The sequence below is a fragment of the Agrobacterium salinitolerans genome, from assembly GCF_002008225.1.
Classification (GTDB): Bacteria; Pseudomonadota; Alphaproteobacteria; order Rhizobiales; family Rhizobiaceae; genus Agrobacterium; species Agrobacterium salinitolerans.
The window spans coordinates 1-115,343 of record NZ_MRDH01000039.1; the positions used below are offsets into that span (position 1 = coordinate 1).

104 protein-coding genes and 2 riboswitches (1 of these 106 running past the window's edge) are annotated in these 115,343 nt (G+C 59.2%); of the genes, 66 read left to right on the forward strand and 38 right to left on the reverse strand.

Annotation, left to right across the window (positions count from 1 at the left end; all coding sequences use genetic code 11):
- Positions 1-178 precede the first annotated feature (178 nt).
- Positions 179-1,153, forward strand: coding sequence for a threonine ammonia-lyase (locus tag BS627_RS22790; RefSeq protein WP_077985434.1), 975 nt, complete (start codon positions 179-181; stop codon positions 1,151-1,153).
- Between the two features lie 8 nt (positions 1,154-1,161).
- Here BS627_RS22790 and BS627_RS22795 read toward each other — a convergent pair whose 3' ends face one another.
- Positions 1,162-2,265 carry an NAD(P)/FAD-dependent oxidoreductase gene (locus BS627_RS22795; RefSeq protein WP_077985577.1) on the reverse strand — a complete coding sequence of 368 codons (1,104 nt, stop codon included), beginning with the start codon at positions 2,263-2,265 and terminating at the stop codon, positions 1,162-1,164.
- 229 nt (positions 2,266-2,494) lie between these two features.
- On the opposite strand from BS627_RS22795, the gene BS627_RS22800 reads away from it, so the two are divergent.
- Positions 2,495-2,638 (forward strand): hypothetical protein, encoded by a 144-nt coding sequence (locus BS627_RS22800; protein ID WP_077985435.1) that lies wholly within the window; start codon positions 2,495-2,497, stop codon positions 2,636-2,638.
- 76 nt (positions 2,639-2,714) lie between these two features.
- Here BS627_RS22800 and BS627_RS22805 read toward each other — a convergent pair whose 3' ends face one another.
- Positions 2,715-3,893: a M20 aminoacylase family protein gene (locus BS627_RS22805; protein WP_165691367.1), complete on the reverse strand. Its 1,179-nt coding sequence runs from the start codon at positions 3,891-3,893 to the stop codon at positions 2,715-2,717.
- A 576-nt stretch (positions 3,894-4,469) separates the two neighbouring features.
- On the opposite strand from BS627_RS22805, the gene BS627_RS22815 reads away from it, so the two are divergent.
- Together BS627_RS22815 and BS627_RS24980 are read left to right on the forward strand one after the other, a co-directional pair.
- Positions 4,470-12,965 (forward strand): glycoside hydrolase family 94 protein, encoded by an 8,496-nt coding sequence (locus tag BS627_RS22815; protein WP_077985437.1) that lies wholly within the window; start codon positions 4,470-4,472, stop codon positions 12,963-12,965.
- Between the two features lie 397 nt (positions 12,966-13,362).
- A complete protein-coding gene (locus BS627_RS24980) occupies positions 13,363-13,491 on the forward strand; it encodes a hypothetical protein (protein WP_269824805.1) in 129 nt (42 codons plus the stop codon).
- Positions 13,492-13,589: 98 nt separating this feature from the next.
- Here BS627_RS24980 and BS627_RS22825 read toward each other — a convergent pair whose 3' ends face one another.
- Entirely contained in the window at positions 13,590-15,356 is a 1,767-nt protein-coding gene (locus BS627_RS22825) for a glucan ABC transporter ATP-binding protein/ permease (RefSeq protein WP_077985439.1), read from the reverse strand.
- 339 nt (positions 15,357-15,695) lie between these two features.
- On the opposite strand from BS627_RS22825, the gene BS627_RS22830 reads away from it, so the two are divergent.
- From BS627_RS22830 to BS627_RS22855, 6 genes are all read left to right on the forward strand, one after another.
- Positions 15,696-16,433, forward strand: a complete 738-nt coding sequence (locus tag BS627_RS22830; protein WP_077985440.1) for a helix-turn-helix transcriptional regulator — start codon at positions 15,696-15,698, stop codon at positions 16,431-16,433.
- Positions 16,434-16,539: 106 nt separating this feature from the next.
- Complete coding sequence (gene pyc / locus BS627_RS22835) at positions 16,540-20,001, forward strand: pyruvate carboxylase (protein WP_077985441.1); 3,462 nt, start codon at positions 16,540-16,542, stop codon at positions 19,999-20,001.
- Between the two features lie 126 nt (positions 20,002-20,127).
- Complete coding sequence (locus BS627_RS22840; protein WP_077985442.1) at positions 20,128-20,928, forward strand: DeoR/GlpR family DNA-binding transcription regulator; 801 nt, start codon at positions 20,128-20,130, stop codon at positions 20,926-20,928.
- Positions 20,929-20,940: 12 nt separating this feature from the next.
- Positions 20,941-22,131: an MFS transporter gene (locus BS627_RS22845; RefSeq protein ID WP_077985443.1), complete on the forward strand. Its 1,191-nt coding sequence runs from the start codon at positions 20,941-20,943 to the stop codon at positions 22,129-22,131.
- Between the two features lie 120 nt (positions 22,132-22,251).
- Positions 22,252-23,502 carry a flavodoxin-dependent (E)-4-hydroxy-3-methylbut-2-enyl-diphosphate synthase gene (gene ispG / locus BS627_RS22850; RefSeq protein WP_077985444.1) on the forward strand — a complete coding sequence of 417 codons (1,251 nt, stop codon included), beginning with the start codon at positions 22,252-22,254 and terminating at the stop codon, positions 23,500-23,502.
- 66 nt (positions 23,503-23,568) lie between these two features.
- The gene (locus tag BS627_RS22855; protein WP_077985445.1) at positions 23,569-24,231 is read left to right on the forward strand and encodes a YiaD family glycine zipper/OmpA-like lipoprotein; all 663 of its coding nucleotides are present in this window, start codon (positions 23,569-23,571) and stop codon (positions 24,229-24,231) included.
- A gap of 30 nt (positions 24,232-24,261) precedes the next feature.
- On the opposite strand, the gene BS627_RS22860 is transcribed toward BS627_RS22855, so the two are convergent.
- Positions 24,262-25,176 (reverse strand): polyprenyl synthetase family protein, encoded by a 915-nt coding sequence (locus tag BS627_RS22860; protein ID WP_077985446.1) that lies wholly within the window; start codon positions 25,174-25,176, stop codon positions 24,262-24,264.
- Between the two features lie 237 nt (positions 25,177-25,413).
- Here BS627_RS22860 and mtgA point away from each other — a divergent pair, with 237 nt between their 5' ends.
- Complete coding sequence (gene mtgA, locus BS627_RS22865; protein ID WP_245307259.1) at positions 25,414-26,061, forward strand: monofunctional biosynthetic peptidoglycan transglycosylase; 648 nt, start codon at positions 25,414-25,416, stop codon at positions 26,059-26,061.
- Between the two features lie 15 nt (positions 26,062-26,076).
- Here the strand turns inward: mtgA and BS627_RS22870 are convergent, their stop codons facing one another.
- Both BS627_RS22870 and metA read right to left on the reverse strand, forming a co-directional pair.
- Complete coding sequence (locus BS627_RS22870) at positions 26,077-27,096, reverse strand: aldose epimerase family protein (protein ID WP_077985579.1); 1,020 nt, start codon at positions 27,094-27,096, stop codon at positions 26,077-26,079.
- A gap of 73 nt (positions 27,097-27,169) precedes the next feature.
- Entirely contained in the window at positions 27,170-28,096 is a 927-nt protein-coding gene (gene metA / locus BS627_RS22875; RefSeq protein WP_077985448.1) for a homoserine O-acetyltransferase MetA, read from the reverse strand.
- An 83-nt stretch (positions 28,097-28,179) separates the two neighbouring features.
- Positions 28,180-28,256, reverse strand: a riboswitch (SAM riboswitch).
- An 89-nt stretch (positions 28,257-28,345) separates the two neighbouring features.
- Between metA and BS627_RS22880 the strand changes: the two genes are divergently transcribed.
- The 7 genes from BS627_RS22880 to BS627_RS22915 all read left to right on the forward strand — a co-directional run bounded on the left by BS627_RS22880 (position 28,346) and on the right by BS627_RS22915 (position 36,652).
- Positions 28,346-28,999 (forward strand): thiamine diphosphokinase, encoded by a 654-nt coding sequence (locus BS627_RS22880; protein WP_077985449.1) that lies wholly within the window; start codon positions 28,346-28,348, stop codon positions 28,997-28,999.
- A 4-nt stretch (positions 29,000-29,003) separates the two neighbouring features.
- Complete coding sequence (locus BS627_RS22885) at positions 29,004-30,830, forward strand: ABC-F family ATP-binding cassette domain-containing protein (protein ID WP_077985450.1); 1,827 nt, start codon at positions 29,004-29,006, stop codon at positions 30,828-30,830.
- Between the two features lie 95 nt (positions 30,831-30,925).
- Positions 30,926-31,318, forward strand: a complete 393-nt coding sequence (locus tag BS627_RS22890; protein WP_077985451.1) for a VOC family protein — start codon at positions 30,926-30,928, stop codon at positions 31,316-31,318.
- A 45-nt stretch (positions 31,319-31,363) separates the two neighbouring features.
- Positions 31,364-31,474, forward strand: a riboswitch (TPP riboswitch).
- A 38-nt stretch (positions 31,475-31,512) separates the two neighbouring features.
- Positions 31,513-32,526 (forward strand): thiamine ABC transporter substrate binding subunit, encoded by a 1,014-nt coding sequence (gene thiB / locus BS627_RS22895; RefSeq protein WP_077985452.1) that lies wholly within the window; start codon positions 31,513-31,515, stop codon positions 32,524-32,526.
- Positions 32,527-32,545: 19 nt separating this feature from the next.
- Positions 32,546-34,171 carry a thiamine/thiamine pyrophosphate ABC transporter permease ThiP gene (thiP, locus tag BS627_RS22900; protein WP_077985453.1) on the forward strand — a complete coding sequence of 542 codons (1,626 nt, stop codon included), beginning with the start codon at positions 32,546-32,548 and terminating at the stop codon, positions 34,169-34,171.
- Positions 34,168-34,884: a thiamine ABC transporter ATP-binding protein gene (locus BS627_RS22905; RefSeq protein WP_077985454.1), complete on the forward strand. Its 717-nt coding sequence runs from the start codon at positions 34,168-34,170 to the stop codon at positions 34,882-34,884. Before thiP ends, BS627_RS22905 begins: the two co-directional genes overlap by 4 nt.
- 253 nt (positions 34,885-35,137) lie before the next feature.
- Positions 35,138-36,652: a M48 family metalloprotease gene (locus BS627_RS22915; protein WP_193559318.1), complete on the forward strand. Its 1,515-nt coding sequence runs from the start codon at positions 35,138-35,140 to the stop codon at positions 36,650-36,652.
- Positions 36,653-36,704: 52 nt separating this feature from the next.
- Here the strand turns inward: BS627_RS22915 and leuC are convergent, their stop codons facing one another.
- Positions 36,705-38,114: a 3-isopropylmalate dehydratase large subunit gene (leuC, locus tag BS627_RS22920; protein WP_077985457.1), complete on the reverse strand. Its 1,410-nt coding sequence runs from the start codon at positions 38,112-38,114 to the stop codon at positions 36,705-36,707.
- Positions 38,115-38,298: 184 nt separating this feature from the next.
- Here leuC and BS627_RS24675 point away from each other — a divergent pair, with 184 nt between their 5' ends.
- Both BS627_RS24675 and BS627_RS22930 read left to right on the forward strand, forming a co-directional pair.
- The gene (locus tag BS627_RS24675) at positions 38,299-38,484 is read left to right on the forward strand and encodes a hypothetical protein (protein WP_165691368.1); all 186 of its coding nucleotides are present in this window, start codon (positions 38,299-38,301) and stop codon (positions 38,482-38,484) included.
- A 54-nt stretch (positions 38,485-38,538) separates the two neighbouring features.
- The gene (locus BS627_RS22930) at positions 38,539-39,816 is read left to right on the forward strand and encodes an MFS transporter (RefSeq protein ID WP_077985458.1); all 1,278 of its coding nucleotides are present in this window, start codon (positions 38,539-38,541) and stop codon (positions 39,814-39,816) included.
- A 121-nt stretch (positions 39,817-39,937) separates the two neighbouring features.
- Here BS627_RS22930 and BS627_RS22935 read toward each other — a convergent pair whose 3' ends face one another.
- The 4 genes from BS627_RS22935 to rplS form a co-directional block, all read right to left on the reverse strand.
- The gene (locus tag BS627_RS22935; RefSeq protein ID WP_077985459.1) at positions 39,938-40,879 is read right to left on the reverse strand and encodes a calcium-binding protein; all 942 of its coding nucleotides are present in this window, start codon (positions 40,877-40,879) and stop codon (positions 39,938-39,940) included.
- A gap of 181 nt (positions 40,880-41,060) precedes the next feature.
- Complete coding sequence (locus tag BS627_RS22940) at positions 41,061-42,374, reverse strand: HlyD family type I secretion periplasmic adaptor subunit (RefSeq protein ID WP_077985460.1); 1,314 nt, start codon at positions 42,372-42,374, stop codon at positions 41,061-41,063.
- Positions 42,367-44,100, reverse strand: coding sequence for a type I secretion system permease/ATPase (locus BS627_RS22945; RefSeq protein WP_077985461.1), 1,734 nt, complete (start codon positions 44,098-44,100; stop codon positions 42,367-42,369). Before BS627_RS22945 ends, BS627_RS22940 begins: the two co-directional genes overlap by 8 nt.
- Before the next feature lie 299 nt (positions 44,101-44,399).
- The gene (gene rplS, locus BS627_RS22950) at positions 44,400-44,939 is read right to left on the reverse strand and encodes a 50S ribosomal protein L19 (protein WP_003520506.1); all 540 of its coding nucleotides are present in this window, start codon (positions 44,937-44,939) and stop codon (positions 44,400-44,402) included.
- A 265-nt stretch (positions 44,940-45,204) separates the two neighbouring features.
- On the opposite strand from rplS, the gene BS627_RS22955 reads away from it, so the two are divergent.
- Positions 45,205-45,951, forward strand: a complete 747-nt coding sequence (locus BS627_RS22955) for a sulfite exporter TauE/SafE family protein (protein WP_077985462.1) — start codon at positions 45,205-45,207, stop codon at positions 45,949-45,951.
- Here BS627_RS22955 and trmD read toward each other — a convergent pair.
- From trmD to ffh, 5 genes are all read right to left on the reverse strand, one after another.
- The gene (gene trmD / locus BS627_RS22960; RefSeq protein ID WP_077985463.1) at positions 45,933-46,631 is read right to left on the reverse strand and encodes a tRNA (guanosine(37)-N1)-methyltransferase TrmD; all 699 of its coding nucleotides are present in this window, start codon (positions 46,629-46,631) and stop codon (positions 45,933-45,935) included. The two genes, BS627_RS22955 and trmD, sit on opposite strands and share 19 nt — an antisense overlap.
- 3 nt (positions 46,632-46,634) lie before the next feature.
- Positions 46,635-47,201 carry a ribosome maturation factor RimM gene (rimM, locus tag BS627_RS22965; protein ID WP_077985464.1) on the reverse strand — a complete coding sequence of 189 codons (567 nt, stop codon included), beginning with the start codon at positions 47,199-47,201 and terminating at the stop codon, positions 46,635-46,637.
- 120 nt (positions 47,202-47,321) lie between these two features.
- Positions 47,322-47,699 carry a 30S ribosomal protein S16 gene (gene rpsP / locus BS627_RS22970; protein ID WP_003520510.1) on the reverse strand — a complete coding sequence of 126 codons (378 nt, stop codon included), beginning with the start codon at positions 47,697-47,699 and terminating at the stop codon, positions 47,322-47,324.
- A 33-nt stretch (positions 47,700-47,732) separates the two neighbouring features.
- Positions 47,733-48,050, reverse strand: coding sequence for a chorismate mutase (locus BS627_RS22975; protein WP_077985465.1), 318 nt, complete (start codon positions 48,048-48,050; stop codon positions 47,733-47,735).
- Positions 48,051-48,059: 9 nt separating this feature from the next.
- Positions 48,060-49,631 carry a signal recognition particle protein gene (gene ffh, locus BS627_RS22980; protein ID WP_077985466.1) on the reverse strand — a complete coding sequence of 524 codons (1,572 nt, stop codon included), beginning with the start codon at positions 49,629-49,631 and terminating at the stop codon, positions 48,060-48,062.
- Positions 49,632-49,957: 326 nt separating this feature from the next.
- Here ffh and BS627_RS22990 point away from each other — a divergent pair, with 326 nt between their 5' ends.
- The 7 genes from BS627_RS22990 (at position 49,958) to BS627_RS23020 (ending at position 57,337) form a co-directional block, all read left to right on the forward strand.
- Entirely contained in the window at positions 49,958-51,028 is a 1,071-nt protein-coding gene (locus tag BS627_RS22990) for an MBL fold metallo-hydrolase (protein ID WP_077985467.1), read from the forward strand.
- A 122-nt stretch (positions 51,029-51,150) separates the two neighbouring features.
- Positions 51,151-52,050: a diaminopimelate epimerase gene (dapF, locus tag BS627_RS22995; protein ID WP_077985468.1), complete on the forward strand. Its 900-nt coding sequence runs from the start codon at positions 51,151-51,153 to the stop codon at positions 52,048-52,050.
- On the forward strand, positions 52,047-53,321 hold the full coding sequence (gene mtaB / locus BS627_RS23000) for a tRNA (N(6)-L-threonylcarbamoyladenosine(37)-C(2))-methylthiotransferase MtaB (protein WP_077985469.1): 1,275 nt from the start codon (positions 52,047-52,049) through the stop codon (positions 53,319-53,321). The genes dapF and mtaB overlap by 4 nt, the downstream gene beginning before the upstream one ends.
- 32 nt (positions 53,322-53,353) lie before the next feature.
- Positions 53,354-54,790 (forward strand): signal recognition particle-docking protein FtsY, encoded by a 1,437-nt coding sequence (gene ftsY / locus BS627_RS23005; protein ID WP_077985470.1) that lies wholly within the window; start codon positions 53,354-53,356, stop codon positions 54,788-54,790.
- A 2-nt stretch (positions 54,791-54,792) separates the two neighbouring features.
- Positions 54,793-55,443, forward strand: a complete 651-nt coding sequence (locus tag BS627_RS23010; protein ID WP_063951440.1) for a septation protein A — start codon at positions 54,793-54,795, stop codon at positions 55,441-55,443.
- Entirely contained in the window at positions 55,440-56,036 is a 597-nt protein-coding gene (locus BS627_RS23015; RefSeq protein ID WP_077985471.1) for a DUF2585 domain-containing protein, read from the forward strand. Before BS627_RS23010 ends, BS627_RS23015 begins: the two co-directional genes overlap by 4 nt.
- A gap of 119 nt (positions 56,037-56,155) precedes the next feature.
- Positions 56,156-57,337, forward strand: a complete 1,182-nt coding sequence (locus tag BS627_RS23020; RefSeq protein WP_165691369.1) for a GGDEF domain-containing protein — start codon at positions 56,156-56,158, stop codon at positions 57,335-57,337.
- A gap of 19 nt (positions 57,338-57,356) precedes the next feature.
- Here the strand turns inward: BS627_RS23020 and BS627_RS23025 are convergent, their stop codons facing one another.
- The 5 genes from BS627_RS23025 to ccmA all read right to left on the reverse strand — a co-directional run bounded on the left by BS627_RS23025 (position 57,357) and on the right by ccmA (position 60,293).
- Positions 57,357-57,956, reverse strand: coding sequence for a DsbE family thiol:disulfide interchange protein (locus tag BS627_RS23025; protein WP_089153283.1), 600 nt, complete (start codon positions 57,954-57,956; stop codon positions 57,357-57,359).
- The gene (ccmD, locus tag BS627_RS23030; protein WP_077985472.1) at positions 57,953-58,126 is read right to left on the reverse strand and encodes a heme exporter protein CcmD; all 174 of its coding nucleotides are present in this window, start codon (positions 58,124-58,126) and stop codon (positions 57,953-57,955) included. Before ccmD ends, BS627_RS23025 begins: the two co-directional genes overlap by 4 nt.
- Before the next feature lie 4 nt (positions 58,127-58,130).
- Positions 58,131-58,892: a heme ABC transporter permease gene (locus BS627_RS23035; RefSeq protein ID WP_077985473.1), complete on the reverse strand. Its 762-nt coding sequence runs from the start codon at positions 58,890-58,892 to the stop codon at positions 58,131-58,133.
- A 74-nt stretch (positions 58,893-58,966) separates the two neighbouring features.
- Entirely contained in the window at positions 58,967-59,626 is a 660-nt protein-coding gene (gene ccmB, locus BS627_RS23040; protein WP_077985474.1) for a heme exporter protein CcmB, read from the reverse strand.
- A gap of 25 nt (positions 59,627-59,651) precedes the next feature.
- Positions 59,652-60,293 (reverse strand): heme ABC exporter ATP-binding protein CcmA, encoded by a 642-nt coding sequence (gene ccmA, locus BS627_RS23045; RefSeq protein ID WP_077985475.1) that lies wholly within the window; start codon positions 60,291-60,293, stop codon positions 59,652-59,654.
- 269 nt (positions 60,294-60,562) lie between these two features.
- Between ccmA and acnA the strand changes: the two genes are divergently transcribed.
- The 3 genes from acnA (at position 60,563) to BS627_RS23060 (ending at position 64,979) form a co-directional block, all read left to right on the forward strand.
- The gene (acnA, locus tag BS627_RS23050) at positions 60,563-63,256 is read left to right on the forward strand and encodes an aconitate hydratase AcnA (protein ID WP_077985476.1); all 2,694 of its coding nucleotides are present in this window, start codon (positions 60,563-60,565) and stop codon (positions 63,254-63,256) included.
- 188 nt (positions 63,257-63,444) lie between these two features.
- The gene (locus BS627_RS23055; protein WP_089153284.1) at positions 63,445-64,185 is read left to right on the forward strand and encodes a DUF1223 domain-containing protein; all 741 of its coding nucleotides are present in this window, start codon (positions 63,445-63,447) and stop codon (positions 64,183-64,185) included.
- A gap of 401 nt (positions 64,186-64,586) precedes the next feature.
- Complete coding sequence (locus tag BS627_RS23060; protein ID WP_077985477.1) at positions 64,587-64,979, forward strand: DUF2794 domain-containing protein; 393 nt, start codon at positions 64,587-64,589, stop codon at positions 64,977-64,979.
- Between the two features lie 124 nt (positions 64,980-65,103).
- Here BS627_RS23060 and BS627_RS23065 read toward each other — a convergent pair whose 3' ends face one another.
- The 3 genes from BS627_RS23065 to BS627_RS23075 form a co-directional block, all read right to left on the reverse strand.
- Complete coding sequence (locus BS627_RS23065; protein ID WP_077985478.1) at positions 65,104-65,841, reverse strand: Bax inhibitor-1/YccA family protein; 738 nt, start codon at positions 65,839-65,841, stop codon at positions 65,104-65,106.
- A 218-nt stretch (positions 65,842-66,059) separates the two neighbouring features.
- Positions 66,060-68,621 carry an ABC transporter permease gene (locus BS627_RS23070; protein WP_077985479.1) on the reverse strand — a complete coding sequence of 854 codons (2,562 nt, stop codon included), beginning with the start codon at positions 68,619-68,621 and terminating at the stop codon, positions 66,060-66,062.
- Positions 68,618-69,328: an ABC transporter ATP-binding protein gene (locus BS627_RS23075; protein ID WP_077985480.1), complete on the reverse strand. Its 711-nt coding sequence runs from the start codon at positions 69,326-69,328 to the stop codon at positions 68,618-68,620. The genes BS627_RS23070 and BS627_RS23075 overlap by 4 nt, the downstream gene beginning before the upstream one ends.
- A gap of 91 nt (positions 69,329-69,419) precedes the next feature.
- On the opposite strand from BS627_RS23075, the gene BS627_RS23080 reads away from it, so the two are divergent.
- A complete protein-coding gene (locus BS627_RS23080; RefSeq protein ID WP_077985481.1) occupies positions 69,420-70,070 on the forward strand; it encodes an arylesterase in 651 nt (216 codons plus the stop codon).
- Between the two features lie 68 nt (positions 70,071-70,138).
- On the forward strand, positions 70,139-70,732 hold the full coding sequence (thpR, locus tag BS627_RS23085) for an RNA 2',3'-cyclic phosphodiesterase (protein WP_077985482.1): 594 nt from the start codon (positions 70,139-70,141) through the stop codon (positions 70,730-70,732).
- On the opposite strand, the gene BS627_RS23090 is transcribed toward thpR, so the two are convergent.
- Positions 70,666-71,145 carry a low molecular weight protein-tyrosine-phosphatase gene (locus tag BS627_RS23090; RefSeq protein ID WP_077985483.1) on the reverse strand — a complete coding sequence of 160 codons (480 nt, stop codon included), beginning with the start codon at positions 71,143-71,145 and terminating at the stop codon, positions 70,666-70,668. The genes thpR and BS627_RS23090 overlap by 67 nt on opposite strands.
- Positions 71,146-71,203: 58 nt before the next feature.
- Here BS627_RS23090 and BS627_RS23095 point away from each other — a divergent pair, with 58 nt between their 5' ends.
- The 7 genes from BS627_RS23095 to BS627_RS23125 all read left to right on the forward strand — a co-directional run bounded on the left by BS627_RS23095 (position 71,204) and on the right by BS627_RS23125 (position 77,023).
- On the forward strand, positions 71,204-71,509 hold the full coding sequence (locus BS627_RS23095; RefSeq protein WP_077985484.1) for a 4a-hydroxytetrahydrobiopterin dehydratase: 306 nt from the start codon (positions 71,204-71,206) through the stop codon (positions 71,507-71,509).
- Positions 71,510-71,560: 51 nt separating this feature from the next.
- Complete coding sequence (locus tag BS627_RS23100) at positions 71,561-71,941, forward strand: YkvA family protein (RefSeq protein WP_077985485.1); 381 nt, start codon at positions 71,561-71,563, stop codon at positions 71,939-71,941.
- Between the two features lie 296 nt (positions 71,942-72,237).
- Positions 72,238-72,741 (forward strand): invasion associated locus B family protein, encoded by a 504-nt coding sequence (locus tag BS627_RS23105; RefSeq protein ID WP_077985486.1) that lies wholly within the window; start codon positions 72,238-72,240, stop codon positions 72,739-72,741.
- Between the two features lie 266 nt (positions 72,742-73,007).
- On the forward strand, positions 73,008-74,180 hold the full coding sequence (gene rlmN, locus BS627_RS23110; RefSeq protein WP_077985583.1) for a dual-specificity RNA methyltransferase RlmN: 1,173 nt from the start codon (positions 73,008-73,010) through the stop codon (positions 74,178-74,180).
- A 109-nt stretch (positions 74,181-74,289) separates the two neighbouring features.
- Positions 74,290-75,243 carry an ABC transporter substrate-binding protein gene (locus BS627_RS23115; protein ID WP_077985487.1) on the forward strand — a complete coding sequence of 318 codons (954 nt, stop codon included), beginning with the start codon at positions 74,290-74,292 and terminating at the stop codon, positions 75,241-75,243.
- Between the two features lie 107 nt (positions 75,244-75,350).
- Entirely contained in the window at positions 75,351-76,232 is an 882-nt protein-coding gene (locus BS627_RS23120; RefSeq protein ID WP_077985488.1) for an ABC transporter permease, read from the forward strand.
- Positions 76,229-77,023 (forward strand): ABC transporter ATP-binding protein, encoded by a 795-nt coding sequence (locus tag BS627_RS23125; RefSeq protein ID WP_077985489.1) that lies wholly within the window; start codon positions 76,229-76,231, stop codon positions 77,021-77,023. Before BS627_RS23120 ends, BS627_RS23125 begins: the two co-directional genes overlap by 4 nt.
- A 38-nt stretch (positions 77,024-77,061) precedes the next feature.
- Here BS627_RS23125 and BS627_RS23130 read toward each other — a convergent pair whose 3' ends face one another.
- Both BS627_RS23130 and BS627_RS23135 read right to left on the reverse strand, forming a co-directional pair.
- A complete protein-coding gene (locus tag BS627_RS23130; protein WP_077985490.1) occupies positions 77,062-77,709 on the reverse strand; it encodes a LysE family translocator in 648 nt (215 codons plus the stop codon).
- Positions 77,710-77,880: 171 nt separating this feature from the next.
- The gene (locus BS627_RS23135) at positions 77,881-78,684 is read right to left on the reverse strand and encodes an SDR family NAD(P)-dependent oxidoreductase (protein WP_077985584.1); all 804 of its coding nucleotides are present in this window, start codon (positions 78,682-78,684) and stop codon (positions 77,881-77,883) included.
- Positions 78,685-78,999: 315 nt separating this feature from the next.
- Between BS627_RS23135 and BS627_RS23140 the strand changes: the two genes are divergently transcribed.
- Positions 79,000-80,223 (forward strand): argininosuccinate synthase, encoded by a 1,224-nt coding sequence (locus tag BS627_RS23140; RefSeq protein ID WP_077985585.1) that lies wholly within the window; start codon positions 79,000-79,002, stop codon positions 80,221-80,223.
- 54 nt (positions 80,224-80,277) lie between these two features.
- Here the strand turns inward: BS627_RS23140 and BS627_RS23145 are convergent, their stop codons facing one another.
- On the reverse strand, positions 80,278-81,474 hold the full coding sequence (locus tag BS627_RS23145; RefSeq protein WP_173990264.1) for a multidrug effflux MFS transporter: 1,197 nt from the start codon (positions 81,472-81,474) through the stop codon (positions 80,278-80,280).
- 5 nt (positions 81,475-81,479) lie between these two features.
- Positions 81,480-81,938: a MarR family winged helix-turn-helix transcriptional regulator gene (locus BS627_RS23150; protein WP_077985491.1), complete on the reverse strand. Its 459-nt coding sequence runs from the start codon at positions 81,936-81,938 to the stop codon at positions 81,480-81,482.
- 263 nt (positions 81,939-82,201) lie between these two features.
- Here BS627_RS23150 and BS627_RS23155 point away from each other — a divergent pair, with 263 nt between their 5' ends.
- From BS627_RS23155 to ppa, 4 genes are all read left to right on the forward strand, one after another.
- Positions 82,202-84,262 carry a M3 family metallopeptidase gene (locus BS627_RS23155; protein WP_077985587.1) on the forward strand — a complete coding sequence of 687 codons (2,061 nt, stop codon included), beginning with the start codon at positions 82,202-82,204 and terminating at the stop codon, positions 84,260-84,262.
- A gap of 149 nt (positions 84,263-84,411) precedes the next feature.
- Complete coding sequence (gene typA / locus BS627_RS23160; protein WP_077985492.1) at positions 84,412-86,235, forward strand: translational GTPase TypA; 1,824 nt, start codon at positions 84,412-84,414, stop codon at positions 86,233-86,235.
- A 210-nt stretch (positions 86,236-86,445) separates the two neighbouring features.
- Complete coding sequence (locus BS627_RS23165; protein WP_077985493.1) at positions 86,446-86,952, forward strand: GNAT family N-acetyltransferase; 507 nt, start codon at positions 86,446-86,448, stop codon at positions 86,950-86,952.
- A 169-nt stretch (positions 86,953-87,121) separates the two neighbouring features.
- Entirely contained in the window at positions 87,122-87,655 is a 534-nt protein-coding gene (gene ppa / locus BS627_RS23170) for an inorganic diphosphatase (protein WP_003523485.1), read from the forward strand.
- A gap of 6 nt (positions 87,656-87,661) precedes the next feature.
- Here the strand turns inward: ppa and BS627_RS24680 are convergent, their stop codons facing one another.
- Positions 87,662-87,967 carry a DUF167 domain-containing protein gene (locus BS627_RS24680; protein WP_165691370.1) on the reverse strand — a complete coding sequence of 102 codons (306 nt, stop codon included), beginning with the start codon at positions 87,965-87,967 and terminating at the stop codon, positions 87,662-87,664.
- Positions 87,964-88,254 (reverse strand): YggT family protein, encoded by a 291-nt coding sequence (locus BS627_RS24685; RefSeq protein WP_003523487.1) that lies wholly within the window; start codon positions 88,252-88,254, stop codon positions 87,964-87,966. The genes BS627_RS24680 and BS627_RS24685 overlap by 4 nt, the downstream gene beginning before the upstream one ends.
- 244 nt (positions 88,255-88,498) lie before the next feature.
- Between BS627_RS24685 and BS627_RS23180 the strand changes: the two genes are divergently transcribed.
- Entirely contained in the window at positions 88,499-89,731 is a 1,233-nt protein-coding gene (locus tag BS627_RS23180; protein WP_077985588.1) for an MFS transporter, read from the forward strand.
- Between the two features lie 78 nt (positions 89,732-89,809).
- Here BS627_RS23180 and BS627_RS23185 read toward each other — a convergent pair whose 3' ends face one another.
- The 6 genes from BS627_RS23185 to hemC form a co-directional block, all read right to left on the reverse strand.
- The gene (locus tag BS627_RS23185; RefSeq protein WP_077985495.1) at positions 89,810-90,541 is read right to left on the reverse strand and encodes a glutamine amidotransferase; all 732 of its coding nucleotides are present in this window, start codon (positions 90,539-90,541) and stop codon (positions 89,810-89,812) included.
- Positions 90,531-91,019, reverse strand: a complete 489-nt coding sequence (locus tag BS627_RS23190; protein WP_077985496.1) for a tellurite resistance TerB family protein — start codon at positions 91,017-91,019, stop codon at positions 90,531-90,533. Before BS627_RS23190 ends, BS627_RS23185 begins: the two co-directional genes overlap by 11 nt.
- Before the next feature lie 14 nt (positions 91,020-91,033).
- Positions 91,034-92,650, reverse strand: coding sequence for a heme biosynthesis protein HemY (locus tag BS627_RS23195; RefSeq protein WP_077985497.1), 1,617 nt, complete (start codon positions 92,648-92,650; stop codon positions 91,034-91,036).
- A 4-nt stretch (positions 92,651-92,654) separates the two neighbouring features.
- On the reverse strand, positions 92,655-94,100 hold the full coding sequence (locus BS627_RS23200; RefSeq protein WP_077985498.1) for a COG4223 family protein: 1,446 nt from the start codon (positions 94,098-94,100) through the stop codon (positions 92,655-92,657).
- A gap of 73 nt (positions 94,101-94,173) precedes the next feature.
- Complete coding sequence (locus BS627_RS23205) at positions 94,174-94,914, reverse strand: uroporphyrinogen-III synthase (protein ID WP_077985499.1); 741 nt, start codon at positions 94,912-94,914, stop codon at positions 94,174-94,176.
- Between the two features lie 4 nt (positions 94,915-94,918).
- Complete coding sequence (gene hemC, locus BS627_RS23210) at positions 94,919-95,848, reverse strand: hydroxymethylbilane synthase (RefSeq protein ID WP_077985500.1); 930 nt, start codon at positions 95,846-95,848, stop codon at positions 94,919-94,921.
- A gap of 73 nt (positions 95,849-95,921) precedes the next feature.
- Between hemC and tsaD the strand changes: the two genes are divergently transcribed.
- The 5 genes from tsaD (at position 95,922) to BS627_RS23235 (ending at position 99,484) form a co-directional block, all read left to right on the forward strand.
- Entirely contained in the window at positions 95,922-97,019 is a 1,098-nt protein-coding gene (gene tsaD, locus BS627_RS23215; protein WP_077985501.1) for a tRNA (adenosine(37)-N6)-threonylcarbamoyltransferase complex transferase subunit TsaD, read from the forward strand.
- Positions 97,019-98,002, forward strand: a complete 984-nt coding sequence (locus tag BS627_RS23220; protein WP_077985502.1) for an NAD(P)H-dependent glycerol-3-phosphate dehydrogenase — start codon at positions 97,019-97,021, stop codon at positions 98,000-98,002. The genes tsaD and BS627_RS23220 overlap by 1 nt, the downstream gene beginning before the upstream one ends.
- A gap of 86 nt (positions 98,003-98,088) precedes the next feature.
- Positions 98,089-98,382 carry a YciI-like protein gene (locus tag BS627_RS23225; protein ID WP_052818748.1) on the forward strand — a complete coding sequence of 98 codons (294 nt, stop codon included), beginning with the start codon at positions 98,089-98,091 and terminating at the stop codon, positions 98,380-98,382.
- A 6-nt stretch (positions 98,383-98,388) separates the two neighbouring features.
- Positions 98,389-98,832 (forward strand): EVE domain-containing protein, encoded by a 444-nt coding sequence (locus BS627_RS23230; protein ID WP_003492407.1) that lies wholly within the window; start codon positions 98,389-98,391, stop codon positions 98,830-98,832.
- A gap of 7 nt (positions 98,833-98,839) precedes the next feature.
- Entirely contained in the window at positions 98,840-99,484 is a 645-nt protein-coding gene (locus BS627_RS23235; RefSeq protein WP_077985503.1) for a class I SAM-dependent methyltransferase, read from the forward strand.
- On the opposite strand, the gene BS627_RS23240 is transcribed toward BS627_RS23235, so the two are convergent.
- A complete protein-coding gene (locus BS627_RS23240; RefSeq protein WP_165691381.1) occupies positions 99,485-99,853 on the reverse strand; it encodes a hypothetical protein in 369 nt (122 codons plus the stop codon).
- A gap of 306 nt (positions 99,854-100,159) precedes the next feature.
- Between BS627_RS23240 and sdhC the strand changes: the two genes are divergently transcribed.
- The 15 genes from sdhC to lpdA form a co-directional block, all read left to right on the forward strand.
- On the forward strand, positions 100,160-100,552 hold the full coding sequence (sdhC, locus tag BS627_RS23245) for a succinate dehydrogenase, cytochrome b556 subunit (RefSeq protein WP_077985505.1): 393 nt from the start codon (positions 100,160-100,162) through the stop codon (positions 100,550-100,552).
- Between the two features lie 11 nt (positions 100,553-100,563).
- A complete protein-coding gene (gene sdhD / locus BS627_RS23250) occupies positions 100,564-100,944 on the forward strand; it encodes a succinate dehydrogenase, hydrophobic membrane anchor protein (protein WP_077985506.1) in 381 nt (126 codons plus the stop codon).
- Positions 100,945-100,951: 7 nt separating this feature from the next.
- Positions 100,952-102,793, forward strand: coding sequence for a succinate dehydrogenase flavoprotein subunit (sdhA, locus tag BS627_RS23255; RefSeq protein WP_077985507.1), 1,842 nt, complete (start codon positions 100,952-100,954; stop codon positions 102,791-102,793).
- 2 nt (positions 102,794-102,795) lie between these two features.
- Positions 102,796-103,131, forward strand: a complete 336-nt coding sequence (locus BS627_RS23260) for a succinate dehydrogenase (protein ID WP_077985508.1) — start codon at positions 102,796-102,798, stop codon at positions 103,129-103,131.
- 9 nt (positions 103,132-103,140) lie between these two features.
- Positions 103,141-103,920 carry a succinate dehydrogenase iron-sulfur subunit gene (locus BS627_RS23265; protein WP_004443810.1) on the forward strand — a complete coding sequence of 260 codons (780 nt, stop codon included), beginning with the start codon at positions 103,141-103,143 and terminating at the stop codon, positions 103,918-103,920.
- A 205-nt stretch (positions 103,921-104,125) separates the two neighbouring features.
- Positions 104,126-104,668, forward strand: coding sequence for a protease inhibitor Inh/omp19 family protein (locus BS627_RS23270; RefSeq protein WP_077985509.1), 543 nt, complete (start codon positions 104,126-104,128; stop codon positions 104,666-104,668).
- 92 nt (positions 104,669-104,760) lie between these two features.
- Complete coding sequence (zapE, locus tag BS627_RS23275; RefSeq protein ID WP_077985510.1) at positions 104,761-105,924, forward strand: cell division protein ZapE; 1,164 nt, start codon at positions 104,761-104,763, stop codon at positions 105,922-105,924.
- 178 nt (positions 105,925-106,102) lie between these two features.
- The gene (mdh, locus tag BS627_RS23280; RefSeq protein ID WP_003523512.1) at positions 106,103-107,065 is read left to right on the forward strand and encodes a malate dehydrogenase; all 963 of its coding nucleotides are present in this window, start codon (positions 106,103-106,105) and stop codon (positions 107,063-107,065) included.
- Positions 107,066-107,098: 33 nt separating this feature from the next.
- The gene (gene sucC / locus BS627_RS23285) at positions 107,099-108,292 is read left to right on the forward strand and encodes an ADP-forming succinate--CoA ligase subunit beta (RefSeq protein WP_004443803.1); all 1,194 of its coding nucleotides are present in this window, start codon (positions 107,099-107,101) and stop codon (positions 108,290-108,292) included.
- Between the two features lie 17 nt (positions 108,293-108,309).
- On the forward strand, positions 108,310-109,212 hold the full coding sequence (sucD, locus tag BS627_RS23290; protein ID WP_003492390.1) for a succinate--CoA ligase subunit alpha: 903 nt from the start codon (positions 108,310-108,312) through the stop codon (positions 109,210-109,212).
- Between the two features lie 176 nt (positions 109,213-109,388).
- On the forward strand, positions 109,389-112,385 hold the full coding sequence (locus BS627_RS23295; RefSeq protein WP_077985511.1) for a 2-oxoglutarate dehydrogenase E1 component: 2,997 nt from the start codon (positions 109,389-109,391) through the stop codon (positions 112,383-112,385).
- Between the two features lie 53 nt (positions 112,386-112,438).
- Positions 112,439-113,665, forward strand: a complete 1,227-nt coding sequence (odhB, locus tag BS627_RS23300) for a 2-oxoglutarate dehydrogenase complex dihydrolipoyllysine-residue succinyltransferase (protein ID WP_077985512.1) — start codon at positions 112,439-112,441, stop codon at positions 113,663-113,665.
- 70 nt (positions 113,666-113,735) lie between these two features.
- Complete coding sequence (locus BS627_RS23305) at positions 113,736-114,149, forward strand: MAPEG family protein (protein WP_077985513.1); 414 nt, start codon at positions 113,736-113,738, stop codon at positions 114,147-114,149.
- A gap of 12 nt (positions 114,150-114,161) precedes the next feature.
- A complete protein-coding gene (locus BS627_RS23310; RefSeq protein WP_089153285.1) occupies positions 114,162-114,806 on the forward strand; it encodes a LysE family translocator in 645 nt (214 codons plus the stop codon).
- Positions 114,807-114,872: 66 nt separating this feature from the next.
- A protein-coding gene (gene lpdA, locus BS627_RS23315) for a dihydrolipoyl dehydrogenase (protein WP_077985514.1) crosses the window boundary here: on the forward strand, positions 114,873-115,343 show its start. It continues 936 nt past the right edge of the window; only the first 471 of its 1,407 coding nucleotides appear in the window; the start codon lies at positions 114,873-114,875; the stop codon falls past the right edge of the window.

Consider the following 115,343-nt stretch of genomic DNA (forward strand, 5'->3'; position numbering starts at 1 on the left):
CTGTTCAGGAGCAGGTTTCTTCAACATGTCCCAATGAATCATAAACCCCCAGCTCACGCCAGGGGTTTGTCAGCAGTCTGATCCCCGGCCATGCCCGGGGATTTTTCTTTTCCAGGCGGTTTCGCAATTGAGTGCGACCTCTTAATGTACCCGCAAATCCGCATCACAGGGGCATGACATGACAGATATTTCGATGATAGAAGCCGCGCGTGGGCGCATCGGCAACCATGCGGTTCGCACACCGCTTCTTTCATCCTCTTTTCTGGACGAAATTGCCGGGCGAAAGCTGTTCGTGAAGGCTGAATGCCTGCAACGAACCGGTTCTTTCAAGTTTCGCGGCGGCTGGTCGGCCGTCTCCGGCCTTCCGGCGGAGGTGCGCGCCAAGGGCGTGATCGCCTTTTCCTCCGGCAACCATGCGCAGGGTGTGGCGCTTGCCGCGAAGCTGCACAATGTTCCTGCCGTTATCATCATGCCGTCGGATGCGCCGAAGATCAAAATCGAAAATACCCGCGCTTATGGCGCAGAGGTCGTGCTTTATGACCGGGCGAACGAAGATCGCGATGTCATTGGAGATCGCCTTTCGAACGAGCGTGGGCTGACGCTTATAAGGCCCTATGACGAACCGCTGGTCATTGCCGGGCAGGGAACAGTGGGACTGGAGATTGCTGAACAGGGCGCGGAACTGGGCATCGATGCGGCGGAGGTTCTGGTGCCTTGCGGTGGCGGTGGCCTCACATCCGGCGTCTCCATTGCGCTTTCGGCGAAAGCGCCGAACTACAAGGTCAGAACTTCAGAACCGGAACGGTTCGACGATGTGGCCCGCTCCCTTGCCTCGGGCAGGATCGAGCGTAACGCCACGACCTCGGGTTCGATCTGCGACGCGATTGTCACGCCGCAGCCCGGCAATATCACCTTCCCGATCATGGCGGGGCTTTGCGGAAAAGGCGTCGTCGTGACCGAAGATGAGGCGCTGCGTGCGACGGTTCTCGCTTTCAACCGGCTGAAGATTGTTGTTGAACCCGGCGGCGCGGTGGCCCTGGCGGCGGCGCTATTTCATGGCGATGAACTGGAAAGCGAAACGGTGATCGCAGTTGCTTCCGGCGGCAATATCGATCCGCAGATCATGGCCGGCGCGCTGTCCCGTTTCGGGTGAGGTTGAGATCAGGCCTCGAAGCGTGCTGCGACCTCCCCGGCAATTGCCAGCGAGGCGGTAAGTCCGGGGCTTTCTATGCCGAAAAGATTGACGAGGCCGGCAAGACCGTGTGTTTCCGCCCCATCGATGCGGAAGTCCATGGCCGGTTCGTCCGGACCGGAAATCTTTGGCCGGATACCGGAATAGGCCGGGATCAGCGCGTGATCGGGAAGACCTGGCCAATAGCGCCTTATAGCGTCTCCAAAACCCTCCATGCGGCGGGGATCGACGGCATAGTCGACTGTGTCCACCCACTCCACATCCGGCCCGAAACGGGTCTGGCCAGCGAGATCGAGCGTGAGATGCACGCCGAGACCATGGGTGTGCGGCGCGGGGTAGATCAGCCGTGAAAAGGGCGACTTGCCAGCCAGCGAAAAATAGCTGCCCTTGGCGAAACGCGCCTGCGGGATCACTTCGTCCGGCACTCCTTCGATCTTCCTCGCCACCATCGGTGCGACAAGGCCGGCAGAATTGACGAGCAGCCGGCATGTCAGGCTGGTGGGCTCTGCGCCTCCGACGTGAATCCGGAAACCATCGCGGATCACTTCTGCCTTTTCGAAGGGTGCGTTCAGGGCAAGGGCAGCGCCGTGATCCTGCGCGTCTCCAAGGAGCGCCAGCATATAACCATGGCTGTCGATGATACCGGTCGAGGGCGATATCAGGGCTGCGACGCAGGCGAGTGCGGGTTCGAGCAGGAGCGCCTGTCGCGCATCGACTAGCTCAAGGTCGTCGCAGCCGTTAGCTATGCCTTTTTCGCGCAGGGCGGCGAGCATGGCCACCTCTTCATCGCGCGTGGCGACGATGAGCTTGCCACAGCGGCGATGTGAAACGCCGTGGCTTTGGCAGAAGGCGTAAAGCCGCTCCTTGCCCTCCACGCAAAGTCGGGCCTTGAGGCTTCCGGTTGGATAATAGAGCCCGGCGTGAATGACTTCGCTGTTGCGGGAGGAGGTGGCCGAGCCGAATTCCTTCCCGCTTTCGAGGATAATGGCGGAAAGGCCACGTATCGCCAGTTCGCGCGCTGTCGCCAGCCCTATCACCCCGGCTCCGATGATGATGGCGTCGATATCCGTCATGGTGTTTTCCGTGCCCGCCAGTGGTTTTGAGAGGAGATGCCCTCCGCCGCGCTGATCTTGCGCCATGGGTAGATTGATGCTTGCCGGTGGGCAAGTCGCAATCGGTATTTTTCCCGATGCGCCAATCTTATGGAATTTTATCTCTACGGAAACAGTGGGGAATAAAGCTATTTTACAAGCGAGATAAGCAATGCCCGCTTTGAAGGGCCGAGCAGGCAAGGAGTATACAATGTCTTATTCCAAGGCAGGAAAAGTAAATGACTTTGTCTCGCCGCCCCAATCGCCGCGCAACTGGAAAGATTCGGTACATGCGGCTCTTGTCGGCGTCTGTGTGGCTTTTGTCGCCGCCGTCATCTTCGGTCTCGTTCCCTGATCCTCCCGATTTTCTCATCAGGTAATTTGAGAATAAAAGGCCGGTAGCTCCTCCGACCGGCCTTTTTCATGCCCATTCACGCCTTCAGGTAATCTTCCGCCAGATCGACCCAGAATGCGGTTCCGATCGGCAGGATATCGTCGTTGAAATCGAATTTCGGATGATGCAGCGGCGGGTCGTTATCGGTGCGGGCGGTGCCGAGGAAGAAATAACAGCCGGGCCGTTTCTCCAGCATATAGGCGAAGTCTTCCGCACCCATCGACGGCCGCTGCATCTGCGCCACCTTGTCAGCCCCGGCAAAACGCCGGGCGAGATCGGCGACATAGTCCGTTTCCGTCTTGTGGTTGATCGTTGCGTTATATCCGCGCTCATAGTCGATGGTGACGCTCATGCCGTAGCTGGCGGCCTGGCCTTCGGCTATCGCCCGGATGCGTTTTTCCAGCTCGTCGCGCACGCCCGGATCGAAGGAGCGGATGGTCAGCAGCATTTCCGCCGTTTCGGGAATGACATTGCTGGCAGCACCGGCATGGAATGCGCCAACCGTGACGACCGCCGATAATTGTGGATGGATGTTGCGTGACACCACGGTTTGCAGCGCCATGATGATGCTTGCGCCGGCAACGATGGGGTCGGCTGCATCCTGGGGTTCGGCGCCGTGGCCGCCGTAGCCGTTGACGGTAATCTTGCACTCGTCGACGGCGGCAAGGATCGGCCCGTCACGCAGCACGAATTGCCCGAAGGGCACACCGGGATCGTTATGCAGGGCAAAAACCGCATCGCAGGGAAAACGTTCGAACAGCCCGTCCTCGATCATGATGCGGGCGCCGCCGAAATTCTCTTCCGCGGGCTGGAAAATCAGATGCAGGGTTCCGTTGAAATTTTTACGCTCCGCGATGATCTTCGCCGCGCCGAGCAGCATGGCGGTGTGGCCGTCATGGCCGCAGGCGTGCATTACGCCCTGATTGGCGCTCGCATAATCCACCCCGGTTTCCTCGTGGATCGGCAGGGCGTCGATATCGGCGCGGATGCCGAGCGTGCGGGTGCTGTCGCCATTGCGCAGGGTAGCAACGACACCCGTTCCGGCCAGCCCCCGCGTAACCTCATAGCCCAGCGCGGCCAACTGTTCGGCAATAAAATCCGACGTCTTGAACTCCGAAAGGCCGATTTCGGGATTGCGGTGCAGGTGGCGGCGAATGGCCACCACATCCGCCATATGGTTGGCAAAGGATGCGAGATTTGCGGTCTGTCTGGTCATTTTTTAAAGTCCCGGGTTCGGCCGTTTTTCCGGCGCCTTTTGCAAATGACATAGCAGCATATGCAGCCATGCGTAAGGGGCGTGGCCTGCCCTGAAACGCGCTGAAATTCAGCGCTTGCATCGTGCCGCGACAGGTGGCATGGAACTATTGACGTCCTGGGGCATTAGCTTCTTTCGGATGTGGCGCGGACCTTCTCGGTTCGTGTTGCCTTTCAGGTTGTCAACGGGGGATTATCGGACGTTGCGCGAACAATTTTCGCCATCGGGGAGGGTGCGAAATCCGGTCGGAACGGCAATGCCGGGCCGAACGACGCCGCTTTCTTCTCTTCATCGAAAGCGCCCCTTCCGCGTCGATCTCCAGCTTCGCACACATCCCGGAATAATGACGCTGCAGCATGATGTGCCTGCGGATGTTATGCGCTTGACGATCCGTTCCGCACAGCGTCTGGTCCGGTTCACCGAAGGTTCAGGATAAGTCATAAATATAGCGTGGCCCGATTTTCGTTTGTGTTCCCGCCACGGACGAATTGCAGGTCAAGTTGAACCAGTTTCCATAAAGTTCAGAATACGAGCCCGATGTCATTTCATATTACCCCGACCGCCGCCGCCCGTGATTCAGAGACGAAGCAGATCGATCACAACGATTCGATCCGCGCGTCCTATATGACGGTCGAGGAACTGCATGATGCGGGCGCCGCGCTTTCGCGCGATGGCGCCGACAGCCTTCCCGGCTTCATGGAGTTCGATTTCTTCGAGCGTCACCGCGAGAACGAGAAGGAAATCCTCAGGGTCTATCGTACGACTGCCGTCGATGCGGAAAATGGCGCGACGATAACGCCGGCGGCGGAATGGCTGCTCGACAACCATTACGTCATCGAAGAGGCGATCCAGGAAGTCCGTCGCGATTTTCCGCGCAAGTTCTATCGCCAGCTGCCGACGATGACGGTTGGCGGGGTGACTGTCCCGCGGGTTGTGGCGCTCGGCTGGCTTTATGTCGCCCATACCCACAGCACGGTTTCGCGCGAGAACATGACGGCGCTGGTGGATGGCTACCAGACGTCAAAGACGCTGCAGATCGGCGAATTGTGGGCTCTGCCGTCGATCATCCGTTTTGTGCTCATCGAAAATCTTCGCCGCATCTCCATCCGCGTGGAACGTTCGCGTCGCATGCGCCAGAAGGCGAATGAAGTCGTCGATGAAATCATTCGCCTCAACGATGCGGAAGCCTCGGCAGCGCTTCTCAAGCAGGTCGATTCGCTGGTCGACGACCCGACTTTCGCGACGCAGTTCCTTTATCGTCTGAGGAACGGCTCGCAAACCTCAGGTTTTGCCGTTGCCTGGCTTGAAGAGCGTCTTCATGCTGCCGGTACCGACGCCGAAAACATCATGATGTCGGAACATAATCGCTTAGCATCCGGCAATGTGACGATGGGCAACATCGTTAAGAGCCTGCGTGAAATCGACGACACCGAATGGTCGGTGTGGTTCGAGGAAGTCAGCCACATCGACAAGGTCCTGCGCGAAGAGACCGACTACGAGGTTCTGGATTTCGGTTCACGCAACACCTACCGCAATACAATCGAGCTTTTGGCGCGCCGCTCACCCAAGACCGAAGTCGAGGTTGCGCGCGCCGCTGTCGAAATGGCGCGTTCGGAGACGCCGGCCGGTGCGGATGAAACCCATCGCGTCAATGTCGGTTCCGTGCTTGTGGGCCAGCGCCGCTTCGAACTCGAAAAGGCTTTGGGGTACCGGCCCCTGGTGTCGCAGCATATTGTCCGGGCCATGCGCAAGTTCAACTGGCTCGCGATTGCGGCGCCGGTGCTGCTGATCACCGCGCTCGCCATGCTCGCCGTCGGCTGGTTCCTGGCGCAAGCCGGTATGCCCTGGTATGTTGTGACCGCCTTCCTGCTGATGTTCGCATTGCCGGCATCCGAAGGCGCAACCGGCCTCTTCAACACGCTCGTCACCTTCTTCGTGAAACCGTTCCGGCTTGTCGGATACGAGTTCAAGAATGGCATCCCGCAGGATGCCCGCACATTGGTTGCCGTGCCCTGCATGCTGACCAGCCGTGATAGCGTCGACGAGATGATGCGCAATATCGAGGTGCATTATCTCGCCAATCCGCATGGCGAGATCTACTTCTCGCTGGTGGGCGACTGGCGTGATGCGCAATATGAACAGTCCGACGACGATCTCGAAATTCTCGATTATGCCAAGCGCGAGCTTGCGGCGCTGAACAGCCGTTATGCCTTTGACGGCAAGACGCGCTTCTACCTGCTGCACCGCCGCCGCCTCTACAATCCGGCCGAAGGCTGCTGGATGGGCTGGGAGCGAAAGCGCGGCAAGCTGCATGAGCTGAACATGCTGCTGCGCGGCGACAAGGATACGACTTTCCTTGGCGGTGCGAACATCGTGCCGACCGATGTCAAATATGTCATGACGCTGGATGCCGACACGCGCCTGATGCGCGATGCGGTGACCAAGCTCGTCGGCAAGATGCACCATCCGATCAACCGCCCGAGGATCGATCCGGAATCCGGACGAGTTGTCGAAGGCTACGGTCTGCTGCAGCCGCGTGTGACGCCCTCGCTGACGACGGGCAAGGACGCCTCCGTCTTCCAGCGCGTCTTCTCGATCAATCGCGGTATCGACCCTTATGTCTTCACCGTTTCCGACGTCTATCAAGACCTGACTTCCGAAGGCACTTTCACCGGCAAGGGTCTTTACGATGTGGATGCCTTCGAGGCGGCGCTGAAGGGCCGTATCGAGGAAAACTCCATCCTCAGCCACGACCTACTCGAAGGCTCGTTTGCGCGCTGCGCGCTCGTCACCGATGTGGAGCTGGTGGAAGACTTCCCGACCCGATATGAGGTGGAAGTGTCGCGCCAGCATCGCTGGGCGCGCGGCGACTGGCAGCTTCTGCCCTTTATCCTCGATCGTGCCCGCGGCGTTACCGCCATCGGCCGCTGGAAGATGGTCGACAATCTGCGTCGCTCGCTGACGCCGATCGCCTGGTTCTTCGCCTCGATCCTCGGCTGGTATTTCATGGATCCGCTCGGTGCGCTGATCTGGCAGATTTTGCTGATCTTCTCGCTGTTCGTCGCGCCCACGCTTTCCTTGCTGTCCGGACTCGTGCCGCGCTCCACCGATATCGTGCCACAGGCGCATTTCCACACCATCTGGTCCGAAATCCGCGCCACCAACGCACAGGTTGCGCTGCGCATCGTCTTCATCGCCGATGCCGCCTGCATGATGACGGATGCGATTGCACGTTCGCTGTACCGCCTGCTCGTCAGCCACAAGCTGATGCTGGAATGGCGCACCGCCGCCAGCATGCAGTCGAGCGCACAGGGCGGCATCGTCGATTATTACCGCCAGATGTGGCATGCGCCTGTCGTGGCCATGCTGGGGCTGTTGTTTGCGTCGCTGCCGGGCGACAACGCCTTCCTGATCGGTATCCCTTTTACGCTTCTTTGGGTTCTGTCCCCGGCCGTCGCCTGGTATGTCAGCCAGTCTGCTGAAACCGAAGACCGATTGTTCGTTTCGGAGCATGTCTCCTTCGAACTTCGCAAGATCGCGCGTCGCACCTGGCGTTATTACGAGACCTTCGTGACAGCGCAGGAAAATCACCTACCGCCGGACAACTTCCAGGAAACGCCGGAGCCGATTGTCGCTTCGCGTACCTCTCCCACCAATATCGGCGTCTATCTGCTTTCCATCATTTCGGCGCGCCAGTTCGGCTGGATCAGCTTTGCCGATACGCTGGAGCGGATCGAGAACACGATCCAGACCGTCGAGAAGATGGAGAAGTATCGCGGTCATCTCTACAACTGGTATCATACCGACACCTTGCAGACGCTTGGGCCGCGTTATGTTTCGGCAGTGGATAGCGGCAACCTCGCCGGCCATCTGATTGCGGTTTCGTCCGCCTGCCGCGATTGGGCGGAGGCGCCGTCCGCGCATCTTCAGGGTAATCTGGACGGTATTGGTGATCTTGCCGGCATTCTGCGCGAAACGCTGAAGGCATTGCCGGACGATCGCAAGAACCTGCGACCGCTGCATCGCCGGCTTGAAGAGCGCATCATCGGCTTCTCGAACGCCCTTGCGTCCGTCAAGCGCGAGCATGAATTCGCCTCGATCCGTGTCATCAATCTCGCGGTTCTTGCGCGCGATATCCAGAAACTCGCCACCAACGTCGATCACGAGGTGAAATCCGCGCAGAGCGCGGAAGTGACGCGCTGGGCGCAATTGCTCGTCGATTGCTGCGAGGCGCATATTTCAGACAGCGCCATCGACCTCACCAACATGGAGCCGCTGCGACAACGTCTCGCATCGCTGCGCGACCGCAGCCGCAACCTCGCCTTCTCGATGGATTTCACGTTCCTTTACCGCAAGGATCGCCGTCTTCTGTCGATCGGTTACCGCGTCGAAAGCAAGGAGCTCGACGAGGCCTGCTACGACCTCCTGGCTTCCGAATGCCGCCTGACCAGCCTGTTTGCCATCGCCAAGGGCGATCTGCCGACCGAACACTGGTATCGTCTTGGCCGTCAGGTCGTGCCAATCGGTGCGCAGGGGGCGTTGGTGTCGTGGTCGGGTTCGATGTTCGAATATCTGATGCCGCCGCTCGTCATGCAGGAGCGTCAGGGCGGCATCCTCAACCAGACCAATAATCTGATCGTCAAGGAACAGATGAACCACGGCCGCCGTCTCGGCACGCCATGGGGCATTTCCGAAGCGGCGTTCAACGCCCGCGATCACAACATGAACTATCAGTACACCAACTTCGGTGTACCGACCCTTGGCCTCAAGCGTGGTCTCGGCCAGAATGCGGTGATCGCGCCTTATGCGTCGATCCTCGCCAGCCAGTACGATCCCGACGGTGCACTCGAAAACCTCGACAAGCTGCGCAAGCTGGGCGCGCTTGGACAATATGGTTTCCATGATGCGGTGGATTTCACGCCGACGCGCGTACCGGACGGCAAGGTCTGTGCGGTGGTCTATAACTATTATGCTCACCACCACGGCATGTCGATTGCGGCCGTCGCCAACGTCGCTTTCGACGGCGTGCTGCGCGAACTCTTCCATTCCGATCCGGTGATCGAGGCGGCCGAACTGCTGTTGCAGGAAAAGGCGCCACGCGAAGTGCCCGTCATGAGCGCCAAATACGAGCCGGAAACCCCCGGCAAGGAACAGGCCGACCTGTTGCGTGCGGAAGTGCGCTCCATTGCCGATCCTGCGGTGCGCGACCGCGAAGTGGTGTTCCTCTCGAACGGCCATTATTCGACCATGCTCACCTCGACGGGTGCGGGTTATTCGAAGTGGAACGGACAGGCGATTTCCCGCTGGAAAGCCGATCCGACAGACGATCGATGGGGCACCTTCATCTTCCTGCGCGATACCACCAATGGACAATGGTGGAGTGCGACGGCGGAGCCGCGTGTCATCGAGGGTGAAAAGACCAAGACGATCTTTACCGATGACAAGGCCGAGTTCCACAAGACAACAGGCGATCTGCAGAGTGTTGTCGAATGCATCGTCGCCACTGAGCATGATGCCGAAGGCCGCCGTATCACCCTGCTGAACGTCGGTTCCGAGGATCGCTACATCGAAGTGACCTCCTATATGGAGCCGGTCATCGCGTCTGAGGATGATGACAACGCCCATCCGCTCTTCTCGCGCATGTTTGTGCAGACGGAAATCGGCCGCCGCGGCGACGTCATCCGCGCTTGGCGCAACCGTCGCAGTCCGAACGAGCCTGGCACCGTCATCGCGCATCTGGCCGCCGACAATGCCGGCCCGTCGCGCCCGACGGAATTTGAAACGGATCGCGCCAAGTTCATCGGTCGCGGACGGTCGCTGCGCGAAGCTGCGGCTTTTGATGCCGGTGCAACGCTCTCCAGCACCGACGGTTTCACGCTCGATCCGATCCTCTCCCTTCGGCGCACCGTGCGCGTGCCGGCCGGCAAGAAGGTAAGCGTGATCTTCTGGACGATTGCCGCGCCAAGCCGCGAGGAAGTCGACAAGGCGATCGATCGCTATCGTCATCCGGACGCTTTCGCCCATGAACTCGTGCATGCCTGGACACGCACGCAGGTGCAGATGCGCCATGTGGGTGTCACCTCGCAGCAGGCGGCCGCCTTCCAACATCTCGGCCGTTATCTGACCTATCCCGACATGCATCTGCGTGCGGATTCGGAAACGCTGAAAACAGGCCTCGCCTCGCAGCGCTCTCTGTGGCCGCTTGCCATTTCGGGCGATTTCCCGATCTTCAGCCTGCGCATCAATGACGACATGGACATGGATATCGCCCGTGAGGCGCTGAGCGCCCACGAATATCTGCGTTCACGCGGCGTGATCTTCGATCTCGTCATCGTCAACGAACGCGCTGCGTCCTATGCCCAGGACATGCAGCATGCGCTCGATCATATCTCCGAGGCGCAGCGTCGTATCAATCCTGCCGATGGCGGACGCCCACATGTCTTCTCGGTACGCCGCGACCTGATGGACGAGGAAACATGGAATGCGCTTCTCGCCGCGTCGCGTGTCGTGCTGCATGTTCGCAACGGCAAGATCGTTGACCAGATCAACCGCGCGGTCTCGCTGTTTGCGGCCCATCGCGGCCCGGATGGCACGAGTGACGCGGCACAGGCCCGTCTGCCGGTACCGGCCTTCCCTGTTGCGGAACCGGTCGAGGACGCCGGCGATCTCGATTTCTGGAATGGTTTCGGCGGCTTTGCCAAAACCGGCCAGGAATATGTGGTGCGTCTGAATGGCGGGCAGTCCACGCCGCATCCATGGATCAACGTTATCTCGAACGAGAATTTCGGCTTCCATATTTCGGCCGAAGGCGCCGGTTTCAGCTGGAGCCGCAATTCGCGTGACTACCAGTTGACGCCCTGGACCAATGACCCTGTTATCAACCGGCCGGGCGAGGCCTTCTATGTCGCCGATGTGGAAACAGGAAAGCTCTATACGCCCTGTGCCGCCTTGTCGCGCGATCCTGAAGCCATGTTCGAAACTCGCCATGGTCTCGGTTATTCGATCCTGACCGGCGTGGCGGATACGCTCGAAGTCGAGCTGACGCAGACCGTCGACCGCGAAAAGCCGGTCAAGTTCTCGCAGGTCATTGTGCGCAACAAGGGTTCGAAAAGCCGCCGTCTCAAGGTCTATGCCTATGTAGAGTGGGTGCTCGGCAATAACGGCCAGAAATCCGCGCCGTTCATCCTGAGCAGGCATGATGCGGGCAGCAACGCGATCTTCGCGTCGAATCCCTACAGCATCGACTATAGCGCCCGCACTTCGTTCCTGACACTCGATAGCGAGGCAAGCGGCTTTACCACCAGCCGCCGGGAATTCATCGGTCGTTTCGGTTCGGCACAGGCGCCGCAGGGCATCGTGTCCGGTGCGGCGCTGAGTGGCACCACCGAGGTAGATGGCGATCCCTGCGCGGCACTGATGCAGGAAATCCACCTGAAGCCCGGCGAAGAAAGGCACATGACCTTCATTCTCGGCGATGCCGACAATGCGGAAGAGGCCGAAGCACTGGTGAAGGATGCCCGCCAGGCGGACTTCCAGACGGTATTGGATGAGAGCAAGGCATTCTGGACGGGCTTTACCGGCCAGTTGCAGGTCTCTACGCCCGATGCCGGCTTCAACCACATGGTCAATAACTGGCTGCCTTATCAGGCGCTCGCCTGCCGCATTCTGGCGCGCACCGCCTTTTACCAGTCGAGCGGCGCCTTCGGCTTCCGTGACCAGTTGCAGGATACGCTGGCCTTCCTGCTCTACCAGCCGGATCTCGCCCGCAAGCAAATCCTGCGCGCGGCAGGCCGCCAGTTCCCGGAAGGCGATGTACAGCACTGGTGGCTGCCGCTGACTGGTGCCGGTGTCCGCACGACCATCTCCGATGACGTGGTCTGGCTCGCTTATGCCATCAACCAGTATGTCTCAGCCACGGGCGATGTCGCCATCCTCGATGAGAGCATTCCCTTCCTTAAGGGCCCGGCATTGATGCCCGGCCAGCACGATGCTTTCTTCCAGCCGGAGACGAGCGACAGGTCCGTCACGCTTTACGAACATGCGGCGCTAGCGCTTGATCTCGCCATTCACCGTACCGGGGAGAACGGCCTGCCGCTGATCCTCGGCGGAGACTGGAACGACGGCATGAACCGTGTCGGCGTTGGCGGCAAGGGCACGAGCGTCTGGCTCGGCTGGTTCCTATCAGGCGCATTGCGAGACTTCGTCGAGATCGCCGAGAAGCGCGGCGATACTGACCGCGTCGCCAAATGGTCGTCGCATCGGGAAAGGCTGCGCAATGCGCTGGAAACAGCGGGTTGGGATGGCAGCTATTACCGGCGCGGCTATTTCGATGACGGCACACCGCTAGGCTCGTCCGAAAGCGAGGAATGCCGGATCGATTCGCTCGGCCAGAGCTGGAGCGTTCTCTCCGGCGAAGGCGAAGAGGCTCGGTCGCAGCAGGCGATGGATGCGGTCATGTCGCATCTGGTCGATGAAAAGACCGGCATCATCCGGCTGTTCACGCCGCCCTTCTCGCGTGCGCCGCATGATCCGGGCTACATCAAGGGATATCCGCCGGGTGTGCGCGAAAACGGCGGACAATATACCCATGCGGCGACTTGGGTGGTTCTTGCGCTTGCCAAGCAAGGTCGTGCGCAGGAGGCATGGAACTGCTTCCAGCTGCTCAACCCCGTCAATCATGCGCTCGATGCGGCGGCGTCGGAAACCTATCGGGTCGAACCCTATGTGGTGACTGCGGATGTCTACGGTGAAGGCGCCTACGCCGGCCGTGGCGGGTGGAGCTGGTACACGGGTTCTGCCGGCTGGCTCTATCGTGCGGCCGTCGAGGGTATTCTCGGCATCACCCGCACCAACGGAAAGCTGCATATTTCGCCGTCGCTGCCAGAGGACTGGAGCGGTTTCTCGGTGAAGATCACGCTCGACGGGAAGGCAAAGGACATCGTCGTCAGCCGCAAGGCAGATACGGCGGCAGTTTCCGTTTCCGTCGATGGCAAGGTCCTGTCGGCAGATGATCGGATGATTCCCTTCGACTAAGACGATCAGGTCTCCGTTCGCCTATAAACTCAGGCTCCCGTGGTAACGCGGGGGCCTGAATCTTTATGGGGCTACCCTGACCTCCGACTCAGCTTATGGGTCGGATCATGGCATGGCACCGGGCTTCCTTCGCAGCACTGGCTGGAAGGTGCTGCAGCGCCGAGACAGGCTCATATTGGCGAAGGCTTCGATGGCGCGGTGCCGGATCGTCCGGTACGGACTGTCTCGTCAATCCTTTCGAGAAAGCAGCAGTCACAAATAGTCGGTCGATCGGAGGGGAATTATCCAGGAATTCAGTGCATCTTTCACAGAACTTGCGCTGTTGGCGTTGCTCACCATTCTTTCGTTAACGTTGTCGTGTTGGCTGGCGCGCTGCCCACGGAAGACGAGCGTCGGAATGACGCTTGGCGTGGTGCTTGGAGTTTTCCTGATCAAACTCGCAGCTATCGTTGCCTTTCTGGGAACTGTCCTCCCATGCGCGCAGATTGATTTCTGGCTGGCAAGTTCCTTGACCGGAATTCTTTGATAGGCGACCTGTGATCTGGCGGGGTCGCCGGGAAGCGCACAAAGAAAAAGGGCGGACAACATGCTGTCCGCCCTGTCTTCATTCCGTCAGCCAGACCCTTAGGAAGCAATAGCCTTTGGCCGGGGTTGCTGGTTTTCGTCTTCCGTTAGCAGGCCGCTGGTGCGCAGTAGCGAGGTGAAGCGACCGCCGCGCTGGGTCAGTTCATCGAAGGTGCCCTTCTCGATGATCCGGCCCTGATCGAGGAAAAGAACGAGATCGGCATCGCGGACCGTGGAAAGGCGGTGCGCGATGATGAAGGTCGTGCGATTCTTTCGCAGCGCATCCACGGCGGCCTTCACACGGGCCTCGGTTTCCACGTCCAGCGCACTGGTTGCCTCGTCGAGAACCAGAATGGGGGCGTTTTTCAGGATGGCGCGTGCAATGGCGATGCGCTGGCGCTCGCCGCCGGACAGGCGGTTGCCGCGTTCACCCACCTGGGTCAGATAGCCGTTGATGCGGCTGTCGATGAAATCCGTCGCCGCTGCTGCCGCCGCTGCTTCCACCACTTCCGCATCGGTGGCCGATTCACGGCCGAGGCGGATGTTTTCGCGAATGGAGCGGTTCAGCAGGCCCGCATCCTGAAACACCGTGGCGATGGAGTTGCGGAGCGAATTTTTCGTCACCGTCGAAATATCGGTTCCATCGATGAGTATCTGGCCGGAATCGGGGTCGTAGACCCGCTGCAGGAGATTGATGAGCGTGGTCTTGCCGGCGCCCGTCGGCCCGACGATCGCGACTGTCTCGCCGGCCTTGGCCGTGAACGAAACGTCGTGAACGCCCTGCTTGGTGTTGGCGAAACCGAAATTGATGTTGCGGAACTCCACGGTGCCGGAGACATTCGACAATTCGCGCGCATCGCCCGGTTCTTCCCGTTCCTTGACGGAATCTTCCAGCACGAAGAAATCCACGAGCTTGGCGCGGGCTTCGAAAATCTGCGTCACGAATTGGCGCATCTGGTCCAGACGGCCGATCAGGAGATTCGCGAAACCGATGAAGGCAATGACATCGCCAACGCGCAACTCACCGTTCTTCACCAGCATGGTACCGATGACGAGGATGATCATCATCGAAACGGTGGAGGCCGTGCGGTTAAGTGCACTGGCGAAGGCCCACCAGTCCAGCACAGGATATTGCGCGCTCAGCAGCTTTTCGGTGAAAGATTTCAGCGCTTTCGTTTCGGCCTCGATGCGGTTGTAGCTGTGCAGCACCGACACGTTGCTGATGGAGTCGCTGACATGGGCAAAAACGCTGTGATAATGCTCTTCGACCGAAGCCTGACCGTCTTTGGTGCGGCTCATCACCCACTTGCCGATGTACCAATAAACGATACCGAGGCCGATCAGCACGAAGCTGAGGCGCAGGTCCATGGACATGGCTGTCGGCACAAGCAGCACCAGTGCGACGAAGGTGGCCAGATGCGTGCGCATGAATTCGAGCCACAGGCCAAACAGCGTTTCGCTGGCGCGCAAAAGCGTGTGCAGGGCGTTGGAGGTGCCGCGCTGATGGTGCCAGGAGAGCGGCATTGAGATGATGCGCCCGAAGGCTTCCGTCAGAAGCGACGCGCGCCGGCCATGGGCCAGCCTGTCGGCCTCGCGGGCAACAGCCACATAAGCGACAGTGTTGAAGACACCGAAACCCGCCCACAAAATGAGGATGGGCGCGACATTTGTGCCGGAAGAGATGGCGTCGATGATCCGGCCGAACAGCACCGGTTCGGCGATGGTGATCGCTGCAAGAATGACGTTGGCGATGACGACCACCGTCACCCGCCATTTATGAACGGTCAGATAGCGCAGCGCGCGTGTGTAAACCTGAAACAAGGTCAAATTTTCAATCCAGTCCGAGCGTCTTTTTCGAGCGGTTGTTTGTTCGGCCTCAAGGCAAGTTATTTTAGCAAGGTTGCATGAGACGGCGAAATTTGTGTAATTATCGCTCTTTCTGTCTGAATGGCGGCTTAACAGATCGACCGCGCGTGCGAACCGAAAAAAACCGAACCTGATGTTTCCGGAGGCCTGCCGTCACAAGATTTCGCATCTTCGTTTCAGGGATTGCTAACGACGATATGTTCAATCTCAACCGACCGGCGCCCGAGTAACATGACGTCATCGCGGGACCATGTCCTTCGTGTCATTCCCTTCAAGCCAAGCTCCGGACCCCGTGTCTTTATGCATGATATTCTTCACTTCATCTCTGCGTGTTACCAAGCGGGAAGCGCCGACCGCGTTCGTTCTGAATTTGTAACGCTCATTCGCGAATACGGTTTCGAATATTTTCTCGTCAGCAGGCGGATGACCGGTGAGCTCGCCTCCACCGGACACATCCTCGCGCAACACCTGCCCGAAGGCTGGCTGGAGGTCTACAGGGCAAAAAAATACAATCTTGTCGATCCCGTCCGCAAGGTGATCGGCATGGTGCACAAGCCATTTCAGTGGAAGGAAGCGCTGGAGGGGCTGCCGCGTGCGATGCATCGCAAAAGGGCGAGCGTGTTTTTCCACGATGCCGGCCGGTACGGTCTGCAGGGTGGTTACGCCTTTCCCGTGCACGGCCGTGCGGGCTTCATCGGTGCGGTGTTCATTGGCGGCCAGGATCGGCAATTGCCCTCTTTGCAGGTGGAGTTACTGGATGCGGCCACGCGTGCCGTGTTCTGGCGCCTTCTCGATCTTTCCGGGCAGGCCCATGGTTTCAGCAATGCCCCTGACGTTTCCGCTCTCGAGCTTACGAGGCGCGAAATGGAGGTGTTGACGCTGATGGCGGACGGCATGACTTCCACCGAAATTGGACGCCAACTATCGATCTCCAACCACACGGTCGACTGGTACATCAACGGGATCCAGCGCCGTTTCAGCGCCAAGAACCGACAGCACACCGTAGCGCTTGCTTTTCGCCATGGTTTGCTGAGCTAGCGCAAACAGGACAGTTCTCGCCGGAATTGCTCTTTCCAAGACAGGGTTTTGCTGCTTAATTCCGCAGTGCAGCAGAAATTTTGTTTTGGCGTGTGGGGAGACCGTCTTGAAAATATCGAAAATACTTGTTGCCAACCGATCCGAAATTGCGATCCGCGTTTTCCGGGCAGCGAACGAGCTTGGGATTAAAACCGTTGCGATTTGGGCGGAAGAGGACAAGCTGTCTTTGCACCGCTTCAAGGCGGACGAATCCTATCAGGTCGGCAGGGGGCCGCATCTCGCCAAGGATATGGGGCCGATCGAGAGCTATCTTTCGATCGAGGAGGTTATTCGCGTTGCCAAGCTTTCCGGAGCGGACGCGATCCATCCCGGTTACGGTCTTCTGTCTGAAAGCCCCGAATTCGTGGAGGCCTGCAACAAGGCCGGCATCACCTTCATCGGGCCGACGGCGGATACGATGCGCCAGCTCGGCAACAAGGTGGCTGCCCGTAATCTGGCGATCTCGGTCAACGTCCCCGTTGTTCCCGCTACCGATCCACTGCCCGACGATATGGCGGAAGTGGAGCGCATGGCTGCGGAAATCGGCTATCCGGTCATGCTGAAAGCCTCCTGGGGCGGCGGCGGACGCGGCATGCGCGCCATCCGCAGACGAGAGGATCTTGCCCGAGAGGTGACGGAAGCCAAGCGCGAGGCGAAGGCCGCCTTCGGCAAGGACGAAGTCTATCTCGAAAAGCTGGTCGAGCGTGCGCGTCACGTCGAAAGCCAGATTCTCGGCGATACGCATGGCAATGTCGTGCATCTGTTCGAGCGCGATTGTTCGATCCAGCGCCGCAATCAAAAGGTGGTCGAGCGTGCGCCCGCGCCCTATCTCACCGAAGCGCAGCGTCAGGAACTTGCTGCCTACTCCCTGAAGATCGCCGCCGCGACCAGCTATATCGGCGCCGGCACGGTCGAATATCTGATGGATGCCGATACCGGCAAATTCTACTTCATTGAGGTCAATCCACGCATCCAGGTGGAGCATACCGTCACTGAAGTCGTGACCGGTATCGATATCGTCAAGGCGCAGATCCATATTCTCGAAGGCGCTGCCATCGGCACGGCGGAATCCGGCGTGCCGCGCCAGGAGGATATCCGTCTCAACGGCCATGCGCTGCAGTGCCGTATCACCACTGAAGACCCGGAACATAACTTCATTCCGGATTACGGCCGTATCACCGCCTACCGTTCCGCCTCTGGCTTCGGCATCCGTCTGGATGGCGGCACTTCCTATACCGGCGCTGTCATCACCCGCTATTACGATCCGCTGCTCGTCAAGGTAACGGCCTGGGCGCCGCAACCGGATGAAGCGATCAACCGCATGGACCGCGCGCTGCGCGAATTCCGTATTCGCGGCGTGGCAACGAACCTCACCTTCCTCGAAGCCATCATCGGTCACGATAGTTTCCGCAACAATACCTATACGACCCGCTTCATCGATTCGACGCCGGAACTGTTTGCGCAGGTCAAGCGTCAGGACCGCGCCACCAAGCTCCTGACCTATCTTGCCGACGTGACCGTCAACGGCCACCCGGAAACCAAGGGTCGCGCCAGGCCGTCCGAAAAGGCGGCAAAGCCCGTCGTGCCTTATATCGATGCGCCGACGCCCGATGGCACCAAGCAGTTGCTGGACAAGCTTGGCCCGAAGGGCTTTTCGGACTGGATGCGCAATGAAAAACGCGTTCTGGTTACCGATACGACCATGCGTGACGGGCACCAGTCGCTTTTGGCCACCCGCGTTCGTACCCATGATATCGCCCGTGTCGCCAGCGTTTATGCCAAGGCACTGCCGCAGCTTCTCTCGCTGGAATGCTGGGGTGGTGCGACGTTCGACGTTTCCATGCGCTTCCTGACGGAAGACCCATGGGAGCGTCTTGCGCTGATCCGCGAAGGCGCGCCAAACCTGCTGCTGCAGATGCTTCTGCGCGGCGCGAACGGCGTTGGATACAAGAACTATCCCGACAACGTCGTGAAATACTTCGTCCGTCAGGCCGCAAAGGGTGGGGTCGATCTCTTCCGCGTCTTCGACTGCCTGAACTGGGTGGAGAATATGCGCGTCTCGATGGATGCAATTGCCGAGGAGAACAAGCTCTGCGAGGCGACCATCTGCTACACCGGCGACCTGTTGAATTCGGCGCGTCCGAAATATGATCTCAAATATTATACCAACCTCGCCGTTGAGCTGGAAAAGGCCGGCGCCCATATCATCGCCGTCAAGGATATGGCGGGCCTGCTGAAACCGGCTGCCGCCAAGGTTCTGTTCAAGGCGCTGCGCGAAGCGACCGGTCTGCCGATCCACTTCCACACCCACGATACGTCGGGCATTTCCGCCGCGACCGTTCTTGCGGCCGTGGATGCCGGCGTCGATGCCGTCGATGCCGCGATGGATGCCTTCTCCGGCAATACATCGCAGCCATGCCTTGGCTCGATCGTGGAAGCGCTCTCGGGATCGGAACGCGACACGGGTCTCGATACCGAATGGATCCGCCGCATTTCCTTCTATTGGGAGGCGGTGCGCAATCAATATGCGGCGTTCGAAAGCGACCTCAAAGGGCCTGCCTCGGAAGTCTATCTGCATGAAATGCCGGGTGGACAGTTCACCAACCTCAAGGAACAGGCCCGTTCGCTGGGTCTTGAGAGCCGCTGGCACGAGGTGGCGCAGGCCTATGCCGACGCCAACCGGATGTTCGGCGATATCGTCAAGGTGACGCCGTCTTCCAAGGTCGTCGGTGATATGGCGTTGATGATGGTCAGTCAGGATCTGACGGTGGCCGATGTTGAAAACCCTGATCGTGAAGTGTCTTTCCCGGAATCGGTGGTGTCGATGCTGAAGGGCGATCTTGGGCAGTCGCCGGGCGGCTGGCCGGCAGCCCTGCAGAAAAAGGCGCTGAAGGGCGAAGCGCCCTATACCGTCCGTCCGGGTTCGCTGCTGGAAGATGCCGATCTCGATGCCGAACGGAAGGTGATCGAGACCAAGCTGGAGCGCAAGGTCGATGACTTCGAGTTCGCATCCTATTTGATGTATCCGAAGGTATTCACCGATTTCGCGCTGACTGCTGAGACATATGGTCCGGTCTCCGTGCTGCCGACCCATGCCTATTTCTACGGCATGGAAGATGGCGAAGAGCTGTTTGCCGATCTCGAGCGCGGCAAGACGCTTGTCGTCGTCAATCAGGCTTCGTCCGGCGTTGATGACAAGGGCATGGTGACGGTGTTCTTCGAGATCAATGGTCAGCCGCGCCGCATCAAGGTGCCGGATCGCGCCCATGGCGCTTCCGGCTCTGCGGTGCGCCGCAAGGCGGAACCCGGCAATGCGTCCCATATCGGCGCGCCGATGCCTGGTGTCATCAGCCGCGTCTTCATTAACCAGGGTCAGGAGGTCAAGGCTGGCGACGTGCTGCTCTCCATCGAGGCCATGAAGATGGAAACGGCGCTGCATGCCGAACGCGACGGCAAGATCACTGAAGTTCTGGTAAAGCCCGGTGACCAGATCGATGCCAAGGACTTGTTGATCTCCTACGCCGAATAAGGCGTAGCTCATCGGCAATAGAGTTACGGACGCCCGCCTTCCCGGCGGGCGTTTTTTATTGCGCTTCGGCAGAAACTTGTTTATGCATGTTCGTGCACGTTTATTCTTGTTTATGCATGAGTCCTAATGAGTGATCATTTCGTCAGTGAGCGGCAGGCGCTCATCCTAGCGCAGCTACGGCAAAGCGGCCGCGTGCTCGCGCAGGATCTGGCCCAGAATTTCGGCGTTTCCGAAGACACGGTGCGCCGCGACCTGCGCGAGATGGCGGCGCGGGGGGAATGCCTGCGCGTTTATGGCGGGGCCCTGCTTTCCGACAGCACGACTGTGCCGCTCAAAACGCGGATTACCGAGGATGCTGACCGCAAGGCCATGCTGGCGCGCGCCGTCGTTCCGCTCATTGAACCGGGCATGGTGGTTTTCATCGATGCCGGGTCGACCAATCTTGCCATTGCACGAGCGATACCGGCCGGGCTCAATCTGACCGTAGTGACGAATACGCCCGCCATAGCCGCCGAGCTGACGGGGCGGGCCGATATCGATCTGGTGCTGATTGGCGGCAAGGTCGATCCTGCCGTTGGTGCGGCGATCGATGCCATGGCGCTTCGGCAGCTTGAACTGATGCGGCCAGATCTATGTGTCCTCGGTGTTTGCGGCGTTGCGGCCGAGACGGGCCTTTCGGCGGATGTTTTCGAGGATGCGGTGTTCAAGCGGCTTGCCTGTAGTGCCAGCCAGCGGGTGATCGCCGCCATCACCACGGAAAAGCTCGGCCATAAGGCTGCTTTCCACGTTCATGATTTTTCCCCACCGCTTTGCCTCGTGCTGGAACGGGATGCCGACCGTGCATTGGTCGAGTCGCTTTCGGCACAAGGCGTAGACGTTTATTGCGGCGAAGATGACGCTGCCCCGTTTTCTCATGGTCAAGTCTGAAGGATATTGCCGATGAATGGCCCCACGACGTTTTCGCCGACAGGCACACGCTCATCCTATCTGACGCGGCACAGGCTTGGCGTTTCGCTGCTGTTTTTGATGAACGGCTTCATGATGGGCTCATGGGCGCCGAAGATTCCGGAATTTGCCGCACGTCTGTCCCTCAGCGAAAGTGCGCTCGGCCTGATCATTCTGGTTTTCGGTATCGGTTCGCTGGTTTTCATGCCGATTGCAGGATCGCAGATCGCCCGTTTCGGCTCGCGTACGGTCAGCCTTGTCACCGCCGCCATCTTTCTGCCGACGCTGCTTTTCATCTCCTGGGCCGGCACCGTCTGGGCGGGGGTGATCGCGGTTTTCCTGTTCGGCGGGCTGACGGGGGCGATGGATGTCGCCATGAACGCCAATGCGGTAGCGGTGGAGCGCGATATGCGCCGCGCCATCATGTCGTCGTGCCACGCTTTCTGGAGCCTCGGCGGCCTGATCGGCGCCGGTCTTGGCGGGTATCTCATCACGGCCATCGGTGTGCAGGGACACGCCATTGCGCTAACCGTCATCGCGCTCGTGCTGCTGGTCATTGCGTGGCCGCGCGTCCTTGCGGATCGTCCGCATCCGGAGGAGGAGCGCCCGAAAGGTGGCCTGCCGCTCACGCCGCTGCCGTGGATCATCGGCCTGATGGCTCTGTTCTCGATGATTCCTGAAGGCGCTATCCTCGACTGGGGCGCGCTTTATCTGCGCAATGAACTCGGTGCTTCCGTATCGCAGTCCGGTTTTGCCTTTGCGGCCTTTTCCATGACCATGGCGGCGATGCGTTTTGCCGGCGATCTGGTGCGTGACCGCTTCGGCGCCGTGACGACCCTGCGCTTCTGTTCGGCCATGTCGATTATCGGTCTTATGATTGCCGGTCTTGCGGGAAATTCCACTATTGCGATCATCGGCTTCGCGATTGCCGGCATCGGCATTTCCAACATGGTGCCCATTGCCTTTTCCGCCGCCGGCAACATGCCGGGACTGGCGCCTGGCATTGGTCTCTCGGTGGTCACCACCATGGGCTATTCCGGCATTCTGGTGGCGCCATCGGCCATCGGCTTCATTGCCGAACATACCGGCCTTGCCAGCGTTTTCATCGCCTTGCCGCTCTTGCATGTGGTGGTTCTGCTGCTTTCGCGGCTCGCGCGCCATGCGGATGGCGCGGGCAAGGAATAGGCGTCTCGAATTTTGCCATGATTGCGGTAAAGTAGAAGCTCTCATGCGTTGGGTGTTGACAAGCCGGCCCCCTTGTTTCACCTCAATTGCCAGACCTTGCCGCAAGCTCCAGAGACCGCCATGACGTCACATGCCGATTACGATCCCAAGCCCCGCCGCGCATCCGTCGCCGTAGACGTGGGCGGTGTCATCGTCGGTGGCGGCGCGCCCGTCGTCGTGCAGTCGATGACCAATACCGATACGGCGGATATCGACGCCACGGTCAGCCAAGTGGCGGCGTTGTTCCGCGCCGGTTCGGAAATCGTGCGCATCACCGTCGACCGCGACGAGAGTGCGGCCGCGGTGCCGAAAATCCGCGAGCGGTTGCTGCGTCTTGGGCTTGATGTGCCGCTTGTTGGCGATTTCCATTATATCGGCCACAAGCTTCTCGCCGATCACCCTGCCTGTGCCGAGGCGCTGGCCAAATACCGCATCAATCCGGGCAATGTCGGCTTCAAGGACAAGAAGGACAAGCAGTTCGGCGAGATCGTGGAAATGGCGATCCGTTACGACAAGCCGGTGCGAATCGGCGTCAACTGGGGCTCGCTCGATCAGGAATTGCTGACGACCCTGATGGACAGGAACAAGGAGCAAGGCTTCCCTCTCTCCGCCCGTCAGGTAACGCGAGAAGCGATCGTTCAGTCGGCGCTGATTTCCGCCGAGCTTGCCGAAGAAATCGGCCTGCCGCGCAACCGCATCATCCTGTCGGCCAAGGTCAGCCAGGTGCAGGACCTGATCGCCGTTTATTCCATGCTGTCGGAACGCTCCGACCACGCCCTGCATCTCGGCCTGACCGAAGCGGGCATGGGTTCGAAAGGCATCGTCGCCTCGTCCGCCGCCATGGGTTACGTGCTTCAGCATGGCATCGGCGATACGATCCGCGTTTCGCTGACGCCGGAGCCGAATGGCGACCGCACCCGCGAGGTCCAGGTGGCGCAGGAACTGCTGCAGGTCATGGGCTTTCGTCAGTTCATTCCGGTCGTTGCGGCATGTCCTGGCTGCGGGCGCACCACGTCTACCGTGTTTCAGGAACTGGCCCAGAACATCCAGAACGACATTCGCAAAAACATGCCGATATGGCGGGAAAAATATCCCGGGGTCGAGGCGCTCAACGTTGCCGTCATGGGCTGCATCGTCAATGGGCCCGGCGAAAGCAAACATGCCGATATTGGCATTTCGCTGCCCGGAACCGGCGAAAGCCCGGCAGCGCCCGTCTTTATTGATGGCGAAAAGGCGCTGACCCTGCGTGGTCCCAACATCGCCGCCGATTTTGAAGCGCTTGTGATCGATTACATCGAAAAGCGTTTTGGCCGGAAAGATGCGGCGGAGTAAAGAGTAGCGTGAAAAGGCCGGAATTCCATTGTCATACCTCCTGAACCTCTCGGAGCATCAAAACACATGATCAAAAAAATCGCGATCGTCGCCCTTTGCGGGACCTATCTTTCCGCCTGCACCACCACCGATCCCTATACGGGTGAGCAGAAGATTTCGAACACGGCGGGCGGCGCCGGCATCGGCGCCGTGGTCGGTGCTCTGGGTGGTCTGGCTGTCGGCGGTTCGCCGACCGGTCGCCGCAATGCAGCGCTCATCGGTGCGGGCATCGGCGCGCTCGCCGGCGGCGCCATCGGCAATTACATGGATGGCCAGGAAGCAGAGCTTCGCGCCCAGCTTCAGGGAACCGGCGTTTCGGTTACCCGCCGTGGCGACAGCATCGTTCTCAACATGCCGTCGAACATCACCTTCGCGACGGACCAGGATCAGGTCATCCCGCCATTCTATCAGACGCTCGATTCTGTCGCCATCGTGCTGAACAAGTTCAACCGCACGCTCATCGACATCAACGGCCATACCGATTCTACCGGCAGCGCCGGTTACAATCAGGGCCTTTCGGAGCGTCGTGCCGCGTCGGTCGCCAATTATCTCGGCGCGCGCGGCGTCGACCAGCGCCGTATTTCGACGCTCGGCTTCGGCCCGTCGCAGCCGATCGCCTCGAACGCAACGCCGGATGGCCGCGCCCAGAACCGTCGCGTCGAAGTGCTGATTTCGCCGCTCAAGGGCTGATTGGGTGATGAAAAGCTGGGCGGAAGCCGCTCAGCTTTTTCGTTCAGCGATGAATCTGGCGGCCGCGATGAGAATTGCGGCCTTTTCGCCATAAGGGGCCAAGAGTTCGCTGGCTTCCGCCACCTGCTCCTGCAGTTTGCGACGTGCCCAGTCTTCGCCGCGCAACGCCACAAGCGTTCCCTTGCCGCGAGCGGCATCCTTTCCGGTGGCCTTGCCCATGGTGGCGGCGTCGGCCGTCAAATCCAGAAGGTCGTCGGCAAGCTGGAAGGCGAGGCCGATCTTTTCGCCGAAGAGACGCAGCCTTTGCCTTTCGGAAATGTCGCTGCCAGCAACAATTGCGCCCGCTTCACAGGCAAAACGTAACAGTGCGCCGGTTTTCATAGCCTGCAATGTAATGACGCCGGCTTCATCGGGTGCCTTCTTTTCCGCAGCGAGATCGAGCGCCTGGCCGCCAGCCATACCGCCTATGCCCGCTGCGCGGGCAAGCGAAAGCACGAGTGCGGTCTTGCGTTCCGCGGCTAGCGGATTTTCGTCCGAGGCGATGATATCGAAGGCAAGCGTCAGCAGGCTGTCACCCGCGAGAATAGCGGTTGCCTCATCGAATTTGCGATGCACCGTCGGCTGGCCGCGGCGCAGGTCGTCATCGTCCATGGCCGGCAGATCGTCATGAACCAACGAATAACAATGGAGGCATTCCAGTGCCGCGCCGACATAAAGGGCGGCTTCGGCATTCCCGCCCGCAAGGGCAGCACTTTCGATGACGAGGAAGGGCCGCAGGCGTTTGCCGCCGTTCAGCACGCCATGGCGCATGGCGTCGAGCAGGTTTTGCGGGCGCGTGATCTCATCCGCGCGGGCTTCGCCGGAAAGCAGGCGGCCAAGCAGGGCTTCGGTTTTTGCCGCGTTTTCGCGCAGTCTCGTTTCGAAATTCGTCATCTGAGCGTCCATGCGCGCTCTTTGGCATGCCGGACGAATGCAGGCAAACCTTTTCGTGATTCCGGGGTCGCAACGGTGTCACCGGACTCGCCTTCAAGGCGGCAATGGACTATGAAAGGCTTCAATTGGCGTGGGGCGCGGGGACGGATATTGAGCAGTACGCCTGAAAGCGACGCAGAATATGCCGTGCTGGCGGAAGACCGAAGCAGGCAGAAGGTGGATTTTCGCACGTTGGCAAAGCGTATCGTCATGACCATGCTGGTTTTGCTGATTCTGCCCTATCTGTTGATTCCGGTTTATGCGTTGCCATTCATCCGGCCTGTTTCGACGCTGATGCTGACCGATATGGTCACTCTGCAGGGTTATGATAGACGCTGGGTGCCGCTTGAGGATATTTCGCCGCGCCTCGTGCAATCCGTGATGATGTCCGAGGACGGGCAATTCTGTTTCCATGGCGGCGTGGACTGGAACCAGATGCAATCCGTGGTCAGCGATGCGCTTGAGGGGGCTTCCACCCGCGGCGCCAGCACTATTCCGATGCAGACGGCGAAGAATCTGTTCTTATGGAACGGCCGCTCGTTTTTGCGCAAGGGGCTGGAATTGCCGCTGGCAATTGCCGCCGATTTCGTGTGGTCGAAAAAGCGGATGATGGAGATTTATCTCAACGTTGCGGAATGGGGACCGGGAATTTACGGTATCGAGGCTGCCGCCCAGCACCATTTCAAGGTGCCGGCCGCAAAACTCAGCTCCCGTCAGGCGGCGCTGCTGGCTGTGTCACTACCCAATCCAATCGACCGCGTCGCCAGCAAGCCGGGACGCGGGCTGCAACGGCTTGCTAGCCTCATCGAACGGCGCGCCCGCGCCTCCGGCGGCTATGTCGGCTGCGTGCTGGATTGATCCCGGCGTGCCGCTTCAGCCTTTCTTGAAAATATAATCGGTTTCCTGTCGCAGGGTTTCGCCTGGCCGCAGGATGGCGTGCGGGAAATCCGCGTGGTTGACGGCGTCCGGCCATATCTGCGTTTCCAGGCAGAAACCGGCAAAGGGGCCATAGCGACGGCCATCGAGGCCGGGAACCGGAACATCCAGTTTAAAGGCCGAATAAAACTGCACACCGGGTTCGGTGGTGTGAACTTCAAGGGCGATATCGGAGGCCGACGAATAGGCGCGGGCGACCTTGCGCTTGGCGCGGCGCTCTGGCGAGAGGCAGAAATTATGGTCGTAGAGAACCTGCTCTCCATTCTCCTTGCGCCGCATCGGTGTCGGGTGGCGCAGGTCGAAGACGGTGCCTTCGACGGAGCGGATTTCGCCCGTCGGTATCTGCTTGTCGTTGGTGGGCAGGTAAAAATCAGCCGCGATGCTGATCTCATGCCCAAGTGCGGTGTCTGCGCCATCGAGATTGAAGTAGGAATGCTGGCAGACATTGGCGATGGTCGGCTGGTCGGTCACCGTTTCATAGACAACCGAAAGCACGCCGCCGTCGAGGATCGTATAGGTGGCCGTGACCGTGCAATTACCGGGATAACCGGCGCGGCCATCGGGATCGATGATCTGCAGAACCACATGGCTTTCGCCATGTTCCATCAACATCCAGTTGCGTTTGCCCATGCCGTCGCTACCGCCATGCAGGTGGCTTACGCCCTTTTCATTGAGCTCCAGCTGGTATTCGTGTCCGTCGATCGAGAACCGGCCGTCGCCAATACGGTTGGCGTTGCGGCCGGGGGTGGCGCCGAAATAGGAGGAATATTTATAGTCCTCGAACTTGTCGAAGCCGAGCACGAGGGGCGGCTGGTGGCCTTCAAGACGCAGATCCTGAATAACGGCGCCCCAGGTGATGATCTTGGCCGTCAGCCCGCCTTTCGAGATGGTGACGCGTTCGACTTTTTCGCCGGTCGCCGTGAAACCGAAATTCTCCCGCACCGCCGCGTCGCTCATAACGTCATTCTCCCGATTGCCATGAATTGCCGGCGGACGTTGCGTCATTTTCCGGCAATTCGCAATCCGCAATTTACGCAGCGAGTTTGCCGATGGATTCGAGATCGTAGGGCGTCGTCTGGTATATTTCGTTGATCCAGTTGCCGAAAAACAGATGGGCATGGCTGCGCCAACGGTTGAGCGGGGCTAGTTCCGGATCATTGTGCGGAAAATAATCATGCGGCAGCTTGATGGGAACGCCGGAATTCACGTCACGGAAATATTCGTCGGACAATGAGGTCGAATCATATTCGACATGATTGAACATATAGAGACGGTTGCCTTCCTTTTCATGCACCAGACACACGCCCATTTCCTCAGATTCCATCAGGATTTCGAGGTCGGGGTGTTTTTCGATATCGGCGCGCCTAACTTCCGTCCAGCGTGATACCGGAACCTGAAAATCGTCCGAAAAGCCGTTGAGGTAGATCGAGGAGGGGCAAAGGTTGCGGTGGCGATAGACCCCGAAAGCTTTTTCCTTCAGCTCGTATTTCGGCACCCCATGGAAATGATAGATGGCGGCCATCGCGCCCCAGCAGACGTTGAGGGTCGAATGAACATTGGTGCGGGTCCATTCAAATATCTTCTGCATTTCATTCCAATAGGTGACGTCCTCATATTCCAGCAGCTCAATCGGCGCGCCGGTGATGATGAAACCGTCGAACTTGCGGTGACGCACTTCTTCCCACGTCTCGTAGAAGGAGAGGAGATGTTCTTCCGGCGTGTTCTTGGCGCGATGGCCGCCGATGCGGATGAGCGACAATTCCACCTGCAGCGGCGAGGCGCCGACGAGGCGCGCCATCTGGATTTCGGTCTTGATCTTGTTCGGCATGAGGTTGAGAAGCCCGATCTGGAGCGGGCGGATATCCTGCCGGATGGCCGCCGTTTCGGTCATGACCCGCACGCCCTCATGAACGAGGGTCTCAAAGGCGGGAAGCGTATCGGGAATCTTGATCGGCATGTCGAACTCTCTTTTCCGGGTCGCGTAAAGAACGTTGCGAAAACAAAAAAACCGGCAGCGAAATCGCGACCGGTCCCAGGAAATTGCCCTTTTCCTCGACCCTTTAGCGACTTCTTTAAAGTGGCTGCAAGCCGGTCGGCAAATCACCACTGAGGGGTTTCATAATCCCGAAGCCGGCGAAAATCAATATAGGCTGATTTCATCGGGTTTCTGCTTTCCATTTTCGGCCGAGGTGCGGTAAGGCAGGGCATGGATAAAGAGCGCTTCACCATTCTGCTTGGCGGCGATGTCACGGTGACCGGTCGTCTGAAAGAGGCGGTCGCGGACAGCCGTGTGATTGCGGCCGATGGCGGCATGCGCCATGCCGGGCCGCTTGGCCTTGTGCCCGAGCTGTGGGTTGGGGATTTCGATTCCGCCAATGAAGAGCTGCTCAACGCCTGGCCCGATGTGACGCGGCAACCCTATCCGGCGGCAAAGGCAGTGACAGATGGTGAGATCGCGGTCTCCGAGGCACTGTCGCGCGGCGCGCATTCGCTGCTGCTGGTGGGCGCGCTTGGCGGCGCACGAAGCGACCATGCGCTTCAGCACCTTCTTTATGCCGTAGCGCTTGCTGAGCGCGGTTTCGAGGTGACGCTGACCTCCGGTGAAGAAGAGGCGAGGCCGCTGCTTGCCGGTTCGCTCGCCATTGATTTGCCGGCCGGATCGCTGTTTTCGGTTGCCGGATTTACCGCCCTTGAGGGGCTCGATATCGGCAATGTGCGTTATCCGTTGAAGGATTTCGCGCTTGCTTTCGGTTCGTCCCGCACTATTTCCAATGTCGCGAATGGCGGCCCCGTGCATTTCTCGCTGAAAAGCGGAAAAGCCATCGTGCTCGCCCGCCCTTATGACCTGACCGGAGCCTGACGCCTTGGCACCCCCAATTTTGAAACTCGATGACATCAAGCTGACCTTCGGCGTGACCCCGCTGCTCGACGGCGCCAATCTCCAGGTGGAACCGGGCGATCGCATCTGCCTTGTCGGGCGCAACGGTTCCGGTAAGTCCACCCTGATGAAGATCGCCGCGGGTCTCGTCGAGGCGCAGTCGGGCGAGGTCTTCCGGCATCCGGCGGCCACCATCCGTTATCTGGAGCAGGCCCCGGATTTTGCCGGTTACGACACGGTTCAGGCCTATGCCGAAGCGGGGCTCGGCCCCGGTGACGATCACTATCGCGTCACCTATCTTCTCGAACATCTGGGCCTTACCGGACAGGAAAATCCGGAGAGCCTCTCAGGCGGCGAGGCGCGCCGCGCGGCACTTGCCCGCGTCATGGCGCCTGAGCCGGATATTTTGATGCTGGACGAGCCGACCAACCATCTCGATCTTCCCACCATCGAATGGCTTGAAAGCGAGCTGCAGCAGACGCGCAGTGCGCTGGTGCTGATCTCGCACGACCGGCGCTTTCTGGAGAAGGTCTCGACCTCGACCGTGTGGCTCGATCGTGGCCAGTCCCGCCGTCTCAATCGTGGCTTTGCCCATTTCGAGGAATGGCGCGACAAGGTTCTGGAAGAGGAAGAGCTGGAGCAGCACAAGCTCGGCAAGGCCATCGAGCGCGAAGAACACTGGATGCGTTATGGCGTGACCGCAAGGCGCAAGCGCAACATGCGCCGCGTCGGCGAGCTTCAGGCGATGCGTGCGGAATATCGCGGCCACAAGGGGCCGCAGGGCACGGTGCAGGCGACCGTTACCGAAGGGCGTGAATCCGGCAAACTGGTCATCGAGGCCGAGGCCATCACCAAGGCTTACGGCGAGCGCGTGATCGTCGCGCCCTTTTCGCTGCGCGTCCATCGCGGCGATTGCATCGGCTTCGTCGGCCCGAACGGCGCCGGTAAAACCACGCTTCTGAAGATGCTCACCGGCCAGCTGGAGCCCGATAGCGGCACGGTGAAGCTTGGCACCAATCTGGAGATTGCGACGCTCGACCAGAAGCGCGAGGATCTCAATCCCAACGATACGCTCGCGCATTATCTGACCGATGGCCGCGGCGAAAATCTGCTGGTTAACGGCGAATTGAAGCATGTGACGGGCTATATGAAGGACTTTCTGTTCCAGCCGGAACAGGCCCGCACGCCGATCCGCAACCTGTCCGGTGGCGAGCGCGCGCGCCTTATTCTGGCGCGCATTCTGGCACGGCCGACCAATCTTCTGATCCTCGACGAGCCGACCAACGATCTCGATATCGAAACGCTCGATCTGCTGCAGGAAATCGTCGCCGGCTTCTCCGGCACGGTCATTCTCGTCAGCCACGACCGCGATTTTCTTGACCGTACCGTTACCTCCACCATCGCCCCTGTTAATCCCGACCAGCCTGACGGGCGCTGGATCGAATATGCCGGTGGCTATTCGGACATGATGGCGCAGCGCAAGGGGGCGTCGGACGAGAAGCGCAAGGCTGAGAAGCAGGAAAAGGCGAAAGCGGCATCTTCTGCCTCGGCTTCACAGGAGCCTGTAAAGGCGAAGGGCAAGCTTTCCTTCAAGCAGAAATTCGCGCTCGAAAATCTGCCTAAGGAGATGGAGAAGGCGCAAAGCGAAATCGCAAAACGCGAGCAGCGCATGGCCGATCCGGAACTTTTCACAAAAGATCCGGAGGCTTTCAACACGCTGGCGCAGGAAATGTCGAAGCTGCGCGACAAGCTGGAAGACATGGAAGAAGAATGGCTGGAACTGGAGATGCTTCGCGAGGAACTGGAGGGCTGAAGGCATCAGTCCTTCCTTTGCCGGTCCTCCTTCGGCCTTTGACAGAAAAGCAGAATTGCCGTTCTATGCCGGCGTTCGCTTGGAGGAGTTGAAAAATGCGCATGATTTTTGTCAATCTGCCGGTCAAGAACATCGAGACGTCAAGAAACTTCTTTACTGCTCTCGGTTTCAGCTTCAACCCGGAATATTCAGATGACCACACACTCTGCATGATCGTGGAAGAGAATATCTTCGTGATGCTTCTGCAGGAGGGACGTTTCCGCGATTTCATCAACGGCGACATTGCCGATGCGACGCGAACCACCGAGGTTCTGACCTGTCTTTCCGCCGGAAGCAGGGAGGAAATCGACCGGATGATCGCCACGGCGCTCGCCTCCGGCGGTGGCAGCTGGAAGCCCGTGCAGGATCATGGCTTCATGTATGCCGGCAGCTTTCAGGACCCCGACGGACATGTCTGGGAACTGGTGCATATGACGGAACAGGGCTGACCTCGGCCATCTTGCCAATCAGGGACGGCGGGATTACACCATCATCTTGATCTAACGGGGTGTCTTTTGCGCTTGGGTGTAAAAGGCTGAGAGGCTTGCCAACCCGAAGAACCTGATCCGGTTCATACCGGCGGAGGGATTAGACGGCTTTAACGCAGACGGCTATTTCCCTATCGTTTTTTGAGGAGATACCCGTGCGCCGTCGTCTTTTCCTGAATTCCCTCGTTGCCGCCTCGCTGTTTCTGCCCGGTCTTGCCATTGCACAGGATAGACAGGAACTGACCGTCTACACCTATGAGAGTTTCGTTTCCGAATGGGGTCCCGGCCCCAAGGTGAAGGAGGCCTTCGAGAAGGTTTGTAATTGCACGGTCAATTTCGTCGGCGTGGCCGATGGCGTGGCGCTGCTCAATCGTCTGAAGCTTGAAGGGGCGGGGTCCAAGGCGGATGTCGTCGTCGGTCTCGACACCAATCTTGTCGCGGAAGCAAAACAGACCGGTCTGTTCGATGTCAGCGGCATCGATGCATCGGCGGCCAAAGTGCCGGGCGGTTATACGGACGATGTTTTCATTCCCTATGATTACGGTCATTTCGCTGTCATCTATGATACGCAGACGGTGAAAAGCCCGCCGACGAGCCTGAAAGACCTCGTGGAAGGCGACCCCTCGCAGAAAATCGTCATTCAGGATCCGCGCACCTCCACGCCGGGGCTCGGCCTGCTGCTATGGGTGAAATCGGTTTACGGCGACAAGGCCCCGGAGGCTTGGGAAAAGTTCAGGAAGCGCATTCTCACCGTCACGCCGGGCTGGTCGGAATCCTATGGCCTCTTCACCAAGGGTGAGGTGCCGATGGTGCTCTCCTACACCACCTCGCCCGCCTATCACATGGTCGCTGAAAAAACGGATCGTTATCAGGCCGCCGCCTTTTCCGAAGGACATTACATCCAGATTGAGGTTTCCGGTCTCCTCAAAAACGCGCCGCACAAGGAACTGGCAAAGCAGTTCCTCGCTTTCACGCTAACATCCGGTTTTCAGGATGCCATTCCGGAAAACAACTGGATGATGCCGGTCGCGGCGACCTCTAAGCCTTTGCAGGAGGCGTTTTCCAAACTCGTGGTGCCGCAGAAGACTTTCCTGATGGATCCGGAAGAGGTAGCGAGGAACCGCAAGGCATGGATCGATGAATGGCTTGCCGCCATGAGCATGAATTGAGGAAGGGGCACATCCGCGCATGATGCCGCGTCGCGATTACCGACGGTCGATCATTTTCGGAACGGCGGCTTTTGCTGCCGTTTTCCTGTTCATGGCGCTCGCGGTTGCGGCTCTCCTGTCTTTTGATGCCGGCGCGCCCGCTGCCGGCATCATGGATGCCTATACGCTGCGCATCCTGCGTTTCACGCTTTATCAGGCAACGCTCTCCACCCTTCTTTCCCTTTTTCTCGGCCTGCCGGTGGCACTGGCGCTTTGCCGTCGGCGCGAGTTTCCGGGAAGAATCTGGATCGTCAGACTGATGGCGGTGCCGATGGGTCTGCCTGTGATCGTCGGCGCTTTCGGTATCATCACCATCTGGGGCAGGCAGGGCGTTTTGAATTCGGCCCTTGTTTTTGCCGGGGCGGATGAGCCGTTCAGCATCTACGGTCTTTCCGGCATTCTTATTGCCCATGTGTTTTTCAATCTGCCGCTTTCGGTGCGGCTGATGCTGGCCGGGCTGGAGCGTATTCCGGGCGAATATTGGCGCATGGCGGCGAGCCTCGGTATGGGTCCGGTTTCGATTTTCCGTTTTATCGAATGGCCGGCGGTCGCGCGTCTCGTCCCCGGTATTGCCGGGCTTGTCTTCATGCTGTGCGCCACCAGCTTCACGCTCGTTCTTCTTTTGGGCGGCGGGCCGGCGGCAACGACGCTGGAGGTGGCGATCTATCAGGCGCTGCGGTTCGATTTCGATCCGCAGCGGGCGATTGCGCTTTCGGTTTTGCAGATTGCCCTCACCGCAATTCTGCTCGGCCTTCTTGCCTTTTTGCCGTCGCCCGAAGCGGAGATTCCCTCGCTTGGCCGTTCCCTTCGCCGTTTCGATGGAAAAGGCGTCGGCGCTCGCCTTTGGGATGGCGTGGCAATCGTGTTCGCTGTTCTGCTGATCGGCCTGCCGCTTGCCGCCATCGCTGTTTCGGGTTTGAGGGCCGATCTGCCGCGCCTTTTGTCCGCGCCGATTTTCCTGCGCGCGGCGGTGGCCAGTCTTGCAATTGCCGCACTGTCTGCAGCCCTTGTTGTGCTCTGCTGCATGGCGATCATCGGCGCGCGACAGGCGATAGGCTCCAGACGGCAGGCGGGGCAACCCCTGCGCTTCCTCTCCGCCATGCTGGGGGCGGGGTCTTCGCTGGTGCTTTTGGTGCCGCCTGTCGTATTGGGAAGCGGGTGGTTCCTGTTATTGCGGGTTTTCGGCGATGTCAGCTTCTATGCGCCGGTCCTCGTGGCGCTCATCAATATGCTGATGGCTTTGCCGCTTGCCATGCGGGTGCTGGAACCGGCTTTCACCAGTCATTTTTTGCGCACCGGCCGGCTTTCCGCCAGTCTCGGGCTTCAGGGCTTGACGCGGCTGCGGTTCGCCGATCTTCCGGTTCTGTGGCGGCCGCTGGCCATGGCGTTTTCCTTCGCCATGGCCCTGTCTCTCGGCGATTTAGGTGCGGTTGCCCTGTTCGGGTCGGAAAGTTTCGTCACCCTGCCATGGCTGGTTTACAGCAGCATGGGCAGCTATCGTACCAATGACGCCGCCGGTTATGCCTTCCTTCTCGGTATCGTCTGCCTGCTGCTTGCCGCAGGCGGTGTTGCGCGGCAATCCCCATCAGCAAGGGCGAGCATATGACCGGCGAAGATTTTGCCGTTGAACTCAACAAGGTCAGGCTGCGGCTTGGAACGCAGGATTTCGACCTCGATTGCACATTCCCGCAGAGCCGGATAACCGCTGTCGTCGGCGCGTCCGGTTCGGGCAAGTCGACGCTTCTCAACCTCGTCGCAGGCTTCGAGGTGCCGGATTCCGGCCGCGTGATGATCGGCGGGCAGGACATGGCGGCGCTCGATCCTTCGGAGAGACCGGTCTCATCGATCTTCCAGGATAATAATCTTTTCGCCCATCTCGATATCTTCACCAATGTCGCTCTCGGTGTCAGCCCCGGGCTGAAATTACGTGTGGAAGACCGGGAACGGATTGAGATGGCCCTCGTCCGCGTCGGTCTTGCGGGTTTCGACAAACGTTTGCCGGGCACGCTTTCCGGCGGAGAAAGGCAGAGGGCGGCGCTGGCGCGCGCGCTGGTCAGAGAAAAACCGGTTATGCTGCTCGACGAGCCCTTTGCCGCACTCGATCCGGGACTGCGGGCAGGTATGGCCTCCCTGCTTCTCGACTTGCATGGAGAAACAAAAAACACGGTGATTATTGTCACCCACCATCCTGACGACATAAAGAAGCTGGCGCAGCAGGTGGTTTTTCTTGATCGCGGCCGGGTTGTCTATGTCGGCTCTACCGCAGATTTCTTCGCCACACGAAATGTGAAGGCGGTGGACAGTTTTCTGAACGGGTGATCGCCTTATTTTCGACGTGTGCCGCTGGCAATCGATTTAGATGACTTCAATGGCGCTAATTTGCACTTGCCAGTTTCAAGTTGTTGCCCGAGAAAAGATGGGAATTATTGCGTTCTTCAGGAATAATCCGGACTTGATGGATCGTTTTTACCGTTTCGGCATTCATCGCCCGTTGGGGCGAATCTGTTATTCTGGTCTGCAATTAACGGATGATCAGGAACGTTAGGGGCAGGCATAGAGAATGAGAAATAGCATGACCGCAGAGGGGAGGCTCTTCTCCCGTTCAGGCCTTCGCCGTTCGGGCAGGATGGTTGTCGCCTGTTCCGTGCTGACGGCGTCTGCCGTGTTCCTGTCGTCGTGTCAGTCTCTCTTCAGCCCGGCATACCAGTCCACCTTGCGGCCGTCGGATAATCCGCAAACGGTCGAACAAGTGCAGAAGAATGATCCGCGCGCCCAGATGGGTGCACGCGAACATCCGCGCATCGTGGCAAGTTATGGCGGCGAATATCGTGACGCCAAGACGGAGCGGCTTGTCGCCCGCATCGCCGGTGCTCTGACGGCTGTTTCGGAAAACCCGCAACAGTCCTACCGCATCACTATCCTTAACTCGCCGGCCATCAACGCCTTTGCGCTGCCGGGCGGATATCTTTACGTGACGCGCGGACTGCTAGCGCTTGCCAACGATGCTTCGGAAGTGGCCGCCGTGCTTTCGCATGAAATGGGCCATGTCACCGCCAATCACGGCATCGAACGCCAGCGCCGCGAAGAGGCGGAGGTGATTGCCAGCCGCGTGGTTGCCGAAGTGCTGTCGAGCGATCTTGCTGGCAAGCAGGCGCTTGCGCGCGGCAAGCTGCGGCTCGCGGCCTTTTCGCGCCAGCAGGAATTGCAGGCGGATGTGATCGGCGTGCGCATGCTGGGCGAGGCCGGTTACGACCCCTTTGCCTCGCCGCGTTTTCTGGATTCCATGGCGGCCTATGCGCGCTTCTCCTCGGCCGACCCTGAAAACGACCAGAGCCTCGACTTTCTTTCCAGCCACCCCAACACGCCGCAGCGCATCGAGCTTGCGCGGCGTCATGCACGCGCCTTCGGCCAGGACGGCCAGGTCGGGGATCGTGGTCGCGACTGGTTTCTGGATGGCATAGACGGCCTGCTTTATGGCGACAGCCCGCAGGAGGGTTATGTCCGCGGCCAGACATTCCTGCACGGAACGCTTGGCATTCGTTTCGATGTGCCGGAAGGTTTCGTCATCGACAACAAGGTCGAGGCCGTTCTGGCGACGGGACCGGGCGATATGGCGATCCGTTTCGACGGCGTCGCCGATCCGAAACAGACGAGCCTTGCCAATTATCTGACCAGCGGCTGGGTTGCCGGCCTGTTGCCGGAAACCGTCAAGGAAACGAAGATCAACGGTCTGGAGGCTGCGACAGCCCGGGCAAGTGCGGATAAATGGGACTTTGACGTGACCGTCATTCGTGTCGGCCAGCAGATATTCCGTTTCCTGACGGCCGTGCCGAAGGGCAATACCCAGCTCGATTCTATCGCCAACATATTGCGCACCAGCTTCCGCAAGATGACGCCGCAGGAAATTGCCTCGCTGAAGCCGCTGAGGGTGCGGGTGGTGACTGTGAAGCCCGGTGAAACCGTGGCGACGATGGCGGCGCGGATGATGGGAACCGACCGGAAGCTCGACATGTTCCGCATGATCAATGCCATGAGCGCCACGGCGACGCTGCAGCCCGGCCAGCGTGTGAAGATTATTTCCGAATAAACAAAAACCCCGGATCGCTCCGGGGTTTGCTGTTCAAGCAATCATGCGGCAATCATTGCCACTCACGCACGTCGACGAAATGACCGGCGATTGCGGCCGCTGCCGCCATAGCTGGCGAGACGAGGTGAGTGCGGCTCTTATAGCCCTGACGGCCCTCGAAATTGCGGTTCGAGGTGGAGGCGCAGCGTTCGCCGGGTTTCAGGCGGTCATCATTCATTGCAAGGCACATGGAGCAGCCCGGTTCGCGCCATTCGAAACCGGCTTCGAGGAAAATCTTGTCCAGACCTTCCTGTTCCGCCTGTTCCTTCACGAGACCGGAGCCCGGCACGATCATGGCCGAAACGGTGGGAGCGACTTTACGGCCGTCAACGATCTTCGCCGCCGCGCGCAAATCCTCGATGCGGCCATTGGTGCAGGAGCCGATGAAGACGCGGTCGATGGCGATATCGGTGATGCGCGTGCCGGGCTTCAGGCCCATATACTCAAGCGCACGCCACTTGGAGGCGCGCTTGTTTTCTTCCTCGATGTCATCGGGATTGGGAACAATGCCTTCAACGGAGGTCACATCTTCCGGAGACGAACCCCAGGAGACGATGGGCGGCAGGTTGGCCGCATCCAGCACCACGACCTTGTCGTAATGGGCGCCTTCGTCGGATTTCAGCGTTTTCCAATAGGCGATGGCCTGTTCCAGCGTTTCACCCTTCGGCGAGCGCGGCTTGTCCTTGATGTAATCGAAGGTGGTTTCATCCGGTGCGATAAGACCCGCACGCGCGCCGCCCTCAATGGTCATGTTACAGACCGTCATGCGGCCTTCCATGGAGAGCGAGCGGATCGCCTCGCCGGCAAATTCGATCACGTGGCCGGTGCCACCCGCCGTGCCGATCTCCCCGATAATGGCGAGGATGATGTCCTTGGCGGTAACGCCATCAGGAACTTTACCGTCGACACGCACCAGCATGTTCTTGGCTTTCTTCTGGATCAGCGTCTGCGTCGCCAGAACATGCTCCACTTCCGAGGTGCCGATGCCATGCGCCAGTGCGCCAAAGGCGCCGTGGGTCGAGGTGTGGCTGTCGCCGCAGACGATCGTCATGCCGGGCAGGGTGAAACCTTGTTCGGGGCCGACGATATGGACAATGCCCTGGCGCTTGTCGCGCTCGGAATAATATTCGACGCCGAAATCCTTGGCGTTCTGCGCAAGCGCTTCCACCTGAATGCGGCTTTCCTCGTTCTTGATGCCTTCCAGCCTGTCGGCCGTGGTCGGAACGTTGTGATCCACAACGGCCAGCGTGCGGGCAGGCGAATGCACGGGGCGACCGGCCATGCGCAGGCCTTCGAAGGCCTGCGGGCTCGTCACCTCATGGACGAGGTGACGGTCGATGTAGAGAAGACAGGTTCCGTCTGGGTCGCGATTGACGACGTGGTCGTCCCAGATCTTGTCATATAAGGTGCGGGGTGCGCTCATGGCTCTATGCCTTGTCATGGAAAAGTGTAACCAGGGTTCAGAATGGCGTGGACAGCGGTGCTGTCAGGCGAGCCTAAGTCGGCTGGTGAGCGCCCCGGAAACACGCGCAAAGAACCGTGCCGGCAGACGCTTGTGGTCCTGCAGCACATAAACATTCTGCGCGAGACATCCGAATTTAGATCCCATGGCAGCCTTCATAGCAGATCGCCGGTTTAACGGCAACATGAATGCGCAGAGCACGGAACGCCACGGCTTGGCATTTTCCATGTGCGCTGCATCATTGCTGAATGGCCTCAACAGTCTTTTCTTGCAACGGATCTTCAATGGTTATGATGCAATGCAACTTGCCTATTTTGCGGCGCACATATAGATGGGTTCCCTTATCATTTGCGTTTCGACGAGAAATCGAAGGGAGGGAAAGCATATGGTATCCGAAAAAGCCCTTATCTCGAAGATCACCTGGCGGCTGATGCCGTTTCTTGGCCTTCTCTATCTCATTGCCTATATCGACCGCCAGAATGTCAGCTTCGCAAAGCTGCAGATGGTCGATGCGCTGAGCCTTAGCGAATATGCTTACGGCCTTGGCGCTTCGCTGTTCTTCATCGGTTACTTCATCTTCGAAGTGCCGAGCAACCTGTTCCTCAACCGTTTCGGCGCCAGCAAATGGTTTGCCCGCATTCTGGTTTCCTGGGGCGCCGTCACCATCGCGCTTGCCTACACGCAGAACGCCACGATGTTCTACATCCTGCGCTTCCTGCTCGGACTCTGCGAGGCGGGCTTCTTCCCGGGTGTATTGTTCCTGATGACGCTCTGGTTCCCGCGCGATTATCGCGGCCGTATGATCGGCCTGTTCATGATTTTCAGCGCGCTTGCCAATGCCATCGGCGCGCCGCTCGGCGGCATGCTGCTCGATCTGGATGGTTTCCTCGGCTATGCCGGATGGGAATGGGTGTTTCTCGCGACCGGTATTCCGGCGGTGATCGCGGGTATCGTCACCTTCTTTTATCTGGACGATACACCCGAAAAGGCGAAGTTCCTGAGCCGGGATGAGAAGGACTGGTTGAAGAACCGGCTGGCCCAAGAGAACAAGGGCATGGAGGAGCATGCAGAGGATGGCTTCAAGGCGCTGGTCAATCCGCGCGTTCTGTTCATGGCGCTCTGCTATGTCGGATTCCCGCTGGCCGCTTATGGTCTCAGCTACTGGCTTCCAACCATCGTGAAGAGCTTCGGCGTTTCCAACACCGCCAATGGCTTCATCAACATCATCCCTTGGGTGATCGTTGCCGTTGCCCTGTTCGTCGTGCCTTTGGCAGCCGACAAGGCAAAGAACAAGACGCCCTATATCGTCGCCCCCGCCTTCATTGGCGCCTTTTGCCTGTTGATGTCGGCCTTGCTCAGTGACCCGGTGCTGCAGTTCGCCTTCCTCTGCATCGCCGCTGCCGGCATCTTTGCCGGCCAGCCGGTGTTCTGGAGCCTGCCCGGCCGCTTCCTCAAGGGAGCAGGTGCGGCCGCCGGCATCGCCGCGATCAATTCCGTCGGCAATCTGGGTGGCTTCGTGGCGCAGAACGTGGTGCCCTGGATCAAGGATGAGACCGGCAGCACCATTGCGCCGATGTTCTTCCTTGCCTTTTGCCTGGCGCTAGCAGGCGTGCTGGTCATCATCGCAACGCGCAGAATGGGCAATCAGGTCAAAGCGGCCTGATTTTGGAATATTGCGACATCTGAAGCGGTTGCCGATCGCCGCATATGCAAAAAATCGTGGCCCGGATGTCTCCGGGCCACGATCATTTTAAGCGGCAAATAATGAATTCTCTTCGAGAGAATTACGCGGTGAACCAGTCGCTACCGGTCAGGTGGACACCGGCGACAACGATCTTTTCGCCCTTGTGCTCGCCAGTGACGTTGTAGGTGAGGATGGTGTCATTATCGATCGTCGACACCGCCCAGTTGTCGAGTACCGTACCGACCAGCTTGAGCTTGTCCATGGCCGTGTTGAAGCCTTCGATAGTGTCGGTCGCAAAGCTCTTGGCCATGTCGCCGAGATTGAAGACGAAGGTATCGGCGCCACCGCTTGCCTTTATGTGGTCGATGCCCTTACCGCCGGTTACCAGCGAGGAGGCGAGGTTTACGCCACTCAGGTCGATAGAGTCGTTGCCTGCGCCGGCGTCGATCTTGACGGAGGTGAAGCTGCCGTCGGTGACGCCAGCGCCACCGTTCACGACATTGGTACCGGCAGCAACGCCGCCATCGAATGCCGTGCCCGCCTTGACCACGATGGTGTCGTTGCCCGCGCCCGTGTCGATGTTGAAGGCGTTTACCCAAGCCTTGTCGTTCGAAATGACAGAGACGGTGACAGTGTCATTGCCTTCGCCGGTCGAGATGTTGCCACGCTTGGCATTGAGAACTTCAACGTTGGACGAACCGGTGCCGCCGAGATGAACATCGACCTGAACGAAATCCTTGAAGATAAGGTTTTCAGAAGTGTCGGACTGGGCGAGAGCGTTTTTTACCGAATTCCATGCCGAAGACACGTCAAATTTGAAGCTGTTAGAGCTGGGATCATAGCCGACATCGACCGTGCCGCCCGCGCCGGTGCCGGGAACGGATACCGCGCCGACATTGACCACGCCGGAGTCGAGCGAAGAACCGTTTTTGACCTGTGCTGTGGATTCGGTTAGGAGCTTATAAGCTTCCTGATCGACCAGATTGGTGAGCGAAGAGACCGAAGCAGCGCCACCATTACCAAAAGTTACTTTTAACGCCATTTTACACTCCCATAAATTTTTGAGAAATCGATGAATTGAAATTAAATTTGTAATAAATATTGCGGGTAATATTTAATACGTAAAAAATGATAATACAATATAAGAAATTGTTTTTTTGAATAAAGTGCGTCTTTAGCGTGTTGCGAAAATTCCTTTCGAAAAATTATGCAATGGAAACTGTTTATTCCTGTACGAAGGTCTTTTTGAGCCTGTCCTGGAACGGTTTTACAAAATAAGAAAGAACACTCCTTTCGCTGGTTTGTATGAATACTTCGGCCGGCATGCCGGGATATAGTTTCCCGCCGGGCAGATGACTCATTCCGGCCTTGTCGGGTTTGATACGCAGCGCGTAATAAGATGTGCCGGTCCGGGAATCCATCTGCAGGTCGGGGGCGACGACAGCAACTTGCGCGCTGAAATCCGGCGTCGTGCTTTGATTGAACGCCGTGAAACGAATGGTAACCGGCTGTCCGACGTAAATCTGATCGATGTCCCGTGGGGTTATATTGGCCTCGATGGCAAGCTCATCCTGCTCAGGCACCACCAGCATCAGCACTTCGCCCGGTTGAATGACACCGTTTATATTATGCACTGAAAGCTGGTAGACGCGGCCGGCAATCGGTGAGCGGATGTCAAGGCGATCCAGCTGATCGCGCGTTGCCGCCAGCCTCTCTTCATATTCCGCGACGGTCGCTTCGATCGATGTCAGATCTTTCGTGACTTCCGATTTCCGGTCTTCATCGAGCTGAAGCAATTGCAGGTCCAATTCGCTCAGCTTGCCCACCGTCTGTGCCCGGGCGGCGATGTATTGGCCCTGCTGGCCTTCGAGATTGGAAAGCTGGCGCTTGAGGAGATTGAGGCGCTGAAGCGTGACAAGCCCTTTTTTGAAGAGCTCGTCCGTCTTGGAAACATCTTCTTTGACGATGGTAAGCTCATTGTCCGTTGCCTGCACCTGCACCTCGAGGCCGCGAGCCTCGTCGGCGAGCTGATCCTTGCGAGTTGCCAGCTGCTTCTTCATGCCGATCAAGGCGTTGCGACGGCTGTTGAAGAGGTTCTGTTCGCTGTCGATAAAGGTTTTGGCCGCCTTGGAACTCGTCAGGGCCGCCAGATCTTCCTGCACGGTGAAAGACGTCGCCTCGGCAATTTCCGCACGCAGACGAGCCCGTCGCGCGTAGAGTTGCGCAAGCGTATTTTCAACGATCGAGAGGTTCGCCTGCACGACGGTCGCGCTCAGCCGCAACAGGATCTGACCGGCTTCAACCCTGTCACCTTCGGCGACATTTATCTCGCTGACGATGCCACCGGAAAGATGCTGGATCTTTTTGGAATTGCCTTCAACGACGACCCGGCCAGTGGCGACCACCGCACCGGCAAGCTTTGCAAAAGCAGCCCACCCGCCCAATCCGACCAACAGGCCGAGCGCCAGAACGACCACCGCGGTCGAGTGTTTGAGAATGGAGGCATTTGTCCTGCCGGTTTTTTCCGTCTCAACCATTTTCGCTCACCCGGTTTTCAATCTTGCGCGTCTCTTCCTCCTCAGGCACCTGGCGGATATTCTGCCGCAGTATTTGCGCGAGCACCTCCTCCTTCGTGCCAAAACGCAGCATCCGACCGTTGCTCATCACCATCACCAGATTGACGCTTTCAATGGCGCTGGGGCGATGGGCAATCACGACGACGATGCCGCCGCGCGCCCTGATGTCGCCAATGGCGTTGCGCAGGGCCGCTTCGCCTTCGCTGTCCAGATTGGAGTTCGGCTCATCGAGAAGAACGAAAAAAGGCTCGCCAAACAGGGCGCGGGCAAGGCCGATGCGCTGTTTTTGTCCGCCCGATAAAGCCTCGCCACGGTCGCCAATATAGGTATCGTAACCGTTGGGCAGGTTCAGGATCAGCTCATGCACCTGTGCGGCCTTGGCCGCGGCGACAACTGCTTCCGCTGTCGCATCGCGGTCGAAGCGCGCAATATTCTGCGCCACAGTCCCGGGCATCAGCTCCACCTGCTGGGGCATGTAGCCGACGGATTTGCCGAGAAACTCGAAATCCCACTGGTTGAGCGCGGCCCCATCGAAGCGGACGGAACCGCGTTCATAGGGCCAGATGCCGGTCATCAAGCGTGCCAACGTGGATTTGCCGGAGGCGCTTGGGCCGATGATGCCGAGACCATCGCCCGCGTTCAGCGTGAAGGAAATATCGGCAACCGTATCGCGCGCGCCGTTTGGCGGTCCACCGGTTACACGGTCAACCGCTACGGTATATTGCGGGCGGGGCAGGGAGAGCGGCGGCGAGGGTTCGGGCACCAGTTCCAGGAACTCGTTGACGCGTTTCCAGCCCTGTCTTGCGGTCATGAAGCTGCGCCAGTTCGCAATCGCATGTTCGACAGGGCCGAGCGCCTTTGCGGAGAGGATCGACCCTGCGATGATACTGCCCGCCGATGCATTGCCGTCGATGACAAGAACGGCGCCGATCGCCATGACGCCGGATTGCAGCAGCAGCCGGAATGTTCGCGACATGGCGCCGAGCATGCCGGCCGTATCGGATGTCGACAGGGTGACGGCGCGATATCTGGAATGTAGCTCGTCCCACATGGATGTCACCGCCCCCATCATGCCCATGGTCTTGATGGATTCAATGTTGCGCTGGCTGCTGCCGACGAGGACGTTTCTTTGGCCTCGTGCAGTATAAGCCTGTTTTGTCGCCCTTTCGGTCAACCAATTAGTCAGAAGCGTCAGTACGATAAGAACCAAGGCGCCGCCGAGCACAGCAAACCCGATCCATGGATGCAGGGCGAAACAGATCAGCAGATAGATGGGCAGCCAGGGAATATCGAAAAAAGCCGCCGGACCTGGCCCGGAGAGAAACTGGCGGATCTGATCGAGATCGCCGACGATCTGCAGCCCATCAATCTTCCCCGAGGCAAGGAGCGGGGCAGTGATTGACGCCCTGAAAAGCTTCTGATTGAGCGCGTCGTCCATATTGTCCGAGATGCGCGCCAATATGCGTCCTCGCAGCGCGTCGAACCCCATCAGAAACGCGTAGAGAACGATCAGGAGAACGACCAGCGCCACAAGGGATGGAATGCTCTTGCTTGGCAAAATGCGGTCGTAAACTTCCAGCATGAAAAGCGAGCCGGAAAGATTAAGAACATTCATCAACGCGCTGGCGAGACCAACGGCGAAAAAAGCGGACTTATTTTTTGTTAAAAAAGAATTAAATAAAAACATAATAACACCTGAAACGGCTAGAAAATTGCACAATAAATGCAATTAGGCAATGCTGTTCGAAGATTGGCTAAAACAGTTTTGCGGGAAATCAGGTCAGCATTTGTTGCCGGTCGAAATCTGCCGGATCTTTCGGCGAAGCAAATGACTGAAAGAACGTCGGTATTCTCTCTGGCCAGCCAATGCTTGCCAAACGCGGCTTTCAAGCGGCATTTTCCTCGCATGGCTTGTTGCGCTACATCAGCGCAACAAAAAAGGCGGCCCGAAGGCCGCCTTTTGATCAATCCATCGAAATGGAAATCTTATTCCGCTGCGGTTTCAGCAGCCTTTGCTGCTTCTTCCGCTGCCTTGGCTTCTGCGGCTTCGGCTGCTGCCTTTTCTGCGGCGAGAGCCTGAGCTGCTGCTACCTTTTCGGCTTCCAGACGCGCCTTCTCGTCGGCAAGCGCCTGACGCTCGGACTCGTTCAGCTTGCGGGCGCGCGTACCGGTGTTTTCAACGATACGGGCAGCTTTACCGCGACGGTCGCGCAGGTAGTAGAGCTTCGCGCGGCGAACCTTACCGCGGCGAACGACTTCAACGCCTTCGACCAGCGGGGAGTAGATCGGGAATACGCGCTCGACGCCTTCGCCGTAGGAAATCTTGCGAACGGTGAAGCTTTCGGAAAGACCGCCGCCGGAACGGGCGATGCAAACGCCTTCGTAAGCCTGTACGCGGGTACGGTTACCTTCGGTAACGCGCACGTTGACGCGCAGGGTGTCGCCCGGAGAAAACTCGGGCAGGGTGCGCTTTGCTTCGATCTTGGCGGCCTGTTCGGCTTCCAGCTGCTGAATAATATTGGTCATGTTAACCTCTGATTTCTTCTGAAACAGCCAGAGCGCTCAACGGTTCGTCTGTCGGTCAATGCCTTCAGACCATGCCTTGCGGCAGGAGCGGGTTCGCCATTCTTTGCTTTCGGTTGGGATATTTCCCATTTCCACGCGGGCACATACACGAGGCAGCGCCGTTTGTCATCCCTTTCATGACAATATTTTATCAATTACGCGCCGCGTTCCGGCAGTTGCGAAGCAGCGCGCTGGCGGATATGGCATGGGAACCTTGGGAGGGGCTATGTCCGTATTCGTTATTCTCATGCTGTTCGCCACCGGCTTTCTGTCGGGTGTCGTTAATGCCATTGCCGGTGGCGGCACTTTTTTGACCTTCGGCGCGATGACGCTGGCCGGCCTGCCGCCGATCGTCGCCAACGCCACGTCAGCCATCGTGCAGTTTCCGGGCTACGTCACCTCTGTCATCGCCTATGGGCCTGAAATTCGCGCCCATTGGCGCGAGGCAATCCTTCTGTCTGCCGTTTCAGTCGTTGGCGGGCTGGCCGGATCGCTTCTGCTTTTGTCGCTCGACAATCCTTCCTTCCGCCAGCTTGTGCCATGGCTACTTCTCGCTGCAACCGCCGTTTTCGCTGCCGGCCCGTGGCTGAGGCCAAAAGCGAGCGTCGAACGTTCGCCCGGCAATCTGCCGAGCCTCATTTTCCAGGGACTCGCTTCCGTCTATGGCGGTTTTTTTGGCGCTGGCATGGGCATCATGATGCTGGCCATTCTCGGAATAACCTCGGGAGGCAGCTATCATCATCTGAATGCGCTGAAAAACCTCTTGTCAGTCGTGATCGCCGTTATCGCAATCGCGATCTTCGTCAGCGGCGGCGTCGTTTCCTGGTGGGCGGCGCTCATCATGTTCCCCGCGGCCGCACTTGGCGGCTATGCGGGCGTGCATACGGCACGGCGGGTGCCGCAATGGATCATCCGCTGGCTGGTGATCGCCGTCGGGCTGGTGCTGACGGCCTATTATTTCGTTTCGGCCTGAGCCTTTACCAGAAGGTCCGGACGTCTTTCCTGCGTCAGCTTCAGCGCCTGTTCATGACGCCACCTGTCGATGACGGCGTGGTTGCCGGAAGTGAGAATGGCGGGGATGTCACGGCCTTCCCAGACCTGCGGGCGGGTATAATGCGGATGTTCCAGCAGTCCGCCCTCGAAGCTCTCATGAACACCGGAAAGATCGTTGCCCATAACGCCGGGCAGGATACGGACGACGGCGTCAAGAAGCGTCAACGCCGCCGGCTCACCGCCGGAGAGGATGTAATCGCCGATCGACACTTCCTCCAGCCCGCGCGCCTCTATCACCCGCTGGTCGACACCCTCGAAACGACCGCAGACGATAATCGCGCCCTCTCCGGCCGCCAGTTCACGCACACGGTTTTGCGACAGAGGCTTGCCGCGCGGGCTCATCAGTAGCCGCGGGCGTGTATCGCCATTGGAAACATGGTCGATGGCCGCCGCCAGAACGTCGGGTTTCAGCACCATGCCGGCGCCGCCGCCTGCCGGCGTGTCATCAACGCTTCTGTGTTTGTCGGTGGCAAATTCGCGGATCTGCACGGCGTCCAGTGACCATTGCCCCCGCTCCAGCGCCTTGCCGGCCAGCGAATATTGGAGATGCCCCGGAAACATTTCCGGGTAAAGCGTCAGAACGGTCGCCTTGAAGGTCATGGTTTATTTCTTGCCGAAAGGCGATACGCCGGTTTCGTCCTTGTCATCGGTATTGTCGATCAGTCCGGCGGCCATCGGATCGATGAGAATGCGACCGGCTTCGAGGTCGATTTCCAGCACGGCTGCTTCCGAAAAGGGAATGAGGGCAGGGCGTCGGCCTGCACCTTTCAGCTCCAGCAGGTCACCTGCGCCGAAATCATAGACGGCGCTGACGGCGCCATAACTTCTGCCCTCCGCATCGACGGCTTCCAGCCCTTCGAGATCGGCATAATAAAACTCGTCATCGTCAAGCTCGTCGTCAGGCAGATTGTCGCGGTCGATGAAGAGTTCCAGACCGTTCAAGCTCTCCGCCGCATTGCGGTCGTTGATGCCTCTGAAGCGGACGACGACGACATTCTTGCCCTCGCGCAATTCCAGAATCTCGAAGACGCGACCATCGGCGGTAACCAGATTGCCATAATCGCCCAGCGCCATGGGGTCGTCCGTATAGGTACTGACACGGACTTCGCCGCGCAGGCCCTGTGCGCCGCCGATTTTTGCCATGAGTATCGGGTTTTCCAGCTTTGCCATCGGGCCGTCCGTCTTCTGGTGTTGGTTGCGTCAGCTTTAAGGTTTGTTGACGCCAAAATAAACAAAAAACGGGCGGCATGGAAAACCACACCACCCGTTCTTCAAAAGTTTCCGTGCAGATTATTCTGCAGCAGAGGCTTCCGCAGCAGCAGCGGCTGCATCTTCAGCCTTCTGCTTCTTTTCAGCGATACGCTCGAGAGCGCGCTTGCCCGGCTTTGCCTTTTCCGGGTTGCTGCGAGCGGCGCGCTCGGCAAGGCCGGCTTCAGCGAGGAAGCGCAGAACGCGGTCGGTCGGTTGTGCGCCCTTGGCGATCCATTCCTTGATGAGGTCAGCCTTCAGCTCAACGCGCTGCGGGTTGTCCTTGCCGAGCATCGGGTTCCAGGAACCGACCTTCTCGAGGAAACGGCCGTCGCGGGGCGAACGGGCGTCAGCAACGACGATCTGGTAGTACGGGCGCTTCTTGGAGCCACCGCGTGCGAGACGAATTTTAAGTGCCATGTTATATACTCCTTAGGATGGCTTGTCCGCCGTTCAGGCGGTCTTGTCGAGGCCGCCATGTTCGGCGGCGATTGCTTCATGATGCCGGATGACTTCCTTGATGATGAAGTTCAGGAACTTCTCGGCGAAATCCGGATCCAGATTGGCGTCCTTCGCAAGACGGCGAAGGCGTTCGATCTGGTATTCCTCGCGCGCCGGATCAGCCGGCGGCAAACTGTATTTTGCCTTCAATACGCCCACCGCCTTGGTGCAGCGAAACCGTTCGGCAAGAATGTGAACCAGCGCGGCATCGATATTGTCGATCGACTGGCGGTATTCGGAAAGCTGGGCTTTCACCTCTACATCGTTCACCGGTGTGCCTCACTTCTTCTTCGGAAAACCGGGAAGCCCCGGCATGCCGCCGAGACCTGGAAGCTTTGCGCCGCCAAGACCTGGCAATCCCCCAGGTAGCCCGCCAAGACCGGGCATCGCGCCCGGCTTGCCGAGACCGGCGGCTTCCGCCTGCTTCTGGAGTGCTTCAAGCTGCTTCGGATCGATGTTGGACAAATCAGGCATGCCGCCGCCCATCATGCCACCGAGGCCCATCTTGCCGGCAAGGCCGCCCATCATCTGCTTCATGATGCCGCCTTTGCCCTTGCCGCCCATGGCCTTCATCATGTCGGCCATGCCGCGATGCATTTTCAGGAGCTTGTTGATTTCGGCGGCATCGGTGCCGGAACCGGCGGCGATGCGCTTCTTGCGGCTGTGTTTCAGAATATCCGGATTGGCGCGCTCGGCCTTGGTCATGGACGAGATGATGGCGATCTGGCGGTCGAACATCTTGTCGTTCATGCCGGCCGAAGCCATCTTGTCCTTCATGCCGGCCATGCCGGGCATAAGACCCATGATGCCGCCCATGCCGCCCATCTTCTTCATCTGGGCAAGCTGGTCGGCGAGATCGTTGAGGTCGAATTTGCCCTTGGCCATCTTCTCGGCCATGGCGCGGGCTTTTTCCGCATCGATGTTTTCGGCGGCCTTCTCAACCAGCGAGACGATGTCGCCCATGCCGAGAATACGGTCGGCGATACGGCGCGGATGGAACTCATCGAGTTCGTTCATGCGCTCGCCGATACCGATGAGCTTGATCGGCTTGCCGGTGACGGCGCGCATGGAGAGGGCCGCACCACCGCGTCCGTCACCATCCATACGGGTAAGAACGAGGCCGGTTATGCCGACGCGCTCATCGAAGTTGCGCGCCAGATTGACGGCGTCCTGACCGGTCAGCGAATCCGCCACCAGCAGGATTTCATGCGGGTTGGACTTCTTCTTGATGTCGGCCATTTCCAGCATCAAGGGTTCGTCGATATGGGTGCGGCCGGCGGTGTCGAGAATGACAACGTCGTGGCCGCCAAGCTTTGCGGCCTGCACGGCGCGCGCGGCAATATCCGTCGGCGACTGGCCGGCGATGATAGGTAGCGTGTCGACACCGGTCTGGACGCCGAGCTGGCGCAGCTGTTCCTGTGCGGCCGGACGACGCGTGTCGAGAGATGCCATCAGCACCTTCTTCTTGTCGCGGTCGGTCAGGCGCTTGGCGATCTTGCCGGTGGTCGTGGTTTTACCCGAACCCTGCAGACCCACCATCATGATGACAACGGGGGCGGGGGCGTGAAGGTCGATGGAAACGCCTTCGGTGCCCAGCATCTCGACCAGCTCGTCATGCACGATCTTGACGACCATCTGGCCGGGCTTGATGGATTTCAGGACGGCTGCGCCGACAGCCTTTTCACGCACCCTGTCGGTGAAGGAACGCACGACTTCCAGCGCCACGTCCGCTTCCAGAAGCGCACGGCGAACCTCGCGCAGGGCGGCGGCAACATCGGCTTCCGTCAGCGCGCCACGGCCGGTCAGTCCATTCAGAATGGAACCAAGGCGGTCCTGGAGGTCTTCAAACATCGTTTCTTCCTTCTTCGTTCCGGGGTCTCCGAAACGTCGGTGCTTTCGCTGGCAAAAACAAGACGCAAAGCCAAAAAGCACCCGAGGGCGCATCGCGCTGTCGGGTGTTGACCTCCGGGATCTCTTTATACCTTTTCGGGTCCCGGTCGGCGGCTTGGAGTCGTGAAACTGCCAGCTGATGGGCGGGATAAACAGGAAAGTGCGGGAAAAGTCAAGGCGGCGGCGGGATTCAGCCGCGAAAGCGCTGATTTCATCTTTTCGTGATCTTCAGCAGGCCATGATGGGTCCTCCTTGAAGGCTGCTTCTTCGCCACCTATACATTTCTCATGAACCGTCGAAAATTTTTCCGTTTTTCCGCTGTTGGTCTGCTCGCTCTGGCAGGCGGCGGCCTTTATGCCCGCCGTTCGAGCGCCAGCGCCTATTACAGCGGCCCTATCTCCGATCATTTCGACGGGATACGCTTTTTCAATCCTGGCGGCACGCCGCCCGGCAACTTCATGGGCCTTTTGAAGTGGCGCTTCAATGGCGAGCGCTCCACATGGCCGGAAAGCTACCCCAGCCCCTTTCCCTTCGCGAAGCCGGAAGCGCGGATCGAAGGCAAAGACATGCGCGTCACTTTTGTCGGCCATGCCTCGTTTCTCATCCAGACGGCGGGTTTGAATATTCTCATCGATCCGGTGTGGTCGCAGCGCACGAGCCCATTCAGCTTTGCCGGTCCCAAGCGGGTCAACCCGCCCGGCATCCGTTTCGAGGATCTGCCGCCCATCGATCTGGTGCTGGTGACGCATAATCACTACGACCATCTGGATATGGAAACGCTGAAGCGCCTGCATGTGGCGCACAAGCCGCTTTTCATCACGCCGCTTGGCAATGACGCCATCATCCGCACCGGTGTCGAGGCGGCCCGTATAGAGGTGGGGGACTGGGGCGATGTGATCGATGCCAGTGCGGTGAAAATTCACTTTGAGCCCTGCCACCACTGGTCGGCGCGCGGCCTGAATGACCGGCGGATGGCGCTCTGGGCGGCTTTCGTCATCGAAACGCCTGGCGGCAAGATTTACCATATCGGCGATACCGGCTTCCATGAGGGACTCAACTATCACGCCGCGCGAAAGAAGCATGGCGAGTTCCGCCTCGCCAACCTGCCCTTCGGCGCTTACGAGCCGCGCTGGTTCATGAAGGGCCAGCACCAGAACCCGGCGGAAGCTGTGGAAGGCATGAAGCTTTGCGGTGCGGCGCATGTCTGCGGCCACCATTGGGGTACGGTACAACTCACCGATGAGGCGGTGGATGCGCCGCTTGTGGCCCTCAAGGCAGCGCTGACGGAGCAGGGAGTGGAGGAAAGCCGTTTCCGGCCGATGCGCCCGGGTGAGGTTTTCGACGTGCCTTCCGACTGACGGGCGCCCCGTTTGCGCCGCAACAGTCTGGTAATTTCCCGTCCTTTCCGCCATATAGGGCGAAAGCGCGGGGAAATCCCGCATGCAACCCGGTTTTCAGGCAGTTTTCAGGTTTTAAGGCGATGGCGGACACGGTCGAATTTGCGAAGATGAACGGGCTTGGCAACAAGATCCTCGTTGTCGACATGCGCGGCCGCAAAGATATGGTGATGCCTGATGCGGCAATCGCCCTCAATTCCGATCCCGCCACGCAGTTCGACCAGATCATGGCGATCCATGATCCGCGTGTCGGCGGCACGGATGCTTACATCGATATCCTCAATTGCGATGGCACCAAGGCGCAGGCTTGCGGCAACGGCACGCGCTGCGTGGTGCAGGCGCTGTCTTCCGAAACCGGCAAGACCAGCTTCACCTTCCAGACGGTCGCCGGCATTCTGAATGCCGTCGAGCATGAAGACGGCATGATTTCGGTCGATATGGGTCAGCCCAGATTCCGCTGGAGCGACATTCCGCTGTCTGAGGAATTCCACGATACGAGCCGCATCGAATTGCAGATCGGGCCGATCGACGCGCCTATTCTGCATTCGCCGGCCGTCATGTCCATGGGCAATCCGCATGCGATTTTTTGGGTGGATCGCGATCCCATGACGTTTGATCTCGAACGTTTCGGACCGCTTCTCGAAAATCACCCGATGTTTCCGGAAAAGGCCAATATCACGCTGGCGCAGGTGATTTCCGACAGCGCGCTTCGCACCCGCACCTGGGAGCGTGGCGCCGGGCTGACGCTTGCCTGCGGTTCCGCTGCCTGTGCGTCGGCCGTTTCCGCTGCCCGTACCGGCCGCACCGGCCGAAAGGTCACCATCGATGTCGCCTCCAGCCCCATCCGTGTGCCGCTGACCATCGACTGGCGCGAGGATAACCACGTCATCATGACCGGCCCTGCCGAATGGGAATGGTCCGGTTCCGTCGATCCCGTCACGGGCGTCTGGGCGCGGGATGCGGTCGAGCGGGGGGCTGTATGAGCGGCGTCGAGGTCATAACCTTCGGCTGTCGTCTCAACACCTATGAATCGGAAGTGATGCGGGCGGAGGCCGAAAAGGCCGGGCTTAACAATGCCGTGCTGGTCAATACCTGCGCCGTGACGGGCGAGGCGGTGCGCCAGGCGCGCCAGGCCATCCGGCGTGCACGGCGCGACAATCCGCACGCGCGCATCATCGTTACCGGCTGCGCTGCCCAGACTGAAAAACAGACCTTTGCCGACATGCCCGAGGTGGATGCGGTGCTGGGCAATGAGGAAAAGCTGAAAAGCGCCTCCTATCGTGCGCTGCCCGATTTTGGCGTCTCAGCGGAAGAAAAGCTGCGCGTCAACGATATCATGAGCATCAAGGCGACCGCGCCGCAGATGGTGAAGCACATAGACGGGCACGTGCGCGCCTTCATTCAGGTGCAGAATGGCTGCGACCATCGCTGTACTTTTTGCATCATCCCCTATGGGCGCGGCAATTCGCGCTCCGTGCCGATGGGTGCGGTGGTGGATCAGGCCCGTCGGCTGACGGAGAGCGGTTATCGCGAAATCGTGCTGACCGGGGTGGATGCCACGAGCTATGGCGCGGACCTGCCGGGCGAGCCTTCCCTCGGTTATCTCGCCAAGACATTGCTGAAGCAGGTTCCGGACATCCTGCGGCTGCGGCTTTCCTCCATCGACAGTATCGAGGCCGACGGCCATCTGATGGATCTGATTGCCGACGAGCCGCGTTTCATGCCGCATCTGCACCTGTCACTCCAGCATGGCGACGACATGATCCTGAAACGCATGAAACGCCGCCATTTGCGGGCAGACGCCATTCGTTTCTGTCACGAGGTGCGGTCGCTTCGGCCGGATATCGCTTTCGGTGCGGATATGATCGCCGGTTTTCCGACAGAGACGGAAGACATGTTCGAAAACGCCGCGACGCTTGCGGAAGAATGCGGCATTTCCAGCCTGCATGTGTTTCCCTACAGCCCGCGAGCGGGTACGCCGGCGGCACGCATGCCGCAGCTTGACCGGGCTTTGGTGAAGGAGCGGGCGGCAAGGCTTCGGGAGCGCGGCGAGGCGCTGCGGTTTACGCATCTGCAAGGTATGGTCGGTTCGGCGCAGACGATCCTCGTTGAAAACAACGGTTTTGCCCATACCGACAATTTCACGCTGGTGGAGGCACCGCATCTTGCCCCGCGCACTCTTGCGCAGGTTTCGATTACCGGCCACAACGGCAAACATCTGAAGATGAAGCTTCTGGCGGCGGATGCGGCCTGAGGCGACACAAGAGAAAAGACACGGGAACGACCATGGCCCTCGGCTTCATCAAAAAAGTCTTTTCGTTCGGCAAGGACAAGGCCGAAACGGAAGAGCGGCCGCAAGAGGACGCCGCGCCTAAGCGCGACAATGAAAACGCTTCTTTCGAAGCGGCGCTAAGCGACGCCGAAGCGCATGGCCCTGTTGACAAGGACCCGGTTTCCGAACTGGAGATGGAGACGGCCGGCGGACCTGCCCCGGACGAGGCGACGGACGTGGTCCTTTCCGACGATGATGAGGAAGAGGACGCACCGCTTCTGCCCGGTGCCGAGCTTTCCGGCGATATGGGTGTAGTGCCGCTGTCGTTGCTACAGGCGGAAGCCGCCGCCGAAGAGCAGGTCGAATCTGCCCCGGAAGTAGCGGATGTCGTGTTGGATGCGGATGCGATGGATGCGCTGCTTGACGAGGCCGAAGCTGCGACCACCGCCCAGCCCGCCGCTATACCGCCAGCTCTACCGAAGGGTTTTTCGTCCGCCAGTGAGCGGGAGGAGCCTGCCCCTGCGGCACCGCAGGTAAAACTGACATGGTTTCAGCGCCTGCGGGCAGGGCTTGCCCGCACGTCGTCGCAGCTGACCACACAGATTTCGGCACTCTTCACCAAACGCAAGCTGGATGAGGATACGCTCGACGAGCTGGAAGATCTTCTCATCCAGTCCGATCTCGGGGTCGAGACCGCCATGCGCATCACCGGCGCCCTGTCTTCGGAACGCTACGGCAAGGATGTCAGCGGCGAGGATGTGGCGCGCATCATGGCGGGCGAGATCACCAAGGTCCTTAAGCCTGTCGCCAAGCCGCTGGAGCTCGATCTTTCACACAAGCCGCATGTCATCCTCGTCGTCGGTGTGAACGGTACGGGCAAGACGACGACCATCGGCAAGCTTGCCGCCAAGCTTTCCGGCTCGGGCCTCAAGGTGATGCTGGCGGCCGGCGATACGTTCCGCGCGGCGGCGATCGAGCAGCTCAAGATTTGGGCGGACCGCACCGGCTCTGAATTCATCGGCACCAAGCTCGGTGCGGATGCGGCCGGTCTTGCCTACGACGCTTATGAGCAGGCGCGGGCGCAGAAAAGCGATGTGCTCATCATCGATACGGCCGGCCGCCTGCAGAACAAGACGGAACTCATGGCGGAGCTGGAAAAGATCGTGCGCGTGCTCGGCAAGCTCGATCCGGATGCGCCGCATACCGTGTTGCAGACGCTGGATGCGACGACGGGCCAGAACGCCATGAACCAGGTGGAAATATTCCGTAATGTCGCGGGCGTTTCGGGCCTGATTATGACAAAATTGGATGGCACGGCGCGGGGCGGTATCCTCGTCGCCATCGCCGCCAAACACAAGCTGCCGGTCTATTTCATCGGTGTGGGTGAAGGTGTTGATGATCTGGAGCCCTTCGAGGCGGAAGATTTCGCCAAGGCCATTGCGGGAGTTTGAGTATGGATATTGAAAGCAATTCCAAGGAAAGCGAAAAGATGGTGGCGGAAATCAGTCCGCTCCTGAAATTCGTGCTCGAGCTTGGCCCGCTTGTCGTTTTCTTTTTCGCCAATTCGCGTGGCGAATGGCTTGCAACCACTTTTCCGGTCCTGACAGAGTTCGGTGGCCCGATTTTCATTGCCACCGGCCTGTTTATGATCGCGACGGCGATTGCGCTTTCCGTTTCCTGGGTCCTGACGCGCAAACTGCCGATTATGCCGCTGATATCAGGCATCGTGGTGTTCGTTTTCGGTGCGCTGACATTGTGGTTGCAGAACGATACTTTCATCAAGATGAAGCCGACCATCGTCAACACGCTGTTTGGTGTCATTCTGCTGGGTGGCCTGTTCTTCGGGCAGTCTTTGCTGGGTTACGTCTTCAATTCCGCCTTCAAGCTGACGGATGAGGGTTGGCGCAAGCTGACGCTGCGCTGGGGCATCTTTTTCCTTTTTCTGGCGGTGCTGAACGAAGTTGTATGGCGAATGTTCTCTACAGACACCTGGGTGGCCTTTAAGGTCTGGGGCACCATGCCAATCACCATCATCTTCACCATGGCGCAGATGCCGCTCGTCATGCGCCATTCGGTCGAGCCGCTGAACAAGGACGAAAAATGACAGTTGCGGAGATGCCGGCTTCCCGTTCGCGTTCGCTCAAATGGTTCGGCGTGGCCGCCGGCCTGCTTCTCCTGCAAATCGTCATTCTCTACGCCATGGGCCGCATTCCGATCTGCGAATGCGGTTATGTGAAGCTGTTCGAGCCGGGCGTGAACACACCGGGCAATTCCCAGCATCTGGCCGACTGGTATACGCCCTCGCATATCATTCACGGGTTCCTGTTTTACTGGTTCGCGTGGCTGTTGTTCCGCAACAAACCGTTTTCCATGCGGCTTTCTTTTGCGGTTCTGGTGGAGGCGGCGTGGGAAATTCTCGAAAATTCGCCTATTATCATTGATCGCTACCGCACGGCGACCATGGCGCTGGGTTATACCGGCGACAGCATCCTGAATTCGGCGATGGATACGGTTTTCATGGCGCTGGGTTTCCTCTTTGCCGCCCGCGTACCGGTATGGCTGACGGTCGTGATCGCCATCTTCTTCGAAATCTTCACCGGCTGGCTGATCCGCGATAATCTCACGCTGAACGTGGTGATGCTGGTCTGGCCCGTCGAAGCGATCAAGGAATGGCAGAACGCGCTCCCGCAAATGTGAAGCGGCCCATTGGAATTCCAGCCGGAAAGCCGCAAAAGCATCTCTTTATTGGGAGGTTTTCTTAATGGCGTTCCGCTAACCTTCGCGTACAAAGCTCGTCCCTTTCCCGGCAGACCCCGTTGCAAGATAATTTCGCCTATCTTCTTCCCTTCATCATGCTGACATTCGGCGTGGTGTTCCTGTTCCTGCAAAGGATCGGCCACGCTTCGGCTCGCTATTGGGGTATCGGATATCTTGCGGCGGCTTTTGGTTTCGCCACACCTCTGGTGCTTGGCGGCCTGCCTTTCGAAGTCCAGGCGATCCTCTCCAATCTGCTGTTCTTCTCCGCCTTCTTCTTTTATGGCCACGCTCTGCTCACCCATTTCGAACGGCCGCTTTATACCAAGGCGCGGCTGTCGATCGTGGCGGTGGCGGTATTGCTGGTCTCGTTCCATGTTTTCGTCACGCCGGATCTGAAACGCGAACTCGTCATAGGCGATCTCGTCTGCGCCCTGCTGCTCGCCTTTCCGGTCTGGCTCGTGCGCAAGCGGCCGGCTGCGCTTGCCGATAGGCTGATGGTGACCATCGCCTCGCTCGTGGTGCTGGAAACGCTGGTGCGTATCGGCATGCTGCTGGTGATGACGCCGGGTGGCTCTATGGTCGAGCTCAGCGAATTCTTCGAGTCGGACTATGCTTTTTACATGCAGCTTGCCGCCAGCATCTTCGGCTTTCTGCTGGCGTTGTCGGTGCTTGCGAGCCAGATTTCCGTCACCGTCGACCGTCACCAGCATGCGGCGGAACATGATCCGCTGACGGACGTGTTAAATCGCCGCGGTTTCGACCGGCGCGTTCCCGATTTTCGCAACGATACGCCAGAAGGCGTGATCATCGCCTGTGACATAGACCACTTCAAGCGCATCAACGATGTCTACGGTCATGCGGCTGGCGATATCGTGCTCATCGGCCTTGCCGATCTCCTCAGGCGAAACGCGCCCGAGGATGCGCTGGTGGCGCGTTTCGGTGGTGAAGAATTCGTGGTCTTCCTGCCCGGACAAACTGCTGCTGCGGCCGGCCAGCTTGCCAATGGCATGCGTACGGGTCTTTCGTCTCTCGACTGGCGCAACCGCGGCGTCGCCAGCCAGATCACCGCAAGCTTCGGCGTCTCGGCTGTTGCGAGGGGAGACCATTCCATTCACGATGCCATCAAGCGGGCCGACGACAGTCTTTATGCCGCAAAGCGCGGCGGTCGCGATCAGGTCGTGCTGGAAGGCATACGTTTGCCTGCGGAAGGGCCTGCGCTCCGGGTCATTGCCAAGGCGTAACATCCTTCTGGCGCGGCGGCTATTTTCCTGTCGCCGCTGCGATGGCCGGCAGCAGGTCTCGCTCTATGCTACGGGCGTCGAAGGGACCGACCTTTTTATAAAGGATCGTGCCATCGGCGCCGACCAGGTAACTTTCGGGAATGCCATAAACACCCCAGTCAATTGCCGCCTTGCCGTTCGGATCGACGCCTATTGCGGCAAATGGATTACCGAGTTCGCCGAGGAAGCGCAGCGCATTGTCCGATTTGTCCTTGTAGTTGATGCCGACGACGGTGATGCGGTTATCCTTTGACAATTCCTGAAGCAGCGGGTGCTCCTGCCGGCAGGGAATGCACCAGGAAGCGAAGACATTGACCAGTGTCAGCTTGCCCTTGATAGCGGCATCGGTCAGCGCCGGAAGGTTCGAGCCCTCCAGTGGCGGCAGCGACAGGGCGGGGGCCTTGGTGCCGATGAGTGCGGAAGGAATGGCGCTGATATCCAGGCCATTCACGTCCTGATCGTAGAGCATCTTGCCGGCGACAAGGGCAAAACCACCAAACAGCAGAAGCGGCAGCAGCGCCAGCGCATAACGGCTGCGGCCTGTTGTTTTGGCCTTGGTGTCGTGGTCGGCCTGCGTCATTGCGCATCACCTGCGGAAGCGCTTCTCGCCCTGCGGCGCACGCCGGATGCTTCGAGTTGCTTCAGTTCCCGTTTGCGTGCCTGGCCGTCCATAACGACCCAGGCGATGAGACAGAGAACGACAAGGCCGGTCGCTGCATAGGACATGCCGATATAAAAGGCGTGTGTCATCACCTCAGCCCTCCCGGTTGACCATGCGCGCGGCAAGCCGCCGCTGCGCGGCCACGCGCCTGCGCCAGATTTCATTGCGCATTGCGGCAATGTGCAAGGTGAAGAACAGTAGCGTGAAACCGATCGCCATGGTCAGAAGAGGCCACAGAAACTCCGCATCGATGGCGGAACCGCCCATGCGGATGACGCTTGCCGGCTGGTGCAGCGTATTCCACCACTCGACCGAAAACTTGATGATCGGAATATTCACGAAACCGACGAGGATCAGCACGGCGCTGACGCGGGCGGCTCTCGACGGGTCATCCATGGCGCGGTTGAGCGCTATCAGTCCGAGATACATCAGGAAAAGCACAAAAACGGAGGTGAGCCGCGCATCCCAAACCCACCAGGTTCCCCACATGGGCTTGCCCCAGAGCGAGCCGGTGATGAGCGCAATCAGCGTGAATGCAGCACCGATGGGGGCGGCGGCCTTGTGGCTGACATCCGCCAGCGGGTGACGCCAGACGAGGGTGCCGATTGCGGAGACCGCCATGACCGAATAACACATCATTGCGAGCCAGGCGGACGGCACGTGCACATACATGATGCGCACGGTGTAACCCTGCTGATAGTCACCTTCTGACGTGAAGGAGAGATAGAGGCCGGCGGCCAGCACCAGCGCCGTGAGCACAGCGAGCCAGGGCAGAATGCGCGCCGCCAGCGCCAGAAACCGGGTAGGGTTGGCGAGATCGCTGAATTTGGTGATGGTGAAGGTCTGCTCGTTCATGCCGTTTGTGTAACCCGAGAATGGCCGCCCCGCAATTGATCCCTGTCAACAGGGGATCGTGCATTGCAGTTTCGTCAATCCATACCATTGCGCAGTGCCAAAGCGGCGAAGAAAGGGCCGGTCACGGCTGAAAATAACGTGATCGCACACAGAATGAGGAATGGCGGCATGAAGGGCGCCGGATCCTGCACTGCCGCATAGGAGGCGCTGACGCCGAAGATCAGCACGGGAATGGCGAGCGGCAGCACGAGGATGGAAACCAGAAGCCCACCGCGCGGCAATGCGACCGCGACCGCCGCGCCCACCGCGCCGATGAACGTGATGGCGGGCGAGCCGACAAAAAGTGTGAGCATCACGGCACCGATCGCCACCTCGTCCATGTTCATGAACAGGCCGAGCAATGGCGACGCCAGCACCAGCGGCAGGCCGGTCGTGACCCAATGCGCCAAGCATTTGACGAAAACCGTCAGCACAAGCGGGGTTTCCTGCATCAGGATCAAATCGAGGGAGCCGTCATCCCGCTCGGCCTGGAACAGCCGGTCGAGGCCGAGAAGGGCGGACAGAAGCGCGCCGATCCAGACGATGGCCGGGCCGATGCGCGCGAGCAGGTTGAGATCAGGACCGACGCCGAAGGGGATGACGGCAACCACTGTCATGAAGAATAGCACGCCGATCATCGCGCCGCCGCCGGCGCGGATGGAGAGTTTGATATCGCGGAGGAAGAGGGCGGTCATTGGGTATGCCCCGCGCGCAAACCGTTCATGGCCAAGCCTCCACACCCGCAAAACCCGTCATCTGCAATTCACGCGCTTTCTCTAGCCCCAAAGACTGATGGGTCGCAGCCAGGACAATCCCGCCTTTCCCCAAATGGCTTTTGACGAGATCGGTAAACATCCCGTCCGCAGCTTTGTCGAGCGCCGCCGTCGGCTCATCGAGTATCCACACCGGTCGCCATGCAATCAAAAGCTTTGCCATGGCAAAACGGCGCTGCTGGCCGGCGGAGAGATAACCGAAGGGCAGGTGGGTAATGCCGGCAAGGCCAACGATCTCCGCTGCCTCATCAATCATCATGCCCGTGCCGCCGGCAAAGTCGCCGAGGAATTCCTTCCAGAAGCGCAGGTTTTCCGAAACGGTCAGTTCGGTTTTCATGGCATTGCGATGGCCGAGATAATGGCAAGCCTCTGACGGCCGCATCTCCTCATCAACCCCTTCGCCGGCTATCTTTACGCTGCCTTGTTCGGGGCGCAGTAGGCCGGCGACTGTCCGCAGGAGAGTGGATTTTCCCGAGCCGTTGCGGCCGGTCAGCACCAGAGCCTCTCCATCGCTTAACTTGAAGGAAATGTTCATGAATATGAAATCTTCGCCGCGTCGCACGCCAAGATTTTCCGCCGTCAAATCCATGCTGCGATTCCGTTTCAGATTTCGTCGTCTCGATAAAAAAATCGATTAGCTTCGTGGAATGGTCTGGCACGTTTCTCCGAAATTATCTATATGGGTGTCAACCACGCCAGCGGCCGGCGTGAACATCATCTTGCGCCGGACTTGACGATTGCGAGGAGCAATTTTCACGTGCGGACAGCGGAAATGGTCGTACCCGCATCCTGATGTGCATGAGTGCATAGGTGTCCGCACGAACGTGTTGGCTATCAGTGTAAGCGGGGTTTTAATCCATGCCCAAGTCACTCGACAGTTTTCAATGTCGTTCCGTCCTTACCGTTGATGGTAAGGACTATGTCTATTTCAGCCTTCCCAAGGCTGAAGCCAATGGCCTGAAGGGCGTTTCCAAGCTGCCCTATTCCATGAAGGTTCTGTTGGAAAATCTGCTGCGTTTCGAGGACGGCCAGTCCGTCACCAAGGAGCATATCCTTGCGGTTTCCGAATGGCTTGGTAACAAGGGCCTGACCGAAACCGAAATTGCCTACCGCCCCGCCCGCGTTCTCATGCAGGACTTCACCGGTGTTCCCGCCGTGGTTGACCTCGCCGCCATGCGCGACGGTATCAAGGCTCTCGGTGGCGATCCGGAAAAGATCAATCCGCTGGTGCCCGTCGATCTCGTCATCGACCACTCTGTTATCGTTGATGAATTCGGCACGCCGAATGCTTTTGCCCGCAACGTCGAACTCGAATATGAGCGCAACGGCGAGCGTTACCGCTTCCTCAAGTGGGGCCAGCAGGCGTTCAAGAACTTCCGCGTTGTCCCGCCCGGCACCGGCATCTGTCACCAGGTCAACCTCGAATATCTCGGCCAGACCGTCTGGACGAAGGAAGAGGATGGCGAGACGATCGCTTATCCGGATACCTGCGTCGGTACGGATTCGCATACCACGATGATCAATGGTCTCGGTGTTCTCGGCTGGGGCGTCGGTGGTATCGAGGCTGAAGCTGCCATGCTCGGCCAGCCGGTTTCCATGCTTCTGCCTGAGGTCATCGGCTTCAAGCTGACCGGCAAGGTGAAGGAAGGCGTCACCGCGACCGACCTCGTTCTGACCGTTGTGCAGATGCTGCGCAAGAAGGGCGTGGTTTCGAAGTTCGTCGAATTCTTCGGCCCCGGCCTCGATTCGATGTCTTTGGCCGACCGTGCAACCATCGGCAATATGGGCCCGGAATATGGCGCGACCTGCGGCTTCTTCCCGGTTGATGGTGAAACCATCAATTACCTGACCATGTCCGGCCGCGCAAAGGACCGTATCGCGCTCGTCGAAGCCTATTCCAAGGCGCAGGACATGTGGCGCACCGGCGATGGTTCCGACCTCGTGTTCACCGACACGCTGGAACTCGATCTTGGCGATGTCGTGCCCTCCATGGCCGGACCGAAGCGTCCGGAAGGCCGCCTGCCGCTCGAAACCATCGCGCCGAATTTCGCGACGGCTCTCGAGAACGACTACAAGAAGCCCGGCCAGCTCCACAGCCGCTATGCGGTTGAGGGCGAGGAGTTCGATCTCGGTCACGGCGATGTGGCTATTGCCGCCATCACGTCGTGCACGAACACGTCCAACCCCTCCGTTCTTATTGCCGCCGGCCTTCTCGCCCGTAATGCGGTCGCCAAAGGGCTGAAGTCCAAGCCATGGGTGAAGACCTCGCTGGCACCGGGAAGCCAGGTCGTTGCCGAATATCTCGACAAATCAGGTCTGCAGAAGGATCTCGATGCGATCGGTTTCAACCTCGTCGGTTTCGGCTGCACCACCTGCATCGGCAATTCCGGTCCGCTGCCGCCTGCGATCTCCAAGACGATCAACGACAAGGGCCTGATCACCGCCGGTGTTCTCTCGGGCAATCGCAACTTCGAAGGTCGTATTTCGCCTGACGTTCAGGCGAACTATCTGGCCTCGCCGCCGCTCGTCGTCGCCTATGCCCTTGCCGGCTCGGTCCAGAAGGATCTGACCAAGGAGCCGATCGGCGACGATCAGAACGGCAATCCGGTCTACCTCAAGGATATCTGGCCGACCTCCAAGGAAATCCAGGAATTCATCCTGAAATACGTCACCCGTGAGCTTTACGAAACGAAGTATGCCGACGTGTTCAAGGGCGATGCGAACTGGCAGGCCGTTCAGGTTCCGCCGGGCCAGACCTATGCCTGGGACGACCAGTCCACCTATGTTCAGAACCCGCCCTATTTTGTTGGCATGGGTAAAAAGGGCTCGGGCCTCAAGAACATCAAGGGCGCGCGCGTCCTCGGTCTCTTCGGCGACAAGATCACCACCGACCATATTTCTCCGGCCGGTTCGATCAAGGCCGCTTCGCCTGCCGGTGCCTATCTGACGGAGCATGGCGTCGCTGTTGCGGACTTCAACCAATATGGTACGCGTCGTGGCAACCACGAAGTGATGATGCGTGGCACCTTTGCCAATATCCGCATCCGCAACCACATGCTCGGCCCGAACGGCAAGGAAGGTGGCTACACCATCCACTATCCGTCCAAGGAAGAGATGTCGATCTATGACGCGGCCATGAAGTACAAGGCCGAGGGTGTTCCGCTCGTCATCTTCGCCGGTGTCGAATATGGTAACGGCTCGTCCCGCGACTGGGCGGCCAAGGGCACCAACCTGCTTGGCGTCAAGGCCGTCATTGCGCAGTCCTTCGAACGTATTCACCGTTCGAACCTGGTCGGCATGGGCGTCGTTCCCTTCGTCTTCGAGGAAGGCACGACTTGGGCGAGCCTGGACCTCAAGGGCGATGAAATCGTCGAGATCGATGGTCTCGAAGGTGAAATCAAGCCGCGTGAAAAGAAGATCGCCAAGATCACCTATAGCGATGGGTCGGTGAAGGAAGTTCCGCTTCTTTGCCGCATCGATACGCTTGATGAGGTGATCTACATGAACAATGGCGGCATTCTGCAGACCGTTCTGCGCGATCTGGCCGCTTAATACTTTGACGATCGAAGGCGTCGGGAGAAATCCCGGCGCCTTTCATTTTGCGGTCTCTTTTTTTGTGATTGTCGCTCACCCCTTCGTGACTTTCTATTGAAGGGCGTTAGACGTTATTTTCCGGTTTGCATCCGGCAGGATTGATCGCATCAATTCGTCTGGATCTCTTCCGGACAAAGGTTTTTGTAATGCCGCTGAAATTCCCTCTGTCGATATGCCTTCTCGGCACGTTTCTCGTCACCTCCGCGCAGGCGCAGGAGGCCGTGAAGGGCGTCGTCGAATTGTTCACCTCGCAGGGATGCTCATCCTGCCCGCCGGCGGATGAAGCCCTGCGCAAGATGATCCAGAAGGGCGATGTCGTCGGTCTTTCTTACCATGTCGATTATTGGAACTATCTCGGCTGGACCGATTCGCTGGCATCCAAGGAAAATACCGAACGGCAATATGGTTACATGCGCGCACTTGGCCGCAACGGGGTCTATACGCCGCAGGCCATTTTGAACGGCCGCGACCACGTCAAGGGTGCGGATGTGCGGGGCATCTATGACAGGCTGGATGCATTCAAGCGCGAAGGCCAGGGACTAAACGTGCCGGTCTCGTCGAAATTTGCCGGTGACGAGGTGGAGATCGATATTGGCGCTGGCAGCGGCAAGGCCGATGTCGTCGTTGCGTATTTCACGCGCGAGCAGACCGTGGATGTGCAGAAGGGCGAAAACCAGGGGAAAAAAATGTCCTACTGGCACAGCGTCTATGATGTGCAGACAGTCGGCATGTGGGATGGTTCGCCAATGACGGTGAAGCTTCCGGCGAGCGTGGTGGCCAAGGTGAAAAAGGGCGGCTGCGCCGTGCTTTTGCAGACAGCCAACGCCGGTGGCGATCCCGCGGCAATCGTCGGCGCCAGTATCCTGCTTGGAAATGAAAACCCTTGATCGCCGGTAAGGCGATGGAAGATCCGGTCCGGGCATTGGGGGCTGGGGGTAAAGGGTCAATGCACCGGACCGGGTCATCTTGGTGCCTAGGCATCAATTGACAATAGGACTATTCCACCCAATTCAGGCCATGGTTTGACCGAAATACGGCAGCCTACGCGAAAATGGCTGCCTAAATGGTTACCATTTTTAACCCCTGCTTTTGCAGTTGGCAGCGCTTGTCCGAGAAACGGCGGGCGCAGTTCTGCGCTGCCGTCTTCCGGTTCCGCTGCGCATCGAAGGCTTGTCAAACCCTGCCCGGAATTCCCCTGTCCTGTACGCCATGCCGGTGCAAAGACTTGCAATTTCGCCCTCTCAGGCTCACACTGCACGGATGATTTGGGTGGAATCGGAGGTATTGGATGACCGATCAACCGGATGTGCGGCAGGTGCAGACCGCTTCACGTGACAATTCCACCGTCATCGATCTCCGCGAATATAAAAAGAACAAGGACCCTTTGCCGGTCACCTTTCACCGCCGCGAGCTGGATGCGATTCTGCGCATCTATGGCCGCATGGTGGGAGAGGGCGAATGGCGTGACTACGCCATCGATCACCTGAAGGAAAAAGCAGTGTTTTCCGTCTTCAAGCGCTCAGGTGAAATGCCGCTTTTCAGGATCGAGAAAAACCCCAAGCTGGCGGCGAAACAGGGTGCTTATTGCGTGGTGAATACGGATGGCCGCATTTTAAAACGTGGGCATGAGTTGCCGCAAGTTCTGAAGGTCTTCGACAAGGTTTTGAAGCTCATCGAATGAGCTTTCGCAAAAGCGATCGCCCGCAGGGACGGGACGCTCTGGCGGATAAGGGTGAGGAATCTTCCCAAATAAAAAGGCGGCCGACGGGCCGCCTTTCGTGTGTCTGGCAATCGAACCCTTAACCTTAGTCGTCGCGGTTTCCGAGGAACTGCAGGAGGAAGGTGAAGAGGTTGATGAAGTCGAGATAGAGCGTCAGTGCGCCCATGATCGCCTTGCGGCCGGCGACGGCAACATCGTCAGCATCGAAATACATTTCCTTGATCTTCTGGGTATCGTAGGCGGTGAGGCCTGCAAATATCAGCACCCCGATCGCGGAAATTGCGAACTGCAGAGCGGACGACGCAAGGAAGATGTTGACGATCGACGCGATGATCAAGCCGAACAGGCCCATGATCAGGAACGAACCGAGGCCCGACAGATCTTTCTTCGTGGTGTAGCCGTAGAGCGAAAGCGCACCGAACGATGCAGCCGTTACGAAGAACGTCTGCACGATGCTCTGGCCGGTGTAGACCAAGAAGATCGAGGAGAGCGAAACGCCCATCAGCGCAGCGTAGACCCAGAAGGTGGTCTGGGCGGCGGACACGCTCATGTTCTGGATACGGAAGCTAAGGAAGAAGACCAGCGCCAGCGGTGCGAGCATCACAACCCAACGCAGCGGCGACGCGAAAAGCAGCTGGGCAAAAGCCGGGTTCGAAGCAGCAAGCGTATAGGTGCCAAATGCCGCGACGCCGGTGATGACCAGAGCCAGCGCCATCAGGTTATAAACCTTCAGCATATAGGCGCGAAGACCTTCATCGATCATCGCACCAGACTGTGCACGCGTCTGCGCCATGCGGTTCTGGTAGTTATTGAAGTCAGCCATTGTTTCCTCTTTTGAGCTCCGTGATTGCTACGGTGTCGGGATACCTCCCGGGCGCCGCTGCGGAGCTTCAGCAAGCCTACTCACGAATATGATGGCAGATCGTGTCCGATACAAGGCCCTTTCCCGTCGAAAAGACACCATATGCGCGAAAAGCGCTCACGTTTTGGCGATCATTACAAAGAATTAATCGTTAAAGTTAAGCGGCGTACAACCGACGATCATTCGCCTGCCTGCCGGAGAACCGGGGCTGCCTTCTGCCCGAGAATCCGCCATGTGCCGATGAGACCGATGCCCACCGTCATGACGAGGGCGACGACGAGGGTTCCGATCGCCACATCCGGCAGGAAGCTGGAGGGCAGCTTCATGATACGGGCAATCACGAACCATGCGGAGACGCCGCCGGCGAAAAGCGCGAAGACAGCGGTGGCGAGGCCGAGCATCATATATTCATAGGAGAAAGCGCGGATGAGCAGGTTTCGTGTGCCGCCCAGCGTTTTCAGGATGACCGCGTCATGAGTACGGGCGCGGTTTCCGGCGGCAAGAGCGCCGGCAAGGACCAGGACGGAGGCGATGAGCGCAACGGCCGCAGCGGCGCGAATGGCGGTGGCGAGTTGGCCGACAAGCCGGTTGACGACATCGAGCGCGTCCTTCACGCGCACGCTGGTGATCGTTGGATAAGTGTTGGTGACGGCTCGCAATATGCGGCCCTCGTCGCTGGCGGTTGCGGAAGGATCGGCAAGGGTCGCAAGCCAGGCATGCGGTGCGCCGCGGAAGGTATTGGGCGAAAACACCATGACGAAATTGATTGAGAGGGATTCCCATTCGACATTACGCAGATTGGCGATCTTGGCCGTGATGCTGCGGCCGAGCACGTTGACGGTAACCGTGTCGCCAATCTTGAGACCCAGTTCTCCAGCTTCCTCGGATGCGAAGGAAACCAGCGGCTCGCCGCTATAGTCCGGCCCCCACCAGCTTCCTTCTGTCAGAGTCGCATTTTCGGGAATATCCTGCGAATAGGTAATGCCCCGGTCGCCGCGCAGCACCCAGCGCCCGGCCGGAGGCACCTCCATCTTCGTGACGTCCTCGCCGTTGAGCGCCAGGATGCGGCCGCGCAGCATCGGCACTTCTGTCAGCGCGCCTTCCGGCGCTTCCTGTTTCAGAAGATCGCGGAAGCCCTGAAGTTCGCTGCCCTGAATATCCACGAAGAAGAAATTCGGTGCGCGGTCCGGCAGGCTGTCCGTCAATTCGCGACGCAGATTGCCGTCGATCAGCGTCAGCGTCACGAGCAGGGTCAGGCCGAGGCCGAGCGAAAGAACGACGGAGGGGGTGAGCGCGCCTGGCCGGTGGATATTGCCGATCGCCAGCCTGAGCGCAGCCGAATGAACGCGCGGGCTGCGCTTGGCGATGGCCTTGACGCCGGAGGCAACGAACCTCAGCACCATGAACGCAAAAGCGATGGCCGCCAGGAAGACCGAGGCGATGAAGCGGTCTTCCGCAGAAAAGATGGCAAGGGCGGCGAGCGCCGCCAGCAGCAGGCCGGTTGCTACCAGATAGGGCCAGGATGGCCAGCTTCCCTCCTCGAAACCCTGTTCGCGGAAAAGCGCCGTTGCCGGCACCTCGCGCGCTTGGCCAAGGGGTACGATGGCGAAAGCGAGCGTCGTCAGGAGACCGAACAGGGCGGCAAGGCCGAGAGCGCCGGGATAAAAGGCAAGCTCCTTCGGCACGGGCAATACGCCCTCCAGAAACCGCATGGCGATAAGCGGCGCGACGGCGCCGACGACAAGGCCGATGACGATGCCGACGGCGGCGATGAAGGCGATCTGGAAGAGATAGGTCATGGTGACCACCGAGGCCGGCGCACCCAGGCATTTCAGCGAGGCGATGGTGGTACGTTTAGAATCCAGAAAGGCGCGAACGGCATTGGCGACGCCGACCCCGCCAACGATGAGCGCGGTGAGGCCCACCAGCGTCAGGAATTGCGAGAAGCGATTGACGTTTTCGGTGAGCGATGGGGCCGCCCGGTCACTGGTGCGGATGGACCAGCCGGCATCGGGAAAGGCCTTGTTGGCCGCATCGGTCATCGTCGACCGTGCCGAAGGATCGTTCAGCCTGATCTTGTAGGCATGTTCGACAAGACTCCCGTTCTGAACGAGACCCGAGGCGAAAAGGGCGTCGCGACTGACCATCAGTCGTGGAGCAAAACCGAAACCGTCGGACAGAGCATCCGGCTCGTCGACCACGGTGCCGGTCAGTTTCAGCTTCACATTACCGAGCAGGATTTCATCGCCGACCTTGATGCCGAGCCGTTCCAGCAGAAGCGGCGCGGCGATGGCGCCATAGGTGTCGCCGTTCCCGGCCAGAAGTTCGCTCAGCGGTCGGTTCGGCTCGGCCACGAAAGTTCCATAGAGCGGGTAGGCGCCGTCAATGGCCTTCACTTCCGTCAGGGTCTGTTCAGACCCATCGGCAAGGCGCGCCATGGAACGCAGCCCGGTGGAAACCGCGACGGTACCAAGGCGGTCGAGATAGGCCCGTTCCTCCTGCGTCGCCTCCCTGTTGCGCAGCTCGAAACGGACGTCTCCGGCGAGGATCGACTGGCCTTCGGTGGCTATGGCGCTAGTGACTGCGCGTGACACGGAATTGACGGCGGCTATGGCACCGGTTCCGAGCGCAATGCAGGCAAGGAAAATGTAAAAGCCGCGCAGGCCGCCACGAATTTCGCGGCGCGCAAGCCTCATGGCGTTTCTTATATTGGCGAAAGAGGGGAAAATGGAGCCGATCATGCCGATACCGCCCGCGCCATCTGGGGACGGGCGCTGTCGCCCTCAATCTCGCCGGATCGCACCTTGATCTGCCGTGAGCACCGGGCGGCAAGCGACGGATCATGGGTGACGAGGATCATCGTCATGCCCCGTTCGGCCTGCTTGGCAAAGAGAAGATCGGCGATTTGCCTGCCGGTATCGGTATCGAGGTTGCCGGTCGGTTCGTCGGCGATCAGTACGGCCGGCGAAGGGGCAAGCGCGCGGGCGATGGCGACACGCTGCTGTTCGCCGCCGGAGAGCTGGCCGGGATAATGGCTCAGGCGCTCGCTGAGACCGACAGCGACGAGCTCGCGTCTGGCGATCTCGAACGGGTTTGGAACATTGGCCAGTTCCAGCGGAACGGCGACATTTTCGAGCGCCGTCATATTGGCGATGAGATGGAAGGACTGGAAGACAATGCCGATATTCCGGCCGCGGAAATCCGCCAGCGCATCTTCGCCGAGCTTGTGCAGTTCGGTGTCGGCAATGATGATTTCGCCGCTATCGAGCCTCTCGAGACCGGCAAGCACCATCAGAAGCGTCGACTTTCCCGATCCGGAGGGGCCGACGATACCAACCGCCTCGCTCTCTCCGATTGAAAGATCGATGTTCTTGAGAACGTGAACGGAGGCGGCGGCATTGCCGAGCGTGAGGTCGGCTTTCTTCAGCTCTATGATGCTTTTCGTCACAATTCTCGTTCCTATATAGGGTGATGAAAACGGTCTGGCGCTCGATGCGGTCGGTATTTCAGACAATGGGAACCAAGTTAGGAAAGCCGTGATGAGATTTAAAGCTGCCCTGTTTCACTTCATCGTCATTTTTGCCGCCGCCTTTTCGGGCTCTGTTGCGATGGCTCAGGAACGGACATTGCAACTGGTCGGCCTCGGCGACAGCTTGATGGCTGGTTATCAGCTGCCGCCAACCGACAGCTACACCGCACAGCTTGAAGCTGCATTAAAGGGCAAGGGCGTCAATGTCGCCATCGCCAATGCCGGTGTGTCCGGCGATACCTCCTCAGGTGGTCTGGCGCGAGCGGAATGGTCGGTTCCCGATGGTACGGACGGGGTCATTCTGGAACTCGGCGCCAATGACGCTCTGCGCGGAATTCCCCCCGAACAGACCGAAAAGAACCTCGACACCATCATTTCCGGTTTTCAGAAGCGCAACATAGCCGTGTTGCTGGTCGGCATTATGGCGCCGCCGAATATGGGCGATGATTATGCCAGCCGCTTCAATCCGATCTTTCCGAAGCTCGCCGAAAAATACAACCTGCCGCTTTATCCGTTCTTTCTTGATGGCGTGGTGACGGATGATGCGCTGAAGCTGGACGACAAGATGCACCCCAATACGAAGGGTGTGGCGACGATGGTTGAAAAATCTTTGCCGGCTGTTGAAAGCTTCATCACGACAATCGGTGCGCAAAAAAAATAAGCACTTGCGCCCGCCTGCATTGCGTGATTCGCTATGCTTGTTCTGCCAAGAGATTCGGGGAGCTCGCCATGCCGAGACTGTTTACCGCCCTCGAAATTCCGCGCAATGCGGCTATGAGCCTCTCATTGTTGCGCGGTGGTCTGCCGGGAGCCCGGTGGATCGATGTGGAGAATTATCACATAACCCTGCGTTTTATCGGTGACATCGACGGTCGTACCGCAGATGAGGTCGTGGACAGGCTGGACCGGATCGACAGGCCGGAATTCCAGCTGAACCTCACCGGTATGGGGTCCTTCGGTTCCAAGAAACCGCATTCCATCTGGGCCGGGGTTTCTCCCTCGCCGGAAATGCATGCGCTTCAGGCGGAAATCGAGCGGATTTGCCAGAGGATCGGTCTCCCGCCCGATCCGCGCAAGTTCATGCCGCATGTCACGCTGGCGCGGTTGCGCTCCTCCCGCGTGGACGATGTGGTGCAGTATCTTTCCGGACGCGGCAACTTCCGCACCTCGCCCTTCACGGTCGGCCGTTTCGTGCTGATGTCGTCGAAGGAATCGGTGGGCGGTGGACCCTATATCGTTGAAGAGGCGTTTCCGCTTCATGAGGCGCGGTCCAGCTCCATCTTTTCGAGCAACGATCTGCATCCTGCCAAGAGCATGTTGTAGACCTTGAGGAACCCGTCCTCGGCCCCGTAATAGGGGTCGGGGACGTTCTCGCGGCAGCCAGTGGCATAGTCCATGAAGAGATGGATCTTGTGTCGCTGCCTTTCCGGGCTCGATTGCAGCAGGTTCGCCAGATTGTTTTCGTCCATGGCGAGTATCAGGTCGAAGGTCTCGAAATCCGCGGGGGTGACCTGTCTCGCCCGCTGCCGGGAAATATGGACGCCATGCCGTCGCGCCATGGCGATGGACCGTGGATCGGGCGCGTCACCCGCGTGCCAGCCGCCGGTGCCGGCGGAATCGATGGTGAGCTGATCAGACATGGCCGCGCTGTCGGCAAGGCGTCTCAAAACCCCTTCGGCCAGCGGTGAACGGCAGATATTGCCCATGCAGACAAAAAGAATAGCTGTATGTTTCATGGATTGTGCGTCGATCCCGTCGTTGAAGCGTTAATGGGTCTCAAGCGGAGGTAAGTTCATGAAATATCCCAGACTAGAGCCGGACGCCATCCGGCAGGCCCTGTCGAAACTAGAGGGCTGGTCCCTGCGCGAGGACGGAGCGGCTATCGTCCGTTCCTTCAAGTTTGCAAGCTTTGCGGAAGCCTTCGGTTTCATGGCCGAATCCGCACTTGTGGCGGAAAGGCTCAATCATCATCCCGAATGGTCCAATGTCTATTCGCGGGTGAAGGTCTGCCTCACCACCCATGATTCGCAGGGTGTGACGGAGCGCGATTTTCTTCTGGCCGAGGCCATGCAGAAGGCGGCTGCGGCTCGAAGCAATTGAACGGCGGAGCTTAAATCCCATATAATAGCCGTGACCGGAGGACCGTCGATCATGGATGATGTGAAAATCGGTGAAATTCTTCTGCCTGGTGAAGCCGACAGGCGGGAGGAGCGCGAGAACGTCGTGCGTGCGAAATTCTGGCCCAAGCTGAAGCGCGTGATGTCGAAGGTACCTTTCGCACGCGATGCGGCGGCGGCCTATTATTGCGCGATCGACCGCGATACGCCGCTGCGCGCCAAGGGTATCATCCTGGCGGCGCTCGCCTATTTCATCATGCCGATGGATGCCGTGCCGGATGTGCTGGCCGTTATCGGATTCACTGACGACATCGCCGTCATCACGGCAGCGCTCGCTATGATCCGCGCCCATATCAAGATGGAGCACTACGAGGCGGCTGACGCCATGCTGAAACGGCAGCAGGAAGCCGGGTAACGCCTCTGTGATCTGCCTGTTCGGGCGAGCCTGACGGGCGACAAATTCTTGCCTGAATTTATGTGTCATACACACGAAAGAAGGGTGTTTCGCACCTTTCTCCTCAGGGCGTCGGGAGTCGCCAATCTGTAACACCGCAAGACGTTTCCGGCATTTTATGCGTGTTGTTGACGGTTTGGTAACCGCTTCCCGACCACAATGAGAAAAGACGATCCGCACCTGAACGTGGCCGATCCAGAAACTGGGCTCGCCGATGCTTCGGGCCAATGGAAGACAATAACCCGGCAGGAAATTCAATGTTTGTAAGAAGTGTAGCAACCGCAGCGGCCATTTTGCTGACCAGCGTCGGCGTAGCATCTGCACAGTCGCCCACGCGCATCCAGCAGTTCAATGCATGGGGTGCCTATTCGTACAAATCGGGCAACAGCACCGTCTGCTACGTTCTTTCCATTCCGACCGCCAAGGAGCCGGCAAATGTCGACCACGGCGATATTTTTTTCATCGTCTCGCAACGTCCGGGTCAGAACATTTCCTATGAGCCGCAGGCCATGGTGGGTTATCCGCTCAAGCAGGGTTCCAAGGTTAATGTGACGATCGACAACAAGAACTTCGTCATGTTCACCAAGGACAAGGCCGCCTGGGTTGAAAACGCCGCCGAAGAACCGGCGCTTGTGGCGGCCATGAAGGGCGGCAGGTCCATGACCGTCAAGGCCACCTCCGGCCGTGGCACCGCGACATCCTATTCCTATTCGCTGTCGGGTATTTCGGCGGCTCTCAAGCAGATCGAGAGCTGCAAATAATCCTGACACCGTATTGTGTCTGACAATGGCCGGTCCTTGACCGGCCATTTGCGTTTTTACTTGTTTGATGCTAAAGGCGCGGCAACATTGACAGGCGGATGCGCGAAAACTGCTCCGCCTTTGATTTTCTCGACATGCAGACGATTTTCCGCCTATCCGAAAGGCCGGTCGTGCGATGCATGGAATGATGGGATAGCGTAATGTCTGTAATGCAAGCCCCTGCCGGCCTGGCAGTCAAAACGCCGTTGATCGCCAATAGCGATCTGATGTCCGGTAAGCCGTCGCTGATCGGCATGACCCGTGAGGAAATGGGTGAGGCGCTTTCGGAAATCGGCGTGCCGCAGAAGCAGGTGAAGATGCGCGTCAGCCAGTTGTGGAACTGGCTTTATGTGCGCGGCGTCTCCGATTTCGACAATATGACCAATGTCGCCAAGGAGCTTCGCGAGAAGCTGAAGGCGGCCTTTACCATCGCCCGTCCGGAAATTGTCGAGGAACAGATTTCCAATGACGGCACCCGCAAATGGCTGATGCGGTTCCCACCGCGCGGTGCGGGACGTCCGGTCGAAATCGAGACGGTCTATATTCCCGAAGAGGGTCGCGGTACGCTGTGCATTTCAAGCCAGGTGGGCTGTTCGCTGACCTGTTCCTTCTGTCACACCGGCACCCAGCGCCTCGTGCGCAACCTGACGGCTGAGGAGATCCTTTCCCAGCTTCTGCTGGCACGCGATCGGCTCGGTGATTTTCCCGACGGTTCGACGCCGGTCGGCGCTTATGTGCCGAGCGAAGGCCGCAAGGTTTCCAACATCGTGATGATGGGCATGGGCGAGCCGCTCTATAATTTCGAGCATGTGAAGACCGCGCTTTTGATCGCCACCGATGGCGATGGCCTTTCGCTCTCCAAGCGTCGCGTCACGCTCTCCACATCGGGCGTTGTGCCGGAAATCTTCCGCACCGGCGATGAGATCGGCGTCATGCTGGCGATTTCGCTGCATGCGGTGCGCGACGAGCTGCGCGACCTGCTGGTGCCGATCAACAAGAAATATCCGCTGAAGGAACTGATCGAGGCCTGCCGCAAATATCCGGGCCTCTCCAACGCCCGTCGCATCACCTTCGAATATGTGATGCTGAAGGATGTCAATGACAGTCTGGAAGACGCCAAGATGCTGGTGCAGCTTTTGAAGGGCGTCCCGGCCAAGATCAACCTCATTCCGTTCAACCCATGGCCGGGCACGAACTATCAGTGCTCGGACTGGGCGCAGATCGAGAAGTTCGCCGATTTCATCAATCAGGCCGGTTATGCTTCGCCGATCCGCACGCCGCGCGGTCGCGATATTCTCGCCGCTTGCGGCCAGTTGAAGTCGGAATCGGAACGGATGCGCAAGACCGAAAGGCTGGCTTTCGAGGCGATGATGATCGCCAACCACGGCGCGGATGACTGAATAAGCCGCAATTGCCGCCTGAAAGCTTGTTTTGCAGTGGTTCTCCGATTGATTTCGGGCTGTCTTGTTCCTAAGAAGACGAAAACAGGGAACCAACAGGAGGATATCCATGCGCGCATTCATTCTGGCTCTCGCCGCCGCGAGCGCCCTCGTTCTGCCGGCCAAGGCTGAAAACGTCACCGTTGCTGTCACCGCCATCGTCGAACATCCGGCGCTTGACGCCGCCCGTGACGGCGTCAAGGCCGCGCTTGCCGAAGCCGGTTACAAGGAAGGTGAGAACCTCAAGTTCCTTTATGAGTCCGCGCAGGGCAATCCCGGCACCGCCGCGCAGATCGCGCGCCAGTTCGTTGGCGATGCGCCGAACGTCATCGTGCCGATCTCCACGCCGTCCGCGCAGGCCGTCGTTGCCGCCACGCGCGACATTCCGGTTGTCTTCACGGCGGTTTCCGACCCGGTCGGCGCACAGCTCGTCAAGGACATGCAAAAGCCCGGCCGCAACGTGACCGGCCTTTCGGACATGCTCCCGGTTGGCGAACATCTGGCGCTCATCAAGGAAATCTCCCCGAACGCCAAGTCCATCGGTTTCATCTACAATTCGGCCGAGGCCAATTCCGTATCGACGCTCGCCCTCTTGAAGGCTGAGGCTGAGAAAGCGGGTCTCAAGGTTGTTGAATCCGTCGCCACCAAATCGGCAGAAGTGCAGGGTGCAACCCGCGCACTGGTCGGCAAGGCCGATGTGATCTACGTTCCGACCGACAACACTATCGTTTCCGCTTTCGAAGCGGCTGCCGGTGTTGCTTCCGAAGCCAAGATCCCGCTTTACGCGGCCGATACGGATTCGGTCGCCCGCGGTGCGGTTGCCGCCCTCGGCTTCAACTATTTCGACGTTGGCAAACAGACCGGCGCCGTCGTTGTCCGCATTCTCAAGGGTGAAAAGCCGGGCGATATTCCGGCAACCGTTGCTGTCGGCACTGATCTGGTGATCAACAAGAAGGCCGCCGAAAAAGCCGGCGTCACCTTCCCGGAAAGCGTCACCAAGCGCGCCACCAAGGTCATCGACTGAACCGAAACCAGACTGAATAACGGGCGGCGGCAAATTCGCCGCCCGTTTTACGTGGCGCGAGACAGCACCCGAATCCGCCTGATGGCGGCAATAACAAGGACATTACCGTGAGCCAAATCGCCTTCTGGGGCGCCGTGGAGCTGGGACTGGTCTTCGCTTTCGTGGCGATCGGCGTTTATCTCGCTTTCCGTGTGCTTGATTTTCCTGACTTGACCGTGGACGGTTCGTTTCCGCTCGGCGCCGCCGTGGCTGCCGTGCTGATCATCGCCGGTCTGAATGCCTGGGTTGCGACGGCGATTGCGATGGTGGCCGGTGCCGCCGCCGGCATCGTGACCGCCACCCTCAACGTTCGTTTCAAAATCCTCAACCTGCTTGCGTCGATCCTGACGATGATCGCGCTGTTTTCCGTCAATCTGCGCGTGATGGGAAAGCCGAATGTGGCGCTGCTCAATCAGGATACGATGATATCGCCGTTTTACGGCCTCGGCCTGTCGGAATATCTGGTGCGGCCGCTTTTCGTCGGCGCGCTGGTGCTGGCCGCGGTCATCCTCGTCTGGCGTTTTCTTGAAAGCGATGCGGGCCTTGCTATGCGCGCGACGGGCGCCAATGCCCGGATGGCGCGGGCGCAGGGGGTGAAGACAGGTAACCAGATCTACCTCGGCATGGCGCTTTCGAATGCCCTGGTCGCTCTCGGCGGCGCGCTGTTCGCGCAGACCAATGGTTTTGCGGATGTGACCTCCGGTGTCGGCACTATCGTTGTCGGGCTTGCGGCCGTCATCATCGGCGAAACACTGTTCGGCGCGCGCGGTATTCTGGTCGCGCTGATCGGCTGTGTCTTCGGCTCCATCGCCTATCGTCTCGCCATCCAGCTCGCTCTGTCGAGCGATGTGCTGGGCCTCAAGGCGTCCGATCTCAATTTCGTAACGGCGGTATTGGTGGCCATCGCATTGATCCTGCCCCGACTGCGCCGCGGGGGAGCAACATCGTGATTTCCCTTTCCGATATTCAAGTTGTCTTCGGGCGCGGCACGCCGCTGCAGAAGCAGGCGCTCTCCAAGATCGACCTCACTATTGAGGATGGCTCCTTCGTCACCGTCATCGGCTCGAATGGCGCCGGCAAATCGACGCTGCTCGGCGTTCTCGCCGGTGATGTCCTGCCGACGGCGGGCAAGGTGATGATCGGCGGCGCCGATGTAACCCGCAAACCGACCGCCAGCCGGGCGGGGCGGGTGGCGCGCGTGTTTCAGGACCCGCTGGCGGGCAGCTGCGGCGCGCTCACCATCGAGGAAAATCTGGCGCTGGCGGCGTCGCGCGGCACGCGTCGCGGCCTTTTGCCGGCGCTTGGGCGTGGTCGGCGGGATTTCTTCAAGGAGCGCATCGCCTCGCTCAATCTCGGGCTGGAAAATCGTCTGAAGGACCGCATGGACCTTCTGTCCGGCGGTCAGAGGCAGGCAGTCTCGCTCGTCATGGCGACGCTGTCCGGCTCGGACGTGCTGCTGCTGGATGAACATACGGCGGCACTCGATCCCGGCATGGCCGAATTCGTGATGGAGTTGACCCGCAAGGTGGTGTCGGAGCGCAAGCTGACGACGCTGATGGTTACCCACTCCATGCGTCAGGCGCTGGATTATGGTAGCCGCACGATCATGCTGCATGCCGGTGAGATCGTGCTCGACGTTTCCGGCGACAGCCGCAGGGATCTCGAGGTCGAAGATTTGATCGACATGTTCCGCAAGATACGCGGCCAGAAGCTCGATGACGATGAGTTGCTGATCGGTTGATTGTAAAAAAGGCGCCGTAGGGCGCCTTTTTGTTGCCGTCAGCGCGCCTGCGTGAAGAAAATCTTGACGGCGAAAAGCGAAAAGACACCTGCGATCGTATAATCCAGTCCGCGCAGAATTTTCCGGTTGCGTTGCAGCCAGGCTGAAAGAACATCTGCCGCGATTACGATGCCGATGCCGATCGGCAGCGCGACGATGATCGACCAGATGCCGAGGAAGATCAGCTTGCCGGTCACATGCGGATCGGATGCGCTGACGAATTGCGGCAGGAAGGTCATGAAAAAGATGATGATCTTCGGGTTCAGCAGGTTGACCCAGATGCCGTTCAGCAGCGCCGACTTCAGGGAGGACTGCGATTTTTCGCCGGCGCTTTTCACCATCACGAAATCCGAGCCTTTGCGGATTGCCTGGATGGCGAGCCAGACCAGATAGGCGGCTCCGCCGGTCTTCAGGATCATGAAAGCCGTCGGCGAGGCGACGATGAGGGCGGCGACGCCGAAGGCGACGAGCATCGTGTGCACGGTAATGCCGATATTGGTTCCCAGAAGCGTCATGAAACCTGCCGTCCGGCCCTCACGCAGGGAGCGGCTGATCCAAAGCGTCATGTCAGGCCCCGGGGTCACAGCCAGAAGGAGAATGGCAATGGTGAAGGCGATCAATGTCGGCAGGCTGGGAACGAAATCCATCGCGGCACCCGTAAAAGCTGGAGATTGCCGTGCTTAACGCGGTTTCGCATTTCTGCCAATGCTTTTGAGCACTGACGCGAAAGACCGCCGCAATGGTTACATCGCGGCGGCCCGGAACATTCAGTTTTTCAGGAAGCTGATGAAGGCGGCGGAATATTCCGTGTGCCAGCGCTATAGCGGCGGACGGTTCTGGACGATGTCATAGGCCGCCCAGAGAATGCGCTTTTCATCGGTCGGTCGGTCCACCTCGCCATCCGGGCAAAGAATGTAGAAATCGCCCCGACCGATGCTTTCAACCATGAAATCGACGGTCTGTTCGCCGGTCCATGCGCCTTTAGGCTTTTCTGTCCTGCCATGGGCGGTGAGGCCGGTGAAGACGAAGCCGGGGATCAGCAGATGAGCGGAAACCGAGCTGTTCGGTAGGTTACGCAATTCGTGCTGAAGCGCCTCCGTGAAGGTTTTGACGCCGGACTTCGAGACATTATAGGCCGGATCGCCGGGAGGCGTGGTGATGCCCTGCTTCGAGCCGGTATTGACGATGAGCGCCGGCTCGCCATGGGCGATCATGCCCTGCCCGAAAACACGGCTGCCGTTCACGACACCCATCAGATTGACGTTGATGATATTTTCCCAATTGGCCTGTGGACCGAAAATGGCGCTGCCGGGCTGGATGCCGGCATTGTTCATCAGGACGTGAACGCGTCCGAAACGCTGGATCACGGCGCGCTCCAGCGCCTCCAGTTCATCGAGCCTGGATATGTCGGTCGGAATGGCGACAACCTGCGCTTCGCCGTTCTTGGCAACGGCCACAATATCCGCATGGGCTGCGGCAAGCCTCTCGCCGTCGAGATCGACGAGCACGACACTCATGCCGAAACCGGCGAATTTGCGGGCTGCGGCAAGTCCGATGCCGGAGGCAGCGCCGGTGATGACGGCGACATTATCTTCCTTGAATGCGGGGTGGATAGTCGTCATAGGTCTCTCCTTCGCGTCGTTTCGGCTGTTTCCAGCGGTTTGCAACGTTGCCTGAACCTCACGGGTTTCATTCACGGTCTTCAAGTTGATCGCGCCGCTTTATGATAAAGCGCGAATTTTCATAATGCATGTGACAATCGCCTCGTTTCCATCAATACGCCCGGTCATCGTCCGCCCTCGTATGCGCCCATCAATTGTTTTGTCGCTTATCTCACTGAAAAGCGCTTCACACATTTCGGCTTGCACTGTAAAAGTGCCGAAATCCCAAGGAAATGGCGGTGTCCCAATGCCGTCATCATGCAGATGGACATCACTATGGCACTTCCGAAAGACGTTAAGAAAGTCGTTCTCGCCTATTCCGGCGGTCTCGACACCTCGATCATCCTGAAATGGCTTCAGACGGAACTCGGCGCGGAGGTGGTGACCTTCACCGCCGATCTCGGCCAGGGCGAAGAACTCGAGCCGGCGCGCAAGAAGGCCGAGATGCTGGGCATCAAGGAAATCTTCATCGAGGACGTCCGCGAAGAGTTCGTACGTGATTTCGTGTTTCCGATGTTCCGCGCAAACGCGGTTTATGAAGGCGTCTATCTGCTCGGCACCTCCATTGCCCGTCCGCTGATCTCCAAGCACCTGATCGAAATCGCAAGGAAGACCGGCGCCGACGCCATCGCACATGGCGCCACCGGCAAGGGCAACGATCAGGTCCGTTTCGAGCTGTCGGCCTATGCGCTGAATCCGGATATCAAGATCATCGCTCCCTGGCGCGACTGGTCGTTCAAGAGCCGTACGGACCTCCTGAACTTCGCTGAGCAGCATCAAATTCCGGTTGCCAAGGATAAAAAGGGCGAGGCGCCTTTCTCGGTGGACGCCAACCTGCTGCACTCCTCTTCCGAGGGCAAGGTTCTGGAAGACCCGGCGCAGGAAGCTCCTGAATATGTGCATATGCGCACCATCTCCCCGGAAGCCGCGCCCGATAAGGCAACCGTCATCAAGGTCGGTTTCCGCAAGGGCGATGCCTGCTCCATCAACGGCGTTGAAATGTCGCCGGCGACGCTTCTTGCCACGCTCAACAATTACGGCCGTGAAAACGGCATCGGTCGTCTCGATCTGGTCGAGAACCGTTTCGTCGGCATGAAGTCGCGCGGCGTTTACGAGACGCCCGGCGGCACCATCCTGCTTGCCGCGCATCGCGCCATCGAATCCATCACGCTTGACCGGGGTGCGGCCCACCTCAAGGACGAGTTGATGCCGCGTTACGCCGAGCTGATCTATTACGGTTTCTGGTTCTCGCCGGAGCGCGAAATGCTGCAGGCCCTGATCGACAGGAGCCAGGAGCATGTGGAAGGCGAAGTGACGCTGAAGCTCTACAAGGGCAATGTCATGGTGACCGGCCGCGAGAGCGCCAAGTCGCTCTATTCCGACGCGCTGGTGACCTTCGAGGACGACCATGGCGCCTATGACCAGAAGGACGCTGCAGGCTTCATCAAGCTTAACGCATTGCGTCTTCGCACACTCGCAAAGCGCAATATCAGCAAGTAATTCTGCTGGAATGGAAATAATGAAACCCGCTGGCGACGCCGTCGGCGGGTTTTTTCATGTCTTTCGTATGGAGACGATGCGGAAGCCGATGTAGCTGGCGATTGCGGTGAACTCCATCACGGGGATGATGATGCCGAAGCCGGTCAACGGCGAACCGATGAGTGAGGCTGCAGCACCGCCCGCAAAACCAGATCCCATCTGAATGAAACCCATCATTGCCGATGCCGAGCCGGCAATATGCGGGAAAGGGGCGAGGGCCGCCGTCACCATGGATGGCGTCAGCAAGGCGATGCCGACCGTTGCGACCGCCACAGGTCCCATAATCGAAAGAAAGGATGGCGGTATCAGGAACACCGACAGCAGGATAAGGAGGCCGCCTATTCCCGAAAAACAGAGGCCAAGGACGACCGAACGGCGGTCACCAAGCCTCGGTGCGATATAACGCAGGGCGATTGAGCCGAAGAAATAGGCGCCGGTCTGCATCAGCATGCCGATGCCGAAGGCGGTGGGTGTCATGCCGACTTTGTCGATGAGGATGAAGGTCAGCATGGTCGCCTGCGCATAAAGCGCGCCGATGGAACCGCCGAGTACCAGTGCAGCGAGAAGAAAACGCGGCTCGGTGAGCAAGGTCCCATAGGCCGACAGGAGCCGACGCGGGCGGATCAGGTTCTTGTCCGGGATTGTCGTCTCGCGCAGGAAAACCACGACGGTGAAGATGGCGATGGCCCCGAGGCCGGCCATGAGGAAAAATACCGATTGCCACCCGAAAGCCGCAAGCGAAAGCCCGCCTATGGTCGGGCCCATGGCTGGGCCAACGGCCAGCATGATGCCAATAAGGTTCATGATGCTGGAGGCTTCCGAGCCGGTAAATTGATCGCGCACGACGGCGCGCGCCACCGTCATGCCGACGGAGGCGCCAATACCCTGAACAAGCCGGGCGAAGAGCAGCACCTCGATTGTTGGGGCGAAGATCGCCAGCAGCCCCCCGCCCAGAAAGATGGACAGGAAAACGAGACTCGCCTTTCGCCGCCCGAAGGCATCGGATGCCGGGCCGGCCAGCAGTTGCGCCATGGCGAAACCGGCGAAGTAAAGCGACAGGCTGAGTTTCACGGCGGATTCCGTGGTGGAGAAAACCCGCGTCAGTTCCGGCATGGCGGGTGTGTAGATGGCCATGGAAATCGGTGCCAGCGCCGTCAGCAACGCACCGAGCATGGCCGTGCGCTTTCTGGACATGACCGTTTCTGGCGACATTGCGATCAGCAGCCCTGGCTCGACTGTTCCGGCTGGAGATTGTTGCGGAGAGTCTGCAGGAAGCTGCGGAAAAGCGCGACCTCCTCGTCATTCAGGCCCTGCGTGGCGTGACGGACGAGTTCATCGATTTCCTGGCGCACGGCTTCCAGCATCTCGGCTGCGTTTTTTGTCATCACTATACGCTTGGAGCGCCTGTCCTGCGGGTCCTGTTGGCGTTCGATGAGATCGAGAGATTGCAGCTTGTCGAGATAGGCGCAGATCGTCATGGGCTCGATGCCGAGCCGGGCGGCGATATCCGATTGTTTGCTGCCATCAACGACGGCGACCGTCAGCAGGGCGCGTGCTTCGCCGGGTGTCAGGCCCAGTCCTGCTTCAGCAATTCGGCGCTCGAAAGCACTGTTCAGCAGGCGTGCGCCACTGTTCAGTAAAAATGCCAATGAGTCTTTTTCGCGTTTAGTGCCCATGTTTCGCCTTTTCGTAAGTCAGACTTACTAAAATCCGGGCGATAATCAATGGTGCACAAGTCATATTGTGGAAAATCGGGTAAAGTATGCGTCAGTTCGGTTGCTGGATGATCTGCAATATAGTCGCCGATTGTTACGCTGAAGCAAAAAAGACCGGACTTTCCATATTTTTTCACGCGGCCTGACATCTCCGCCGGGCATATTGAATTGCCGGTGGAGGCGTGCCCATATGAGCTTAACCGGAATTGTACAAGGAAGATGAAATGCCATCCAAGACCGCGCTTTATCCCGCACTCGTTGACTGGAACGGCCATAATGGTCTGCCGAAATTCGATGCGGTCAGGGATGGGGATTTCGCTCCGGCCTTCGATGCCGCCCTTCTGTCCCACGAACACGAAATCGATGCGATTGCCGGCAATTCTGAGGCCCCGAGCTTCGAAAACACGGTGACCGCGCTCGAAATCGCAGGCGACGATCTTTCGCGCATTTCGGCGCTGTTCTGGAACAGGGCAGGCGCCAATACCAATGGCGTGATCCAGGCGCTGGAGCGGGAGATCGCGCCGAAACTGTCGCGGCACTATTCGAAGATCGGCATGAACGAGGCCCTGTTCAAGCGGATCGACACTTTGTGGGAAAAGCACGAGGCGCTGGGGCTGACGGGTGAGGAGAGCCGAGTTCTTGAGCGGCACTGGAAGAGTTTCGTGCGCTCCGGCGCCAAGCTGCCGAAGGACCTGCAGGAACGGCTGGCGGCGATCAATGAGGAACTTGCCGGTCTCGGTGCGAGATTCGGGCAGAATGTGCTGGCGGATGAAAAGAACTGGAAGCTCCTGCTTTCCACGGAAGAGGAACTTACCGGCATTCCCGATTTTCTGCGAGACGCGATGGCGGGTGCTGCCCGTGAGCATGGCGAGGACGGCAAATTTGCCGTTACCCTTTCCCGATCCATCATCGAGCCTTTCCTGACCTTTTCCGAGCGCCGCGATCTGCGCGAGCAGGCCTTCAGGGCGTGGGTGGCCCGTGGCGAGAATGGCGGCGGGACCGACAATCGCGAGATCGTCCGCCGCACGCTCGAATTGCGCGAGGAGAAGGCAAAGCTTCTCGGTTACGCAAATTTCGCCGCCTACAAGCTCGATGATACGATGGCGAAGACGCCGGATGCCGTGAACGGTCTTCTGGGGCAGGTCTGGGAAAAGGCCGTGCGCCGTGCGGGCGAGGAGGAGGCCGAACTGGCCGCCATCATCGCTAAGGAGGGAAGGAATCACGAGGTGCTGCCCTGGGACTGGCGGCATTATGCCGAAAAGCTCCGGGCACGGAAATTCAGCTTCTCCGAGGCTGAATTGAAGCCCTATCTGCAGCTCGAAAAGATCATCGAAGCGTGCTTCGATGTGGCCGGGCGGCTGTTCGGGATTCGGGCGGTCGAAATCAAAGGCGTCGCGGCCTATCACCCGGATGTGCGGGTTTTCGAAATCAGCGATGAAAAGGGCGGTCTGAAGGCCATGTTCCTCGGCGATTATTTCGCCCGTCCCTCCAAGCGGTCCGGCGCATGGATGAGCTCCTTCCAGTCGCAGCATAAGCTGCCCCTCAAGAACGGCACGGTCGGAGAAATACCGATCATCTACAATGTCTGCAATTTCGCCAAACCGGCCGAGGGCAAACCCGCGCTGCTTTCGCTCGACGATGCGCGCACGCTGTTCCATGAATTCGGCCACGCATTGCATGGCATGTTGTCGAATGTCACTTACCCTTCCGTTTCCGGAACGGGTGTCTCGCGCGATTTCGTTGAATTGCCGTCGCAGCTTTACGAACATTGGCTGACGGTGCCGGAAATTCTCGAAAAATACGCCCTGCATTATGAAACAGGCGCGCCGATGCCGAGGGCGCTACTGGACAAGGTTCTGGCTGCGCAGACCTTCAATGCCGGTTTCAGCACGGTGGAATTCACCTCGTCGGCGATTGTCGACATGGCGTTTCATACCCGCGACAACGTCGGTGACCCGATGGCCGTGCAGGGTGAGGTCCTTTCCGCGCTCAACATGCCGAAATCCATCGTCATGCGCCATGCGACGCCGCATTTCCAGCATGTGTTTTCCGGCGACGGTTATTCCGCCGGATACTATTCCTACATGTGGTCGGAAGTGCTGGACGCCGACGCCTTTTCGGCATTCGAGGAAACCGGCAATGCCTTTGATAGCGAGATGGCGCGACGGCTGAAGGATAACATCTATTCCGTTGGCGGCTCGATCGATCCGGAGGAGGCCTATCTTGCCTTCCGCGGCAAGATGCCGAGCCCGGACGCCATGCTTTTAAAGCGCGGTCTCCTATAAGAGACTGTCATATTTCTGAGTTAGAAGCTGAGCGCAGGGGGCTTATGACATGAGCCCCCTTTCGCATTTGCAAAAAAAAGGTTATGAGCGCGCCAAACTAAATTGGCGTTTCTCATCAATATAGCGCCCAACCTCAGAGATTTTAAACAATGGCACTTCGCAACATCGCGATCATCGCGCACGTTGACCATGGAAAAACGACGCTTGTTGACGAGCTTCTGAAGCAATCCGGTTCGTTCCGTGAAAACCAGCGCGTGATGGAGCGCGTGATGGATTCCAACGACATTGAAAAAGAGCGCGGCATCACCATTCTCGCCAAGGCGACCTCGATCGAGTGGAAAGATACCCGTATCAACATCGTCGACACCCCCGGTCACGCCGACTTCGGCGGTGAAGTCGAGCGTATCCTGTCGATGGTGGATGGCGCCATCGTTCTGGTCGATGCTGCCGAAGGCCCGATGCCGCAGACCAAATTCGTGGTCGGCAAGGCGCTGAAGGTCGGTCTTCGCCCGATCGTCGCGATCAACAAGATCGACCGTCCGGACGCCCGCCATGAAGAAGTCGTCAACGAAGTGTTCGACCTTTTCGCGGCGCTCGACGCCACCGACGAACAGCTCGATTTCCCGATCCTTTACGGTTCCGGCCGCTCCGGCTGGATGAACGTCAATCCGGAAGGCCCGACCGACGAAGGTCTCGCGCCGCTGCTGGATCTCGTCGTCAAGCACGTTCCGGAGCCCAAGGTCGAAGAGGGGCCGTTCCGCATGATCGGCACGATCCTTGAGGCTAACAATTTCCTCGGCCGCATCATCACCGGCCGCATCGCCTCCGGTTCGATCAAGCCGAACCAGGCCGTCAAGGTTCTGGGCCAGGACGGCAAGCTGATTGAAAACGGCCGTATCTCGAAAATTCTCGCTTTCCGCGGTATCGAGCGCACCGCGATCGAAGAAGCCCATGCGGGCGACATCGTCGCCATTGCCGGCCTCTCCAAGGGCACCGTCGCCGATACCTTCTGCGATCCTGCCGTCATGGAGCCGATGCAGGCGCAGCCGATCGATCCGCCGACGGTTACCATGTCCTTCATCGTCAACGATTCGCCGCTCGCCGGCACCGAAGGTGACAAGGTCACGAGCCGCGTCATTCGCGACCGCCTGTTCAAGGAAGCCGAAGGCAACGTTGCGCTGAAAATCGAAGAATCCGCCGATAAGGATTCGTTCTTCGTCTCCGGTCGCGGTGAATTGCAGCTGGCGGTTCTGATCGAAAACATGCGCCGCGAAGGCTTCGAACTTGCCGTTTCGCGTCCGCGGGTTGTCATGCACAAGGATGAAAACGGCCAGCTTATGGAGCCGGTCGAAGAAGTCGTCATCGACGTTGATGAAGAACATTCCGGTGTCGTTGTTCAGAAGATGTCCGAGCGCAAGGCCGAGATGGTCGAGCTTCGTCCATCGGGCGGCAATCGCGTCCGCCTGGTCTTCTTCGCGCCGACCCGCGGCCTTATCGGTTATCAGTCTGAACTTTTGACCGACACGCGCGGCACGGCTGTGATGAACCGTCTGTTCCACGACTACCAGCCTTACAAGGGCGAAATCGGCGGCCGCGTCAACGGCGTTCTGCTGTCGAACGAATCCGGCGAAGCAGTCGCCTATGCCCTGTTCAACCTTGAAGATCGCGGCCCGATGATCATCGATGCCGGCGAGAAGGTTTATGCGGGCATGATCATCGGCATTCATAGCCGTGACAACGACCTCGACGTGAACGTGCTGAAGGGCAAGAAGCTCACCAACATCCGCGCCGCTGGCAAGGATGAGGCGGTGAAGCTCACGCCACCGATCAAGTTCACGCTGGAGCGTGCGCTGTCCTGGATTCAGGATGACGAACTCGTCGAAGTTACGCCGAAGTCGATCCGTCTTCGCAAGCTCTACCTCGATCCGAACGACCGCAAGCGTTTCGAAAAGGCAAAGCTTGCAGCCAGCTGATCGGCTTGATCCATGCTTTCGAAAAACCCGGCTTTGGCCGGGTTTTTTTATGCGTTCGTTTTTATGTGCGTATGAGTCGAAAGGCGCTTTGCCAAAGGTTAAGGATGCGTTAATTTTTCATGGTCGTCCACATGAATAGGCTGTGGGTAAGCTTGCCGGCGTTAACCTTTATGACTGGTAAGTTTCCGTGGCCGGGGCCAGAATCGCGTTATGAAAACGTTATCCATCGATGTTCGCCGTGCTGAACCGCATGACGCGCGCGCCATCTCCGAGGCGCACCGTCTGTCGTGGCAACAGGCCTATGCAGGGCTTATCCCGCATCGGCCGTTGATGCAGATGCTCGAGCGTCGCGGAGAAATCTGGTGGAAGAAGGCGACCAGAGGCTCTGCGACAATGCTGGTGGTGGAGGTGGCCGGTGTGGTTGCCGGATATGCGACACTGGGCCTCAGCCGGGCACGCGGGCTGCCGCAAGACGGCGAGATATACGAACTTTATCTCCGACCGGAATATCAGGGCATCGGGCTTGGCTCGCTGCTGTTTACGGAAGCGCGCAGATTGCTGACCTCGCTTGGCTGCAACGGCATCGTTGTTTGGTGCCTTGAAGACAGCGATGTGGCCAACCGCTTTTTCCGATCTCACGGCGGCCGCGATATTGCCGAAGGCATGGAAGACTTTGACGGCAAGTCGCTTCGCAAAGTCGGTTTCGTCTGGAATTGACAAATAATGCCCCGGTGATTTGGGCCGGGGTTCATTCTCGCGGACGGCCATGCGCCATTGCGATAGCCTCAAATCCCGCATTCTGCCTTATCCGCCCAAAGCCATGTTGCAATGCGGCGACTTTCCCAGTATCGAAAACCAAATCCAACCCGTCGAATGAGGGAAGCGAATGCGTATCGATGCAATTTCCGTAGGCAAGAATCCGCCGGATGACGTGAATGTCATCGTTGAAGTGCCGGTCGGCGGACATCCGATCAAGTACGAGATGGACAAGGATGCCGGTGCGCTGATCGTCGATCGCTTCCTCTACACGCCGATGACCTATCCGGGTAACTATGGCTTCGTACCGCACACCCTGTCCGACGATGGCGATCCGATCGACGTTCTCATCTGCAATACCCGTCCGCTGGTTCCAGGCTGCGTCATCAATGTCCGCCCCATCGGCGTGATGATCATGGAAGATGACGGCGGTAAGGACGAGAAGATTCTCGCCGTGCCGGTTCCAAAGCTGACACGCCGTTACGACAAGGTCCACAATTACACCGACCTGCCGGAAATTACGCTGAAGCAGATCGAGCACTTTTTCGAGCACTACAAGGATCTGGAGCCCGGAAAGTGGGTGAAGATGGGCGGCTGGCAGGATGTTGATGTTGCCAAGAAGCTGATCGTTGAAGCCATTGAGCGTTACAAGGCGCAGGGCTGATCTGCCTTAAAGCTTTTTAAATAGCTCGTCGAAATCCTCCGGGTCGGTATCGATCCGGAGGATTTTTTTACGCGCTGTTTCGCCTGAAACGAAGCTGATGGATGATTTCGGCAGGCCGAGTTTTTTTGCCAGGAAGACAATCAGGGCCTTGTTGGCCTTGCCGCCTTCCGGCACGGCGCTGACACGGGCCTTGAGATGCGTGTTTCCTTCCGCATCCTTTTCCACGCCGTCGATGGCGTCCCGCCCGCCATTCGGTGTGAGGCGGACGGTCAGGCGGACATGATCACCGTGCTTCTGCCAGCAGCCGCTCAAGCGACCATCGGGTAAAGCGTGTTCCACATGAAGGAGCGGATGAAGAAGATGATCAGGAGCACGATGATCGGCGAAATGTCGATGCCGCCGAGATTGGGCAGAATGCGGCGGATGGGTCGCAGAACCGGTTCCGTGACATTGAACAGAAAGCTGCCGATGGCGTTCACGAACTGGTTGCGGGAATTGATGACGTTGAAGGCGTAAAGCCAGGAAAAAATAGCGCTGGCGATCAGCACCCACGTATAGAGGTTCAAGGCCAGATCGATGGTCTGAAACAGGGCAAGCATCAATATCTCCGTATCTTGGTTGCAAGACATTTAGACATTCGCTGGTGAACCGGCAAGTCTTGCCCCTGATCGTAATGAACTTTGGCCTCATCGACCGGCGATCATGGCAGTCCGGCTTGTGGCCTTGCAGCGGGAATTCGCACAAAACCGCCTGCACTTTTCGTCATCCATCGATGAGGGCTGGCGATTCCTGCCATATCGCTCTATTGCAAAGCTCTCCTATTGTCTCGCGAGCACCCAGCCGATGTCCCTCCCTTCCGCCGATAATCGCTTTGGCGCATTCCGGCATAGTTCCTATCGCCGTTTTTTCAGCGCCCGGTTTTTTTCGGCCTTCGCCATCCAGATCGTCAGCGTCTCTGTCGGCTGGCAGATGTATGAGGTTACCGGCAACGCCTTTTATCTCGGCCTGATCGGTCTTTTCCAATTTCTGCCGTCGCTGCTTCTGATCCTCGTCACGGGAACGGTCGCCGACCGGCACAATCGCCGGCGCATCATGGCCATATGCCTGCTGATCGCGGCGCTCTGCGCTGCGGCGCTTCTTAGCCTCACGCTGATGCACAGCTTTTCGCCCTGGCCGGTCTTCGCCATTCTCGTCGTCTTCGGCATAGAGCGGGCCTTCATGGGGCCGGCGGTGCAGTCGCTGGCACCCAATCTCGTGCCGGTCGAGGATTTGCCGAATGCTATCGCATGGAATTCGTCTTCATGGCAGATGGCGTCGATTCTTGGCCCTGTCGCCGGTGGTCTGCTTTATGGTCTCGGGGCCTCCGTCGCCTATAGCGTAGCGCTCGTGCTTTTCATTGTTTCCGCGGCGCTTGCAGTAGCAATCCGTAAGCCGGAACAACGCGGCCCGGCAAAAGCCATCAGCCTCGAAACCATGCTGGCCGGGTTCAAATTCATCTCCCAGGAAAAAGTCGTCCTTGGCGCGATCTCGCTTGATCTTTTCGCGGTGTTGCTCGGCGGTGCTGTTGCGTTGATGCCGATTTTTGCCAAGGAAGTGCTGACGCTCGGCCCATGGGGCCTTGGGCTTCTGCGTGCCGCGCCTGGCATCGGGGCCATCACCGTTGCGGTCATTCTGGCCTTCAAACCCATTCGTCACCACGCCGGCCTGCTGATGTTTACCGGCGTCGGCCTCTTCGGCATCTCCACTGTGGTTTTCGGACTGTCGCAGACCGCGTGGCTGTCCATCGCCGCGCTGGTGGTCATGGGCGCATCGGACATGGTGTCGGTTTATGTGCGCGAGACCCTGATTGCGCTCTGGACACCGGACGAGGTACGCGGGCGTGTGAATGCGGTTAATATGGTCTTTGTCGGCGCATCGAACGAGCTGGGCGAGTTTCGTGCCGGCACCATGGCTCATGTCGTCGGAGCGGTGCCCGCAGTCGTCATCGGCGGGGCGGGTACGCTTGCTGTGGCGGTCATCTGGGCGCTCGGTTTTTCCAAGCTGCGCAAGATCGACAATCTGGATGCGCCGCACTGATGGCGATGGGGCTTAGATCGTTTTGTTTTTACGCATTTTCCGAACGTAAAACCGCTAAGCACTTTTACTGGAAATGCTCTAGCGCTGCGCCTTGCCTTCAAAAACCAGATCGAGAAAATTGCCGAGCCATGCCCTGAGAGGCGTGTCGAACAGCATGCGGCCTTCCAGATGCTGGCTGCCCACCTGTGCATTGGGCATGCCGAACCTCTGGGCGCCGCGCACCACCCAACTATGCATCATGGCGCGGGTCAGTTCGGCGTGAAACTGCAAGCCCCAGGCATTTTTTCCATAGCGATAGGCCTGATTGGGGTAGGTCTCGCCCGAGGCCAGAAGTTCGGCTCCGCGCGGCAGCTCGAACCCTTCCTTGTGGAAATGATAGACCATCTTCGGCCAATGCGGCATCAAAAGCCGCCCATGTTCGGTGGCATGAAGCGGATACCAGCCGATTTCGACCTTACCGTCCCTGTCGGCCTCCACCTTGCCGCCCAGATGTTTGGATAGCATCTGCGCGCCGAGACAGATGCCGAGAAAGGGCTTGTTTTCCTTCAGCGGCACCTTCAGCCAGTCGATCTCGGCTTTGACGTAGTCATGAGAATCGTTGGCGCTCATCGGGCCACCGAAGATGATGGCGCCCGCGTGTTTCTCCAGCGTCTGCGGCAAGTCGTCGCCGAGTGCGGGTCGCCTTATATCCAGACGATACCCTTTTGCCACCAGCATCTGGCCGACACGGCCGGGCGTGGAACGTTCCTGATGCAGGACGATGAGCAGCGATGGTTGTTTTTCCTGTTGCCTGGAAGGGTCAAACAGCATCGTCTTCGTTTTCGCTTTCTTCAGCGGGCCCGGACCTCGTGGCGGCCTGCTGACGTTGCAGAACCCTGTCGCGCACGGATACACCGAGCAGATCGGCTACCCGCCAGATCACATGGTCTTCCATTTCGCTTCGTTCGCCGTCAGCGTAAACAATATCCCATAATATTCCAATAAGCTCCACGCGTTGATCTTCGTCGAGATGGCGGCGGATATCGGCGGTGAAGCGGTAATAATCGACGGCCTCCTTGCCCGCCTCCTGGCCGGCGGTGAGAAGGGCATCCAGTTTGCCGCCATCGAGATGGTAATATTCATGCAGAATCTCGCGCAGGCGGTCACGCTCGCTTTTCGAGACGGTGCCATCCGCTTCCATCACCTGGAAAGAGAGAGCTGCCACCGCAACCCTCAGATCGTCCGGGCTGAAATCACCCGCATTCGGGCCGACGAGGTTTTGAATAAACGATTGTATTTGTTGGAACATCGATAGCCTGTTGGTCAGAAGAGTTTGAGCCGCGTCTTGGGTTCGGCTTCCGCGCCTGATTTCTTGACGCCCGGATCATCCGGCGCGCCGCCGAAAAACGGTACGGCCTCCGCCTTCCCATTCGATGCATCGGTTTCCACCGGCGCCTCGATTGTAACAGGCTTTTTCTCCTTTGGGACCGATACGGCCGGTTTGACCTCAATCGGCGCGGCCGGGATCGGTTTCGGTTCGGCGCGTGTCTCCGGCGCTGCTTCTGCAATGATTGTCTTTGCAGCCGGTTCGGCCCTTGCCGGTGCTGCGGCAATCGCATTTTCGATCGTGAGATCCTCGACGGGGCCTTCGAGTTGCCCGAAAGGCGCTTTCCATTCGAAGGCATCGAGACGGCCGGTAACGGGCGACACCGGCAGCCATTTCTCTGAAACAATACCATCGGCAACCCAGGCGGGGTCGCGCGGCGCGCGCAGCGCCTGTGCCATCCAGTAGCGTACCCGGCCCTGATCACCGGTTTCGGCTTCCTCGATGTCGGCCATCAGCAGGAAGATGCTTTCGCGTGGCTCAATCCGCGCGGCGGCTTCGGCCTTGGCCCGCGCCTTGGCGAATTCCTTGGCGTCGAGCGCTGCCTGCGCGACCGCGAACAGGGATTCGATATTGTTGGGCTTCAGGCTTTCCAGCCGCTCAGCCCGTTTCAGCCGGTCGATGGCGGTATCACCGCTGCGGGCGCGGACATAAAGTTCGGCGAGTTGCGGATGCGGATCGTGTTTCCAGACGGGTTCGAGAACCGTGGCCGCCTTGCGCAGATTGTCCTCGCGCAGATAGGATTTTGCTGCGATCAGCGCTGCCGGAACGAGGCTCTTGGCAAGCTTGAGCGCATGTTTGGCATCCTCGCGGGCACCCACGGGGTCGCTTTCCAGCTTTTCGCCGGCCTTGGCGGTGAGAAGCACCGCTTTCAGCCGTTCCGCCTCGCCGCGTTCGATGACACTGGCCGCCCTCTGCTGGTCGAGCAGGCGTATGGCATCGTCCCATTGTCCGTTGCGACAACGATTTTCCAGCGTCGCCTGTGCTGCCCAGGGCAAATAGGGCGCCTTTTCCGCCGCATCCTCGGCATATTGCTGGGCGGCTTCGTAGGCGCCCTGACGGCGCGCCTCGATATAAAGGCCCCGAAGGCCAAGTTCGCGGGTTTCGGGATCGCGGGCCATGGCTTCGAATTTGCGCCGCGCCGCGTCATATTTTCCTTCGATGAGATCGGCCTGAGCGTCGAGCAGGTGGATCAGTGGCTCTTGATCGGCGCTGAGCAACCCCTGTGTTCGTGCCGTCATCTTCCGGGCAAGGAGGGCATTGCCGGCGCCGGCGGCAATGAGACCGGTGGATAGCGCCTGATAACCACGGTCGCGCTTGCGGGCGCGGAAATAACGACGCGCGGCATTGGGCGAGGTCCAGATGGCGTTGACGACCCACCAGACCAGCATAACGGCGGCGACCAGCGCCGCAATTATGGAGGCCGCGACCATCAGGCTCATTTCGATCAGCTGGCCTTGCCAGACGATGGATAGCACGCCCGGCCTGTCCGCCAGCCAGGAAAAACCGAAGCCGAGAGCCAGAACGATAACGGCGAAAGTCAGAATTCTGGTCATGCCCTTACCCCTGCCTGCCGGTGCTGGTGATGGCGCGGTTCAACGTGCCGCCGACCAGATTTTCGACCTCGATGCGCGCATCCAGCGATTTCTTGTAATCGGCCGATGCCGTCTTGGCGGCATCGGGAAGCCCGTTCCATTCAAGCGCCGCGCCTTGCAGATCGCCGTTGCGCAGCTTGTTTTCCATGCGCGCAATCTGGGCTTCGGGGGTCTCGCCCTCGATATTTCCGACCGGGCGCACCTTCACCAGCGAAAAGGCGCTTTCCGTCAGGCGTTCCATAATGCCCTGATTGGGGTCAGGCTGGTTGATGGCCGACAGCATCGCATTGGCAACATCGGGGAATTTCTGCATCAACTCGGAACGCGACGGTACGCCGGTTGCGGCGAAGGATTGCAGCGATGCGATGGCCGGATCATCAGGCGTGACCTTCGATAGCGTGTCGAGTTCGGTGAGGAACGGCCCACCGCGATCGATCGCGGCCTTCAGCGCGGCGGAAGCAATGGCGCGGGCGACTTCGATGTCGTCGCGCGGCTCGTTGATCTTGGCTTCCGCATCCGCAAGACGGCGTGTCAGTTCCGCCGTCGCCGATGCCTGCGCGGATCGCTCCGACTGGAGGGTGGATTCCAGCGCGGCGATTTTTTCCGACAGTCCATCGATTTGTGGGGTCTCACCCTTTGCGCCCTCGAGGGTTGCGATGCGCTGTTCCAGCGCCGAGGTATCGGCGGCAGGCGCATTGGCAAGCTGCTGCCGTAAGCTGCTCAGATCGGTTTTCAATGCGGCGATTTCCTCGCTTCCCGCCTGGCCTGCATTAAAGGAGGGCAGGATGCCGGCATATTGCATGCTGCCTGCGGCGGTGAGCGCCACAAGGCCGCCGACGATACCCGCCGCGATGAGGCCGGAGGTCGCCGCCTGTTTGCGCTCCACCTGATGTGGTGTGGAGGGCTTTGCCGGTCCTGAGGAAGAGGTTGCCGTCGATGGTTTTGCAGCGCCGTCGCTGCTGGATGCGCTGGAGGACGCTGTCGAGCCGAAGGCCGGCTTCGCCGCAGCCGCCGCAGCGGCGCTCGTGTCAGTGGCGCCCGTCGACGGTTTTGTATCGGCTTTCGGCGGAACAGGGGCCGTCGAGACAGCCTCTTTCTGTTTGCCCGCAGCGCTTTCAGCCTTGGGCGCCGTGGCCCCGGATTCAGCTTTGCCGATATTGGGTTCGGGCTCGATAGGGGATTTCTTGGGCTGGTCCCAGACGGGGGCGGGGTTACCCGTTGCGGCTGCTTGCGACTTTGCGGCCGAAACTCCAGGCCCTGCGGTAGCCTCCGGTGTTTTGTCACCGGACTTTTCGTCCGTCTTCGCAGCGTCCACGTCGGCGGAAATTGCTTTCACGTCTTTGGCGTCCAGGTCGATGGTGACCGGTTCGGCTTTGGACTTGGAGTGGCGTGGCGGCTTTCCCGATACCATGACAACCTCATTTCTGCCTGCAGTAATCTAAACCTAGTCAGTGACGGCGGCAAAGGAAAGAGGCGAGCTCGAATTAGGTTCCAGAGTTATGGCGCAGAAGTTCGAACATTGCCGCCTCGTTCGGCTCGCTGGCGGCCTTGGCGTTTGCGCGGAAGATTTGAGGAACGAGAGACAGCACGTTGCGGCTGATGCAGATGATTTGTGTCGTTGCCAGCGCCGCCACGTATTTTTGCGTCGATACATGATGAAAAAAGGCCCGCGCTGCTTCCGATGAATAGAGCAGGACCACATCGGCAGCGCTTTCGACAAACGCCGTCCCAAGCATTGTCTGCGAAATGCCGGAGGGCAGCATCTCGTAACAATCTACCGTTCTGAAGGGAATGCCAGCGGCGGCAAGGCCCTTCTCCAAGGTGGCGCCACGGGGTCTGCCGGCGAGATAAAGCAGCGGTGCTTCTTCGGAAAACAGAATCTGGTGCTCAGCTACCAGTGCGGTCAGACTGGCGGCGTCGCCGGAGGCGGTGAAAATCTGTTCGAAGCCGGTTTTTTCCGCCGCTTCCGCCGTTGCTCCGCCGACGGCGAAAAGCGGTTTTGACAGATAGGGAGCCAGCCCGTCCCGGGATGTTTCCAGCGCCCGCAGCGCCTCGGCGCTGGTCACCGCGATGGCCGCCAGCGGGGCGGATAACGCCGAGACGGCGCGTTCCCCATGATGGACAGGATAAAACAGCGGAAGAAGCACCGGCTCATGCCCAAGTGCTTCAAGCTTTGCGGCCGTCCTTTCGCCCGAACGCTGCGGCCGGGTGACGACGATCCGCATCGCCTCAGCTCCAGCCTTCGAAGAAATTGCTGCCGGCCTTGGCGCGCACATCTTCGCCGGCCTGCCGGCCGAGCGTTGCCGCATCGCGGCGGTTGCCGGAGATTTCGATGCCGTGGCTCGTCTGGCCATCGGGGGTGAGGATCAGGCCGGAAAAATGCAAGTCGTCGCCGTCGCAGGTGGCGTAGCCGGCAATCGGCGTGCGACAGGAACCATCGAGTGCTGCCAGAAAGGCGCGCTCGCAGGTCACGGCATCATGAGTGGGCCTGTCGTTTATGGGAGCGAGCAGTTTGTCCATGCGCGTATCGCCGATGCGGCTTTCCACGCCGATTGCGCCCTGGGCAGGAGCCGGAGGGAATTCCTTCGGGTCGAGAATTTCCGTCGGCACATTGTCCTTGCCGAGCCGCTTCAGGCCGGCAAAAGCAAGAAGTGTGGCATCCGCCTGGCCTTCTTCGAGCTTGCGCAGACGCGTATCGACCAGACCGCGGAAAACGATGACGCTGAGATCCGGACGCAGGCGGCGGATCAGTGCCTGACGGCGCAGGGATGCGGAGCCGACAACGGCGCCATGCGGCAGTTCCAGAAGCTTCGGTGCCGTGCGACCAATGAAGGCGTCGCTTATGTCTTCGCGCGGCAGGAAAGCGGACAGATAGAGGCCTTCGGGCAGAACGGTCGGCATGTCCTTGGAGGAATGCACGGCCATATCGAGTTCGCCTGATAGAAGCTGGTTTTCCAGCTCCTCTGTGAAGAGTCCTTTTCCGCCGATCTCCGACAAAGCGCGGTCGGTTATCCGGTCGCCTTTGGTGGACAGCACGACGATTTCGAACATTTCTTCCGGCAGGCCATGCGCCGCCATCAGCCGGTTGCGCGTCTCGTAAGCCTGCGCGAGCGCCAGCGGGCTGCCGCGCGTGCCGATTCGGAAAGGTTTTGTTTGCATCCGCGTCTATCCATTGTTACCGGAGTTGTCTTAGACCAACTCAGCGCATGATCGCAATGAACGAACAGATTTGATGGCCCCCTTTCTTCGTATTCTTGGCATAGAGACAAGCTGTGACGAAACCGCTGCATCCATTGTGGTTCGGCATGCGGACGGGCGTGGTGAGATCGTCTCCGACGTCGTTTTGTCGCAGCTGGAGGAACACAGCGCTTATGGCGGTGTGGTGCCTGAAATTGCCGCCCGCGCCCATGTCGAAGCGCTGGATACGCTGGTGGAAGAGGCGCTGGAGCAGGCGGGCGTCACTCTTGCCGATGTCGACGCCATTGCCGCCACATCCGGCCCCGGCCTCATCGGTGGCCTGCTGGTGGGGCTGATGACCGGCAAGGCTATCGCCAAGGCGGCCGGCAAACCGCTTTACGCCATCAATCATCTGGAAGGCCACGCGCTGACGGCGCGGCTGACCGATGGTCTGTCGTTCCCGTATCTGATGTTGCTGGTGTCCGGCGGCCACACCCAGCTGGTGCTGGTGCGCGGCGTGGATGACTACGAACGCTGGGGAACCACCATCGATGACGCTTTGGGGGAAGCCTTCGACAAGACCGCGAAACTTCTGGGCCTGCCCTATCCTGGCGGGCCTGCCGTAGAGAAAGCGGCGGCAAAGGGTGACCCGGACCGTTTTCCGCTTCCGCGCCCGATGGTGGGAGAGACACGGCTCGATTTTTCCTTCTCGGGCTTGAAGACAGCGGTGCGGCAGGCCGCGACCGCCATCGCGCCGCTTTCGAAGCAGGATATTGCCGATATCTGCGCTTCCTTCCAGAAAGCGGTGTCGCGCACCCTGAAGGACCGTATCGGCCGTGGCCTTGCCCGTTTCAGCCAGGAGTTTCCGCAGCTGGAGACGACACCTGCGCTGGTCGTCGCCGGCGGCGTTGCGGCCAATCAGGAAATCCGCCAGACGCTGCAGTCGCTTTGCGATACCCATGGCTTCCGTTTCGTTGCGCCGCCGCACCGGCTTTGCACGGATAATGCGGCGATGATCGCCTGGGCGGGACTGGAGCGCATGGCGGATGGCCGTGACCCCGATCCGCTCGAAATCCCGCCGCGCTCGCGCTGGCCGCTGGACGGCAACGCGGAGACACTGATCGGTTTCGGTAAAAGGGGAGCCAAGGCCTGATGCAACGGGAAAAAATCGTCGTTATCGGCGCCGGCGCCTTCGGAACAGCGCTTGCCGTCGTCATTGCGTTGGAAAACCGGCATGACGTCACCTTGCTCGGCCGTGATCCATCGCTGATGGCCGATCTGGAAGTTGATCGTGTTCACGAGGCGGCTCTGCCGGGTGTCGATCTGCCGGACGCGCTTGAATTTTCGGCCGAGCCGGATGTGCTGGCTGGCGCCAATATCGTGCTCTTCGCCATGCCCTCACAGGCTCATGCGGATGCGGCCCGTCACTACGGTCCTTATCTGGCTAATGACTCTATCGTCGTCACCTGCGCGAAGGGCATCGACCGCAGCTCCGGCCGACTGCTGACGGAACTTCTGGAAGCGGAATTACCGCATCATCCGATTGCGGTTCTCTCCGGTCCGGGATTCGCGGCGGATATTGCGCGCGGCTTGCCGACGGCCATGGCGATTGCGGCGGAAGACCCGGAGGTTGCCGAGCGGCTTGCGACCACGATTTCCGGCAGGACCTTCCGGCTTTATGCCTCGACCGACCGCATCGGCGTGCAGCTGGGCGGGGCGCTGAAGAATGTTCTCGCCATTGCCGCCGGCATTGTTGAAGGCGCTGGCCTTGGTGATTCCGCCCGCGCGGCGCTGATCTCGCGTGGGCTTGCCGAAATGTCGCGGCTCATCGTCGCCATGGGCGGCAAGGCGGACACGGTGCGCGGTCTCTCGGGCCTCGGCGATCTGGTGCTGACCGCCACCAGCCACCAGTCGCGCAACCTGCGTTTTGGTATCGCGCTTGGCCGGGGTGAGGGTAAGGACATGTCCGGCGGGCTGGTGGAAGGCGCCTTCGCTGCTGCCGTCGCCGCCCGGCTCGGGGAAAGTCACGCTGTCGACATGCCGGTTACCGAAGCGGTGGCCGCTATCATTGACGGCAATCTGGATGTGGCGAGCGCCATGCAACAATTGATGACACGGCCGATCACCACCGAGTGAGGTGGGCGGTCAAATGATGTTTTACGCATGTCCTGATCCCGAAACCGCTGACGCTTCGGGGGACATGCTCCAGCAAGGAGACGACAATGCTGTTTGCCTTTATCTGCAAGGACAAGCCGGGCCATCTTAACGTGCGCATGGAAACGCGCCCGGCCCATCTGGAACATCTGAACAAACTCAATGCAGAAGGCACGCTGAAGATCGCCGGTCCGTTTCTGGATGCCGAAGGCAAGCCGAATGGCAGCCTCGTGATCGTGGAAGCTGCCGATATCGATGCGGCCAAGGCCCTTGCCGACGCCGATCCCTATGCCAAGGCCGGCCTGTTCGAAAGTGTCGATGTGAAGCCCTATAACTGGGTCTTCAACAATCCGGGGGCGTGATCGGATATGGCGAATTATTGGCTTTACAAGTCCGAGCCGTTCAAATGGTCCTGGGAAATGCAGAAGGCCAAGGGTGAGGCCGGTGAAGAATGGACCGGCGTGCGCAATTATCAGGCGCGCAACAATATGCGCGCCATGAAGATTGGCGACAAGGGTTTCTTCTACCACTCCAATGAGGGGCTGGATGTCGTCGGCATTGTCGAAGTCTGTGCATTGTCGCATCCGGATTCGACTGCGGAAGGAGATCTGAAGTGGGATTGCGTCGATATCCGTGCCGTCTGCGATATGCCGCAACCGGTTTCGCTGAAGGATGTGAAGGCCAACCCGAAGCTGGAAAAGATGTCTCTCGTCACCTCCATGCGGCTTTCCGTGCAGCCGGTGACGGAGGAGGAGTATCTCGAGGTTTGTCGCATGGGTGGCCTCGCCAATCCGCCTAAGTCACCGGACTGATGCTTCGGTGAGGACCGATCCCCAACGCTTCATTCTCGACAACACAGGCATTATGCATCCGCCGCATGTGCCGGAATTGCGTCTTCATCTTGCCACGGAGGCTCATGAGCTGTGGCTGAAGACGGAGGAAGAGCTGCAAGAGATCGGCTTGCCGCCACCGTTTTGGGCCTTCGCCTGGGCTGGCGGGCAGGGGCTTGCTCGTTATGTTCTCGATCATCCTGAGAGTGTTTGCGGCAAGTATGTGCTGGATTTCGCCAGTGGCTCCGGGCTGGTTGCCATCGCGGCGGCGAAGGCCGGCGCAGCCAAGGTTCTGGCAGCCGATATCGATCCGTGGACAGAAACGGCCATTCGGTTGAATGCTGCACTCAATGGCGTGGATATCGGCTTTACGGGGTTAGACCTAGTCGGCAAGCCGGTCGAGGCCGATGTCCTGTTGGCGGGCGATGTGTTCTACGACCGCGACTTTGCCGATCTTCTCGTGCCGTGGTTTCTGGCGCTGACGGCGAAGGGTGTGAGCGTCCTCGTCGGCGATCCGGGGCGGGCCTATCTGCCCAAAGAGCGCCTTCGCGCCGAGGCGACCTATCAGGTGCCGGTGACGCGGGCGCTGGAAGACAGCGAAGTGAAGAAGACCACTGTGTGGCGTTTTATCTGATCAGGGCCTGATGATGCAGACGCCATGCTCATACGCGCAGGCATCGTCGGCGTTTTCGGCATGGACAGAGATGATTGTCGCCCTGGGGGCCAGTTGCATGCCCGTTTTATCGGCTGCACCTCTTCGTGAAAATCCGCTGTTGATCGCGAAATAGTTGCCGTTCCCGCGCACCCGCAGGGCTGCTATGCCGCCGACATAGGTGCCGCCGGGAAGGGTTGATGGCAACCCATCGGTGGAGAAGCTTACATCGGATTGATGATGCCGATATTGGTGGCGGCCATAAAAATCCTCTGCCGCCGCCGGTGGCACGGAGGCGAAAATTGCGCCAGCGACCGTCATGGTCAGGGCGGCGATTCGACGCTGTAACATGAGCCTCATGCTCCGGTTTTTGAGGTTAACCAATCGTAAATTACACCTTTTCTGAATTACGTAAAGGTAAATATTTCGGGGGCGTAAATCTTGGAAACGCTCGATTTTTTATTTTGACGCAAAAAAATTCCAAAAAAAAATCGTGAACCAATCGATTAAATTCGAATCGGCCGTGAAATGTGCTTGTGGTGACGCTGCCATGTGATTAAACGTCGCGGTTGGTGCAATGCACATTCTTTCGTCATGTGCTGTTGCTTGGGGGCGTCCTTATCTGATGGGCGCACGGGAAAACGCCGCGAGGTTCTGATGGCGAATGCGACTAATAACCGGCCTCTGTCGCCGCATCTTCAAATTTACAAGCCGATTCCGACGATGGTTGCATCCATCGTGCACCGCATCACCGGCGGCGCGCTTTATTTCGGAACGCTTCTGGTTGCCTGGTGGCTGATCGCGCTTGCCTCGGGTCCTGCCTATTACGACTGGGTCAACTGGGCGATGGGCACCATCATCGGCAGGCTCATCCTGATCGGTTACACCTGGGCTCTGGTTCACCACATGCTGGGTGGTCTTCGCCACTTCATGTGGGATCTGGGTCATGGCTTTGAAAAGCACTTTACCACCAAGCTGGCAAAGGCCTCGTGGGTCGTGTCGATCTGTCTGACCGCGCTGATCTGGGTCATTGCCCTGATCGTGCGCTGAGGAGATTTTTCATGGATATGCGTACACCTCTCGGAAAGGTTCGCGGTCTCGGCTCTGCCAAGGAAGGTACGGACCATTTCTTGCGCCAGCGCGTCACTGCGGTCGCCAACGTTCCGCTGCTGATCTTCTTCGTGATCTTCCTGATCAAATATGCCGGCGCGCCCTATCCGGAAGTCGCCGCCGCGCTGTCGAACCCGCTCGTTGCGGTCATCATGGCGCTGGTGCTGGTCTCCGGCCTCATCCACATGAAGCTCGGCATGCAAGTCATCATCGAAGACTACGTTCACGCCGAGGTTTCGAAGCTCGTTCTTCTGATGCTGAATACATTTTTCGCGATCCTCATCGGTGGCCTTTCGATCTTCGCCATCCTGAAAATCGCATTCGTAGGATAAGTTCGCCATGGCTTCGATCAGTTCACCTTCCCAGAATGGCAAGGCCTATACCTATGTCGATCACTCCTATGACGTGATCGTGGTGGGCGCCGGCGGCGCCGGTCTGCGCGCCACGCTCGGCATGGCCGAGCAGGGTTTCAAGACCGCCTGCATCACCAAGGTTTTTCCAACGCGCTCCCATACCGTCGCAGCGCAGGGCGGCATCGCCGCATCGCTCACCAACATGACGCCCGACTGTTGGCAGTGGCACCTTTACGATACCGTGAAGGGCTCCGACTGGCTGGGCGATGTCGACGCGATGCAGTATCTCGCCATGGAAGCGCCGAAGGCGGTCTATGAGCTTGAGCATTACGGCGTGCCTTTCTCGCGTAACGAAGAAGGCAAGATCTACCAGCGTCCGTTCGGCGGTCATATGCAGAATTACGGTGAAGGCCCGCCGGTGCAGCGCACCTGTGCCGCCGCCGACCGTACCGGCCACGCCATTCTGCACACGCTTTATGGCCAGTCGCTGCGCAACAATGCGGAATTCTTCATCGAATATTTCGCGCTCGACCTCATCATGTCGGCAGACGGTCGTTGCACCGGCGTCGTTGCCTGGAACCTTGATGACGGTACGATCCATCGCTTCTCCGCCAAGATGGTGGTGCTGGCGACCGGCGGTTACGGCCGTGCCTATTTCTCGGCGACCTCTGCCCACACCTGCACCGGCGACGGCGGCGGCATGATCGCCCGTGCGGGCCTGCCTCTCCAGGACATGGAATTCGTGCAGTTCCACCCGACCGGCATTTACGGCGCAGGCTGCCTGATCACGGAAGGTGCGCGCGGTGAAGGCGGTTATCTCGTCAACTCCGAAGGCGAGCGCTTCATGGAGCGTTATGCTCCTTCGGCGAAGGACCTTGCCTCGCGTGACGTTGTCTCCCGCTGCATGACCATGGAAATCCGTGAAGGCCGCGGCGTCGGCAAGAACAAGGATCACATCTTCCTGCATCTCGATCACCTCGATCCGGCGATCCTGCACGAGCGTCTTCCGGGCATTTCCGAAAGCGCCAAGATCTTTGCCGGCGTTGACGTCACACGCGAGCCGATCCCGGTTCTGCCGACGGTTCACTACAATATGGGCGGCATTCCCACCAACTATTGGGGTGAAGTGCTGAATGCCGATGCCGACAACCCGGAGCGCATCGCGCCCGGCCTGATGGCTGTGGGCGAAGCTGGTTGCGCCTCGGTTCACGGCGCGAACCGCCTCGGCTCCAACTCGCTGATCGACCTCGTGGTCTTCGGTCGTGCTGCCGCTATTCGCGCCGCCCAGGTCATCGATCGCGATGGGCCGGTTCCGGCTCTCGACGTTGCGGCCTGCGACAAGATCATGGAACGCTTCGACAGCCTGCGTTACGCCAATGGCTCGACGCCGACGGCGGTGCTGCGTGACAAAATGCAGCGCGCCATGCAGGACGATGCGGCCGTGTTCCGCACGCAGGAATCGCTCGAAAGCGGTTGCCAGCGTCTTTCCGCCATTTGGAAGGAACTTCCCGACGTCAAGGTCACCGACCGTTCGATGGTCTGGAACTCCGATCTGGTCGAGACGCTCGAGTTGCACAACCTCATGGCCAACGCGATTACCACGGTCTACGGCGCGGAAGCGCGCAAGGAAAGCCGCGGCAGCCACGCCCGTGAGGATTTCGTCGACGGTCCGTTCGCTGGTCGCGACGACGTGAACTGGCGCAAGCATACGCTCGCCTGGGTCAGCCCCGAAGGGGACGTCAAACTCGACTATCGCCCGGTTCACACCGACCTCATCGCCGACGGCATCGATCCGAAAAAGATCGAGCCGAAGGCGCGAGTATATTGATCATGGGAAAGCGCATCAGTCTTCTTGTTCTGATTGGTGCTCTAGTGGCTGCCGCTCCTGCGGTAGCTGCCGAGCGCTACAAGTTGCGTGCTCCCGGTGGAAATACTGCTGCGGTTTTCAACGACGTCGGCGTATGGAAAACTGCCAAAGCAGCGATGAATGCCCGTATCTCGGTCGGTAATCCGGTTACGGCGCAGAATTTGGAATGCGTCGCCAGACCTGGGACAAAAGCCGAGGTCATAAAGCGCGAAGGCTCGGTCGCTTATGTGCGAGCCAGCGACGCGCTGTTCGGTGGTTGCAAGGGTTATGTGAAGTCCGAATTCCTGTCGGCATACTAGGATTTTATCATGGTTGAACTCGCTCTCCCCAAGAATTCCCAGATCAACGAAGGCAAGGTCTGGCCGAAGCCGGATGGTGCCAAGAATGTGCGCGAATACCGCGTCTATCGCTGGAACCCGGATGATGGCCAGAACCCGCGCATCGACACTTTCTATATCGACGTCGATGATTGCGGACCGATGGTTCTCGATGCGCTTCTCTACATCAAGAACAATATCGACCCGACGCTGACGTTACGTCGCTCCTGCCGCGAAGGTATTTGCGGTTCCTGCGCGATGAACATCGACGGCACCAATACGCTCGCCTGTACCAAGGGCATGGACGAGATCAACGGGACGGTGAAGGTCTATCCGCTGCCGCATATGCCCGTGGTGAAGGACCTGGTTCCCGATCTCTCGAACTTTTATGCGCAGCACCGCTCCATCGAGCCCTGGCTGAAGACAGTCTCGCCGACACCCGCCAAGGAGTGGAAGCAGAGCCATGAGGATCGCCTGAAGCTGGACGGTCTTTATGAGTGCATTCTCTGCGCCTGCTGCTCCACCTCCTGTCCCAGCTACTGGTGGAATGGCGACCGTTATCTCGGTCCGGCCGTTCTGCTACAGGCCTATCGCTGGCTGATCGACAGCCGCGACGAGGCAACCGGCGAGCGTCTCGACAATCTCGAGGATCCGTTCCGCCTTTACCGCTGCCACACCATCATGAACTGCGCGCAGGCTTGCCCCAAGGGCTTGAACCCGGCCAAGGCGATTGCGGAAATCAAGAAGATGATGGTCGAGCGCCGCGTTTGAAGGCGATTCGCTGACGACGGAAACCCTATCGGGCCACGGTCTCGACCGTGGCCCTTTTTACAACCCGGCACGGGAAAATTCGGTAAAAATCGACCGAAATGGTAATTATCCCGGCCATCGCTTGCGCAAGATAAGGCTTTGGTAATAATTCAGCCTTCTTGTTTGATCACTGTCTTTCCGGAAGCGAGAGAATCGGGAGCTTGATATGCAATTCAGATATGTGGTGACGGGCCTTGCCGTTGTGATGGGCCTTGCCGGTTGCCAACGTACCTCCTACGATTACAACAACAATGCCAGCAACAATCCCGGTTATACGCCGCCTTTGCAGGCGCAGCCGGTTCCTTCTGTTCAGTCCGGCGCCCTGCCTCCGCCTGGCGGCGCTTCGGGCAGCCAGTTCCCTTCGGCTCCGGCATCCGCAGCACCTGGCGGCGTGAATGTCGCTTCTGCAGCGCCCCCGGCAACGGCCCTCGACGTTACCAAGGAATCCATGGTCGGCAACTGGCGCGTTTCCAACGGCGGTGCCAATTGCGACATGTTCCTGACACTCACCAATCTCGGCGCCGGCTCCCGTGGCGGCACGCGCGGTTGTGCGGGCGAGCTGACGGCAATGGGTTCCTGGGAAGTCTCCGGCAAGATGGTCCTCTTCAAGGACCGCGCCGGCAATACGATCGGCCGTGTCTACAAAAGCGCCGATGCGCGCTTTGACGGCACGACCAATAGCGGCCAGCCGCTCAGCCTCAGCCGATGAGCATTTCCGGTGCAGCCGGATTGCCTTCTTCGCTCTAAGCCATTCCATTCGTCGCGGGTGCGGATTTGCGCCCGCGTCCGGGGCGCTTTTTCATGAAGCCATTGCCTGACTATAACCATAGTGTCGTTGAACAGCTCAACGCATTGACGGTAGCTGGCACTTTGCAGGCCGACGCCGCCCAGCTTGGCGTGGCGGCTCATCTCGACCGTATCCTTGCCGATCTGAAAGCGCGCAAGCCCGCCAGAAAAAAAAGTGCGCTTGGCTGGATGTTCGCGCGCAAGTCCGGACCTGCGGCGGCCGTCAAGGGTCTCTATGTCTATGGCAGCGTCGGTCGCGGCAAGACGATGCTGATGGACATGTTCTACGAGATGGCGCCCGTTTCTTCCAAGCGGCGTTGCCATTTTCATGAATTCATGGCGGATGTGCATAATCGTGTGCATGCGCACCGGCAGAAGTTGAAAAATGGCGAAACCAAACAGGCAGACCCCATTCCACCTGTCGCGGCCCAACTTCTGGCGGAAGCGGAGCTCCTCTGCTTCGACGAGTTCACCGTCACGGATATTGCCGATGCAATGATCCTCGCCCGGCTGTTCAGCGAGCTCTTCGCCAATGGCTGCACGTTGGTGACCACCTCCAACGTCGTCCCCGACAATCTTTACAAAGACGGGCTCAATCGCGGCCTGTTCCTGCCTTTCGTCGACTTGCTGAAGAAATATGTTGAGGTGGTAACGCTGGACAGCCCCACCGACTACCGGATGGAGAAGCTGGAAAGCCTTCCGGTCTATGTCACCCCGCTCGACGGTTCGGCGGATCAGGCGATGGACATGGCCTGGCGGCATATGGCTGGCGGCCATCTTGTTGCGCCGACCGAGATACCGATGAAGGGGCGTTCCATTCTGGTGCCGCGAGCCAGCGGCAGGGTCGCCCGGTTTTCCTTTTCCGATCTCTGTGAAAAGCCGCTCGGAGCCTCCGACTTCCTTGCCATCGCCAACCGTTTCGACACGGTCTTCGTCGATCACATTCCGTTCCTGAATGCGGACAAGCGGAACGAGACCAAACGTTTCATCATTCTCATCGATGCGCTTTATGATCATAGCGTCAGGCTTTTCGCCTCTGCCGCGGCCATGCCGGAAGACCTGCTTGAAAAGCGCAAAGGAACCGAAGGTTTTGAGTTCGATCGCACGGCCTCGCGTCTGTTTGAAATGCGCAGTGCGGATTATCTCGCGTTGCATCACGAAAAACGGCAGAAACTTTGACACTTTCGTGACGTATTTTCTTACGTTTACGTAAGAAAATAATGATCTAAACGATTGAAAATACTGATCACGAAAGAATCTGTTGCCAATTTTAGCCAATGGGGCTAATCGAAGTGCGACAATTTGGCTGCCGGTTTGGCGCGGTGAAATTGAATTGAAGCTCAAGAGGAAGCATTCGATGGCTCGCAAAAAAATTGCACTTATTGGTTCTGGCATGATCGGCGGCACGCTGGCGCATCTGGCCAGCCTGAAGGAACTGGGCGATATCGTCCTCTTCGATATTGCCGACGGTATCCCGCAGGGCAAGGGTCTGGATATTGCCCAGTCCGGCCCGGTTGAAGGCTTCAATGCAAAGCTCACCGGTGCTTCCGATTACGCCGCCATCGAAGGCGCTGACGTCTGCATCGTCACCGCAGGTGTTGCCCGCAAGCCGGGCATGAGCCGCGACGATCTTCTCGGCATCAACCTCAAGGTCATGGAACAGGTTGGCGCCGGCATCAAGAAGTACGCGCCGAACGCTTTCGTCATCTGCATCACCAACCCGCTCGACGCCATGGTCTGGGCGCTGCAGAAGTTCTCCGGCCTGCCGAAGAACAAGGTCGTCGGCATGGCCGGCGTTCTCGACAGCGCGCGTTTCCGCCTCTTCCTCGCTGAAGAGTTCAACGTTTCGGTTGAAGACGTTACCGCTTTCGTTCTCGGCGGTCACGGCGACACCATGGTGCCGCTCGCGCGTTACTCCACCGTTGCTGGCGTTCCGCTGACCGACCTCGTCAAGATGGGCTGGCTGACGGCCGAGCGTCTCGAGCAGATCATTCAGCGCACCCGTGACGGCGGTGCGGAAATCGTCGGCCTCTTGAAGACCGGCTCGGCCTATTACGCGCCGGCTGCATCTGCAATCGAAATGGCTGAATCCTACCTCAAGGACAAGAAGCGCGTCCTGCCCGCCGCTGCCCATCTCTCGGGTCAGTATGGCGTAGACGACATGTATGTCGGCGTTCCCACCATCATCGGTGCAGGCGGTATCGAGCGCATCATCGAGATCGAACTCAACAAGGAAGAAGAAGCCGCCTTCCAGAAATCCGTCGGTGCCGTCGCCGGGCTTTGCGAAGCCTGCGTCAACATCGCTCCGTCGCTGAAGTAATAGCCTCAAGCGGCTCCAAACAGGGATTATTCCATGAATATTCACGAATATCAGGCCAAGGCTCTTCTGAAGGGCTACGGCGCGCCGGTTGCTGAAGGCGTGGCCATTCTCAAGGTCGAAGAAGCAGAAGCTGCCGCAAAGCAGCTTCCCGGCCCGCTTTACGTCGTCAAGAGCCAGATCCATGCTGGCGGACGCGGTAAGGGTAAGTTCAAGGAACTCGGCCCGGACGCCAAGGGCGGCGTTCGTCTGGCGAAGTCCATCGAAGAAGTCGTTTCCCACGCCAAGGACATGCTCGGCAACACGCTGGTAACGGCGCAGACGGGCGATGCCGGCAAGCAGGTTAACCGGCTCTATATCGAAGACGGCGCTGATATCGCGCGCGAACTCTACTGCTCGCTGCTGGTAGACCGTTCGGTCGGCCAGGTTGCTTTCGTGGTTTCCACTGAAGGCGGCATGGACATCGAAGCTGTCGCTCACGACACACCTGAGAAGATCCACACCATCGCCATCAACCCTGAAAAGGGCGTTTCCGATGCCGACGTTGCTGCGATCTCCAAGGCGCTTGAGCTCGACGGCGTTGCTGCCGAAGACGCCAAGTCGCTCTTCCCGATCCTCTACAAGGCCTTCAGCGAGAAGGACATGGCTCTTCTCGAGATCAACCCGCTGATCGTCATGGAAAATGGCCATCTGCGCGTTCTCGACGCCAAGGTTTCCTTCGATGGCAACGCCATGTTCCGCCATGACGACGTCAAGGCGCTGCGCGACGAGACCGAAGAAGACGCCAAGGAAATCGAAGCCTCCAAGTGGGACCTCGCTTACGTCGCGCTCGACGGCAACATCGGCTGCATGGTCAACGGTGCCGGTCTCGCCATGGCGACGATGGACATCATCAAGCTTTACGGCAAGGAGCCGGCAAACTTCTGCGACGTCGGCGGCGGTGCCGGCAAGGAGAAGGTTGCGGCAGCCTTCAAGATCATCACTGCCGACCCGAAGGTCGAGGGTATCCTCGTCAACATCTTCGGCGGCATCATGAAGTGCGACGTTATCGCCGAAGGCGTCATCGCCGCGGTGAAGGAAGTCGGTTTGCAGGTTCCGCTCGTTGTTCGCCTCGAAGGCACCAACGTCGAACTCGGCAAGAAGCTTCTGAACGAATCGGGCCTTGCGATTACGGCTGCTGACGATCTGGACGACGCAGCCAAGAAGATCGTCGCGGCGATCAACGGCTAATTGAGGGACCGGAAATAATGTCTATTCTCGTTAATAAAGACACCAAGATCCTCGTTCAGGGTCTGACCGGCAAGACCGGCACCTTCCACACCGAACAGGCGCTTGCCTATTACGGCACGCAGATGGTCGGCGGTATCCATCCGAAGAAGGGTGGCGAAACCTGGACCGGTTCCAAGGGCGAAAGCCTGCCGATCTTCGCAACGGTTGCCGAAGCCAAGGAAAAGACCGGTGCAGACGCGTCCGTTATCTATGTTCCGCCGGCAGGCGCAGCAGACGCGATCATCGAAGCCATCGATGCGGAAATTCCGTTCATCACCTGCATCACCGAGGGCATCCCGGTCATGGACATGGTTCGCGTCAAGGCTCGCCTCGACCGTTCGAAGTCCCGCCTTCTCGGCCCGAACTGCCCCGGCATCCTGACGCCGGAAGAATGCAAGATCGGCATCATGCCGGGCTCCATCTTCCGCAAGGGTTCGGTCGGTATCGTTTCGCGATCCGGCACGCTCACCTATGAAGCCGTGTTCCAGACATCGAACGAAGGCCTCGGCCAGACGACGGCTGTCGGCATCGGCGGCGACCCGGTCAAGGGCACCGAGTTCATCGACGTCCTGGAAATGTTCCTCGCTGACGACGCCACGCAGTCGATCATCATGATTGGCGAAATCGGTGGTTCGGCTGAAGAAGATGCAGCGCAGTTCCTGATCGACGAAGCCAAGAAGGGCCGCAAGAAGCCGATGGCCGGCTTCATCGCGGGCCGCACGGCTCCGAAGGGCCGCACCATGGGCCACGCCGGCGCTGTCGTTTCCGGCGGCAAGGGCGATGCGGAATCCAAGATCGCAGCCATGGAAGCGGCCGGCATCAAGGTTTCGCCTTCCCCGGCGCGCCTCGGCAAGACGCTGGTTGAAGTCCTCAAGGGCTGAGACCACATGAAACGGTGACGGGCGGCGCGGCCTAAAGCTCGCGCTGCCCGATGCCGCAAGAACGACAGACAGACGGCATACCGCCCCGGCGGCAGACAGCAATAATCAAAGCGGCAGGCCGGTTGAACGGCCCTAACGGCATCGAGGAGGCGGACGGATAAGTCCGCAAGAACACAATGGCAAGGCAAGAAGCGAACGAGCAGTTTCAGATCACGTCGTTTCTGGACGGCGCGAATGCAGCCTATATCGAGCAGCTCTATGCCCGGTACGAAGAGGACCCCTCTTCCGTGTCGCCGGAGTGGCAGAGCTTCTTCAAGGCGTTGTCCGATAATCCGGAAGACGTGAAGAAGGCGGCCAAGGGCGCCTCCTGGAAGCGTGCCAACTGGCCGATCCCGGCAAATGGCGAACTGGTCTCCGCACTCGACGGCAACTGGGCCACGGTCGAAAAGGCCATCGAAAAGAAGGTTCAGGCGAAAGCTGAGGCCAAGAGCGCCGACACCGGCAAGCCGGTCAGCGAAGCCGAAGTGCTGCAGGCGACCCGTGACAGCGTTCGCGCCATCATGATGATCCGCGCTTACCGCATGCGCGGCCACCTGCATGCCAAGCTCGACCCGCTCGGTATTGCCGTTGCCGTCGAGGATTACAACGAGCTTTCGCCGAAGTCCTACGGCTTCGAGGAAAGCGACTACGACCGCAAGATTTTCATCGATAACGTGCTCGGCCTCGAATATGCGACCGTGCGCGAGATGATCGATATTCTGGAGCGCACCTACTGCTCCACCATCGGCGTCGAATTCATGCACATGTCCAGCCCGGAAGAAAAAGGCTGGATTCAGGAGCGTATTGAAGGTCCGGACAAGGGCGTTGCCTTCACGGCCGAAGGCAAGAAGGCCATTCTGTCGAAGCTGGTCGAAGCCGAAGGCTACGAGCAGTTCCTCGACGTGCGTTTCAAGGGCACCAAGCGTTTCGGCCTCGATGGCGGTGAATCGCTGATCCCGGCGCTGGAGCAGATCATCAAGCGCGGCGGCCAGGAAGGTCTCGAAGAAGTCGTTCTCGGCATGGCCCACCGCGGTCGCCTGAACGTTCTGACCAACGTTATGGGAAAGCCGCATCGCGCCGTGTTCCACGAGTTCAAGGGCGGTTCGTTCAAGCCTGACGATGTCGAAGGTTCGGGTGACGTGAAGTACCACCTCGGCGCCTCCTCCGACCGCGAATTCGATGGCAACAAGGTTCACCTGTCGCTGACGGCCAACCCGTCGCACCTTGAGATCGTCAACCCCGTTGTCATGGGCAAGGCCCGCGCCAAGCAGGACCAGCTGGCCAAGGTGTGGGACGGCGACATCATTCCGCTGTCTGAACGCGCCAAGGTGCTGCCGCTCCTGCTGCATGGCGATGCCGCTTTCGCGGGTCAGGGCGTGGTTGCTGAAATTCTCGGCCTTTCCGGTCTGCGCGGTCACCGCGTTGCCGGCACCATGCACTTCATCATCAACAACCAGATCGGCTTTACGACGAACCCGGCCTTCTCCCGTTCGTCGCCCTATCCGTCCGACGTCGCCAAGATGATCGAAGCGCCGATCTTCCACGTCAACGGCGACGATCCGGAAGCGGTTACCTATGCGGCCAAAGTCGCGACCGAATACCGCATGAAGTTCCACAAGCCTGTCGTCATCGACATGTTCTGTTACCGTCGCTTCGGCCATAACGAAGGCGATGAGCCGGCGTTCACGCAGCCGAAGATGTACAAGGTTATCCGTGGTCACAAGACGGTCGCGCGCATTTATGCCGACCGGCTGATTGCGGAAGGCCTGATCAGCGAAGGTGAATTCGAGAAGATGAAGGCCGACTGGCGTGCTCATCTCGAGCAGGAGTTCGAGGCAGGCCAGTCCTACAAGCCGAACAAGGCCGACTGGCTGGATGGCCAGTGGTCCGGCCTGCGCGCTGCCGACAATGCCGATGAGCAGCGTCGCGGCAAGACCGGCGTACCGATGAAGCAGCTCAAGGAAATCGGCAAGAAGCTGTCGACCATTCCGGAAGGCTTCAGCGCCCATCGCACGATCCAGCGCTTTATGGAAAACCGCTCGCAGATGGTCGAGACGGGCGAAGGCATCGACTGGGCAATGGCGGAAGCGCTTGCGTTCGGTTCGCTCGTTGCCGACGGCCACAAGATTCGTCTTTCCGGTCAGGATTGCGAACGCGGCACCTTCTCGCAGCGTCACTCGGTCCTCTACGATCAGGAGACCGAAGAGCGTTATATTCCGCTCGCCAACCTTTCGCCGACGCAGGCCCGTTATGAAGTCATCAACTCGATGCTTTCGGAAGAAGCCGTTCTCGGTTTCGAATACGGCTACTCGCTGGCCCGTCCGAACGCGCTGACCCTTTGGGAAGCCCAGTTCGGTGACTTCGCCAACGGCGCGCAGGTGGTGTTCGACCAGTTCATCTCTTCGGGTGAACGCAAGTGGCTGCGCATGTCCGGTCTCGTCTGCCTTCTGCCGCACGGCTACGAAGGTCAGGGTCCGGAACACTCGTCCGCCCGTCTGGAGCGTTGGCTGCAGATGTGCGCCGAAGACAACATGCAGGTTGCCAACTGCACGACGCCGGCCAACTACTTCCACATCCTGCGCCGCCAGGTGAAGCGCGACTTCCGCAAGCCGCTGATCCTGATGACGCCGAAGTCGCTGCTGCGTCACAAGCGCGCCACCTCTTCGCTGGCCGAGCTTGCAGGCGAGTCCTCCTTCCACCGTCTCCTGTGGGACGATGCGGAAGTCATCAAGGACGGTCCGATCAAGCTGCAGAAGGATTCGAAGATCCGCCGCGTCGTCATGTGTACGGGCAAGGTCTATTACGATCTGCTCGAGGAGCGTGAAAAGCGCGGTATCGACGATATCTACCTGCTGCGTGTCGAGCAGCTCTATCCGTTCCCGGCCAAGGCGCTCATCAACGAGCTGTCGCGCTTCCGCAATGCGGAGATGGTCTGGTGCCAGGAAGAGCCGAAGAACATGGGTGCGTGGTCGTTCATCGATCCTTACCTGGAATGGGTCCTGGCACATATCGACGCCAAGTACCAGAAGGTCCGTTACACGGGCCGTCCGGCTGCCGCCTCTCCGGCGACCGGCCTGATGTCCAAGCATCTGGCGCAGCTTGCTGCGTTCCTGGAAGACGCGCTGGGAGAGTGAGAACTCTCCCGCATCGCCCCGCAAAAAAGACACCCGAATAACGGAACTAGATCATGGCCACTGAAATCCGCGTACCAACCCTCGGCGAATCCGTCAGCGAAGCGACCGTCGGCACCTGGTTCAAGAAGGTCGGCGACACCGTCAAGGCCGACGAACCGCTCGTAGAACTGGAAACCGACAAGGTTACCGTCGAAGTTCCGGCACCCGCCTCCGGCGTTCTCACCGAAATCGTTGCGCAGAACGGCGAGACCGTCGGTCTCGACGCGCTTCTCGGCCAGATCGCCGAAGGTGCTGCCGGCGCTGCAACCTCGGCACCGGCTGCCGAACCGGCAAAGCCTGCCGCCGCCTCTGCTCCGGCTCCCGCTGCTTCTGCCGCCAGCGCTATGCCGCCGGCACCTGCCGCTGGCAAGCTGCTGGCTGAAAACAACCTGTCTGCCGATCAGGTCGATGGTTCCGGCAAGCGAGGCCAGGTTCTGAAGGGTGACGTTCTCGCCGCCGTCGCCAAGGGCGTTTCCGCACCTGCCACCGCTCCGACTCCGGTTGCTGCTGCTCCCCGTCCGGTTTCCGCCGAGCAGGATCAGGTTCGCGAAGAGCGCGTGAAGATGACCCGCCTGCGTCAGACGATCGCCAAGCGTCTCAAGGATGCGCAGAACACCGCCGCCATGCTGACCACCTATAACGAGGTGGACATGAGCGCCGTCATGGACCTGCGCAACCGTTACAAGGACGTGTTCGAGAAGAAGCATGGCGTTAAGCTCGGCTTCATGGGCTTCTTCACCAAGGCCGTGACCCACGCGCTGAAGGAACTGCCCGCCGTCAACGCTGAAATCGACGGTACGGACATCATCTACAAGAACTATTGTCACGTCGGCATGGCTGTCGGCACCGATAAGGGTCTTGTCGTTCCGGTTATCCGCGATGCCGACCAGCTCTCCATCGCCGGCGTTGAAAAGGAACTCGGCCGCCTCGCCAAGGCAGCGCGCGACGGTTCGCTCGGCATGGCCGACATGCAGGGCGGCACCTTCACCATCACCAATGGTGGCGTCTACGGCTCGCTGATGTCTTCGCCGATCCTCAATGCACCGCAGTCGGGCATCCTCGGCATGCACAAGATCCAGGAGCGTCCGGTCGCCATCGGCGGTCAGGTTGTCATCCGTCCGATGATGTATCTCGCGCTCTCCTACGATCACCGTATCGTTGACGGCAAGGAAGCCGTGACCTTCCTCGTTCGCGTCAAGGAAAGCCTCGAAGATCCGGAACGTCTGGTTCTCGATCTCTGATCGCTCTTGCTTTTCGTTTCAGCGGGGCTTCAAGTGAAACCCCGCTGAAAGACCACCCGGGAGAGCAGACGTGCAGCCGACATTTCTTGCCGCTTCGCCTTTTTTACCGCTTATCGGTCTAAGCGTTCTTCTTCTCGTCGTGCATGTCCTGTTGCAGGGGATGACGGCGACCAGAGAATTGGGGCGTGAATGGAATGCCGGTCCGAGAGACGGTGAGCAGAAGCCACAGGGTAAGCTCTCCGGTCGCGCTTCGCGCGCATCTGCCAATTTCCGGGAGACCTATCCGGCTTTTCTGGCACTGGCTTTCGGCGTTATCATGGCGGGTGACCCATCCGGCCTAGCGCTTATTGGTGCCTGGCTCTGGCTGATCTGCCGTGTTGTCTATATCCCGCTTTATCTTACGGGCGTTCCTTATATCCGCTCGTTCGTCTGGCTGGGCTCAATGCTTGGTCTGGCGCTCATGTTTATCGTGCTGATGTTTTGAAGGCGGCTCGTGATGCATCAATATATTGTCGAACTTGCATCCCTGATGGCGATCTTCGCTTTCGCAATCGTATCGCCGGGCGCCGATCTGGCGATGGTCATGCGTCAGGCTATGGTGCATGGGCGCAAACAGGCCATTATCACCAGCTTCGGCGTCGGCACATCCTTGATGTTCCACGTCACCTATACGATCCTCGGACTTGGTCTCATCATTTCCCAGTCGATCTATCTCTTCAACATCGTCAAGTGGCTGGGCGTCGCCTATCTGATCTATATCGGCATCAAGGCGCTGCGCGCCGGCAAGACAGAATTGCCGACCGCTGAAGGCGAGGACGGCGTTCGAGCAAAAAGCATGCAGACCGGGCTGAAGGCCTTCACACTTGGTTTTGCCGCAAACGCACTCAACCCAAAGCCGGTGTTTTTCTTCCTGTCGATCTTTTCGACGGTGGTTCATGCGCATACGCCGGTTACCATCAAATTCGGATACGGGCTCGTCATGGCGAGCTGCCTTATCCTGTGGTTCGTCGGCGTCAGCCTGTTCATGACAACGCCGCGCATGCGCGCCGCGTTTCAGCGCGCCAGCCAATGGATCGACCGCACCAGCGGTGTTGTCTTCATCGCTCTTGGTATAAAACTCGCAACGGAAAAAGCGGCCTGAGTTTCAGGTCAAATGGAAGCTGGGCAATGATCCGATATCTTGTCCCAATAAAGCAGGAACCAGAACATGGCATATGATGTAGTTGTAATCGGTACGGGTCCCGGCGGTTATGTTTGCGCGGTCAAGGCGGCACAGCTTGGCCTGAAGGTCGCAGTGATCGAAAAGCGCGCGACCTATGGCGGCACCTGCCTCAATGTCGGCTGCATTCCTTCCAAGGCCCTGCTGCACGCGTCCGAAACCTTTGCCCACGTTGCTCATGGTGTCGATTCGCTTGGTATCGAAGTCGCCGCTCCGAAGCTGAACCTCGAGAAGATGATGGGGCACAAGGACGGCGTGGTGAAAGCCAATGTCGATGGCGTTGCCTTCCTGTTCAAGAAGAACAAGATCGATGCCTTTCAGGGCACGGGCAAGGTTGTTTCCGCCGGTAAGGTCGCCGTCACCAATGACAAGGGCGAGACACAGGAAATCGAAGCCAAGAACATCGTCATCGCCACGGGTTCGGATGTTGCCGGTATTCCCGGTGTTCAGGTCGATATC

Bases quoted from the DNA above. Each gene is read 5' to 3' on its own strand.
- ccmD (WP_077985472.1), bottom strand. From the start codon at position 58,126: ATGACACACGCCTTTTATATCGGCATGTCCTATGCAGCGACCGGCCTT.
- BS627_RS22930 (WP_077985458.1), top strand. From the start codon at position 38,539: ATGGTATCCGAAAAAGCCCTTATCTCGAAGATCACCTGGCGGCTGATG.
- BS627_RS22845 (WP_077985443.1), top strand. From the start codon at position 20,941: ATGAATGGCCCCACGACGTTTTCGCCGACAGGCACACGCTCATCCTAT.
- sucC (WP_004443803.1), top strand. From the start codon at position 107,099: ATGAATATTCACGAATATCAGGCCAAGGCTCTTCTGAAGGGCTACGGC.
- sdhA (WP_077985507.1), top strand. From the start codon at position 100,952: ATGGCTTCGATCAGTTCACCTTCCCAGAATGGCAAGGCCTATACCTAT.
- metA (WP_077985448.1), bottom strand. From the start codon at position 28,096: ATGCCGATCAAGATTCCCGATACGCTTCCCGCCTTTGAGACCCTCGTT.
- ispG (WP_077985444.1), top strand. From the start codon at position 22,252: ATGACGTCACATGCCGATTACGATCCCAAGCCCCGCCGCGCATCCGTC.
- sdhC (WP_077985505.1), top strand. From the start codon at position 100,160: ATGGCGAATGCGACTAATAACCGGCCTCTGTCGCCGCATCTTCAAATT.
- BS627_RS22790 (WP_077985434.1), top strand. From the start codon at position 179: ATGACAGATATTTCGATGATAGAAGCCGCGCGTGGGCGCATCGGCAAC.
- BS627_RS22945 (WP_077985461.1), bottom strand. From the start codon at position 44,100: ATGTTTTTATTTAATTCTTTTTTAACAAAAAATAAGTCCGCTTTTTTC.
- BS627_RS22905 (WP_077985454.1), top strand. From the start codon at position 34,168: ATGACCGGCGAAGATTTTGCCGTTGAACTCAACAAGGTCAGGCTGCGG.
- BS627_RS23180 (WP_077985588.1), top strand. From the start codon at position 88,499: ATGTCCCTCCCTTCCGCCGATAATCGCTTTGGCGCATTCCGGCATAGT.
- odhB (WP_077985512.1), top strand. From the start codon at position 112,439: ATGGCCACTGAAATCCGCGTACCAACCCTCGGCGAATCCGTCAGCGAA.
- BS627_RS23060 (WP_077985477.1), top strand. From the start codon at position 64,587: ATGACCGATCAACCGGATGTGCGGCAGGTGCAGACCGCTTCACGTGAC.
- BS627_RS22815 (WP_077985437.1), top strand. From the start codon at position 4,470: ATGTCATTTCATATTACCCCGACCGCCGCCGCCCGTGATTCAGAGACG.
- BS627_RS22830 (WP_077985440.1), top strand. From the start codon at position 15,696: ATGCATGATATTCTTCACTTCATCTCTGCGTGTTACCAAGCGGGAAGC.
- BS627_RS22880 (WP_077985449.1), top strand. From the start codon at position 28,346: ATGGATAAAGAGCGCTTCACCATTCTGCTTGGCGGCGATGTCACGGTG.
- BS627_RS23065 (WP_077985478.1), bottom strand. From the start codon at position 65,841: ATGGCTGACTTCAATAACTACCAGAACCGCATGGCGCAGACGCGTGCA.
- BS627_RS23240 (WP_165691381.1), bottom strand. From the start codon at position 99,853: ATGTTACAGCGTCGAATCGCCGCCCTGACCATGACGGTCGCTGGCGCA.
- ffh (WP_077985466.1), bottom strand. From the start codon at position 49,631: ATGTTTGAAGACCTCCAGGACCGCCTTGGTTCCATTCTGAATGGACTG.
- acnA (WP_077985476.1), top strand. From the start codon at position 60,563: ATGCCCAAGTCACTCGACAGTTTTCAATGTCGTTCCGTCCTTACCGTT.
- BS627_RS23220 (WP_077985502.1), top strand. From the start codon at position 97,019: ATGCAACGGGAAAAAATCGTCGTTATCGGCGCCGGCGCCTTCGGAACA.
- BS627_RS22940 (WP_077985460.1), bottom strand. From the start codon at position 42,374: ATGGTTGAGACGGAAAAAACCGGCAGGACAAATGCCTCCATTCTCAAA.
- BS627_RS24980 (WP_269824805.1), top strand. From the start codon at position 13,363: ATGACGCTTGGCGTGGTGCTTGGAGTTTTCCTGATCAAACTCGCAGCT.
- leuC (WP_077985457.1), bottom strand. From the start codon at position 38,114: ATGAGCGCACCCCGCACCTTATATGACAAGATCTGGGACGACCACGTC.
- BS627_RS23165 (WP_077985493.1), top strand. From the start codon at position 86,446: ATGAAAACGTTATCCATCGATGTTCGCCGTGCTGAACCGCATGACGCG.
- BS627_RS23105 (WP_077985486.1), top strand. From the start codon at position 72,238: ATGTTTGTAAGAAGTGTAGCAACCGCAGCGGCCATTTTGCTGACCAGC.
- rpsP (WP_003520510.1), bottom strand. From the start codon at position 47,699: ATGGCACTTAAAATTCGTCTCGCACGCGGTGGCTCCAAGAAGCGCCCG.
- BS627_RS23070 (WP_077985479.1), bottom strand. From the start codon at position 68,621: ATGATCGGCTCCATTTTCCCCTCTTTCGCCAATATAAGAAACGCCATG.
- BS627_RS23130 (WP_077985490.1), bottom strand. From the start codon at position 77,709: ATGGATTTCGTTCCCAGCCTGCCGACATTGATCGCCTTCACCATTGCC.
- sdhD (WP_077985506.1), top strand. From the start codon at position 100,564: ATGGATATGCGTACACCTCTCGGAAAGGTTCGCGGTCTCGGCTCTGCC.
- BS627_RS24685 (WP_003523487.1), bottom strand. From the start codon at position 88,254: ATGCTTGCCCTGTTTCAGACCATCGATCTGGCCTTGAACCTCTATACG.
- mdh (WP_003523512.1), top strand. From the start codon at position 106,103: ATGGCTCGCAAAAAAATTGCACTTATTGGTTCTGGCATGATCGGCGGC.
- BS627_RS23035 (WP_077985473.1), bottom strand. From the start codon at position 58,892: ATGAACGAGCAGACCTTCACCATCACCAAATTCAGCGATCTCGCCAAC.
- BS627_RS22870 (WP_077985579.1), bottom strand. From the start codon at position 27,096: ATGAGCGACGCGGCGGTGCGGGAGAATTTCGGTTTCACGGCGACCGGC.
- BS627_RS23225 (WP_052818748.1), top strand. From the start codon at position 98,089: ATGCTGTTTGCCTTTATCTGCAAGGACAAGCCGGGCCATCTTAACGTG.
- BS627_RS22805 (WP_165691367.1), bottom strand. From the start codon at position 3,893: ATGACCAGACAGACCGCAAATCTCGCATCCTTTGCCAACCATATGGCG.
- trmD (WP_077985463.1), bottom strand. From the start codon at position 46,631: ATGACCTTCAAGGCGACCGTTCTGACGCTTTACCCGGAAATGTTTCCG.
- BS627_RS23155 (WP_077985587.1), top strand. From the start codon at position 82,202: ATGCCATCCAAGACCGCGCTTTATCCCGCACTCGTTGACTGGAACGGC.
- ppa (WP_003523485.1), top strand. From the start codon at position 87,122: ATGCGTATCGATGCAATTTCCGTAGGCAAGAATCCGCCGGATGACGTG.
- BS627_RS23145 (WP_173990264.1), bottom strand. From the start codon at position 81,474: ATGTCGCCAGAAACGGTCATGTCCAGAAAGCGCACGGCCATGCTCGGT.
- BS627_RS23090 (WP_077985483.1), bottom strand. From the start codon at position 71,145: ATGAAACATACAGCTATTCTTTTTGTCTGCATGGGCAATATCTGCCGT.
- BS627_RS23265 (WP_004443810.1), top strand. From the start codon at position 103,141: ATGGTTGAACTCGCTCTCCCCAAGAATTCCCAGATCAACGAAGGCAAG.
- BS627_RS22990 (WP_077985467.1), top strand. From the start codon at position 49,958: ATGAACCGTCGAAAATTTTTCCGTTTTTCCGCTGTTGGTCTGCTCGCT.
- BS627_RS22890 (WP_077985451.1), top strand. From the start codon at position 30,926: ATGCGCATGATTTTTGTCAATCTGCCGGTCAAGAACATCGAGACGTCA.
- BS627_RS23015 (WP_077985471.1), top strand. From the start codon at position 55,440: ATGACAGTTGCGGAGATGCCGGCTTCCCGTTCGCGTTCGCTCAAATGG.
- BS627_RS23310 (WP_089153285.1), top strand. From the start codon at position 114,162: ATGCATCAATATATTGTCGAACTTGCATCCCTGATGGCGATCTTCGCT.
- BS627_RS22795 (WP_077985577.1), bottom strand. From the start codon at position 2,265: ATGACGGATATCGACGCCATCATCATCGGAGCCGGGGTGATAGGGCTG.
- BS627_RS23010 (WP_063951440.1), top strand. From the start codon at position 54,793: ATGGATATTGAAAGCAATTCCAAGGAAAGCGAAAAGATGGTGGCGGAA.
- BS627_RS23055 (WP_089153284.1), top strand. From the start codon at position 63,445: ATGCCGCTGAAATTCCCTCTGTCGATATGCCTTCTCGGCACGTTTCTC.
- zapE (WP_077985510.1), top strand. From the start codon at position 104,761: ATGAAGCCATTGCCTGACTATAACCATAGTGTCGTTGAACAGCTCAAC.
- BS627_RS22955 (WP_077985462.1), top strand. From the start codon at position 45,205: ATGTCCGTATTCGTTATTCTCATGCTGTTCGCCACCGGCTTTCTGTCG.
- sucD (WP_003492390.1), top strand. From the start codon at position 108,310: ATGTCTATTCTCGTTAATAAAGACACCAAGATCCTCGTTCAGGGTCTG.
- ftsY (WP_077985470.1), top strand. From the start codon at position 53,354: ATGGCCCTCGGCTTCATCAAAAAAGTCTTTTCGTTCGGCAAGGACAAG.
- BS627_RS23115 (WP_077985487.1), top strand. From the start codon at position 74,290: ATGCGCGCATTCATTCTGGCTCTCGCCGCCGCGAGCGCCCTCGTTCTG.
- BS627_RS23195 (WP_077985497.1), bottom strand. From the start codon at position 92,650: ATGACCAGAATTCTGACTTTCGCCGTTATCGTTCTGGCTCTCGGCTTC.
- BS627_RS23095 (WP_077985484.1), top strand. From the start codon at position 71,204: ATGAAATATCCCAGACTAGAGCCGGACGCCATCCGGCAGGCCCTGTCG.
- BS627_RS24675 (WP_165691368.1), top strand. From the start codon at position 38,299: ATGGCAGCCTTCATAGCAGATCGCCGGTTTAACGGCAACATGAATGCG.
- mtaB (WP_077985469.1), top strand. From the start codon at position 52,047: ATGAGCGGCGTCGAGGTCATAACCTTCGGCTGTCGTCTCAACACCTAT.
- BS627_RS22855 (WP_077985445.1), top strand. From the start codon at position 23,569: ATGATCAAAAAAATCGCGATCGTCGCCCTTTGCGGGACCTATCTTTCC.
- BS627_RS22860 (WP_077985446.1), bottom strand. From the start codon at position 25,176: ATGGACGCTCAGATGACGAATTTCGAAACGAGACTGCGCGAAAACGCG.
- hemC (WP_077985500.1), bottom strand. From the start codon at position 95,848: ATGCAAACAAAACCTTTCCGAATCGGCACGCGCGGCAGCCCGCTGGCG.
- BS627_RS22840 (WP_077985442.1), top strand. From the start codon at position 20,128: ATGAGTGATCATTTCGTCAGTGAGCGGCAGGCGCTCATCCTAGCGCAG.
- mtgA (WP_245307259.1), top strand. From the start codon at position 25,414: ATGACCATGCTGGTTTTGCTGATTCTGCCCTATCTGTTGATTCCGGTT.
- BS627_RS23205 (WP_077985499.1), bottom strand. From the start codon at position 94,914: ATGCGGATCGTCGTCACCCGGCCGCAGCGTTCGGGCGAAAGGACGGCC.
- BS627_RS22915 (WP_193559318.1), top strand. From the start codon at position 35,138: ATGACCGCAGAGGGGAGGCTCTTCTCCCGTTCAGGCCTTCGCCGTTCG.
- BS627_RS23100 (WP_077985485.1), top strand. From the start codon at position 71,561: ATGGATGATGTGAAAATCGGTGAAATTCTTCTGCCTGGTGAAGCCGAC.
- BS627_RS23080 (WP_077985481.1), top strand. From the start codon at position 69,420: ATGAGATTTAAAGCTGCCCTGTTTCACTTCATCGTCATTTTTGCCGCC.
- BS627_RS23140 (WP_077985585.1), top strand. From the start codon at position 79,000: ATGGCACTTCCGAAAGACGTTAAGAAAGTCGTTCTCGCCTATTCCGGC.
- BS627_RS22935 (WP_077985459.1), bottom strand. From the start codon at position 40,879: ATGGCGTTAAAAGTAACTTTTGGTAATGGTGGCGCTGCTTCGGTCTCT.
- BS627_RS23200 (WP_077985498.1), bottom strand. From the start codon at position 94,100: ATGGTATCGGGAAAGCCGCCACGCCACTCCAAGTCCAAAGCCGAACCG.
- BS627_RS23185 (WP_077985495.1), bottom strand. From the start codon at position 90,541: ATGCTGTTTGACCCTTCCAGGCAACAGGAAAAACAACCATCGCTGCTC.
- thiP (WP_077985453.1), top strand. From the start codon at position 32,546: ATGATGCCGCGTCGCGATTACCGACGGTCGATCATTTTCGGAACGGCG.
- BS627_RS23230 (WP_003492407.1), top strand. From the start codon at position 98,389: ATGGCGAATTATTGGCTTTACAAGTCCGAGCCGTTCAAATGGTCCTGG.
- rplS (WP_003520506.1), bottom strand. From the start codon at position 44,939: ATGACCAATATTATTCAGCAGCTGGAAGCCGAACAGGCCGCCAAGATC.
- BS627_RS23260 (WP_077985508.1), top strand. From the start codon at position 102,796: ATGGGAAAGCGCATCAGTCTTCTTGTTCTGATTGGTGCTCTAGTGGCT.
- typA (WP_077985492.1), top strand. From the start codon at position 84,412: ATGGCACTTCGCAACATCGCGATCATCGCGCACGTTGACCATGGAAAA.
- BS627_RS23150 (WP_077985491.1), bottom strand. From the start codon at position 81,938: ATGGGCACTAAACGCGAAAAAGACTCATTGGCATTTTTACTGAACAGT.
- BS627_RS23295 (WP_077985511.1), top strand. From the start codon at position 109,389: ATGGCAAGGCAAGAAGCGAACGAGCAGTTTCAGATCACGTCGTTTCTG.
- rlmN (WP_077985583.1), top strand. From the start codon at position 73,008: ATGTCCGGTAAGCCGTCGCTGATCGGCATGACCCGTGAGGAAATGGGT.
- ccmB (WP_077985474.1), bottom strand. From the start codon at position 59,626: ATGACCGCCCTCTTCCTCCGCGATATCAAACTCTCCATCCGCGCCGGC.
- dapF (WP_077985468.1), top strand. From the start codon at position 51,151: ATGGCGGACACGGTCGAATTTGCGAAGATGAACGGGCTTGGCAACAAG.
- BS627_RS23270 (WP_077985509.1), top strand. From the start codon at position 104,126: ATGCAATTCAGATATGTGGTGACGGGCCTTGCCGTTGTGATGGGCCTT.
- BS627_RS22800 (WP_077985435.1), top strand. From the start codon at position 2,495: ATGTCTTATTCCAAGGCAGGAAAAGTAAATGACTTTGTCTCGCCGCCC.
- tsaD (WP_077985501.1), top strand. From the start codon at position 95,922: ATGGCCCCCTTTCTTCGTATTCTTGGCATAGAGACAAGCTGTGACGAA.
- BS627_RS23135 (WP_077985584.1), bottom strand. From the start codon at position 78,684: ATGACGACTATCCACCCCGCATTCAAGGAAGATAATGTCGCCGTCATC.
- ccmA (WP_077985475.1), bottom strand. From the start codon at position 60,293: ATGGATTTGACGGCGGAAAATCTTGGCGTGCGACGCGGCGAAGATTTC.
- BS627_RS23190 (WP_077985496.1), bottom strand. From the start codon at position 91,019: ATGTTCCAACAAATACAATCGTTTATTCAAAACCTCGTCGGCCCGAAT.
- BS627_RS23025 (WP_089153283.1), bottom strand. From the start codon at position 57,956: ATGACGCAGGCCGACCACGACACCAAGGCCAAAACAACAGGCCGCAGC.
- rimM (WP_077985464.1), bottom strand. From the start codon at position 47,201: ATGGCAAAGCTGGAAAACCCGATACTCATGGCAAAAATCGGCGGCGCA.
- thpR (WP_077985482.1), top strand. From the start codon at position 70,139: ATGCCGAGACTGTTTACCGCCCTCGAAATTCCGCGCAATGCGGCTATG.